This window comes from Microbacterium sp. NPDC077184, from assembly GCF_040687055.1.
GTDB lineage: Bacteria > Actinomycetota > Actinomycetes > Actinomycetales > Microbacteriaceae > Microbacterium.
In genome coordinates this window covers 1-115343 of the sequence record NZ_JBFBMM010000004.1, presented here as the reverse complement: position 1 = coordinate 115343, position 115343 = coordinate 1, and the positions used below count along the sequence as shown (strand labels likewise).

Genomic DNA, 115343 nt, shown 5'->3' with positions numbered 1-115343 from the left:
CCGGCGATCGCCGCCGCCGCGCCAGTGTCGCTCCTGCCCGAGCAGGCGGCGAGCTGGGCGTATCCCCAGCCGGAGATGTCCGACGAAGAGGCATCCTTCTGTCTCGTGACGGGGTTGCTCGGACGCTTCTACGTCTCGGGGCACCTCCACGCGATGACACCGCCCCAGCGTGCGCGCGTGGCCGAGGCGATCGCCGTCGCGAAGCGCCTGCGCCCGCACATCGCCGCGGCGTATCCGAACTGGCCGACCGGGCTCCCGCGCTGGAGCGACGACTGGGTCTCGCTCTCGCTGCGCAGCGAAAGCGACGACCTCGTGTCGATCTGGCGACGGGGCGGCGCGAACGAGACGATCTTGGAGTTCCCGCACCTCGCCGGAACCGAGGTCGAGATCCGTCCCGTCTTCCCGCTCGACCTCCCCGCGTGGGGCACCCGTTGGGATGCCGCCACCGGGACCCTCCACGTACGCGCGAACGATACCCGTGTCGCCGCCCGTACCCTCCGCCTCACCGCGATCCCGCGCGGGGTGGCGTAACTGGCACGCACCCGATCACACCGATCACACCAGAAGGAGTATTTCAATGAAGAAGCGATTCTCCGCCGTCGCCGCGCTCGCCGCGGTCGCGGCGCTGTCCCTCGCGGGCTGCTCGGACCCCGGCGCCGGGTCAGGAACCGGACGCGATGCCTCGCCTGCCGAGTGGCCCGCGCAGGACACCGACCTCACCGGCACCACCCTGACCATCTGGGCGGCGCAGAATTCCAACACCGTTCCGGACAGCGTCGTGGCCGGCTTCGAGGAGCTCACGGGCGCCGAGGTCGAGGTCGTCACCATCCCGGATCCGTACGAGCAGAGCGTGCAGACCAAAGTCGCCACCGGCGACAAGCCCGACCTCGCCTTCTGGCAGCCCACGGCCTCGCAGCTGACGGCGCTGAACGCGGGCGCGAACCTCCAGCCGCTGGACGACGCCCCGTGGCTGGACGCGTACCAGCCGGAGCTGCGCGATATCACCGGCATCCTCGATGGCACGCGGTACGCCGCGCTGATCACGACTCCCGCGGTCGAAGGCGTCTATTACAACAAGCAGGTCTTCGCTGATGCCGGCATCACCGACATCCCGGCGGACTGGGACGAGTTCCTCCAGGTTGCGCGAGACCTCAAGGATGACGGAGTGACGCCGTTCTTCGACTTCGGCGGGGGAACCCCGTGGGCCACCCAGTGGTGGGTCCAGGTGCAGCTGGCCGACGCCGCCGCCGACGGACTGTGGGACCGGGTCAACGCGAACGAGGAGACGTTCACCGACCCGACGATCCAGGGTGCGATCGACACCTATAAGGCCCTCATCGACGAGGGGCTGTTCAACGAGGACCTCGCCACCGCCACGTTCGAGGACCAGGGCCCGGCGCTCCTGTCGGGCGAGGCCGCCATGGCCGTCCAGGTCAACTCGTTCTTCGGCCAGCTCCAGTCGCTCGCCGACACCGCGGAGCTCGACGAGAAAATCGGGTTCTTCCCGATCGCGCCCTCCGGCAACGTGGGGACCTTCATCCCCGACCAGTCCAACGCCCTGGTGGCGTTCTCGACCGGTGACGCCGCGCGCGAAGCGGCGGCGCGCCAGCTGCTGTCGTACTGGCTCGGTGACGGGTACCCCGACTTCGTCGAGGCCCAGTCGACCGTGTCGCTCCAATCCGAAGTCCCCTCGTCGGCCGATGTGCCGCAGGCCCTCCTCGACGTCAGCGCATCGCTGTCGGACTCGGTCGGGTCGATGCAGGCTCTGGCCGTGGCCAACCCCGATCTGTACCTCAACCTCGGTGACATGATCCAGGGCACCAAGACGCCGGTCGAGGTCGCCGAGGCCACGCAGGCCCAGTTCGCCGAACTCGCCGGGGCCATTGGGGCTCCCGGCTTCTGAGTCCTCCCACCGGGGGTGCCGGACGCGGAGCGCCGGCACCCCCCGAGACTGAAAGACATCTCATGACCGCCATCCTGGAACCCTCGACGGGCTCGGCGAACAGACCGCGGAGCAGCGCGGAAGGGGCGAGGCCGACGGCGGGACGGGCGAAGAACGCGGAGCATCCGCTGTGGTTCCTCGTGCCGGCGCTGGTCGTCCTGGTCGTCTTCTTCTTCATCCCCACCCTGTTCAACTTCATCTACGCCTTCACCGACTGGTCGAGCTTCAAGGCGCAGATCAACTTCGTCGCGTGGGACAACTTCGTGGCGCTGTTCTCCAACGGGACCCTGCTGAACGCTCTCGGGGTGACGCTGGTCTACGCCGTTCTGGTGGCGATTTTCCAGAACGTCTTCGGGTTGGCGCTGGCGCTGCTGCTGGAGCGCGATACGCGGGTGAACCGCGCGGTCCGGGTGGCGTTCTTCGTCCCGGTGATCATGTCCGCGCTCGCCGTCGGGTACATCTTCCAGGCGCTGCTGAAGCCCGACGGGGCCCTCAATGCGATCCTCGGGACGGTTCTCGGCCGCACGGTCGAGATCGCCTGGCTCGGGAGCACGACCTGGACCATCGTGGTGGTCGCCCTCGTCCACGCCTGGAAATGGATGGGGCTGTCGATGCTCATCTATCTGGCAGGGCTGAAGACGATCAACGACGACATCCTCGAGGCGGCACGCCTGGACGGCGCGGGATGGTGGACGACGTTCCGCACGATCCGCTTCCCCCTCCTCGCGCCGGCTGTCACCTTCAACGTCGCCACCGCGCTCCTCGGGTCCATGAACGGCTTCGACATCGTCCAGGCCACGACCGCGGGCGGGCCAGGCGGAACGACGGAGCTGCTGAACATCTTCATCTTCCGCACCTTCGGGCAGGGTCTCTTCGCCCAGGCGACCACCATGAGCCTCGTCCTGTTCCTCATGGTCGCCGTGCTCGCCTTCCCGGTGATCCGGGTGCTCCGCAAACGGGAGGACGTCCTGTGACCGAAACGATGACGCTGGTCACCGCCGGAGCTTCCCGACGCCGTGGACGGGGTGCGCCACTGGTTCACAGGACGGACAAGCGGCGCATCGTGCAGCCGCTCGCGGCGATCGCCGCCGCCGTGATCCTGCTCGGAATCCCCTTCTGGCTGATCGTCCTGACGGCCTCGAAGGATCAAGCGGAGGCTTTTTCTCCGGACCTGTCGCTGCCGACCCGGTGGCAGCTGTTCGAGAATTTCGGCACCGTCTTCCAGGACGGTCGGATGCTGGCGGCCTTCGGCGGCAGCGTCCTGGTCATGGTCCCGGCGGTCCTGGGTGTGCTGATCCTCGGATCGATGGCCGCGTGGATCCTCGGACGCCGACGCTCTAAGCCGCTGGCGTTCGTGTACGCCCTCGCCATCAGCGGGATCGTGCTGCCGCCCGCCGTCGTGACGATCGTCCTACTCCTGCGGCAGCTCGGCCTCGCCGGAACCGCGGTGGGGATGATCGGCGTCTACATGGGGATGTACATGTCGACGGTCATCTTCTTCGTCACCGGATTCGTCCGCACGATCCCCATCGAGCTGGAGGAGGCCGCGCGTGTGGACGGAGCTCCGCCGGTGCGCGTCTTCGTGCGCATCATCCTCCCCCTGCTGATGCCCGTCCTCGCCACCGCCACGATCCTGATCTGCCTCTACATCTGGAACGATGTCTTCTACGCGCTGTTCGTCGTCGGCGGGCGGCTCGATACACTTCCGCTCAATCTGTACCAAGTGGCGAGCTCCGGTCTCTATCTCCAGAACTGGCATCTGATCTTCGCGTACATCATGCTGATGAGCCTGCCGCTGCTGATCATCTTCATGGTGGCGCAGCGGAAGATCATCTCGGGGATCACCAGCGGGGCGGTGAAGTGAGCGGCGCCACGTCGATGAGGCAGGTAGGGATGAAGGAGACGACCAGACCGGTCACCATCGCCGACGTGGCGGCGCGCGCCGGGGTGTCGGTGCCGACCGTCTCGCGCGTCCTCACCGGCGCTGCGCGGGTGAGCGCCGGGAAACGCGCGCTCGTCGAGGCGGCGATCGCGGAGCTGAAGTATCACCCGAGCGCCGCGGCTCGCGTCCTCGCGAGTCGGAAGTCGCAGGTCGTGGGTGTCATCGCCGGGGACACCTCGCGCTACGGCTACGCCGAGACGATTCGGGGAATCGAGGAATCCGCGCGGAGCGAGGGGTACACGGTGATGATCACCGTCGTGGAATCCGCGCTTCCGGAACACGTCGAGCACGCCGTGGCCGCGGCGATGACGCAGCCCCTGGCCGGAGTGATCGTCCTGAAGTTCGATCCGCCCGGCGTCGCCGCGCTGGCGCGGATCCCGCCGTCGGTGCCCGTCGTCGCCCTCTCCGGCGCCCGGGACACCTCTGTTCCTCAAGCCGTGCTCGATGAGGCGCGTGCCGCCGAGGAATTGACGGCCTACCTCCTGGGGCTGGGACACCGGACTGTGCATCACGTCCGGGTCCCGCCCTCGCGGAAGGAAGATGGACGCACGACCGGCTGGCGCCGAGCCCTGCGGAAGGCGGGCGCGGAGATCCCCGCGCCCTACGATGCGACGTGGGAAGCCCGCTCAGGAGTGGCTATCGGACGGACATTGGCCGCGAACGAGGTGACCGCGGTGCTCTGCGGAAACGATGAAATCGCCATGGGGGTCATCCGGGGAATCGTGGATGCGGGTCGCCGCGTCCCCGAGGACGTGTCGGTCGCCGGCTTTGATGACCACCCGCTGGCCGAACTGTGGTCTCCGGCGCTCACCACGGCCCACCAGGACTTCGCGGCCCTGGGGCGGCGGGGAATGGCTCTCCTCCTCGGTCAGCTGCGCGAGGATGGCGGCCGCCGCTTCTCGTCGGAACGGCCCGCGATCGTGCTGAGAGACAGCACCGCGCCGCCCTCGCGGCCGTGACGTCCGCGCTGCTCACGCGCGGCGACCGGCTCAGTCGTGCGGGCGCGGCTCGATGCCGAGGCGCCGGCAGGACTCGTCGTACAGCGCGACGATCTCGCGGCGGAGATGCGGGCGCTCCGTGATCGGGGCGCCGGGCCAGGCGACGACGACCTCGATCTCGCGGCCGCCGACGAGCGTCGCGACCCACGTGCCGCTGTCGCCGTCGAGGTCGGTCATGACGGCTCCGACGATGTCGGCGGGTTCCACATCCGAGGGCGCATGGGCTCGGGCGATGAGAAGATTGTCCTCTGCGTGGTCGCCGTTCATGTGGCCGAGAACGCCCGCTCGTGCGGCGTCGTCGAAGCGATGGCTCATCCCTCAACCATAGGGATCACGGGCGGGTGTGTTTGAATGCAAGTCACGATCAGCTGGGGGTGAGGATGCACGGTCGATTCAGCGTGCGCCGGGGCGTCGTCGCCGCGGCGGCGGTCGTCGGCATGGTGCTGTCGCTCGCAGCCTGCACTCCCGATCGCAGCGTCTCGATCGACGTGCCCCCGCAGGTCGAAGGAGCCCTCCCCGCCGAGACGCAGGAGCAGCTCGAGGCCGCCGTCGCGAACGCGATGTCCGCCGCCGGCGCCTCCGGTGCGATCGTCGGTGTCTGGGCGCCCTGGAGCGGGTCGTGGGTGGCCGGAGTCGGCACGCAGACCCCCGCCGGCGGCGGCGAGGTCACGACCGACATGCAGTTCGCCGCGGCGAAGTCCACGCGGTCGATGACGTGCGACATCCTCTACCAGATCGCCGACCAGGGACTCGTCGAGCTCGACGACTCGATCACCGAATACGTCGCCGCGGTGCCCGACCTCGAAGGCATCACGCTCGGCCAGCTCTGCGACGGCACATCCGGCATCGGCTCGTACACGTCCCGGCTGCTCGGCATGTGGCTCGACAACCCCGAGCGCCGGTGGGCTCCGCGGGAGCTCGCGGCCTTCGGCCTCGGCCAGGAGCGCACCGCCGAACCCGGCGCGCAGTACCGCGATTCGGATGCGGGGTACCTGCTCCTCGGGCTCGCGCTGGAGCGCGCGACCGGGAAGAGCGCACGCGTGCTCGTCGAGGAGTACGTCGCCGACCCGCTCGACCTCACGACGACGACCTTCGGTGCGCCGGATGCCGAGGCCCCGGTCCTCACCGGACTCTTCGCGCGGCAGGAGGGCGACCGCCGCAACTGCCTCGAGCCCGTCGACATCACCGGCATCTCCCGCACCGTCGGATTCACCGACGCCGGAGTCACCACCGACATCACCGACCTCGGTCGCTACGCGCAGGCACTCGCCACCGGCGCTCTCGTCCCTGCCGGGGAGCGCCTGGACGGGGCCCTCCCGGAGTCGGACTCCTCGGCATCGTGGCTCACCGTCGGCGGCGGCGTCTACCAGGCCGGTTCGCTGATCGGACAGCACGGCGTCTTCCCCGGCTACACCACGGCGGCCTACTCCGACCCCGAGTCGGGTCTGACCGTCGCGGTCGTCCTCAACCAGTCGGCGGGCGGATCAGGTTTCGGGGCCCGCCTGGCGTGGGAGCTCGCGGCCATCGCCTCCAAGGCCCCGGCGGCGTCGGGCCAGACGGCCCCGGCAGCCGGCCTCCCGTGGACGCCGGAGCAGTTCCACCAGGAGATCAGCGACAGCGCGATCTGCGCCGAGCCCATCTCATGATCCGGTGAGAGGCTCCCGGGGCGCGGCTCCCGCGGTCCTCTTCGTCGTCGTCGGGCTCTCCTGCCAGGAGATCGGCGCGTCCCTCGCCGTGCTCCTCTTCCCCGAGGTCGGTCCGCTCGGCATGGTGATGCTGCGGCTGGTGTTCTCCGCCGCACTCCTCCTCGCCATCGCGCGGCCGACGTTCCGCGGGTACGGGCGCGGCGACTGGCTCGCCGTGGCCGGATTCGGCCTGGTCCTGGCGACCATGAACGGGCTGTTCTACCTCGCGCTGGAGCGCCTTCCGCTCGGCATCACCGTGACGATCGAGGTGCTCGGGCCCCTCGTCCTGTCGATCGTGGCGAGCAGGCGGGCGTCGGCGTGGCTGTGGGCGCTCCTCGCGCTCGCCGGCGTCGTCGCCCTCGCGGGCGGCGGATGGGACCGCCTCGACCCCCTCGGAGTCCTGTTCGCCCTCGGTGCGGCGGCCAGCTGGGCGTTCTACATCCTCGCGTCCGCGCGGGTGGGGCGGACCTTCCCGCGGCTCGACGGGCTCGCCTGGGCGATGCTCATCGGAGCGGCGATCGCGCTGCCCTTCGGCATCCTGGATGCCGGGTCCGCGCTGCTGCGGTGGGATCTTGTCGCGCTCGGCGCGGCCGTGGCCGTGCTGTCGTCGACCATCCCGTACGCGCTCGAGCTCATCGCCCTCCGGCGCCTCCCGGCCGCGGCGTTCGCGATCCTGATGAGCCTCGCCCCGGCGACGGCCGCGCTCGCCGGCTTCGTGCTCCTCGGCCAGGAGCTGTCGCCGTGGGAACTCGTGGGGATCGGTTTCGTCATCGCCGCCAGTATCGGCGCCGTGCGCGCATCCGCCCGCGCCGCGCGGGAGGCGGCCGAGCCGCTGCCGTGAGCGGGCCCGGCCGGCTGACCTCCGCCTTCGCGGGGCCGCGACATCCGCGGGTCCGGGAGAATCGAGGGAGCGCGCGTCCCCCGGCGCGCGCGGATCCCGGCGGAGGAGCACCATGAGCGACGTCCCACAGGCCCAGGCTCGAACGGACGCGGGCGTCCAGGCCCGCGAGTGGTCGCCGGACGAGATCGGCGCCGCGTTCGAGCGGCAGCGTCGGGCGTTCCTCGCCGAGGGTCCGCCGTCGCTCGCGGTGCGGCGGGACCGGCTCGACCGTCTGATCCTGCTGCTGACGGAGAACGCGCGAGAGTTCGGCGAGGCGATGGATGCCGACTTCGGGCATCGTCCGGCGTCCGTCAGCACGCTCACCGACATCACCGGCATCCTGCTGGACATCGAGATCATCCGGCGCCGCCTCGGCGCGTGGTCGCGGCCGAAGCGACCGCTCGCCGCCCTCCGTCCCTTCGGACTCGCCGCGAAGGTCGAGCGCGTGCCGCTCGGCGTGGTCGGTGTCATCGGTCCGTGGAACTTCCCGCTGGGACTCGTGGCCCAGCCGGCGGCGGCGGCGCTCGCCGGGGGCAACCGCGTCATGGTGAAGTTCTCCGAGATCACGCCGCGCACCGGGGCGCTCTTCGCCGCCAAGGTGGCGGAGTTCTTCGGGCCCGACGAGATGATCGTGGTCACCGGTGGATCGGAGGCCGGGGTGACCTTCAGTGCGCTCGCGTTCGACCATCTGTTCTTCACCGGGTCGCCGAAGGTCGGCGCCCTCGTGGCGCAGGCGGCGGGGAAGAACCTCGTGCCCGTGACGCTCGAGCTCGGCGGCAAGAACCCGGCCGTCGTCGCCGAGGGTGCAGACGTGGCGGTCGCGGCCGAGAAGACGATGGCCGGCCGTCTCATGAACGGCGGGCAGGTGTGCCTGTGCCCGGAGGTCGTCTACGTGCCGGAGTCCGTGCAGGAGCAGTTCCTCGCACGGGCGCTGCGGCGGGCGCGGGAGATCTGGGAGGCCGAGGACGGACCCGTCACGATCGTGAACGATGCCAACTTCGCGCGTGTGTGCGCGCTGATCGACGACGCGCGCGCCAAGGGCGCGGAGGTGCACGAAGCGGTGCCCGGTGCGGTTCCGGATGCCGCGTCGCGCCGCATCCCTCCGGTCATCGTCTTGGGGGTGACGGCGGAGATGGACATCGACTCGGAGGAGATCTTCGGCCCGGTGCTGATGATGCGCACCTACCGCTCGATGCGGGAGGTCGTCGAGGATGTCGCGGGTCGCCCGTCGCCGCTCGCGGCCTACTGGTTCGGGCCGCGCGGGGAGGACTTCGCCGAGTTCACCGCCCGCACCCGGTTCGGCGGAATGACCGTCGACGACATCGCCCTGCACGTCGCCGTGCCGGGGCTGCCGTTCGGAGGCGTCGGGCAGAGCGGCTCGGGCGCGTACCACGGGCGGGCCGGTTTCGAGACGTTCACCCACGCGCGCCCGACCGTGCGCACGCGCCTGCGCGTCTCGATGGGGGAGGCGCTGAATCCGCCGTTCACGCAGACGCGCGGCATCTCACCGGATCGGATGCTGGCGAAGTTCGCCCAGTCGGCGCGCCGACGCGTGTTCGGGCGGGGGAGGAGCTGAAGCGAATTTCTTCGGAGGGGATGACGGGAATCGGCCACTCCGCCCCTCCACGTGCCGCTGCGCGGCCCGCGGAGCCTCCGGCGGAGCGGGACCCCCCGAAGCGGGTCGGGTTCCGACGGCATCACCGCGAACGGCTCACGCCGGCACCTTCGGTGCCATCGTGAGCCGTTGGAGGGGATGACGGGAATCGAACCCGCGCTCTCAGCTTGGGAAGCTGATGTTCTGCCATTGAACTACATCCCCGCAGAGCCGCGTCGGCGAACCGACACAGCGCGTGGCAACTATAACAGGGCGTCAGAACGGGGGCGGATCGAGTCCGACGGTCATGCCTGAGGGACTCGTCCACTCCCGCACCCCCGTGACCGGATCCCGCGACAGCCGCCACAGCGACTCGTGCTTCACCGGGTGATGCGCGGTGCAGAGCGGCTCGTTGTTGTCAGCGGACGTCTTCCCGCCGTACTGCCAATCGAGGCGGTGGTCGATGTCGCATTCCCGAGACGAGCGTGCGCAGCCGGGGAACGCGCATTCGGGATCGCGTGCCCAGAGCCACCGGCGGAGGTCGGCGGGGATCCGCCGCGTGCGCCGGTCGATGTCGAGCACCGTCCCGTTCACAGGGTCGGTGAGGATCCGCACCAGGCTCTTCGCACCGGCCGCGTAGCGCCGGGCGGTCTCGAGAGGAATCGGGCCGTACCCGTCGAGCGTCGCGGGTGCATCCCCGCGGCCGAGCAGGGTCATCATCGGGATGGTGATCGAGATCGCGGTGTCGGAAGGGGCATCGGCCGCGAGCGGCGAGGACCCGTTTCGCAGCAGATCGATCGCGACGTCCGCGCGCAGCTGCGCCCGCGTACGCGTTTCGCCGTCCTGCGCCTGCAGGTGGTCGACGATGCCGTCGATGCGCTCGAGCGCGGACGCCGCGTCGGCGGCATCCGTCGTGAGGGAGATCGTCGCGAGACCGTCGAACTCGGGCGTCGAGCACACGGTGCGGTCTTCGCGCGCGCGAGCGTGCCGTTCGTCGATCGGCTCGGGATGCACGCGTTCCCGTGCGGCGCGGGCGCGGCGACGGAATCCGCTCGGCGTGCACCGCTGCGCCGCGTCCGCGACGGCGTCGTCGAAGAGCGCCCAGGCGGTCGCGTCATCGGGGAGCGCGGCGGCGACGTCGGCCGCGATCGCGGCATTCTCCGTCGACACGCGCCCATGGAGGAAGTCAGCCCAGACGCGCGGGCAGCGCTCACGCAGTGTCGCTGTGCGCCCCGCGATCGCGTGCACCGTGACCTCCGCGATGCGCAGCCGCGCACCGATGTCCGCGACGGCCGCCCTGACGGCGAACTCGGACCGCAGGCGCCTCACGGTCGCGATCGAGCGACCGCGCGGATCGGACCATGCCGGATCCGCCGTGGGGTCCGTGCCCACCCAGGGCTCCGGGTCCTGACGCGCGAGTCGCAGGGTGTCGTCGATCACGCGCCACTGCGTGGCGGTCGCGCGACGCGACACCGTCGACAGATCGTCGAGCTGGTCCAACGAGGCGTCGCAGGTCGCCGCGGCGTGCTGCGCGTGGTCGAACCGCTCCCACGCGTCGCGGTCGGCGGCACCCATCTGATCGGCGTACAAGGCATCCAGAACGTCCGCCTCGTCGATGAGGTCAGGATCGGCGCGCGAGGACTGATACTCCACGTGTGCCGAAGATGTGTTCATAATCGAACTGTATTCGTACCCTCCGACATTCGTCTTTCTCTGCGTCCGTCATCTCGATGACGTCCCCACCTCGGAGTAGCCTCACCCGCATGCACCGCTTGAGCAGAGACGACGCGCGCCGGCTCGCCGTGCGTGCGCAGCTGCTGGATGCCGAGCGGCCGGGCGACCTCGTCGAGGTGATCGAGCAACTGGGGTCCATCAAGATCGACCCCACCGCGCTGATCGCCCCGGCCGAGCAGCTCATCCCGTGGACCCGCATCGGCTGGGCGTACGAACCGGGGCACCTGCGGAAGGCGGTCGAGACCGATCGCACGGTCTTCGAGTTCGACGGCTCCTTCCACGCCGCGAGTCTCCTCCCGGCGATGGTGAGCCTCATGCGCCACCGCACGCTCCGCGCCACGGCCGCGCAGTACGTGGAGGCGAACGCGGCGTTCCGGCGCGACATCCTCGCCCGCCTGCGGGCGGACGGTCCACTCACCGCCGCCGACATCCCCGACACCAGCGTCGTCCAGGCGAACAGCGAGAGCGGGTGGTACGGGTCGAATCAGGTGCCGCGGATGCTGGAGCTCATGGCCGTCTGCGGCGAGGTCGCCGTCGCCGCGCGCCGGGGGCGGCAACGCGTGTGGGACATCCCCGAGCGCGTGTGGCCGCGTGACCTCCCCGAGATTCCGCCGGAGGAGGCCGAGCGGATCCTCGCCGAGCGGCGGCTGCAGGCCTACGGCATCGTGCGACGGACGTCGCCGTGGGCCCGCGTGGGAGATGCCGGCGAACCCGCCGAGGTGGAGGGCAGCGCGTGGAAATGGCGGGTCGATCCCGCCGCGCTCGCCGCCCTCGACGATGACCCCGGGGGTCGCGCGGCGATCCTGAACCCGTACGACCGCATGCTCTTCGACCGCCCGCGCCTGGCGGAGCTGTTCGACTTCGCCTACATCTCCGAGCAGTTCAAGCCGAAGACCGAGCGGTTGTACGGCGCCTTCGCGCATCCGATCCTCATCGGCGATCGCTTCGTCGGGCTCCTCGACGCGCAGCTCGATAAGAAGAAGGAGAACCTGGTCGTGACCGCCGTCCACGAGCTCCTCCCCTTCGACGACGAGGAACGCGCGATGGTGGACGCCGAGATCCGCGAGCTCGCAGACTGGCTCGGCGTAGGCTGGCCCCGTGCTGCTGAGTGATCGCGACATCCGCCTCGAAGTCGAGTCCGGGCGCATCGGCCTGTCCCCGTGGGACGCGCAGATGGTTCAGCCCTCCAGCGTCGACGTGCGGCTCGACCGCTACTTCCGACTGTTCGACAACCACAAGTACCCCTTCATCGACCCCGCGCAGGATCAGCCCGATCTGACCCGCCTCATCGAGGTCGACCCGACGGAGCCGTTCGTGCTGCATCCGGGCGAGTTCGCCCTCGGATCCACCTTCGAGCAGGTGAGCCTCCCGGACGACGTCGCGGCCCGCCTCGAGGGCAAGTCCTCGCTCGGCCGTTTGGGGCTCCTCACGCACTCGACCGCGGGCTTCATCGACCCGGGCTTCTCGGGGCACGTCACCCTCGAGCTCTCCAACGTCGCGACCCTTCCGATCACGCTGTGGCCCGGGATGAAGATCGGTCAGCTCTGCTTCTTCCGGCTCTCCTCGCCCGCCGAGAACCCCTACGGCTCCGGCCCGTACGGCAACCGCTACCAGGGCCAGCGCGGCCCGACCGCTTCCCGTTCGGCGCAGAACTTCCACCGCACCGACGTCGGCGAGACGGATGCCGGATCCCGCGGCGCTTGAGTACACCGAGGTACCCTGGGACGGGTGAGCAGCCAGACGCAGGAACCGACGTCCGACCGGCCCTCCGAGGAACCGGATCCGTCACCCCCCGCCGTCGCTGAGGACGACGCGCGTATCGCCCTGGACGGCTCCGGCGTCGAGGAGGAATCCTCCTACGACGACGCCGATCCCGGAACGGGGGTCGCGGCGGCGAAATCCCACATCCGGGCCACCCCGTGGGTGATCTGGCCGGCCGCGATCGTCGTCGCGATCTTCAGCTCCTTCGCCATCATCTTCCCGGCGGCCGCGGAGGCGGCGTTCGGCGCGATCCAGACGGTCGTCGTCAACACCTTCAGCTGGTACTACGTCCTCATCGCCGCATTCTTCGTCGTGTTCGCGGTGTTCATCGGCTTCAGCCGGTACGGCGACATCAAGCTCGGACGCGACGACGAGGAGCCGGAGTTCTCCTTCCTCAGCTGGGTGTCGCTCCTCTTCGCCGCCGGAATGGGCATCGGCCTGGTCTTCTACGGAGTCAGCGAGCCGCTCAGTCACTACATCGACCCGAAGCCCGGCGTCGCGGGCACCCCCGCGCAGCTCGCGCAGTCGGCGCTCACCCAGACCTATCTGCACTGGGGCGTGCACGCGTGGGCGATCTACGTCGTGGTGGGCCTCGCCCTGGCCTACGCGATCCACCGCCGCGGTCGTCCGCTGTCGATCCGCTACGCCCTCGAGCCGCTCATCGGTCGTCGGGTCAAGGGCGGCTGGGGCAACACGATCGACACGGTGGCCCTCGTCGGCACCCTCTTCGGCGTCGCGACCTCGCTCGGCCTCGGCGTGCTGCAGATCGGTGCGGGCCTCAACGCCGCCGGCATCATCGAGGAGCCCACGCTCGTCGTCCACGTCGCGATCATCACCGTGATCACCGTGGCGGTGCTCGGTTCGGTGCTCTCCGGCCTCACCCGCGGGATGAAGTGGCTTTCGACCGCGAACCTCATCCTCGCCGGCATCCTGCTGATCTTCATCCTCATCGCCGGCGACACCACCTACCTCCTGCGCGAGTGGGTGCAGTCGATCGGCGCGTACCTGCAGAACTTCATCGGCCTCAGCTTCTCGGTGAGTGCGTTCCAGGGAGAGGTCGGCCAGGAGTGGCAGGCCGCGTGGACGGCGTTCTACTGGGGCTGGTGGATCTCGTGGGCACCCTTCGTCGGCGTCTTCATCGCGCGCGTGAGCCGCGGGCGCACCGTGCGCCAGTTCGTCATGGGCGTCCTCATCGTCCCCACCCTCGTCGGCATCCTCTGGTTCGCCGTCCTCGGCGGATCGGCGATCAAGATCGAGATGGATCAGCCGGGGGCACTCGCCCCGGGCGGCGAGGTGGATGTCGAAGGCAGCCTGTTCGAGCTGTTCACGTACCTCCCCGGCACGCTGGCACTCACGATCGGCGCGATCGTCCTGGTCGCGATCTTCTTCGTCACCTCGGCCGACTCCGGGGCCCTCGTGATGGGGATGCTCGCCACGGGTGGAAACCCCGAGCCGTCCCGCCCGGTCCGCACGCTCTTCACCTTCGCCACCGCCATCCTCGCCGTCGCGCTCCTGATCGCCGGGGGCCTGAACGCCCTGCAGACCGCGGCGATCCTCATCGCCCTGCCGTTCAGCGTCGTGATGCTGCTGATGTGCTGGTCGACGATCATCGCCTTCCAGCGCGAGAGAAAGCTCTACGAACGAGCCCGTCGGCGCGAGTTCGTCGACCAGATCGGCGAGCACTACGGGCTCGAGGTCGAGTCGCCGAACGAGACCGGGCTGCGCTTCCCGTCGTGGCTGCGTCGGTCGCGGGCCCCGAAGTAGCGCTCAGTCCTTCAGGCGCTCCTGCGCCGCGCGCACCGGAAGAAGCATCACGAGTCCGAGCAGCAGCACGAGCACGATGCCGAGGATGCCGAAGGCCGCCGCGCCGCCGATGGTGACGAAGAGCGCGAACATCGTCGGAGCGAGGAACGACACCGCGCGCCCCGTCGTCGCGTAGAGACCGAAGACCTCGCCCTCGCGTCCCGGCGGGATGATGCGGGCGAGGAACGTGCGGGACGCGGACTGGGCGGGACCGACGAACAGGGTGAGCGCGAGGCCCGCGGTCCAGAAGACGATCTGTCCGCCGTCGCGGAGGAAGAACACCAGGAGGCCGGAGACCACCAGGCCCGTGAGGGCTGCGACGATCACGGGTTTCGCGCCGAGGCGGTCATCGAGCGCGCCCACGGCGATCGTCGAGATCCCCGCGACGACGTTCGCCGCGATGGCGAAGAGGATCACCTCGCCCGGCGAGAAGCCGAAGACGGATGCCGCGAGCACGCCGCCGAAGGTGAAGACGCCCGCGAGCCCGTCGCGGAACACGGCGCTGGCGAGGAGGAACCACACCGTCGGTCGCGATTCGCGCCACAGGCGCGCGACGTCGCGTCCGAGCCGCGCGTAGGAGGCGAAGAAGCCCACCTTCTCGCGGCGCGCGCCGGCCCCGCGGTACTCGGGCACGGCGAAGAGGACCGGGAGGGCGAACAGTCCGAACCACACCGCCGACACGATCATCGCGATGCGCACCGGGAGGCCGTTCTCGTCGGGCACGCCGAAGAGGCCCTGGATGAAGCCGAAGTAGACGATCAGCAGCAGCACGATGCCGCCGATGTAGCCCATGCCCCAGCCGAAGCCGCTGACCCGCCCGATCGAACGCGGGGTGGACACCTGGGAGAGCATCGCGTTGTAGTTGACGCCGGCGAACTCGAAGAACACGTTGCCCGCGGCGAGGAGGAACAGGCCGAGCCAGAGGAACGACGGGTCGGGCTCGACGAAGAACATCGCGGCGGTGAGGGCGACCACCACGTAGGTGTTCACCGCGAGCCAGAGCTTCCGCCGACCGGAGGTGTCCGAGCGCTGCCCGGTGATGGGGGCGAGGAGGGCGATGAGCAGGCCGGCGGCGGCGAGGGCCCAGCCGAGCTGCGCCTCCACGGTGCCCTCGGGCCCGAAGCTCGAGCTCGTCAGGTAGACGGCGAAGACGAAGGTCGTCACCACGGCGTTGAACGCCGCCGAGCCCCAATCCCACAGCCCCCAGGCGACGACGGCGCGTCGGCGCGTGCGTTCGGGGCGCGAGGGATCGGGCGTGGTGCGGTCGAGGTCTCCCGTGGCGCTCATGTCCGTCACGGTAGGCCGCGCGGGTGAACGCGCGGTGGCGCCGCGCCGGGTCGCAGCCCTGGCCGCCCGTGCAGGGGGACGGACATGCGCACGATGACGGACGAACCCCGGGTGCGGCATCCGTGATCCTGCACATCTCCGTGATCCTGCACGCGAGCCCGCGCCGCAGAAGTTGAGCCGGGTCGTATCAAGTTCATTTGACATGCAGAACGGGCGGGAGTAACGTTGAGCCATCGCGACTCAGGTTCCTCGGCAGAGGTCTGGGAACGCGAGCGGACTTCCATCAACCCCGGACCCACGGGTCCACACAGAAGGAGAGAAACACATGGCACGTGCTGTGGGCATCGACCTCGGAACGACGAACTCCGTCGTGAGCGTCCTCGAGGGTGGCGAGCCGAAGGTCATCGCCAACGCCGAAGGCTTCCGGACCACCCCTTCGGTGGTCGCCTTCACCAAGGACGGCGAGGTGCTCGTCGGTGAAACCGCCAAGCGCCAGGCCGTCACCAACGTCGACCGCACCGTCTCGAGCGTGAAGCGCCACATCGGCACCACGTGGGGCTTCGACGTCGACGGCAAGAAGTGGACGCCGCAGGAGATCTCCGCGCGCATCCTCCAGAAGCTCAAGCGCGACGCCGAGCAGTATCTCGGCGACACGGTGACGGATGCCGTCATCACCGTTCCCGCGTACTTCAACGACGCCGAGCGTCAGGCGACCAAGGAAGCCGGCGAGATCGCGGGCCTCAACGTCCTGCGCATCATCAACGAGCCGACCGCGGCCGCCCTCGCCTACGGTCTCGACCGCGGCAAGGAGGATGAGCTCATCCTCGTCTTCGACCTCGGTGGCGGAACGTTCGACGTCTCGCTGCTCGAAGTGGGCAAGGACGACGACTTCTCCACCATCCAGGTGCGCTCGACCTCCGGCGACAACCGTCTCGGCGGCGACGACTGGGATCAGCGTCTGGTCGACTACTTCATCAAGCAGTTCAAGGACACCACCGGTGTGGACGTCTCGGGCGACAAGATCGCGTTGCAGCGCCTGAAGGAAGCGGCCGAGCAGGCGAAGAAGGAGCTCTCCAGCTCCACCTCGACCTCGGTCAACCTCCCCTACCTGTCGCTCACCGACTCGGGCCCCGTCTCCCTGTCCGAGACCGTCACCCGGGCGAAGTTCGAGGACCTCACCAAGGACCTCCTCGACCGCACCAAGAAGCCGTTCGAGGACGTCATCCGCGAGGCCGGCATCAAGGTCGGCGACATCGACCACGTCGTGCTCGTCGGCGGATCGACCCGTATGCCCGCCGTCGCCGAGCTGGTGAAGAAGGAAGCCGGCAAGGAGCCCAACAAGGGCGTGAACCCGGACGAGGTCGTCGCCGTCGGTGCCGCCCTGCAGGCCGGTGTCCTCAAGGGCGAGCGCAAGGACGTGCTGCTGATCGACGTCACCCCCCTGAGCCTCGGCATCGAGACCAAGGGCGGCATCATGACCAAGCTCATCGAGCGCAACACCGCCATCCCGACCAAGCGGAGCGAGACCTTCACCACGGCCGACGACAACCAGCCGTCCGTGGCGATCCAGGTCTTCCAGGGCGAGCGCGAGTTCACCCGTGACAACAAGCCGCTCGGCACCTTCGAGCTCACCGGCATCGCCCCCGCCCCCCGCGGCATCCCGCAGGTGGAGGTCACCTTCGACATCGACGCGAACGGCATCGTGCACGTCTCGGCGAAGGACAAGGGCACCGGCAAGGAGCAGTCGATGACGATCACCGGCGGTTCGTCGCTGCCGAAGGACGACATCGAGCGCATGGTGCGCGAGGCCGAGGAGCACGCGGCGGAGGACAAGAAGCGCCGCGAGGCCGCCGAGGTCCGCAACCAGGCCGAGACCCTGGCGTACTCCATCGACAAGCTCATCAAGGAGAACGAGGACAAGCTCCCCGCCGACGTCAAAGAGTCGGTGCAGGCCGACGTCGACGCGCTGAAGACCGCGCTCGCCGGTGACGACGACGACGCGGTGAAGACCGCGTTCGACACGCTCAACGCGTCGCAGGGCAAGATCGGCGAAGCCATCTACCAGGCCTCGCAGGCGCAGGGCGAGCAGTCCGCGGACGCGCCGGCAGGCGAGTCCGCTGAGGGCACCTCCTCCACCGCGGATGAGGATGTCGTGGACGCCGAGGTCGTGGACGACGAGGACGAGAAGAAGTAATCATGACGGACAAGGACTTCGACAACGAGGTCCCCGGCGGCGAGGACCCGGAAGCGCAGGCTTCCGGGTCCGACCCGCAGGTGGGCCGGAACGACGACTACGCGGGCGACGGGAGCGTGCCCGGAGACGTCGACGGTGACGAGCTGACCGTCGACGACATCCTCGGCGCCGATCAGAACGTCGACGCCGCGGCGGAGGATGCCGTCCTCGCCGACCTCGAGTCGCAGCTGCTGGGCGACCTGAAGCGCCTGCAGGCCGAGTACGCCAACTACCGTCGACGCACCGAGGATCAGCGGGAGATCGAGATCGCTCGCGCCAAGGGGTCCGTCGCGAAGGGACTGCTGCCGGTCCTGGACGACCTCGACCGGGCCGCGAAGCACGGCGATCTCACCGAGGGCACCGCCTTCGCCGCCATCGCCGAGAAGCTCCGCGGCGTCGCCGAGCGGATGGGACTCGAGACCTACGGTGCCGCCGGCGAGGTCTTCGACCCGCAGCAGCACGAGGCGATCTTCCAGGCGCCGACCCCCGGTGCGACCGAGGCGACGATCCTCGAGGTGGTCGAGATCGGCTACCGCCTGGGTTCCGTCGAACTGCGACCGGCCAAGGTCGTCGTCGCGGTTCCGGCGGAGTAGACCGGAGGACACATGGCCAGTCAGGACTGGTTCGAGAAGGACTTCTACGCGACGCTCGGCGTGGCCAAGGATGTCACGGCATCCGATCTGAAGAAGACCTACCGGAAGCTCGCGCGCACGTATCACCCGGATTCCAATCAGGGCGACGCAAAGGCGGAGGCGAAGTTCAAGGAGATCAGCGAGGCGTACGCCGTGCTGTCCGACCCCGAGCAGCGTCAGGAGTACGACCAGATGCGCGCCATGGGCTCGGGCGCCCGCTTCACCGCGGGTGGCCAGGGTGCCGGCGGCTTCGAGGACGTCTTCAGCCAGTTCGGTCAGGGGCGGGGCGGCGGTCGCTATCAGGCGCAGGACTTCGAGGACATCTTCTCGATGTTCAACCAGGGCGGATCGGGTTTCGGTTCGGGCCGGTTCGGGCAGTCCACGGGCGGGTTCCGCGGCTACGGGGGACCCACCCGGGGCGCCGACGTCACCGCGCGCACGACGATCGACTTCGTCACCGCCACCAAGGGGGAGACCATCTCGCTGCAGGGCGAAGACGGCAAGCCGTTCAAGGTGAAGATCCCCGCGGGCGTCTCCGACGGTCAGAAAATCCGTCTGCGCGGCCGCGGCCGCCCGTCGCCGGACGGCGGGGAGAGCGGCGACGTGGTCGTCTCGGTCACGGTGCGCCCGCACCCGGTCTTCACGCGCGACGGGCTCAACCTGCGCGTGACCGTGCCGGTGACCTTCACCGAGGCGGCACTCGGCGCCACGATCGAGGTGCCGACCCTCGGCGGCGACCCGGTCAAGCTCCGCGTCGCGCCCGGGACCCCGTCGGGTCGCGTGCTGCGCGTCAAGGGGCGTGGCGTCCAGACCGCCAAGGGCCTCGGCGATCTCCTCGCCGAGGTGCAGGTGGCCGTGCCCACGCACCTCGACGACCGCGCGCGCGAAGCGCTGGAGAAGTTCCACGAACTCGAGCCGAAGGAGAACCCGCGCGCCGACCTCATGGCCAAGGCACGCGGCTGAGAGGAGGCGGAGTGAACGAGCAGATCGACGACGAGGCCCCGATCTTCGCGATCGCCGTGGCCGCGGAGCTGTCGGGCATGCACCCGCAAACCCTCCGACAGTACGACCGGCTCGGTCTCGTCGTCCCCGCCCGCACCCAGGGCGGGTCGCGTCGATACTCCCTCCGCCACGTCGAGCAGCTGCGGGAGGTCGCCCGGCTCTCCGCGGACGGCATGAGCCTTCCCGCGATCGCCCGACTCATCTCGCTCGAACAGCAGGTGCACGACCTGCGTCGCCGCGTCCGCGACCTCGAGCAGCAGCTCGATCGCGAGCGCCAGTCGCGCCCTGGCGCCCGCGTCTTCGCCGCCGGGGCATCCGGCTCCGTCGTCACGCTTCGACACGGCGCGCGCGTGCGCCGCGCCACCGAACTCGTCGTGTGGCGCCCGCGCCCGGCCCCGCTCGACGAGGACCCGCGCCGCGACGTCTGAACGGATCAGGCCACGCCGCGGTGGCGGCGGAACAGCTCCCAGTCGGCGTGGGAGAGCGCGGCGTAGGCGTGCGACCACTCCAAGATCGCCTCGCCCGCCACGCGGCCGCCACCGAGGTACCCGGAGACGATCGCCGCGGTCGGCGACTGCCCGTGCGCACGCGCGAGGGTCGCCGCGCAGGCCTGGGCGTACCAGACGAAGGAGGTGTCCTCGAGGGTGTCGGTGTCGAAGCCGCCCTTCTTGTCGTGGAACTGGCGCACGTAGAACGACCGCTCCGCCTCGATGTCCGACGGGATGCCGGAGAGATGGCCGAGGAACGGATCCGACACCGCCTGCAGCACACGCTGCATCGCCACGACCCGGCCGCCGTCGCGGAACCGATCGATGTACCGCGAGACCCCGGACGGCTGCTCCGCGCCGCCGTACTGGATCAGCACGCTCGGCCCGGCCTCCTTCGCCTGCAGGATCAGCGCGTTGCCGTCGCCGTCCTCGAGGGCGATCAGGTAGCACCGCGTGCCGACGCTCCCCACCCCCACGACCCGACGGACGACGTCGGCGATCGCGTACTTCTGCAGCAGGACCCGGATGTCGACGTTCGCCGAGGCGAGGTACGCCGCGTAGAACGCCAGCGCGTTCCGCTCGATCGCCGGCTCCACGTGCGTCATCGTCGGCGCCTGTTCGACGAACGTGAGCCTGCCGTTCTCGGCGCGGACGGTGAGCTTACGCGCCGCCCGCGCGGACGTCCGCCGGTCGGCATCCTTCACCGCCGCCTGGATCGCCGCCTGCGTCTCGGCGTCCACCGCGCGCTCGGCGGCCACGGCGTCGAAGTGGTCGTAGTAGCGCTTCAACGGACTCCGCTGCACGCCGCCGCGCAGCGACCGCGCGTAGGTGCGGACGGCGCGGAGCGCGGCATCCGTCACCACCTTCTCGTCCCGGGAGGCGGATGCCCCGGCGATGACGATGCTCGCCACCAGACGCTTGAGGTCCCACTCGAACGGCGCCCACGCCGACTCGTCGAAGTCGTTCAGGTCGAACACGAGCGTCCGCTGCGGCGAGGCGAAGAGGCCGAAGTTCGCCACATGAGCATCACCGCACGACCCGACCGACAGTGTCGTCCCGGGCGAGCGCGCGAGGTCCGCAGCCATGAGTGCCGCCGTCCCCCGGTAGAACGCGAAGGGGCTCTCGGCCATCCGCTCGGTGCGGATCGGGACGAGCTCGACCACGCGCGAGGCATCCTGTGCGTCGAGGATCGACATCGGATCCCGCGCGCCGGCGGGGAGGTCCGCCAACCGCTCGCGCGGCACCTCGGCGCGCGCCGCGCGACCCGCCTCGACCTGCGCCGCGAGCGACGGGGGAGGAGCCCAGGCGTCGGCGACCGGACTTGATCGTTCGGTTGTCATGGGGTCAGTGTGGCACCGCGCACCGCCGGTGCGACATGCTGCGCCGGGTGATCCGGAGGGTGAAATCCCCGGTCGTGCCGCAGGGGATCGATAGCCTGGCGATGTGACGCCACCCCCCACCCGAACGGATGCCGCGCCCCGACGCGGAATGACCCTGGAGAGGTGGCACGACATCACCTCCTGGCCGCTCATCGTGGCGTCGCTGCTGTTCATCGTCGCCTACTCGTGGCAGGTCATCGCCGATCTGCAGGGAACCGCCTATCTCGTCGCGCGCCTCGTGATGGGGATCACCTGGGCCGTCTTCGTCGTCGACTACCTGGTGCGGCTTGCGATTGCGAAGCCGCGCGGCGTGTGGTTCCGCCGCCACATCTTCGACCTGCTGGTCGTCAGTGTGCCGGCGCTGCGGCCGCTGCGCCTCCTCAAGGCGCTGACGCTCGTCCACGTGCTGCAGCGCACGGCAGGCACTGCGCTGCGGAGCCGCATCGCGATCTACGGCATCGGCGCCGCCCTCGTGCTCATCTGGATCGCCGCGCTCGCGGTCCTCGAGGCCGAACGTGGTGCTCCGGGTGCGAACATCGAGAACTTCGGGGATGCCGTCTGGTGGGCGTTCGTGACCATCACCACCGTCGGGTACGGCGACTTCTACCCGGTGACCGCGTGGGGGCGCTTCGTGGCGGTGCTCCTCATGCTCGGCGGCGTGGCCGTGGTCGGTGTGGTCACGGCGACGCTCGCCTCGTGGGTGCTCGAGCGCGCCGCGCAGGGCCACGAGGACCAGGAGCCCGCGACGCGCGCGCAGTTCCGTCTCATCGCCGAGAAGATCGACGAGCTCCGCGGGGCGCCCCCGGTGTCCGGGTCCGCGGACGACGAAGGGCCGGTCCCCGACGGACCGGCCCCCCGAGCATCCTGATCAGCCGAGCAGCTTGGCCTTGGCGGCGGCGAACTCGGCGTCGGTGAGAATCCCGGCTTCCTTCAGCGATCCGAGCTTCTGCAGCTCGGCGACGAGGTCGACGCCGCCCGCGGCGGGAGCCGGGGCCGGGGCCGCGGCGGGTGCCTGCGCGGCCTGCGCCTGAGCGACGGCCTGGGCCGCGGCCTGCTCCATCGCGATCTGCTGCTGCTGCGCCTCGTAGGCCTGCTGCTGCTGGCTGTCGTACGCCTTCTGCTGCTGGCGTCGCTGCATGCCGCCGGAGACGGCGCTGGCCGTCCCGGCGACGACGGCCGTGCGCGCGGCGAGCCCGATCAGCCCGGGGCGTCCCATTCTCCGCATCATGATGCGTCCTCCTCGTCGTCGACGTTCGCCGTCAGGAAGGCGTTGACGATCGGTGCCGGGATCGACTCCCGCGCGATGACCGCCCCGCCCGCGTCGTACAGGGCCGACGCGAAGGCCTTGGCCCACAGCAGCTCCACCACGAGGATGGCCGCCGAGGTGCCGGGCGCGACGTTCGCCGCGAGCTCCTCGATGTCGTCGATCCCCGCGAGCCCGGCCAGGTCGAGGGACGGCACGTCGCCGTCGTCCGTCGTGTCGGACAGCTCCAGGACCTCCAGCTCGCCCTCCGGCGAGCGACGCGCGTACACCAGGTCCAGCACGTTGACGGTGCCGGCGGCGACGAGATCGTCGATCGCCTGGAGGATCGCCGGGCCCGGGCGGTCTCCGTCGAAGGAGACGGCGTAGAACTCGATGGGTCCGTAGTCGAAAGTGGTCATGCCCGCTCCTCCGTGGTCATGCTCAGGCGAGGGCCTTGGCCTTGAGGGCGTCGAACTCCGCTTGCGTGATGGTACCGGCATCCAGGAGCGCCTTGGCCTTGGCGATGTCGTCGCTCGGGCTGGAGGTCCCGGCGGCGCTCCGGATGTACTCCGCCTGCTGTTCGCGCAGCGCGGCGGCCTGGGCGACCGACCGCTCCTGCATGCCGCGTCCGCGGGCGATGAGGTACACCAGCGCGGTGAGGAACGGGATGAAGATCAGGAACAGGATCCACACCGCCTTCCAGCCGCCGGCCAGGGAGTGGTCGCGGAAGATGTCCGCAAGGATCGAGAACACCACCATCAGGTAGGCGGCGAACACGAAGATCCAGAAGAGCCAGGCGATGAAGCTCCAGAGGTCCATGACTTCCCTCTCTCGGGGCGGACCGGAGCGTCCGCCGTCGAATCGAATCTACGGGCCGGGGGCGGCGCGCTCGTCACCCCACCGGGGTGAGACCGGCCGGCCCCCGCCATCACGCGGCGGGGACGCGGTTGACGGAGACGACCTCGACGCGCAGGTCGTCCAGCATCCGCAGGAGTCCCAGCAGCGCGGCCTGATCCACCACGGCGCCGCGGACCGATGTCGTGCCGTCGCCGCGATCTTCGACGGTGAAGCCGTCGAGTGCGCCGGCGAGCGCCGGGCCGAGCGTGCCGCGCACGACGATGTCCACCACGTGCTCCGTCATGGAGCCTCCTTCCCGTCGGCCGCGCGGACGCGGTGCGGATAGCGCAACGATGCCCGCCCGGCGCTCGATCCGCCGTCACCCCTGTGGGATGATTCCTCCGAGGAGCAAGGGGAACTGGGAAGGCCCGCGATGCCCGATTCGCATCCCGCACCGCCGCACGCGGTGGACAGGCCCGCGTTGCGGAGGCGGCTCGACGTTGGCGTCCGCTCGCCTCTCACGCTCCTGGTCGCGCCCGCCGGTGCCGGTAAGACCGTCCTCCTGGCCCAGTGGGTGAAGAGCCGCCCCGATCTGACCGTCGCGTGGTTCCACTTCACGGCCGCGGATGCCGACCCCGCCCATTTCGCCGAGCGCCTGGTCGCGGGGCTCGAGGCGAGGCATCCGGCGTTCGCCGACCTCGACGCCCCACCGGGCGAGGCGCGAGGTGGACTCGGTGCCGCCCTCGTCGACTCGCTGGTGGTCGCCCTCTCGGAGCACGACGGCGAGATCGTCCTCGTCTTCGACGACTTCCACCTGCTTCCCCGCCGCGAGATCGCCGACGACCTCTGGCGGCTCGCGGCGCGCCTGCCTCCGCACGCGCACATGATCGTCTCCTCGCGCGTCGACCCGGGGCAGCGCTGGAGCGCCCACCGCCTGGCTCACGCTCTGGTCGAGATCCGACAGGGGGACCTCGCCTTCGACGACGACGAGACCTCTCGTGTGCTCGGTGCGCTCGCGGGAGGCGGCGTGTCCGATGCCGTCTCCCGCGCCATCCGCGAGCGTACGGAAGGCTGGGCTGCGGGCGTGCAGCTGGCGGGACTCAGCCTCCGCTTCCGGTCGGACGCGGTCGCGCTCGCAGACGCCTTCCGCGACAGCGACCGCCTCGTCGTCGACTACCTCTCCGAGGAGGTGCTGGACGCCCTCCCCGGGGAGCGGCGTCGCGCGTTGCTGTGCCTCTCGGTCGCCGACGAGCTGACCGGGCCCCTCGCGCAGGCCCTCTGCGACGTGGAGGACGGCGAGGCCCTGCTGCAGTCCCTCGTGCGCGAGTCCCTCTTCATCGTGCCGGTCGCAGAGACAGTCGGCGCGTACCGCTTCCATCACCTCATCCGCGACGTGCTGCGCTACCGCCTCCGCGCCGAAGATCCGGGCGCGGAAGCGGTCCTCCTCACGATCGCCGCGGACTGGTTCGTCGGCGTCGGCGACGCTGCATCGGCGATCGAGATGCTTCTCCGCGCGCGGGCTTGGGACCGGGCGCTCGCCCTGATCCTCGGCCGGGGTCGCGACGTGTACGAGAGAGGACAGACCGCCACGGTGGCGCGGTGGCTGTCGACGGTGCCGTCCGATGTCCGTCGCCGCCACGCGCACGCGGAGGCGCTGTACGCCGTGAACCTGGGCATGTCGGGCAGCGCCGCGGAGGGCGAGGCGCTCGCGCGTGGGCTGCTGCTGGACGGCGTGGAGCCGGGCGTCGAGCTGGTCCTCCGCACCTTCCTTGCCGGCGCGGTGCAGTTCCGCCCCCACCCCGAGGGTCACCTCGCCGAGGCCCGCTGGGTTCTGACGGCTCTCGACGCCGATCCCGACATCGAGACGCCTTCCCTCATGGGCCTCGGGCACCCGACGCTCCTGCGCACCCTCGCCCTGCTCAGCGGCGGGCGGGCGCTGTTCTTCCTCGGGCGGATCTCGGACGCCCGCGGGTGGCTCCAGCGCGCGACGACCTCACCGGGCGGCCGGTATCCGCCCTATCGGATCCACGCCCTCGGCTCGCTCGCGCTGCTGGAGGCGATCGCGGGGCACCTGCGCGTCGCGGGCGAGCTGGCCGCCGAAGCCCTCGGGCTCGCCGCCGACACCGATCTGCTCGCGCACCCGGCCCCTGCCGATGCCTTCCTCGCACGCGCGGTCGTGGCCGTTCAGCGCGGCGAGCCGGACCGCGGTGCCTTGGCGTGGGAGGAGGCGATGCGGCGCGCCGAGGCGAACCGGCGGGACTCCCTGGCGTGGGTCGGGTACGCGGTGGGGCGCCTGATCGACCTGACATCGGTCGGCGAGCGCGTCGAGCCGGAGGGGATCCCCGTGCCGATGGCGAGAGCGATCATCGACGTCGTCCGCTACCGACTCGCGCGCGAAGCGGGAGACCCGTCCCCCGCCGTGCCACCGCAGAGGACGTGGTCGTCGCTGGCGTTCGAGGAGATCGCCTCGCTGCTCGCCCGCGGGCATGGTGCCGCCGCCGCCGCGCGCCTCGACGAGCTCGCGATCGACGTCGCCACCGCCGACCCGACGACCATCGTCGAATACGCGCTGTGCAGCGCGTGGGCGGCCGCGCTCGGGGGACGGATGCCGCTCGCACAGGCCCATCTGCGCGCGGCCCTCGCCGTCGGGGAGCGCGAGGGGCTCACGCACGGATTCCTCCGCGCGGGCGACGAGGTCCTCGCGCTCGTCGCGGCGCTGCCCGGGGAACCGGGCGGGTTCCGCCGACAGATCCTCGAGCGGGCTCGGCGTCGGGTTCCGAGCGCGGACGACGCTCTCGTCGAGCCGCTGACCTCACGCGAGCAGGAGCTGCTGGCCTACCTTCCGACGCGGCTGACCAACGTCGAGCTCGCGCAGCGCTGCTACGTCTCGGTCAACACCATCAAGACCCATGTGTCGCACATCTACCGCAAGCTCGGGGTGCAGGGGCGCAGCGCCGCCGTCGCGCGCGCCGTCGAGCTGGGCCTGCTGCCGGAGACCGCGATCGAGCTGCATCCGACCGCGCGCTGAGGCTCAGGCCGGGTCTATCCGCAGCATGCCGGGCGTCTCGCCCGCGGAAAGGTCGTCCACGACGCGCAGCGTGCGCACCAGATCGTCGACGGCGGAGATGAAGATTCCGAACCGCTCGCGGTCGGGGGACATCGCCGAGACCGTCACCAGGTGGGTGCCGGTGTCCCACGTGTAGGTCGCCGTCGGCGAGCCGCGCCGCTCCGGGTCCATCGGGTTCGGCGCGCCGAAGGGGAGCTCGAGCTTCTCGCCGGTGCCGAGGTGCGGGCTTCGGAAGTCCTCGGTGTCGTCGAACTCCATCGGCATCATCGCCCGCGCCGCCCGCACCTGCGGCGTCGCCTCCTGGAGCTGTGCGATGACCACGCCCAGTTCGGGATCGGCCTTCCACACCCACGCGAGCATCCGTCCCGCCATCCGTCGCATCAGCAGGGGCGCGGCCTGGCTCGCCGCCCACGCGGCGACCGAGCTGCCGGGGCGCTCGGTCGCGCCGATCGCCGAGTTCGCCTGGGTGAGCAGCATCCGGATCGCCGCCTTGCGGTGACGCCGGCCGCGGAACCCGAAGGATCCGGTCACCGGAACCCACAGGGTCGTGTCGGCGTGCGCGTCGAGTCGGGACATCGCCCCAGCCTAAACGGGGAGTCTGAACCCCTCCGGTACAGTGGGACCGCGCTTCAGCCATCCCCCGAGCGCCCCGCCGCACAGACAGGCCCCGCACCCGTGACCGACCCTGCGACGACCGACGACACCGCCGCCTCCGGGCGCCCGTTGAGGATCCTCATCGGCGCCGACACCTTCCTCCCGCACGTCAACGGAGCCGCGCGCTTCGCCGAGCGGCTCGCCGCCGGCCTCGTGGCGCGCGGCCACGACGTCCACGTGATGGCCCCGAGCGACGGTCACCGCAACCACGGGACCCGCACCGAGGTGATCGAGGGTCAGCCGATGACGATGCACCGCCTGCCGTCGTACCGGTACCTCCCGCACGACTGGCTGACCTTCGTTCTGCCGTGGCGCTCGAAGTACTACGCCCGGAAGGTCCTCGACACGGTGCGACCGGATGTCGTGCACATCCAGTCGCACATCGTCATCGGGCGGGGCCTGACCCGCGAGGCGCGCAAGCGCGGCATCCCGGTCATCGCGACGAACCACGTCATGCCCGAGAACATCCTCGACTTCACGCTGCTCCCGGATGCCCTCAACCGCGTCGTGGTGAAGCTCGCATGGGCCGACGCGCAGCGGACCTTCGCGATGACGCGCGCCGTGACCACGCCGACCCGCAACGCCGCGACCTTCCTCGAGCAGACGATCGACGTCTCCTCCGTCATCCCGATCAGCTGCGGAATCGACGCCGCCCAGTACACCGCCGATCTCACCCCGCGGGACGCGAACCGTCTCGTCTTCGTCGGGCGTCTCACGACCGAGAAGCAGATCGACGTCGTCCTCCGAGCGATCGCGGCGCTGGACCCCGCCCTCGCGGTGAGCTTCGACGTCGTCGGCAACGGCGACCAGCGCCGGAACCTCGAGCAGCTGGCCGCAGAGCTCGGCATCGCCGACCGCGTGCGGTTCCACGGTCACACCACCGACGCCGAGCTCCGCGGGTTCCTCACCCACGCCTCGGCGTTCGTCATCGCCTCGATCGCGGAACTGCAGTCCATCGCCACGATGGAGGCCATGGCCTCGGGCCTTCCCGTCGTCGCCGCCGACGCGGTCGCCCTGCCCCACCTCGTCCACGACGGCGAGAACGGGTACCTCTTCCGGCCCGGCGACGTGGACGACCTCGCCGCGAAGCTCACCGCGGTGCTCACGCTGAGTCCCGCCGAGCGGGAGCGCATGCAGAAGGCCTCCCTCGACGGGGTGAAGGTCCACGACATCCGACGCACGCTCGAGACCTTCGAGGCGCTGTATCGCGACGAGCCCCTGCCGGTCTAGGCCACCCGTGCACGTCGTGTTCTTCGGCGACCAGCACGTCGAATCCTTCGGCGGGGCGCAGGTGTCGATGCGGCTCCAGCGCCGGTTCCTGGAGCGCGACGGTCACACCGTGACCGTCGTCGCCCCGCGCATGCACGGTCCGCGCGGGCGCGCCGTGGCCCCCGACGAGGCGTTCGTCGACCTGCCGTCGGTGCCGATCACGCCCGACCGCGAGTACTCCCTGACGTGGCCGGGTCGGCGCACCGACGTGTGGCTCGACCGGGCGATGAGACGCCGCCCACCGGTGGACATCGTGCACGTGCAGGCCGACTTCTGGGGTGCCTTCATCGGGCACCGCTTCGCCGAGCGGCACGGCCTCCCGGTCGTCCAGACCCTGCACAACCGCGTCGACGTCGGCATCGAGGCGACGACGCCGTTTCCGAGGGCCGTGCTCCGGGTCCTCAACGCGTGGGAGCGCCACGCGCTGCGGGCATGGGAGCGCCGCGCCGTCGGAGACATCCCGCGCGGGCACGACGGGTGGGCCTACCTCCGCCGCCTCGCCGTGCAGTCGGATGCCGTCACCGCGCCGTCCGCGCACTTCGCCCGACGACTCGAAGCCCACGGCGTGGCGCCGCGCGTCGACGTGATCTGGAACGGCATCGACGACGACGTCCTGGACGCCGCGCTCGCCGAGGAGCAGGGGGCGTCGCAGAGGCCGGAGGCCGGGCCCCTGCTCGTCTGGATGGGACGCATGAGCCCGGAGAAGCGCCTGCTGCCCTTCCTCGAGGCCGTCGCGCGGTCGGGGATTCGCGCGCGCGTCGAGGTGCTCGGCGGCGGCGGCCAGCGCCGCGCGGCGGAGCGGCTCGTCGCACGGTCGACGCCCGCGGCATCCGTCGTCTTCTCCGGTCGTCGCCCCTACGGCGACTCGCTCGCGCGGCTGCGAGCCGCCGATGCGCTCGTGCAAACGTCCATCGGGTTCGAGACGCAGGGCATGACCCCGTTCGAGGCGGCGGCCCTCGGCACGCCCTCGATCGTGAGCGACCCGGACATCGCCCGCGAGCTCGGCAGCGGATTCTGGGCGGTCGGCGGAGGAGTGGATGCCCCACCGCAGGCCGCCGACGCCTCGGTCGACGCCCTCGCCCGCACCCTCCAAAAGGCGGTGGCCGACATCGACGCCGGCCGCGCGGTGCCGGCGAACCCGACGGTGCGCGAGCGCTTCCGGCAGAGCTCCCGCACCGCCGCGATGCTCGAGGTGTACGAGCGCGTGCTCCGCGGCTGAGGCGAGAGTCCCGCCCCTGGGATCACGGGATGCGGGACCAATCGGTGGGGATGCGGCGGTAGCCGTCGTTCCGCAGGGCGCGGACGGTGCCGACGACGCCAATCGCGGAGAGGACGATCAGAATCAGGATGAGAATCATGGCAGAAAAGCTACGCCGCTTGGATTTCCGCCATGAGTGGCAGACGTGCCGGTGTCCGCAGGAAAACTGCCAATGCGCGACGGGCAATAGAGTGCGGGGATGACCGAGGAACAGCGCCGACCACGTCCGTTCCGGCCGTTCAGCGGCCGCGGCCGGAGGCCCGCCGCCCCGGCGGCGCCTCCGCCCCCGCCCCCGGCGCTGTCGCCGAGCCTGCGGGTCCTCGTCGGCCTCGCCGCGGCCGTCGTCGTCCTCGCCGGGCTCTTCGTCGCGCGCGAACTCGTCGGCCCCCTCGTGCTCGCGGCGGTGATCGTCATCATCTGCCACCCGGTGCGGCATCCGCTCGAGAGGCTCGGCTGGCCACGCTGGGCGGGGACGACCGCCGTCATCGTCGTCGCCTACCTCATCCTCGGCGTGCTCGGATGGCTGCTGTACTTCGCGGGCGTGCAGTTCGTCGGGCTCGTGACCGACTATGCCGACGACCTGCAGGCGACCGCGCAGTCGGTCATCGCCTGGCTCGGCACCGTGGGGTTGGACGAGCAGGCGTCGGATGCCGCGGCCTCGCTGCTGCAGCCCTCGACGATCCTGTCGTTCGTGACGTCGCTCAGCGGCACGGCGATCGGCGTGCTGACCGCCCTCTTCTTCGTGATCGCCTACGTGATCTTCATGGCCGCGGACGGCGCCCGCTACGGTCGCGCCCAGCGGTCCTTCGGCGGGACGGCCGGGGGCCCCCTGCGCCGCTTCCACCGCTTCAACATCGGCGTGCGCCGCTACTACGTCGTCAACGCCAGCTTCGGTGCCGTGGTCGCGATCATCGACGGCCTCGCGCTGTGGGCGCTCGGCGTCCCGGCCCCGGCGGTCTGGGCGATCCTCGCGTTCGTGACGAACTTCATCCCCAACATCGGCTTCGTCATCGGTCTCGTCCCGCCCGCGCTCCTCGCCCTCGTCGTCGGCGGGTGGCCCCTCATGCTCGCCGTCGTCGCCATCTACTGCGTCGTGAACGTGACACTGCAGGTGCTCATCCAGCCGAAGTTCGTGAGCGACGCGGTGAGCCTCAGCCTCACCCTGAGCTTCTTCTCGGTCATCTTCTGGACGTTCATCATCGGACCGCTCGGGGCGATCCTCTCCATCCCGCTCACCCTCGCGGTCCGCGCCCTCGTGCTGGAGGGCGATCCGGGGTCGCTGTGGCTCCGGTGGCTCTCGGGCGACACCGTCACCTCGCGATCCGACGCCACCCGGCCGGGTCGCCTCTAGGCCACCCGGTACCGTCCCGCGACGGGGAGTGGCAGGATGAGTGTGCACCACGTGAAACTGCCACCGATCACCGGGAGCGTCATGGAGACCGTCGCCGTCATCGTCCAGGACGGATTCGCGCCGTTCGAGTTCGGTCTCGCCTGCGAGGCGTTCGGCCTCGACCGCTCGGACGACGGCATCCCGAACTTCGACTTCCGCATCGTCGCGGTCGAGCCGGGGCTGATCCGCAGCAACATGTCGTTCTCGATCACGGTCGAGCACGACCTCGCCTTCGCCGATGAGGCCGATCTCGTCGTCGTCACGCCGGTGCCTCGCGCGAGCTGGGGCGTGATCGATCCGCGCATCGCCGCGGTGATCCAGCGCGCGGTCGACCGCGACGCGTGGGTGCTGAGCGTCTGCAGCGGATCGTTCGTGCTCGCGGCGTCCGGCGCGCTGGACGGGCGCCGGGCGACGACGCACTGGAGGTACGCCGCCACGATGGCGGAGATGTACCCCGAGATCACGGTCGACCCCGATGTGCTCTACGTGCAGGACGGGCGCGTCATCACCAGCGCGGGAACCGCGGCCGGCCTCGATGCATGCCTCCACCTCCTTCGCCAGGAGCTCGGTCCGGAGGCGACCAACCAGATCGCGCGGCGCATGGTGGTCCCGCCCCAGCGCGACGGCGGACAGGCGCAGTTCATCGCCCACCCGCTGCCGGTCGCCGCCTCGCACTCGCTCGCACCCGTTGCGGACTGGATGGTGGAGAACCTCGACCGCGACCTGTCGGTCGACCAGCTCGCCGCGCGCGCCCACATGTCGGCCCGCACGTTCGCCCGACGGTTCAAGGCCGACTTCGGCGCGACGCCGGCGGCGTGGCTCGGCCGCCAGCGGATCCTCCACGCCCAGCGCCTGCTCGAGCGCACCGACTGGGGGCTGGACCGCATCGCGGACGAGTGCGGGTTCGGCTCAGCCGCGGTGCTGCGGCAGAACTTCGCCCGGATGCTGGGGACCACCCCCACCGCGTACCGGGCCCGCTTCGCGTGCGTCGAGGAGGGTGCGTCCTTCTCCATTGCCGGCTGACCTCCGCGGTGGTAAAGTTGAGTCAGCACGACTCAACTTTGAGTCGGCAGAGATTTCAGGAGACAAAATGAACGCCACGCAGATGCCCGGGCAGGAGGAGGCGCAGAGCGCCCTCGAGCAGTTCGGGATCAACCTCACCGACCGCGCACGCGCGGGCAAGCTCGACCCCGTCATCGGCCGGGACAGTGAGATCCGACGGGTCAGCCAGGTGCTCACCCGCCGCACCAAGAACAACCCCGTCCTCATCGGCGAACCCGGCGTCGGAAAGACCGCCGTGGTCGAGGGCCTCGCCCAGCGCATCGTCGCGGGCGACGTCGCCGAATCGCTCAAGGACAAGGAGCTCGTCACGCTCGACATCTCGGCGCTCGTCGCCGGCGCGATGTACCGCGGCCAGTTCGAGGAGCGCCTGAAGAGCGTCCTGAAGGAGATCACCGAGTCCGACGGCACCATCATCACGTTCATCGACGAGCTGCACGTGCTCATGGGCGCCGGCGGCGGGGAGGGCTCGGTCGCGGCATCCAACATGCTGAAGCCGATGCTCGCCCGCGGCGAGCTGCGCCTCATCGGGGCGACGACGCTCAACGAGTACCGCGAGTTCATCGAGAAGGACGCCGCTCTCGAGCGTCGCTTCCAGCAGGTCTACGTCGGCGAGCCGAGTGTCGAGGACACCGTCGCGATCCTGCGCGGACTCAAGGAGCGCTACGAGGCGCACCACAAAGTCGCCATCGCGGATGCCGCCCTCGTCGCCGCGGCGTCCCTCTCGCACCGTTACATCCCGAGCCGTCAGCTGCCGGACAAGGCCATCGACCTCATCGACGAAGCCGCCTCCCGCCTACGCATGGAGATCGACTCGGCGCCGCTCGAGATCGACGAGCTCCGCCGCCACGTCGATCGCCTGAAGCTCGAGGAGCTCGCGCTGAAGAAGGAGAAGGACGACGCCTCCAAGGAGCGTCTCGCCGTCCTGCGCGAAACACTGGCGACGGAGCAGCAGCGCCTCGACGAGCTGCAGGCGCGCTGGGAGCGCGAGCGCGCGTCGCTCAACCGGGTCGGCGATCTGAAGACCCAGCTGGACGCCGCCCGCATGGAGGCCGAGCGCGCCCAGCGCGAGGGAAACCTCGAGAAGGCCTCGCGGCTGCTGTACGCCGAGATCCCGGCGCTCGAGCGTCAGCTCGTCATCGCCGAGCGCGAGGAGCCGACGGGCGAGCGCATGGTCAACGACCAGGTCACCGACGAGGACATCGCCGCCGTGATCGCCGCGTGGACCGGCATCCCCGTCGGCCGGCTGCTGCAGGGCGAGACCGAGCGGCTGCTGCACCTCGAGGCCGAGCTCGGCAAGCGCCTGATCGGCCAGAAGGAGGCCGTGAAGGCGGTGTCGGATGCCGTCCGTCGCTCGCGCGCGGGCATCAGCGACCCGAATCGCCCCACCGGTTCGTTCCTCTTCCTCGGCCCCACCGGTGTCGGCAAGACGGAGCTGGCGAAGGCGCTCGCGGAGTTCCTCTTCGACGACGAGCACGCCATGGTCCGCATCGACATGTCGGAGTACGGCGAGAAGCACTCCGTCTCGCGCCTGGTCGGGGCCCCTCCCGGATACATCGGGTACGAGCAGGGCGGTCAGCTGACCGAGGCCGTGCGGCGGCGTCCGTACTCGGTCGTGTTGCTGGACGAGGTCGAGAAGGCCCACCCCGAGGTCTTCGACGTGCTCCTGCAGGTCATGGACGACGGGCGCCTCACCGACGGGCAGGGTCGGACGGTCGACTTCAAGAACGTCATCCTGATCCTCACCTCGAACCTCGGCTCGCCGATCCTCATCGACCCGACGCTGGCCATGGACGTCAAGCGCGACCAGGTGCAGGCGCTCGTCCGTCAGGCCTTCAAGCCCGAGTTCGTCAACCGTCTCGATGACATCGTGATCTTCCAGGCGCTCACCGAAGACGACCTCTCGCAGATCGTCGAGCTCACCGTCGACGCGCTGCAGCGGCGGCTCAAGGACCGGCGTCTGACGCTCGCGGTGACCCCGGACGCTCGGGCCTGGCTCGCCGAGCGCGGATACGACCCGGTGTTCGGGGCGCGGCCGCTCCGTCGTCTCATCCAGTCCGAGATCCAGGATCGCCTCGCCATGGCGCTGCTGTCCGGCGGAGTCCGCGACGGCGACCTCGTGCGGGTGGACGTCGACGCCTCGGGAGCGCAGCTCGCGCTCTCCAGCGAAGGCCCGGCTGTTCCGGCCGGCGGGGGCGCGTCGGTGGACGCGGACGACGACGTGATCGAGGCGGAGCTGCTCGAGGACTGAGCCGTCAGGGCGCCACGGGCGTGACGGGCGCGCGCCGACGGTACGGTCGACACATGCTGGTGCGCGGGCTCTGGGGCTCCACTCATCCCGGGCCGACCCTCGTCGTCACGGTGCTCGCCCTCGCGCTCGGTGTGGCGGCAGGAGTGGATGCCGGGCGCCTCGCTCTGCTCGGTGTCGCCGTGTTCGCCGGTCAGGTGTCGGTCGGCATCTCCAACGACGCGATCGATGCGGCGCGCGACCGCGCGGTCGGACGCGCCGACAAGCCGATCGCGACAGGGGAGGTCTCCGAGCGGGCCGCGTGGACCGCGGCGTTCATCGCGCTGGGGCTGGCGCTGGCGCTGTCGGTGCCGCTCGGCGCGGGCATGCTCGCCGCCCACGCCGTCGCGCTCGCCTCGGCATGGGCGTACAACGCCGGGCTCAAGGCGACACCGTTCTCGCTCGTCCCCTTCGTCGTGAGCTTCGGGCTCTTCCCGTCGTTCGCGACGCTGTCGGCGCCGGGCGGCACGCTCGCGCCCGTCTGGGTGAGCATCGCCGGTGCGGCCCTGGGCGCGGCCGTGCACCTCACGAACGTGCTCCCCGACCTCGACGACGATGCGCGCACGGGCATCCGTGGACTTCCCCACCGGCTCGGCGCTCGCGTGTCGACGGTTCTCGCCGCGCTCGGCATCCTCGTCGGGGCGACGGCGGTGCTCGTCGGCCCGGTCATCGCCGGGGTCGCGCCGGTCGTCCCCGTCGTGGCGTGGGCGTTCTTCGCCGCGGTGGCCGTCGTCGCCGTCGCCGCGGTCGTGCTCGCGCTCACGCGGAGCCCGCACCGGGTTCTGTTCCGCCTGACGATGCTCGCCGCCCTCCTTCTCGCCGTGCAGCTCGTCGCCACCGGCTGAGCGGGCTCACACGTCGCGGGCTCAGGCAGGCGTCGCGGGCTCAGGCGTCGCGATCGAAGCCCATCGCGTAGGCACGGGCGAAGGTCTGCCCGGCCGCGGGGCCGAGCATGATGCGGACCGCCGCGCGGCGGAGCGCATCGGCTCGCGGGGCGAGCGGCCGGCCGAGCGCGGTGTTGACCGCGGCGAGACGCGCGGCGTGCCGTGCCGAAGCGACGCGGCGCTTCTCCCACCGGGCGAGACGCGCATCGGGTGCCGCTCCGGAGCGGACCCAGGATGTCAGGAGCGGCGCGAGGGTCGCGGCATCCAGGAGACCGAGGTTCATGCCCTGACCGCCGATCGGACTCACCTCGTGCGCGGCGTCACCGACGACGAGGAGGCGTCCGCGGCGGAGCGCCGGGGCGATGACGCGGCGCACCCCGAAGGCGGTCGCAGCGGTGATCCCCTCGGCCGCCTTCGGTTCGCCGCGGCGTGCGACGGCGTCGCGGAGCCGCTCCGCGCGGTCGGCGTCGGTGTCGCTGTCGGCGTCGTCGGGGGCGTTCCGATCCCACGCGACATACCGGCGGATGCCGCCCGGCAGGGGGAACGATTCCATCACGCCGTCGGGGTCGAGGTGCACTCGCGCGACAGTGGAGTCGTCGTCGGCGGGCGCTGCGGCATCCGTCATCAGATAGCGGTCCGGGTACTCGTGCCGGTCGAGGGCGTCGGGGCGGTAGACGAGGTCGCGCCCCCACGCACCCGAGGCGACCACGACGATCGGGGCGGCCAACTCCGTCGGGCGACCGCCGATGCCGGCGCGCACGCGCACGTGGTTGCCGCGCGGATCGAGCGCCATCACGTGGGCTCCGCGGAGAGGCTCCGGGGCGTGGGCGGCGAGGATCCGCTCGGTCTCGGCCTGCGGGAGGGTCGCCACGAACGGGAAGCGCGTGCGGAGCCGGTCGAAGCGGACGGTGCCGAGAAGCTCGCCGCCCGCGCGTGCCTCGCCGCGATCGACGCGCGCAGCGGAGGCGAGGAACGCGTCCGTCAGCCCCGAGGTCTCCAGGGCTGCGAGGACGGGAGCGTGGAGACCGATCGCCCGGGTGCCGTCGCCGGCCGTCGGGCGACGCTCGTACACGTCGACGTCGACGCCCGCGTGGGCGAGGAGGCCCGCCAGCAGCATTCCCACGGGCCCCGCGCCCACGACCAGGACATCAGGCATCGAAATCTCCTTCGTATCGGTCTCGTGTCCGGAACCCCGCCCTGCTCTCCGCGAGGAGACGGAAGGGCGCCGGTGCGCCGACGTGCCAAAGCCCCGGAGCCTCGGCGTCGAGGAGGCGCTGGAGCTCGGCGGGCGTGTGGCTGCGGCGGATCGAGCGCAGCCCGTCGGTGCGAAGGAACGTCCCGTGCTGGAGAGGGGTGATGCCGATCGCGTAGAGGCTGTACGCGAGGCGGCTCCGGGCGATGTCGCCGTGGAGGAGGAGGCCGGAGCTGAGGGCGCGGGAATCGGCGGCGAAGGAGGCGAGCGCCGCGGAATCCAGGTGATGGAGCACGTGATTCGACACCACGACGTCGAAACGCTCACCGGCGGCGAGGAGGGCGGTGCTGTCCGCGCGCGTGAAGCGGACGGTGCCCGGGGCGTCGCGTGCGGCGGCGACCTCGATCGCGCGCGGATCCGGGTCGGCGCCGACCCAGTCGACCGCCATCCCGTCGCGGGCGGCCATCCGGGCGAGGCGCACGACGACATCGCCGCCTCCGCATCCGAGATCCAAGACGCGCGCGGGCCGGCCGAGGCCGGCGAGGAACGGACGGATGCGGCGTGTGTAGACTCCGCCCCACCCCGAGACGAGCCGATTGACCGTGTCGAAGCGGCGGAGCGTCGCGCGCAGGCGCTCCGGATCGCAGTCGGGATCGTCCATCAGCTCGCGGAGCGCGGTATCGCGTTCCTTGAGGCCTCGCAGGGACGCGGACGCCTGGTGCGACGGGGGAGGGGTCACGGCAGCGCGGGCCACGCCTCGGGGCCGGAGCTCCCCGCCGGGTACTCGTCCAGCGGCACAGCGTCGCGCCGCCACGCGTCGAGGACGGGTTGCACGATCCGCCAGCACTGCTCCGCTGCGTCCCCACGCACGGCGAGGACCGCGTCGCCGTCGAGGATGTTGCCGATGACCTCCGTGTACGCCCGCAGTGCTCCGGTGCCGAGGTCGGTCGACATGGTCGCGCGTTCCAGGGCGAACGGGCTCTCGCCGCCGTTGACGTTCAGCTCGAGCGACATCGTGTCCGGGCCGAGCGAGAACCTCAGCACCGACGGCGCCGTGGACCCCGAGAACCCGTCGGGCAGGTGACGCACGGGGCGGAAGGTGAGGACGATCTCACGCATCGGTCGCCCGAGGGCCTTCCCCGAGCGGAGCGTGAACGGAACCCCGGCCCAGCGCTCCGTGCGGACCTCGAACGTCACCTCCGCGAGGGTCTCGGTCTGCCGCGCCGGGTCGACTCCCGGCTCGTCGGCGTACGCCGGCATCCGCTCTCCGCCCGCCTCTCCCGCGACGTAGCGCGCGCGCCGTGACGCGCGCGCCGGGTCGTCGCCCTGCACGTGGGTCGCGCGGAGCACCGCGGTGGTGTTGGCGCGGAAGTCCGCTTCGTGCAGCGTCGCCGGGGGCTCCATCGCCACGAGGGCGAGCACCTGCAGCAGGTGGCTCTGGATCATGTCGGCGAGCGCCCCGGCCTTGTCGTAGTACCCGGCGCGACCCTCCAGCCCCAGGGACTCGTCGTAGCGGATCATGACCGACTCGACGTGCTCGGCGTGCCACACCGGTTCCAGGGCGCGGTTGGCGAACCGCACGCCGAGCAGGTTCAGCACCATCGACCGGCCCAGGAAGTGGTCGACGCGGAACGTGCGGTTCTCCGGGACGAGTGCCGCGAGTGTTGCATTGAGCGAGCGCGCGCCCTCCTCGTCGGAGCCGAACGGCTTCTCGAGCGCCAGGATCGTCTCGGCGGGGATGTCGTCGGGGGTGAGGGCCTCGCACGCCGCCTGGGCGATCGCCGGCGCGACGGCGAAGTACAGGATGCGGCGTCCTGAGGTCTGCGCGAAGAGCGTGCGGAGATCGTCGGCGGACGTGATGTCGACGCGCAGGTACGCGGCCTCGCTCGCCACCGCGCGGGCGCGGTCGCTCGCACCGTCGCCGAATGCCTCGGCGACGAGGGTGCGCCACGCGTCGGTGCCCAGATCGTCGATGCCGGCGCCCACGAGACGGAGCTCGCGGTCCTCCTCCTCGTCGAGCAGCTGACCGAGGGCGGGCAGGAGCAGCCGGTGCGACAGATCGCCGGTCGCCCCGAGGATGATGAGCGTCGTCGGCGTCATGGGCCCACCGTAGCCCAACGGCGTTCCGGCCCGGTCCGCACCCGCGCCTGCCACAATCGAGCGATGACCGCCCCCATCGCCGATTACGCCATGCTCAGCGACTGCCGCACCGCGGCGTTGGTCTCCGCCGACGGCAGCGTCGACTGGCTGTGCCTCCCGCGCTACGACTCGGCATCCGTCTTCGGAGCGCTCCTGGGCGACGACGATCACGGCCACTGGACGCTCCGGCCGACGGATGCCGCGGCGACGGCGACCCGCGAATACGAGGACGGCACCTTCGTCCTCACCACCCGGTGGGAGAGCGCGGAGGGCGTCGTCGAGGTCCGGGACTTCATGCCGATCGACGGCGGCCGCGTCGATCTCGTCCGACGCATCGTCGGCATCTCCGGATCCGTGGAGATGACGAGCCTCCTCCGGCTCCGCTTCGACTATGCGCGCGCGCTGCCGTGGGTCCGCCAGGTCGGTTCCGACGACCAGCCCGGACTGCTCGCCGTCGCCGGTCCGGATGCCGTCCTCGTGCGGGGTGCGGCATTCGTCGCACGCGATCACCTCCACGAGGCGACCGTGGTGGTGCGTGCCGGCGAGACGCGCGACCTCACGCTCACCTGGTTCGCCTCGCACCTCGACACCCCCGGTCCGCTCGACGTCGACGGCGCTCTGGCGCAGACCCGGTCGTGGTGGCGGGCATGGTCGGACCGGATCGAGCACGACGGCCCGTTCGAGGAGCACGTCGTGCGGTCGTTGCTGGTGCTGCGCGCCCTCACCCACGAGGACACCGGGGGGATCGTCGCGGCAGCGACCACCTCGCTTCCCGAGGACTTCGGCGGCAGCCGCAACTGGGACTATCGCTACGTCTGGCTCCGCGACGCCGCGCTCACCATCGAGGCGCTCATCTCGCACGGGTTCCTGGGTGTGACCGCGCGGTGGCGGGATTGGCTGCTGCGGGCCATCGCGGGCGACCCGGAGCAGCTGCAGATCATGTACGGCATCGCGGGCGAGCGCGATCTCACCGAACGCGAGCTCGACTCGCTGCCCGGCTACGAGGGCTCCACGCCGGTGCGGATCGGGAACGGCGCCTTCACGCAGTACCAGGGCGATGTGATCGGCGAGGTGATGATCGCGCTCGAAGCCGCGCGCAACGCCGGTCTCGAGGAGACACCGCTGTCGTGGGCTCTGCAGCGTGCTCTCCTCGGATACGCGGAGCGGTACCGCGATCACGCCGACAACGGGATCTGGGAGATCCGCGGCGAGCCGCACCTGTTCACCCACTCGCGCGTCATGATCTGGGCCGCCTTCGAACGCGGTGTGCGCGCCGCGCGGGAGTACGGCCTGCCCGGCCCCGTGGAGCGCTGGGAGGAACTGCGCGACCTCATGCGCGCGGAGATCGAGGAGCGCGGCTTCGACACCGAGCGCGGCCACTTCGTGCAGCACTACGACACCACGGAGGTCGATGCGTCCCTGCTGCTGCTGGCCCAGGTCGGCTTCGTCGCCCACGATGATCCGCGGATGCAGGGAACCGTCGCCGAGATGGAACGCACGCTCATGCACGACGGGCTCCTCCACCGCTATCGCGCGGCCACGGGCATCGACGGACTCGAGGGGGGCGAGCATCCGTTCCTCGCCTGCTCGTTCTGGCTGGTCGAGCAGTACGCCGGGTCCGGGCGGGTGAGCGATGCGCGCACCCTGATGGAGCGGCTGTGCGGTATCGCCAACGATGTGGGGCTCCTCTCGGAGGAGTACGACGTCACAGGCCGGCGGCACGCGGGGAACACCCCGCAGGCGCTGTCACACCTCGCGCTGGTCCGAGCGGCGGATGCGCTCAGCGGACACCACGGCCGGGCCGCCGAGCGGACGTGAGGCCTCTCGGGCCCTCGGTGAGGCTCACGCGATCGTCGCGAGATCGCTCCGTGTCGCCGCGGATCCGTCGGGCGTGACAGAGGGGCGCGCGCCGCGGACCGTCAGCAGGGCCGACTCGACGGTGAGCCCGGGACCGAAGGCGAGGCCGGCGACGACGGCATCCGTCGGCAGGTCGGGGTCGTGCAGAAGCGCGCGGAGGATGAACATCACCGTCGCGCTCGACATGTTGCCGTACTGCCGGAGGACGTCGCGCGAGACGGCGAGGGCGGACGGGGCGAGGTCGAGGCCGCTCTCGACCCGATCGAGGATGCTGCGGCCACCGGGATGCACGGCCCACGCGTCGGGGTGCGCGTCACCGAGGAACGCGTCGACGGCGCCGCGGATCTCGCGGCCGATGATGCGCGGAACCTCCGCAGTGAGGATCATCTCGAATCCGTCGTCGCCGATCGTCCACGCCATGTCGCTCTCGCCCTCGTCGGTGAGGGTGGTGGCGAAGCGCTCGAGGTCGAGACCCGGTCGGTCGCCGGCATCCGCTGTGATGACCGCCGCCGCCGACCCGTCGCCGAACACCGAGGACGACACGATCTGGTCGGGCGTGGTGTTCGGGCGCACGTGCAGGCTGCACAGCTCGGTGCAGACGACGAGGACGACGGAGTCCGGCCTGGCGGCGCAGAAACGCTCGGCCGCGCGGAGGGCGGGGAAGGCCGCGGCGCACCCGATGAACCCCAGGTGGTAGCGCTCGGTGGACGCGGCGAGGCCGAGATCGCGGACGAGGTGGAAGTCGGGGCCCGGGGCGAAGCACCCGGTGCACGAGACGGTGACGACGTGCGTGATGTCGGATGCCGAGACGCCCGCCTCGGCGAGGGCGGCCTCCGCGGCCCGGCGTGAGAGGTCGGGCGCGTGGCGGATGTACTCGGCGTTGCGGAGCGCGGTGCCGGGGGCGCGGAGCACCCCGTGGTCGTCGACGAAGAGCCCGGATGCTCCGGGCTCGCCGAGCTCGGGGATGACCGTGAAGCGCTGGTCGATGTGCGCGGCGTCGAAGGTCGCGCGGATGAGGCGCTGCGTCAGCCGATCGGCGCCCGGCTGCGCCGCGAAGAAGTCGCGGATGTGCTCCTGGCGGATCGTCGTCGGCGGAGTCGCGGTGCCGATCGACAGGATGCGTGCGGTCATGCTTCACGATAAGCCGTCACGCCCGCCGCGCGCGCGGGCCTTGCGTCATCTGTCAGGCCTGCTACGGCAGGGTGCGGGGCCGGCGCCGTACCGAACTCCTCAGATACGGGCGCGAAACGGCCACGGGGGCCGATTCTGTACAGAATCGGCCCCCGTCTGAGGAGTTGGGCCCGCCGCGGCGGCGGGCCCGACCCGGGTCACCGGGACAGCGCCTCGCGGAGCTTGACCCGCGCGCCCATCCGGAGGAGGGAGTTCTGGTAGATCTTCGCGCCGACGACGATCGCCGCGACGCAGGTGGCGACGAGGATCGCCAGCGACAGCAGCGGCTCCCACCACTGGGTGTCGCCGAGGAAGATACGCATCGGCATGCCGACCGGCGCCGAGAACGGCACGTACGACATGATCCCGAGGACCAGCGGGTTGTCGAAGAAGAAGATCACCAGGAAGTACGGGGCCATCACGAGCATGGTGAGCGGCGTCGTGGTCGACCCGATGTCCTCCTGTCGCGACACCATCGACGCCGCGGCGGCGAAGAGGGAGGCCAGCAGCACGAACCCGAAGAGGAAGAACACCCCGAACCACGCGATCGGCGCCCCGAGCCCCTGGAGCAGGGCGGTCTGCCCGGTCACCGTGAGCCCGACCACCGCGATCGCGGCGAGGACGAAGATCTGCCCCATCGCGAGGATCGTGTTGCCGATCACCTTCCCCGCCAGCAGCGCCCGCACCGGGACGGCGGAGATGAGGAGCTCCACCACGCGGGTCTGCTTCTCCTCCACGACGCTCTGGGCGATCGTGCCGCCGAACATCGACGCGGCGAAGAGGAAGACGACGCCGAATCCGATCGCGGCGATGAACCCGAGGGCGGCCACGCCGTCCTGCGGCTGGAGCAGCTCCACCGTCGGCACCTGTGCGAACTGCATCAGGAGGGTGGAGGACACGCTTTCGTCGCCGAGGACCGAGAATCCGACGGGGGATGCCGGGTCGGCGAGAATCGCCACGTCGACGTCTCCGGCGCGGACGAGCTCCTCCGCCTCGCCGCGCGAGGCGACCTGGGTGAGCTCGAGGTTCGGCACCTGCTCGACGTAGCGCGCCGAGTCGGAGGTGACGGCGACGGGGGTCTCGCTCGAGGATCCGGCGGCGAAGCCCGCCCAGATCACGCCGGCGAGCGAGACGAGCATGAGGATCGCCGACGAGATGACGAAGGCCTTGCTGCGCAGCTTCGAGCCGATCTCGCGTTCGGCGACCAGCCACACGCTCTGGGCGGCGGACGGGGCTGCAGGGGTGGCGGTGCTCATCGGATGACCTCCTTGAAGATCTGGGCGAGGGACGGATGCTGCGGCGCGAAGCTCGCGACATCGCCGCGGGAGAGGGCGTCGCGCAGCACCCGCTGCGCGGCCTCGTCGCTGTCGGCGTCGAAGACCGCGTAGCCCCCGTCGAAGTCGAGGACCTCGATGCCGGGCTGGTCGCGGAGCCATCCCGCGTCGCCGGCGGAGACGAGCTCGAAGCGGCGGCTCGCGTGCTGGGCGCGCAGCTCCTCGCGCTCGCCGGCGGCGCGGATCGTCCCGCCGGCGATGATGACGAGCTCGTCGCACAGGCGCTCGACGACGTCGAGCTGGTGGGAGGAGAAGAGCACGGCGGTGCCCTGCGCCGCGCGGTCCTGCAGAACCCCGGCGACGACGTCGACCGCGAGCGGGTCGAGGCCCGAGAACGGCTCGTCCAGGATCAGCACCTCGGGGTCGTGGACCAGGGCGGCGGCGATCTGCGCGCGCTGCTGATTCCCGAGCGAGAGGGTCTCGACGTTGTCGCCGAGGCGCTCACCGAGTCCGAGCTGCTCGAGGAGGGCGCGGCCGCGGGTCTCGGCATCCGTCTTCGTGAAGCCGTGCAGCCGCGCGAGGTAGACGATGTGCTCGAGCACCTTCATCTTCGGGTACAGGCCGCGCTCCTCGGGCATGTAGCCGAAGCGGCGACGGTCGGCGGCGGTGACGTCGGCCCCGTCGAGGGTGACGGACCCGCCGTCCTTGCCGAGGACGCCGAGGACGATGCGCATCGTCGTGGTCTTCCCCGCGCCGTTGCCGCCGACGAAGCCGGTGAGTCGACCGGGCTTGACGGTGAAGGACACGTCGTCCAACACCCGGCGACTGCCGTAGTTCTTGGTGACGCCCGATAGCTGCAGCATCTTCTCCTCCTGGGACTCGCGCTCCGCCGGGTTCGGCGAGCATGTCTCCACGCTAGGGAGAGCGCCCTTCGCGCACCTCCGCCCGGCGGGGGAGATCCGACATCCCCCGGGGTGGGGAGAGATCTCCATTCACGGGAATAGACGCGGGGGAGGGGCGGTTCGAGCCTCGTGGAACGTCCACGGTGGTCACCGCCGTGGACGTCGTTCGTTTCCGAGCAAGGAGTATCCATGAGCGACCGCACCATCGGCTACATCGTCGGCAGCATCTCGTCGACCTCCATCAACCGGCGCCTCGCCAAGGCGCTCGAGCGTCTCGCGCCCGCAGGCACGACGCTGGTGGAGATCCCGATCAAGGATCTGCCGTTCTACTCGCCCGACCACGACGCCGACTACCCGGCCGTGGCGACCGAGTTCAAGAACGCCATCGACGAGGTCGACGGTGTGATCATCGTCACGCCCGAGTACAGCCGCTCGATCCCGGGTGTGCTGAAGAACGCGCTCGACTGGGCCGCGCGTCCGTGGGGTCAGGGCTCGTTCGACGGCAAGCCCACCGCCGTCATCGGCACCTCGCAGGGCGGTATCGCCACCGCCGCCGCGCAGCAGCACCTGAAGGCGATCCTCAGCCATTACAACGCCCCGACGCTCGGTCAGCCCGAGGGCTACGTGCAGAGCACGCCGGGTCTGTTCACGGATGCCGGCGAGGTCACCAACGACCAGACGGCGGAGTTCCTCGTGTCCTACCTCGAGGCCTTCGGCGCACTCGTCGACCGCTACGCGCGGGTTCCCGCCTCGGCCTGACGGCGACGATCGGCTGATCACGGCCGACGGATCCCCCCGGATCCTTCGAGGCTCGGGGCGCGTCAGACCAGTCCGTGTCGGTGGGCGTAGACCACCGCGGCGACCCGGTCGCGCGCCCCGAGCTTCTGCAGCACGTTGGAGACGTGGGTCTTCACCGTCGCCTCGCCGATGTAGAGGCGCTGGGCGATCTCGGCGTTGCTGAGCGCCTGACCGACGAGCGCGAGCACCTCCCGCTCGCGCTCGGTGAGGTCGGGGACGACGTGCGGTGAGGTGCTCGTCGATGGGGGTGAGGGTTCGCGAGACGGCTCACTTTCGACCGCCGCCGGGGCGGCCTCCGCCGCCGGGGCGAAGCGCGCGATGACGCGGCGGGTCACCTCGGGCGCCAGCAGCGCGTCTCCGGCGGCGGCGACGCGGACGGCGGTGACGAGGTCGTCGGGATCGGCGTTCTTCAGCAGGAACCCGCTCGCCCCCGCCTGCAGTGCCTGGAAGAGATAGTCGTCGCGGTCGAAGGTCGTCACGATCACCACCGCGGTGTCGAGCGTGTCGTCGGCCACGATGCGCCGCGTCCCCTCGATCCCGTCGACCCCGGGCATCTGCACGTCCATGCACACGACGTCGGGGCGGAGCGCGGATGCCGCGGCTGCGGCATCCGCTCCGTTGGCGGCCTCGCCCACGACCTCGATGCCGGCGGCCTCGAGGATCATGCGGAAGCCGGTGCGCACGACGGCGTGGTCGTCGACGAGGAGGACGCGCAGCGGCGCGGCGTCGATGCTCATGGGGTTCCTTCTCGGGGATCGGTCGTGAGAGCGGGAACCGGAGCGGTCTCCGGCGCGGTGCTCGCGGGGAGCGGGATGCGCGCGCGGACGAGGAATCCGCCGCGGGTGCGCGGTCCCGCCTCGAGGGTTCCGCCGGAGGCGGCGGCGCGCTCGCGCATGCCCAGCAGGCCGAGGCCCGGACGCACCTCGACCGGCGCGCGACCGGTGCTGGTCACCTCGATCTCGACATCCGTCTGCCCGTATCGCACGCGGACCTCCGCGGTCGCGCCGGGACCGCTGTGCCGGCGGGCGTTCGTGAGGGCCTCCTGGGTGATGCGGTAGAGGTTCACCTGCGCCGTCTCGGGAACCGGCCGCGGGTCGCCGATCCGCTCGATCGTGGTCGGGAGGCCGTGCGCCGCGGCGTGCGCGACGAGGTCGTCGAGCGCGTCGAGACGGAGGATCGAGCCGTCCAGGGTGTCGCCGGGGTCGTCGGCCTCGGCATCCGAGGTCCGAAGGGTTTCCAGGAGGTGGCGGAGTTCGGTCAGGGCCTCGCGCGCCTCGGCCTCGACCTGACGGAGGGCGCCGCGCGCGGCATCCGGGTCCCGATCGAGCACGGCGCGCGCCGCGCCCGCCTGCACGCCCATGGCGGAGACGTGGTGGGCGACGACGTCGTGGAGCTCGCGCGCGATGCGGACGCGATCGAGGGCGACGGCCTGCGCCGCGGTGCGTTCGCGCTCCCGCTCGAGCTCGAGGGTGCGGAAGGTCAGCGCCCTCCGCTCCATCGCCGCTCCGTATGCCCGATCCCCCATGTAGTACGCGCCCCCGAAGAAGGCGATGTTGATCAGGAACTGGATGAGCATGAACGACAGCCACGGCGAGAGGATCCCCTCGCGCGAGAGGGTGTTGTCGTCGGGGTCGACCGCGGACTGGAACGTGGTGACCGTCAGCCACACGAACATGCCGACGATGATCGCGACACGGACGATCATCGCGCGGCGCCGGTCGTCCACCCATGCGCCGACCGTGTACATCGAGATGAAGATGGCGATGGTCCCGACCGTCGCCTCCGGGATGCGCGCGCTGATGCCGAAGAAGTAGACGACGGCGACGATCACCGCGACGATCTCCGGTGCGCGTCGGCGGAACGCCAGCGGCACCGTGAGGCCCGCGGCGTAGAGCAGGGTCCAGTGCATCTCGGGGGCCTCGAGCCCGTAGATTCCCGATGCGGCATTCAAGGCGGTGCTGACGATCGCGGCGACGAGGAGGCCCGCGGCCAGAAGCGCGTCGGCGCGGAAGTCGGGAGAGGACGCCGGCTCGCGCCCGGCGGGTGCGTCGAGGGGAGGTGCGGACATCCCTCCACGCTACGGGGGAGGAAGGATGCGGACATCCCCCGTGAGACGGATGCGGCCGGGAGCAGGTCGGGGACGAGTCCTGCTACGGTGCGGCTGTGAGCGAAACGGATGCCGCTACCCGCGCGAGTCGCCGACGCGACGTCCCGGTGGGCGTGGTGATGGTGGGCATGTCGCTCGCCGTCTGGTGGCCCGCCTTCACGGTCGGCGCGTGGGAGGAGATCTTCTACACGCAGGTGCTCGCCCTCTGGGCGGCCTCGACCGCGGCGTTCGTGTTCGTCCTCGTCGAACGGCGGCCCGTCGGCGTGCGCCTGCTGCGTGCGTTCCTCCTGCTGCTGCCGACCGCGCTCCTCGTCCTCATGTTCATCGTCAACGACGACGAGGAGGACCTGCTGATCGCCCTGGTCGACATCGCGGCGTTCCTGGCGGTGCTGATCGGGCTGCCGTTCACCCTGTGGGTCCTCACGCGGATCGTGTGGCCCGACTTCGCGCACGACATGAGTCGCCGGACGAAGTGGCTCATCACCCTCACCGTGCTCGGGGTCGCGGTGGTCTCGATGATCCTCGGGGCGCTGCACCCCTACTTCCTCACGTGCGAGGATTTCACGATCGCCGGTAATATGCCGCCCGAGGGATGCACGCCGTCGCCGGATTGAGCGACGCCCGCGGGATCACCAGATCATCGGGCGATCGTCGTCGTCCGGACCGTCGAGATCGAGGTCCACGACGACCGGGACATGGTCGCTCGGGCCGTCGCCCTTGCGCTCGTTCCGGTGGATCGACGCGCCCGTGACGGCATCCGCGAACGACTCCGACCCGAGGATGAAATCGATGCGCAGGCCCTGATTGCGGGGGAAGCGCAGCTGCTTGTAGTCCCAGTACGTGAATCCCTCCGGGACGAGTGGCCGGACAACGTCCTGGAGCCCCGCCGCCTCGAGTGCGGCGAACGCCTCCCGCTCGACCGGCGAGACGTGCGTGGAGAAGCCGGGGACGATCGTCGGGTCGCCGTTGTCGGCATCCGTCGGGGCGATGTTGAAGTCGCCGACCAGGGCGAGCGGCGTCGCGGGGGCAGCGGTCAGGGTGTCGCGCGTGAACTCCTCGAGGGCCTTCAGCCAGTGCAGCTTGTAGGTGAAGTGCGGGTCCTCGAGAGCGCGGCCGTTGGGAACGTAGAGGCTCCACACGTCGACCCCGCCGACGCGGGCGCCGATCGCCCGGGCCTCCTGCGGGGCATCCGGTCCCTCGTGTCCCTTCGCGAAGCCGGGCATGCCCGGAAAGGACGTGCGGACGTCCTCGAGCGGCTCCCGGCTGGCGATCGCGACGCCGTTCCACTGGGAGAACCCGTGCGCCTCGACGTGGTAGCCGGCCTCCTCGAACCTCTCGAACGGGAACTGCTCGACCTTGCACTTGATCTCCTGCATCGCCAGGACGTCGATGCTCTCGCGGACGGCGAAGTCGACGGTGCGGTCGACGCGGGCGCGGATGGAGTTGACGTTCCAGGTGGCCAGACGCATGGATTCAAGAATAGGTGCGCGCGGGCACGGCGCCGGCGGACGGCCCTCGTAGACTGCAGGGGTGACCGTCGCCTCCACGCCCGAGCTCGAAGCCGACCGCCAGAACCTCATCGCCCTGATCACGGACGAAGCGGTCTTCCACGGGGACTTCACCCTGTCCAGCGGCAAGAAGGCCACCTACTACGTCGACATGCGTCGGCTGACGCTCGACCACCGCGCGGCACCTGCGATCGGCCGCATCATGCTCGACCTCATCGGTGAGATCGACGGCGTCGTCGCGGTCGGCGGGCTGACCCTCGGCGCCGACCCGATCGCCAACGCGGTGCTGCACGAATCGGTGCGCGCCGGCACCCCGCTCGACGCGTTCGTCGTGCGCAAGGAGCCGAAGGACCACGGCCGCGGACGCCAGATCGAAGGAGCGGATGTCGCGGGCAAGCGCGTCGTCGTCGTCGAGGACACCTCCACGACCGGGCAGTCGGCGCTGAAGGCCGTCGACGCCCTGCGCCGCGAGGGCGCCGAGCCCGTCGCCGTCGCCGTCATCGTCGACCGGAAGACCGGGGCGCAGGCCGCGGTCGAGGAGGCCGGGCTCCAGTGGCTCGCGGCGATCGACCTCGACGACCTGGGGCTCGCGCCGCAATAGCAGGGCGGGCGGGGCGGGGCGGGGCGGTCGGGGCGTCACTTGTCGCGATTGCGGATGTAGCTCCACACGAACACCATCAGGGTGCCGAGCATGGCCAGCCCGGTGATGCCGAACAGCAGGTTCTGCTCCAGCTCGCTCATCATTGCGGTCTCTTTCCGTCGGCGGCATCCGCAACGATACGGGCGATCCGCGCGGCGCGCGTTTCGGGACGCCGGGCGGCGTCGACCGCGCCGATGCCGAACTTCCGGCTCGAGGGTGGGAACGCGTCCCACGCGGCGCGGGCGGCGGCGTTCGCGTCGAGGGCGGCGGCGAGATCGTCGGGCTCGCGCAGGGCCTCGGCGTTGTCGAGGATCGTCCACGACCCGTTCGCCTTCGCGACCTCGATCGCACGGATGCCGGCGGGAGCGAGGAGCCCGGCCGCCTCGAGCTCGATCAGGCGCGCCTTGTTGGTCGCCGCCCAGCCGCTGGACGGTCGACGCGGGGCGAACCACAGGCCGCCGATGCGCTCGTCGAACGTGCGGACGGGCCCGTCGATCCAGCCGAAGCACAGCGCCTGTCGGATCGCGTCCTCGTAGGCGACGACGACGACGTCGCTGCCCGGGCGGGCACGGACGAGCCACGCACCGCGCGAGGTGGCGTGGTGGGCCTCCAGCCACGCACGCCAGGACGCGGCATCCGTCGCGTGGATCCGTTCCCCGTCGTCGAGCGCGCCCATGCCGCGACTCTACCGAGGGCGTCCGACGCGCGGTCGGTGCGGCGGCGTGGCCGCGCGCAACTCCTCAGATCCGGCGGGTTCGGGGTCGCGAGGCGGGGTTTCGGGTGGTTTCAGGCCCGGATCGGAGGAGTTCGGTCCGCCGGAGGCGCGGGCCGGGTGGCGGGGGCCGGATGTCTCGACGTCCGGGGTCGGGCGGCGCCGGTGTGCGCAACTCCTCAGATCCGGCGGGTTCGGGGTCGCGAGGCGGGTTTTGGGCGGTTTCGGGCCCGGATCGGAGGAGTTCGGCCCGCCGGAGGCGCGGGCCGGGTGGCCGGCGCCGCCGCGGCCGAGTCAGATGCCCTCGGGCATCTCCGACTCGAGCGGCTCGGCCGGCAGGAGATCGGCGACCGAGGCGAGGATCTCGTCCGGACGGAAGGGGTAGCGCTCGATCTCGGCCGGGTCGCTGATGCCCGTGAGCACCAGCACCGTGTGCAGTCCCGCCTCGATGCCGGCGACGATGTCGGTGTCCATCCGATCGCCGATCATGCCCGTGGTCTCGGAGTGCGCGCCGATCCGGTTCAGCGCCGACCGGAACATCATCGGGTTCGGCTTGCCGACGACGTACGGCTCCATGCCCGTCGCCTTGGTGATGAGCGCCGTGATCGCACCGGTCGCGGGCAGCACGCCCTTGGTCGACGGTCCGGTCGCGTCCGGGTTCGTCGCGATGAACCGCGCGCCGCCCCGGATGAACCGGATCGCCTTCGTGATCGCCTCGAACGAGTAGTTGCGCGTCTCGCCGACCACGACGTAGTCGGGATCGGTCTCGGTCATGATGAACCCGGCTTCGTGCAGGGCGGTCGTCAGCCCCGCCTCGCCGATCACGAACGCCGTGCCGCCGGGCATCTGCCCGCGCAGGAAGTCGGCGGTCGCAAGCGCCGAGGTCCAGATCGACTGCTCCGGAACGACCAGTCCCGACGCCCGCAGTCGGGCCGAGAGGTCGCGCGGCGTGAAGATCGAGTTGTTCGTCAGCACCAGGAACGGCACGCCCTGATCCCGCCACGTCTGCAGGAGTTCGGATGCCCCGGGGACGGGCGTGTTCTCATGGACGAGCACGCCGTCCATGTCGGTGAGCCAGCATTCGATGTCGCTGCGGGTCCGCATGATGCTCAGCCTACGGGCCTCGAGGCGTAGGGTCGGAGCGTGGCGCGAGACGAATGGGACCCCCGCACTCTGCCGGACCTCTCTGCCCGCACGTATCTCATCACCGGAGCGAATGCCGGGCTCGGCTTCTTCGCCGGCGAGCAGCTCTTCCGTGCCGGCGCCCGCGTGATCTTCACGGGCCGCAATCCCAACCGGCTCGCCGCGGCGCGGGCGGCGGTCCGCCGCAGGACTCCGGATGCCGATCCCGAGCGCGCCGACACGCTCCTCCTCGACACGAGCAACCTCGGATCGATCCGCTCGGCCGCTGCCAGCGTGCGCGGTCGGGGTCCGCTGTCGGGGCTTCTGCTGAACGCCGGGATCGTCCACCCGCCGAAGACGCGCGAGGCGACCATGGACGGGCACGAGGTCGTCCTGGCCACCAATGCGCTCGGCCACTTCGCCCTCGCCGGGGAGCTCCTGGTGCGTCTCGCCGAGGCCCGTGGTCGCATGGTGTGGGTCGGCAGCATGTCGACCTCCCTCACCCCGTACGACCCGGTCGACCCGCAGCTCACGAGCGATTACTCGCCGTGGCGGGCGTACGTGCAGTCGAAGGTCGCGTGCACCGCGCTCGGCTTCGAGGCCGACCGACGTCTCCGCGCCGCCGGCGTCCCCGTCTCGAGCGTCGTCGCCCACCCCGGCTACTCTACGAGCGGGCGCACCCCCGGCATCGTCGGGGTCAACGCCCCCAGCCGCCTCACCCGGTTCGCCGACAACCTGCAGGCCCCCATCACGCAGTCCAAGGAGCACGGCGCCTGGTCGCTCGTGCGCGCGCTCGTCGATCCCGACATCGAGGGCGGTGAGTTCTGGGGGCCGCGCACGGTCGCCCGCGGCGAGCCGCGTCGACAGAAGGCCTCGCGCATCACGCGCGATCCGGAGGTCGCCGCACGCCTGTGGGATCTCGGCGAGTCGGCGACCGGCGTGCAGTGGCCGCTCGGCGCCGCAGCGGCGGCGTCGCCCGCGGCGGACGCGGCCGGCGGCCCGGAGCGCGCCGCGTGATCCGCGTGATCGCTCGCGCGGCGCTCGCCGTCCTCCTCGCCGTCGCCGGCGCGATGCACTTCACCTGGGGACGTCGCGGATTCCGGCTGGCCGTTCCGGATACCGTGCCCCGCGCCACCGGGCTCTCCAAGGATCAGATCGTCCTGTGGTCCGGAGCGGTCGAGATCGGGCTCGCGGCCGCTCTCACCGGCGCCGCCGCGCGGGCGCGGGCAGGGGGCTCGGCATCCGCTCTCCGCCGGGTGGGGACGATCGTCGCGGTGTTCTTCGTGGCGGTGTTCCCCGGGAACATCCACCACTGGCGGAGCGGCCGTTCGGTGCCGGGTCTCGACACCGACGCGAAGCGGTTCGGGCGGCTCTTCCTGCAGCCGGTGCTGGTGGCGTGGGCGCTGTGGTCGACCCGCGAGCCCGCGCGGCGCTGACCGCCGCCGCCGACGAAACCTACGCGCTCAGCCAGATCCCGGATGCCGCGCCCTCGGGCAGCGCCACCTCGGCCTCGCCGATCCGCACGCGCGCGGCATCCTGCACCGTCGCACGGGTGCCGACGTGCATGCCGACCGCTTCGACGGCGCGCAGCAGCTCCGGGTCGCGGTCGCTGACCCGGAGCACCTCACCGGTGTGGCCCGGGGTCGCCTCGGCGAGCAGGACGAACGGACCGCGGTCGACGTCTCCGTGCGCGTCGGGGATCGCGTCGCCGTGCGGGTCGAACCGCGGGTGTCCGAGGAGGGTGTCGATGCCGTCGAGCAGACGGTCGCTCACGGCGTGCTCGAGGACCTCGGCCTCGTCGTGCACCTCGTCCCACGCGTAGCCGAACTCGCGTACGAGCCACGTCTCGATGAGCCGGTGACGGCGGATGATGGATGCCGCGCGGCGGCGTCCGGCATCCGTCAGCGTGATCGGGCCGTAGGGGCGGTGCGACACGAGGCTCTGGGCGGCGAGCTTCCGCACCATCTCGGTGACGCTCGACGGCGCGAGGCCGAGCACGGACGCGAGCTGCGACGGCGTGATCGGATCGTTCTGCCACTCGGTGTGGTGGTAGATCGTCTTCAGGTAGTCGTCGACGGCAGGGGAGGCCACGGTCTTCAGGGTAGCCGGGGTGCCGGGGCGGACCGGTTCGGGCCGGGCCGGTTCGGGGCGGACTGGTTCGACGCTGTCCGCCGGCGTCGGCGTCGGCGGACCACGCGTCCGATGAGCCCATGGCGCGGCGAGAAGAGGTACGCGAGGGCGAAGAGGGCGCCGAGGACGAGCACGATCGTGCCGCCGGGCGAGGCATCGAGGAAGTACGACAGGTAGATCCCGACGACCGCGCTGACCGCGGCGACGGTCGGGGCGATCCAGAGCATGCGTCCGAAACGGTCGGTGAGGAGGTAGGCGGTCGCGCCCGGGGTGATGACGAGCGCGACGACGAGGATCACCCCGACCGCCTGCAGGGCGACGACGACGGTGACCGCCAGCGCCGTCAGCAGCACCGCGCCGAGCACGCGCGGGCTGAGGCCGATCGTGCGGGCGTGGGCGGGATCGAAGGCGTAGAGGACGAGGTCGCGGCGCTTCAGCAACAGGACCGCCATCGTCAGCACTCCGAGGACGGCGACCTGGATGAGCTCCGCCGTTCCGACGCCGAGGAGGCTGCCGAAGAGGATGTGGCTGAGGTCGGTCTGGCTCGGGAAGACCGAGATCAGCACGATGCCGAGGGCGAACAGCGACGTGAAGACGACGCCGATCGCGGCATCCTCCTTCACGCGTCCGGTCGCGCGGACTCCGCCGATCAGCAGCACCGCGAGGAGCGCGAACACCAGCGCCCCGAGCGCGAACGGCGTGCCGACGAGGTAGGCGATGACGACGCCCGGGAGGACGGCGTGGGCCACGGCATCCCCCATCAGCGACCAGCCGATCAGCACGAGCCAGCAGCTCAGGATGCCGCAGACCACCGCCGCGATCAGGGTGACGGCGAAGGCCCGCTGCATGAAGACGAACTGCAGCGGCTCGAGGAGGAGGTCGATCGGGGTCATCGCGGCTCCCTTCCCTCGGCGCGCGCACCGTCTCGGTCGAGGACGTCGGCACCGAAGGCGCGCACGAGGTTCTCCGGACGGAGCACCTCCGCGGGGGATCCGTGGACGATCACGCGTCGCGCGAGGAGCACCGCCTCGTCGCAGAGGTCGGCGAGCCCGGCGAGGTCGTGGGTCGAGACGACGACCGACCTCCCCTCGGCGGCGAGGTCGCGGAAGAGCACCGTCAGCGACTGCTGCGTGCGGGTGTCGACACCGGCGAAAGGCTCGTCGAGCAAGAGGATGCGGGCATCCTGCGCGAGGGCGCGGGCGACGAAGGCGCGCTTGCGCTGTCCGCCGGAGAGGCGCCCGATCTGCCGGTCGGCGAGGTCGCCGAGTCCGACGCGGTCGAGGGCGTGGGCGACGACGTCGCGATCGGCGTGGCGGGGGCGCCGGGTGGGGCCGAGGAACCCGTAGCGACCCATCATCACGACGTCGCCGACGCTGACCGGGAACGCCCAGTCGACGTCCTCGGCCTGCGGGACGTAGCCGACCGTGCCGCGCCGGCGGGCGCGCGCGGGGGTGCCGCCGTCGATGCGGATGCCGCCCGTGTCGGGCCGGACGACGCCCATCACGGCCTTCAGCAGCGTGGACTTGCCGGAACCGTTGATGCCGACGAGGCCGCAGACGGTGCCCCGAGGGATCGTCACGTCGACGTCGACGAGCGCCGGGGTCTCGCCGTAGGTGACGGAGAGGTCGGCGACCTCGATCGCGGGGGTCGCTGCGGGGGTTGTGGCGGGGTTCGGGGTCATCGGGTCCCTCCGGTGAGGCCGGCGACGATGACGTCGATGTCGTGCCCGATGAGGTCGAGGTAGGTCGGCACCGGACCGTCGGGTTCGGACAGCGAGTCGACGTACAGGGTGCCGCCGTACGCGGCATCCGTCTCCTCGGTCACCCGCAGCATTGCCTCGTTCGACACCGTCGATTCGCAGAAGACGGCGGGCACGTCGCGGTCGCGGACGTACTCGATGACGTCGCCGGTGCTGCGCGGCGTGGCCTGCTGCTCGGCGTTGACAGGCCACAGGTAGGCCTCGCCGAGTCCGGCGTCGCGCGCGAGGTACGAGAACGCCCCCTCGCACGTGACGAGCGCGCGTTCGGATGCCGGAATCGCGGCGACCGCGGCGGCGAGTTCAGCATCCAACCGGTCGAGCTCGGCCGTGTACGCCTCGGCGGTCGCTGCGTAAGCGGCGGCGTTGTCCGGATCGAGATCGGCGAAGGCGGCGGCGATGTTCTCGACGTAGATCGCGGTCGCGCGCGGCGACATCCACGCGTGGGGGTTCACGCGGCCCGCGGCTTCGCCGCCCGCGATGGCGATGGTCTCGACGCCCTCGCTCGCGACGACGGTCGGGACCTCGAGGTCGCGCGTGAAGGCGGCGAACCAGGCCTCGAGTCCGAGTCCGTTGTCGATGATCAGGTCGGCATCCTGCGCGCGGCGCACGTCGCCGGGGGTCGGTTCGTAGCCGTGGATCTCGGCGCCGATCTTCGTCAGCGACTGCACGACGAGGTGCTCGCCCGCGATGTTCTGGGCGATGTCCTGCAGCACGGTGAACGTCGTGAGGACGACGGGGCGGTCGTCGCCGGCGGTCTGCGTGGGGGCGGTCGCGGGGGTGTCCGCGGCGGGGATGGCTGCGGCGGTGCAGCCCGAGAGGGCGAGCGCGGCGATGACGGCCGTCGCCACGCCGCCTGCGGCTCGTCTGGCTTTTTTCGGCACACCGAAATCATACGGATATTTCGGTGCGCCGAAAAGTGGTGACGTGGTGCGGATTGCTGACCGCGTCGCGTCGCGTTGCGTCGCGTCGTGTCGCGTCGCGACGCACGCGTACCGAACTCCTCAGATCCGCGGTGCCGGGCGCCCGTGGGGCGGGTTTCCCGAGTGTGCGCGCCGGATCCAAGGAGTTCGGTACGCGGGTTGCTCCGCACCCTCGCCCCGCGTCCCGCGTGCAGCGTCAGGTTCGGGTACGGGGTCGGGGCCGGTCTCGAGGCGGGTCTCTGGCGGCGTGCGGCCCGCGACGCGTACCGAACTCCTCACATCTGGGGCGCCGAATGCCTGCGGCGGTGGTTTCCTCGGCTATCCCGGCCAGATCTGAGGAGTTCGGCCCGGGGCGGCCGGGGAAGTTCTTCACCGGATGTCGGAGGCCCGGGATAGACATGACGGATGCCGACGACCACCGCGCCGCTGATGCGCGTCACCCGCATCTGCGCGGAGGACGCCGCTCTCGAGCTGCCGCGCGGGCGAGAGATCGTCGGGCGGTGGCCGGACGCGGAGATCGTGCCGGTGGCGTCGCACTGGCAGATTCCCGAAGTCCACGGCGATGAGACCAACGTCTCCCGGTGGGTGCGGATCAAGACCGAAGCCCTCGTCCTCGGCGTGAAGAAGAGTGTCGTCACCCGTCCGAACGGTCGCTCCGCGGACTTCATCGCGCCGTCGACGGCGAACGGCTGTGCCATGGCGTGCGCGTACTGCTACGTGCCGCGGCGGAAGGGCTACAGCAACCCGGTCACGGTCTTCGCGAACATCGACCAGATCACCCGGCACGTCGCGCGGCATGTGGCCAAGCAGGGCCCGAAAGTGGCGCCGAACCAGTGCGACCCGGAGGCGTGGGTCTACGACATCGGTGAGAACAGCGATTGCTCCGTCGACGCGATGCTGAGCGAAAATGTCCGCGATCTCTGCGACCTGTTCCGGATGACCCCGACGGCGAAGGCCTCGTTCGCGACGAAGTTCGTCAACAGCGACCTCCTCGACTGGGACCCGGCGGGGCGTGTCCGCGTGCGCTTCTCGCTCATGCCGCACGCCGTGGCGAAAGTCACCGACATCCGCACCTCCCCGATGAGCGAGCGGATCGCCGCGATCAACGACTTCGTCGATGCGGGCTACGAGGTGCACGTCAACTTCTCGCCCGTGATTCTCATCCCCGGCTGGATCGAGGAGTGGACCGCGCTCTTCGACGAACTCGACGCCACCCTGCACGCTCGCGCCAAGGCGCAGCTCGCGTGCGAGGTGATCTTCCTCACGCACAACGAGCAGCTGCATGACGTGAACCTCGGTTGGCATCCGAAGGCCGAAGACTTCCTCTGGACGCCGGAGAACCAGGAGCCCAAGCTCTCGCAGAACGGCGCCGTCAACGTGCGGTACCGCTACGGGCTCAAGAGCGTCGCCGTCGCGCAGCTCGAGGCGCTCATCGCCGCGAAGCTGCCGTACTGCCGCGTCCGTTACGCCTTCTGACCGCCGCCGTCGGGCCGCGCCGACGCATTGCTGGCGCCCCGCGCGTACCGAACTCCTTCGATCTGCGGCGGAAGCGGCCCCGAGGGCCGGATTTCGGGGTTCTGTGTGCCGGATGGGAGGAGATCGGTGCGGCGGTCGACGCGTATGTTCGGATCCGGATCCGGGACCGGGATCCGGGATTCGGAATCCCCGTCGCGGGGTCTGGGTTCGGGTCGGGGCCGCCTGCCGCGTCGGGTCGGGACACGGGATCTGGGCCGGTTTCACGGCGGGTCCTTGCCGGGTTGCGGCCCTCGACACGTACCCAACTCCTCAAATCCGGCGTGCGCAGGTCCGGGAGGGGCCGGTTCCGGGGGATCGGGACCGAATCTGAGGAGTTCGGCACGGCACTCGGCGCGCACACAGGGGAGAGGGCCGGGGGACGGTCACGGAGGGCGGGGAGGGGGATCGAGCGGGCCGAACTCCTCAGATCCGTGGCGGAGGAGGCCGGTGCGGCCGGCTTCTGGGCTAGTGGCGCCGGATCGGAGGAGTTCGGTACGGGAGGCCGTCCCCCGCGCAGGGCCGGCCGTGACACCCCGGGCGGATGCCGCGGGTCAGGCGTAGTGCGCGGCGAGGCGGCAGAGGCCCTCGTCGATCGACACCGCGGGCGCCCAGTCGAGCACGGCGCGGGTTTCGCGCTGGTCGAACCAGTGCGCGGTCGACAGCTGCTCGGCGAGGAACCGGGTCATCGGCGGCTCGTCCTCGCCGGGACGCAGCGCCCACACCTTCTCGATGAGCGAACCCGCGCCGCGTCCGACGGCGGCGGGGATGCTCCAGCGCGGCGGACGCACCCCGGCCGCGCGGCACATGCCCGCGAGCAGGTCGCCGACGGGCCGGGGTTCGCCGTTGGTGAGGACGAAGGCGCGGCCGTGCGCGACATCCGCTCGGCGGAGGGCGGCGACGATGCCGGTGGCGGCGTTGTCGACGTACGTCGAATCGATCAGCGCCGTGCCGCCGTTGAGGAGCGGCAGGCGTCCGCGGCGCGCGCGATCGATGATGCGCTCGACGAGCTGGGTGTCGCCCGGACCCCAGACCAGGTGCGGGCGAATCGCGGTGATCGGCATCCCGGCGCTGTCGCGCCCGAGCGCGATGAGTTCGGCCTCGGCCTTCGTGCGGGCGTACGCTCCGTGGGCATCCGCCGGCGAGGCGGGGTCCGCCCCGACGCCGGCGAGAGCCGACCCGGCGTGCGCGACCGACGGCGACGAGACGTACACGAACCGCGACACCCCCGCGGCCTGCGCGGCGTCGAGCAGCCCGACCGTCGCGTCGACGTTCACCGCGCGGAACTCCGCCTCGGCCCCGGCGAGCGACACCTTCGCCGCGAGGTGCACGACGCCTTCGACACCGTCGATCGCGCGCTCGCGCACGTCGGGATCGGTGACGGAGCCCAGGATGTCCGTGACGCCGGCGACTCCCGAGGGGCGGCGCTGCAGCGTCCGCACCTCGTGTCCCTGGGCGACGAGCTCGGCGGCGACGGCGCGCCCGAGGAAGCCCGAGGTTCCCGTGGCGAGCACGATCACGGCGCCACCGGACGATCTCCGGCGAGCACGCGCTCGGCCCACTCCGAAAGGCGGGTGCGGTCGATCTTGGAGTTGTGACGGATGTCGGTCGGCAGCGTCGCCACGGCGAGTACCGCGGCGAGCGGCGTCGAGGTCGCTGCGCGCACCGCCTCGGTCAGTGCGGGATCGGCGAGCCCGAAACGGGATGCCGCGGGCACGGTCTCGATGACGGCGACGGCCTGACGCAGCCGATGCGGCCCGACACCGACGACGGCCGCGCGGCGCACGCCGTCGACCCGCTCGATCTGCTGCTCCGGTCCGACCGGTGCGAGGGGACCGTCGGCCGTGACGATGACGTGCGGCAGGCGCCCCTCGATCCACAGGCGTCCCGACGCGTCGAGGTGCCCGATGTCGCCGGTGCGGTGCCAGCGGGCGCCGTCCTCCGGCACGTCGCGCGCGGCCGCGCGATCGGTCAGCCACAGGCGGTCGTAGTGGTCCTTCAGGTGGGCGGCGCTGGTGAGCACCTCGCCGAGGACACCCGGGTCTTCGCTCGGGGTCCCGGTCGCGCGGCCGTCGGCGTCGAGGGCGCTGATCCGGACGCGGTTCGCCCCGATCGGTGCGCCGACGAGCACGCCGGCGTCGGCGGCATCCGTGGCTCCCGTGATCTCGTCGAGCGTGACGTCGGTCACCAGCAGGCACTCGGTCATGCCGTAGGGGGTATGCGCGGTCGCGTTCGGCATGAGCGCGCCGATCGAGGTCAGCAGCGGCGCGCCGACGGGGGCCCCGGTGGAGAGGAACGCGTCGACGCGCGCGAGTGCGTCGCGGTCGGCCGCGGTGAGCGCCTCGGCGGTGGCGACGACGTTCAGCACGGCGGCGGGCGAGAGGAACACCATGCGCGCGTCGGATGCGCGAACGGCCGCCGCAACGGATGCCGCGGTGAGGGTGCGGGGAGCCGAGACGTCCATGTCGGGGGTCGCCGACCGCGTGCCGAGGGCGGGGCCGAGGAGCGCGAACGGGGCGAAGCCGGTGACGAGGCCCGTGTCGGCGGTGACGCCGAAGTGCGCGGCGAGCACGTCGCGGAGCGCGGCGAGCTGGCCGTGCGTGTACGCGACGCCCTTCGCGGGTCCGGTCGAGCCGGAGGTGAAGAGGATCGCGGCAGGGTCGTCGGGGCCGGGCTCGTCGGGGAGGTCGGCGTGCGCGCCGAGGGCGGCGACGTCGGCCAAGCAGGTAGCGACGCCGAGGGTCGCGGCGGTGACGCGCGGGAGGCGCGCGGCCGAGATCCGCAGACCGGGCCAGCCGAGTACGCGCGCGGCGGTGAGGCCGGGGAGCTCGCCGATGATGACGTCGGGCCAGGCGCCGCGGACGGCGCGGGTGAGTCCCTTCACGCCGAGGCCGGCGTCGGCGACGACAACGACCGCGCCGATCCGGAGGCACGCGTAGACGATCGCCGACAGGGTCGGACCCGGGGGGACGAGGAGCGACACGCGGTCGCCGCGCTCGACGCCCATCGCAGACAGGCCCGCCGCGATCTGGCGCACGCGGGTGTTCAGCTGCCGCCAGCTGACCCGGAGGGGCTCGTCGTCGGAGCCGGCGGTGCCGGCGGCCGCCCGCGTCTCCGCGCTGCTCCGCGTCATGTCGATGACGGCCGTGGCGTCATCGTCGGCGCGCGCCTCGAGGGCGCCGAAGATCGGAGCGAAGGGCGTGGCGGACGCATCGGCTCCGGATGCGGGCGCGGGTGCGTCCGGGGTCGCGGTCGCGGGCGGGGCGGTGGCCGAGGGCGCGGCATGCGTTCCCGAGCGTTCCGCGAACCACTCACCGACCCGCTCCCCGAGCCACGCGAAGACCGCGTCGGCGATCGGCCGTTCTTCGGCGATCATGTGCCCGGCGCCCTCGAAGCGGTGGACGTCGGCGTGCGGCAGGCGCGTGACGAGATCGTCGAGGTAGCGGTCGCCGAAGATCGGGTCGCGCGGGCCCCATAGCATGAGGGCCGGCACGGTCAGCGCGGCGACGCCGGTCGCGATGCGCTCGAGCTCGGCGAAGCTCTCGTGGCGCGCGTCGACGGGGATGTCGGCGACGAATCCGCCGATGCCGTCGCGACGATCGGCCGACGCGTAGGGGGCGCGATACGCGTCGCGGACCGCCGGATCGAGCGCGGGCGAGGCGAGGGAGAGCGTCGTGTCCAGGAAGGCGGTCGTGCGCACCGTCGACGCGGCGAGCACGCCGCGTGCCCCGGCGAGGCGCAGCGGCGCCGGGATCGGCACGCCCTCGGGGTGGTGGATCGCGGTGTTGAGCATCATGACGCCCGCGAGCTGCTCGGGGTGGTCGACCGCCCAGCCGAGCGAGACGACGCCGCCCCAATCGTGGCCGAGGGTCACGACATCGCCGTCGAGCTCGAGCGCGTCCGTGACGGCGCCGAGATCCTGCACGCGCTGCGCGAGCGGACGACGGATGCCGGTCCGCTCGGAGTAGCCCATCTCGAGCTGGTCCACGGCGATGACCCGCCACGCGGGAGCGCCGGCGCGGGCCGCCTCGACGGAACCCGACACCACGCTCCGCCACAGGTACGACCAGGTCGGGTTGCCGTGGACGGCGAGGATCGTCCCGACCGGCGTGAGCCCGAGCTCGTCGAGCGCGGGCTGCGAGTCGAGGAGGTGCCAGGAGCGGGAGGCTCCGGCATCCGTTCCGCGTCCGGGCACCGTGACGATGCGCGAGAAGCGCGGGTCGAGACCGGGAAGCCCCGGCGGCGGAACCTGCGCGCGGCCGTTCCGGACCGGCGGGTCGGCCACCGCGGGAGAGGTCACCAGGCCAGTTCCATCATCGCCGTGTTGAGGCCCGAGCCGACGCCCATGAGGAGGACCCGATCGCCTCGTTGCAGGGTCTTCTGCTCCTCGACGAGGGTGATCGGGATCGACGCGGGGCCGACGTTGCCGAGCGTGGGGAAGGTCGTGGGCACGCGCGAGCGGTCGAGTTTGGCGGCCTTCACGATCGCGTTCGTGTGGACGGAGGAGACCTGGTGGGTGATGTAGCGGTCCATCTTCGACCAGTTCCACTCCGGTGCCGCCTCTTTCCAGGCCGACACGACGAGGTCGAGTCCGCCCTTCAGGAGCGCCTTGGCGTCGGTGAACATGCCGTCGACGCTGCCGACGCAGAGCTCGTGGAACTGCGTGGCCGCACGGGTCACGCCGCCGAGGATCCGGTGGCCCTCGGGGTGCTCGTCGGCTCGACCGAGGACGGCGGCGGCCGAACCCGAGCCGAGGGTCAGCGAGGCGAACTCGCTCATGAACCCGTCGCGATCGGCATCCGAGTGCACGAGGCGGTTGATGGTGTTGACCTGGATCTCGTCGGCGTCCTCGCCGTTGACGACGATCGCGTAGCGGATCTGACCCGACTCGATCATGCTCGCGGCGAGGCTCATGCCGTTGACGAAGCCGAGGCAGGCGTTGGCGACGTCGAAGTTGATGGCGGATGTCGGCAGGCCGAGGCCGTGGTGCAGGCGCACGGCGACCGAGGGTTCGAGGTGCTTGCGGGTCACCGAGGTGTTGATGAGGAGGCCGACTTCGCTCGGGTCGACGCCGGCTTCGGCGAGGGCACGTGCGCCGGCCTGGATGGTGGCGTCATCGGTGGCTTCACCGTCGGCCCAGTTGCGTCGCTCGACGACGCCGGCGACGCGCTGGAGGAGCCCGGGCCGGAGTTTCAGGCGCGCGAGGGCGCCCTCGAGGCGCTGCTCGATGTCGGCGGACGTCGTCACCCGCGAAGGGAGCACGCTCGCGACCGACAACAGGGAGACGTTGTCGAAGCGCGTCGTCGCATTACCGGCCACGAAACCTCCGTCACGGACGTACGCGCCCGCGTCGCCCAAAGCCTTGATTTTACGCGTCCCGCATAGCTCGGTGGGCATATGCGGGGGTGGGGTATGCTCCGCGGTCGAATCGGGTGTCGCGGGGCGTGCTGCGGATACGCTGATCCGATGACCGACGCCGAGCCCGCCGACGGTGCCGAGCCCGTGCGGGAGGCGGCATCCGAAGTTGTGCCCGAGTCCGTGCAGGAGGCCCTGCACGAGGTGGGTGTCGGGCCGTGGCCCGGCGGGTCGGACGCGTGGCCGACCGACGAGCGGTACGACCGTGAGCTCCTCGCCGCGGGCGATCGGCGCAACGTCGAGGACCGCTACCGCTACTGGACGATGGAGGCCATCGTCGCCGATCTCGACGAGCGGCGGCATCCGTTCCATGTGGCGATCGAGAACTGGCAGCACGACATGAACATCGGCTCGATCGTGCGGAGCGCCAACGCGTTCCTCGCCGCCGAGGTGCACATCATCGGGCGCCGGCGCTGGAACCGCCGCGGCGCGATGGTGACCGACCGCTACCAGCACGTGCGGCATCACGAGGACGTCGCGGCGTTCACCGCCTGGGCGACGGATGCGGGCCTCCCGGTGATCGCGGTCGACAACGTCGAGGGGTCCGTTCCGGTGGATCGCGCAGAGCTTCCCGAACGGTGCGTGCTGCTGTTCGGCCAGGAGGGGCCGGGCCTGTCGGCGGAGGCGGTGGCCGCGGCATCCGGTGTCGTGGAGATCACGCAGTACGGCTCGACGCGCTCGATCAACGCCAGCGCCGCCGCCGCCGTCGTGATGTACGAGTGGTGCCGCCGCTGGGCCTGACCCCCGCGGTGTGTTGCCCTCCTGGTGCCCGGTTCGGTGGCGCCTATCTGCGGGTGCTGCGCCGCCGCACCCGCAGATAGGCGCCACCGAACGCGCCCCCGGTTCAGTTGGCGCCTCTTGCGGGTGAGGGCGCCGCGCACCCGCAGGACGCGACGAGTGAACCGGGGAGATCCCAGCGTCGCGGGCTGGGCGTCAGTAATGCGCCCCGAAACCGACAGAGCTGTCGGCGCCGTCGAGATCGGCCGCCTCGGACCCGCCGAAGAGGACGCCGAAGCCGCGCCAGGGGTCAGACGCCGGCGACGGCCCACGCCTGACCGCGGACGCGGGCGCCGAGGGTCGCGAGACGGGCGAGCATGTAGACGCCGAAGAACGCGGCGCCGAGCCACGCGAGTCCGACGGTTCCCGCCGGCGCGAGGGCGGCGACGAGCGCGAGTGCGGGGAGGAAAGGCGCAAGGGCCAGCACGCCCGCGGCGGCGAGGTAGCGGACGTCGCCGGCGCCGATCAGCACGCCGTCGAGCACGAAGACGATGCCGCAGATCGGCTGCGCGACGGCGAGGATCAGCAGCGCGGGCTGGATCAGCGCCGCGAGCTCGGCATCCCCGGTGAAGAGCAGCCCCATCACTCCCGACAGTGCCGCGACGAGACCCCCCACGATCACCCCGAACCACGCGCCCCACGCCACTGTGCGCCCCAGCACCCGGTGCGCGAACGGCACGTCGCCGGCGCCGAGGGCCTTGCCGATCAGGGCTTGCGCGGCGATCGCGAGCGCGTCGAGGGCGAACGCGGCGGCGGAGAAGATCGTGAACGCCACCTGCCAGCCCGCGAGCTCCTCCGTCCCGAGGCCGGTCGCGACCGCCACCGTCGCGAGCAGGGCGACGCGCAGCGACACCGTCCGCACGAACAGCCATCCACCCGAGCGGGCCGACCCCGACACTCCCTCGCGACGCGGACGAACGGATGCCTCGTGCCGACGCGCCAGGCGCCCGATCACGACGACGTAGGCCCCGACCATCGCCCATTGCGCGACGACCGTGCCGACGGCGGAACCGGCGATGCCCCACCCGAAGCCGTAGATGAAGAGGGCGTTGAGGAGGGCGTTGCCGGCGAACCCGAGCCCCGCGATCCACAGCGGGGTCACCGTGTCCTGCATGCCGCGCAGGAGCCCGGTCGCGGCGAACACGACGAGCATCGCGGGAAGACCCCACATCGAGATCCCGAGGTAGGTCCGGGCCTGCTCGGCGACGGCATCCGTCGCTCCGAACGCCCCGACGAGCGCGGGGGTGAGCAGCGACCCGCCGAGCGCGAGCACCCCGCCGAGCCCCAGCGCGAGCCACATGCCGTCGATCCCGACGGAGACCGCGCGGCCCGGGTCGCCCGCGCCGAACCGCCGCGCGACGGCCGGGGTCGTCGAGTACGCGAGGAAGACCATCAGCCCCACGATCGTCTGCAGCACCGCCGAGGCGATGCCGAGCCCCGCGAGAGGCGTCACGCCGAGATGACCCACCATCGCGGCATCCACGATGAGGAAGAGCGGCTCGGCGATGAGCGAGCCGAGCGCGGGGACGGCGAGCGCGAGGATCGACCGATTGAGGGTCGTCGGACTCGAACTCGGGCTCCTGCTCACCCCACGAGCCTAGAAGCCCCGCCCGACACGGGAGTCCGGCGGGTGACGGCCGGTCGAACTCCTCGTTCACCCAGCGAAGACATCGGATGCCGTGTCTATCCTGGGACCCATGACCGATGCCCTCCGCTCCGGCCTCGCGCTGGACGAACTCAGCGCCGAGATCCGCCCCCAGGACGACCTGTACCGCTACGTGAACGGCTCGTGGCTCGAGCGGACGGAGATCCCCGACGACAAGGCGCGCTGGGGGTCGTTCCACCTCATCGCCGAGCAGGCGGAGAAGGACGTCCACGCGATCATCGAAGAGTCCGTCAGCGCCGATCCCGGCACCGAGCCGCGGAAGATCGGCGACCTCTTCACCAGCTTCATGGACACCGAGCGCATCGAGCAGCTGGGCGCCGAGCCGCTGCATCCGCTCCTCGCCCGCATCGACGCGGTCTCTTCGATCGAGGAGCTCCTGGTGCTCCTCGGCGAGTTCGAGCGCGAGGGCGTCGGCGGGCTGCTCGGCCTCTACATCGAGGCCGACCCGGGCGACCCGCAGCGCTACGTCCCCTTCGTCGCGCAGTCGGGGCTTTCGCTCCCCGACGAGAGCTACTACCGCCTCGAGAACTTCACCGAGCTCCGCCGCGTGTTCGAGGGGCACGTCGCACGGATGCTGACCCTCGCCGGAGTGCCGGATGCCGAGGCCGCCGCCGCGCGCATCCTCGCCTTCGAGACCGAGGTCGCCACCCACCACTGGGACAACGTCCGCAGCCGCGACGCGGTCGCCACGTACAACCTCTTCGGCTGGGACGACCTCGTCGCCCGCGCCGGTGTCGACCTCGCGCCCTGGCGCGACGCGCTGGCCCCGGGCCGTGCGGAGGCGTTCGCCGAGGTCGTGGTGTCGCAGCCGAGCTTCGTCGAGGCGCTCGCCGGCATCCTCGTCCCCGAGCGCCTGCCGGTGCTGAAGGACTGGCTGCGCTTCCGCGTCATCCGCTCGTGGGCGTCGCTGCTGTCGGAGGACTTCGTCGCCGAGAACTTCGCGTTCTCGGGGACCCAGCTCTCCGGCGTCCCGCAGCTGCGAGAGCGCTGGAAGCGGGGCGTGAGCTTCGTCGAGGCGGCGATGGGGGAGGCCGTCGGCAAGGTCTACGTCGATCGGCACTTCCCGCCGGCGGCGAAGGACGCGATGGACGAACTCGTCGCGAACCTCATCGAGGCGTACCGCCGGAGCATCACCGACCTCGAGTGGATGAGCCCCGCCACCCGCGAGCGCGCCCTGGAGAAGCTCGACGCGTTCACCCCGAAGATCGGCTACCCGAAGAAATGGCGCGACTACTCGGGGCTCACGGTCGACGCCGGCGACCTCGTCGGCAACGCCCTGCGCGCCCACGTGCTCGAGCACGACCGTCAGCTGGCGAAGATCGGTCAGCCGATCGACCGCGACGAGTGGCTCATGACGCCGCAGACGGTCAACGCCTACTACCACCCGCTGTACAACGAGATCGTCTTCCCGGCGGCCATCCTGCAGTACCCGTTCTTCGAGGCGGACCGGGATGCCGCGGCCAACTACGGCGGCATCGGCGCGGTCATCGGGCACGAGATCGGGCACGGGTTCGACGACCAGGGGAGCCGCTACGACGGCACGGGTGCGCTCAACGACTGGTGGACCGCCGAGGACCGCGCGGCGTTCGAAGAGCGCACCGCGAACCTCATCGCCCAGTACGACGCGCTCTCCCCGGTCGGCCTCGGCGAGGAGCACACGGTCAACGGGTCGCTCACGATCGGCGAGAACATCGGTGACCTGGGCGGGCTCGGCATCGCTCTGAAGGCGTATGCGCTGCACCTAGAGAAGGCGGGTGAGCCGGCCGACGGCGGCGAGATCGACGGGTTCACCGGCATCCAACGCCTTCTGCTGAGCTGGGCGCAGATCTGGCAGCAGAAGGGCCGGGATGCCGAGACCATCCGCCTGCTGACGATCGACCCGCACTCGCCGAACGAGTTCCGGTGCAACCAGATCGTGCGGAACATCGATGCGTTCTACGATGCCTTCAGCGTCACCGAGAGCGACGCGCTGTGGCTGCCGACAGACCAGCGCGTGACGATCTGGTGATCCCGGGCGGAACCCGAACCGCCTGACCCGCGAAACCCAGGAAGGACGCGCGAGCGTGGCCACCGAACCCCGAAAGGATGCCGCGCCTCTGCGGAGCGCCCGGAAGCGCACCGAGCGACGCCTCCCGCGCCGCGCGGCGGTCGGGAGACGGTCGTTCGCGCCGTCGATGAAGGCGCTGGAGTCGGTCGCGGCGTCGGGGGCGAAGGTCGCGGTGCACGTGGCCGACCTCGACCGCGGCGACGTGGTGCTCGAGGGCGACGACCACCTGACCCTGCCGGTCGCGGGCCTCGGGGTGGTGCCGCTGCTGATCGACGTGGCGGCCGGTTTCACCGCCGGTGCGCTCGATCCGCTCGAGATCGTCGACCGCGGCGGGAACGATGCCACGCCCGGCGGCGGGATCTGGCGGCACCTGAAGGCGCCCGCGCTGCCGCTGACCGATCTCGCGGTGCTCGCCGCCGCGGCGGGGGACGCGCTCGCCGCGAACATCCTGCTCGAGCGGGTGGGTCTTCCCGCGGTCCGGACGCGCATCGAGGCGCTGGGTCTTCGCCGCACCGCGCTCATGGACCGCTTCCGCGACGACCGCGGACCGGACGACGCGCCGCACGTCGCGCTCGCGTCGGCGCGCGAGCTCGCTGAGCTGTTTGCGGCGCTCGTGAACTCCTCCGCGGTCTCGCCGGCGGTGAGCGTCCAGGTCGCGGAGTGGCTGAGCCTCAACCAGGACCTGTCCCTCGTCGGGTCGGCGACCGGTCTCGATCCGTTCGCGCACGACGACGATGCGCACGGGATGCTCTTCGTGAACAAGACCGGTCGGGATGTCGGCATCCGTGCTGAGGCGGGCGTCCTCGGTGGTCCCCGCGCCGGCGTCGCCTACGCCCTCATCGTCTGCTTCGACGACCTCTCCATCGCCCATCGCCTGCGCGCCCATGAGGCGTTCCGCATCCTCGGCACGGACATCATGGAGTACGTCTTCTAGGAGGGTCCGGGGCCCCGGGTAGGGTGAAGCGGATGAGCCGGAAGACCGAGACCGAGGAGGCGCGAGCGGTCCAGACGCTCGGCGCCGCGGTGCGCGACGCCCGACGCCGCCTGGGGCTGAGTGTGCAGGCGCTGTCCGAGAAGGCCGGAGTCAGCTTCGGCCTCGTCAGCCAGCTCGAACGCGGCATGGGCAATCCGTCCCTGCAGTCGATCCACCGCCTCGCGAGCGCCCTCGGGGTCCCGGCGGGGCAGCTGCTCGACGAACCGGCGGGGGAGCTCGCCGTCGTCCCGGCCGGTCAAGGGCACCGGATGCCGCCCATCGCCGACATCCCCGCGGACCAGCAGTCGGTGCGCGAGCTGCTCACTCCGCGCGGGGAATCGATGCTGCAGCTCATCCGCTCGACCCTGCCCCCGGGATTCAGCAACGAGAGCCGCCCGTTCCGCCACATCGGCACCGAGACGGTGACGGTCGAATCCGGCGTGCTGGTCGTCGCGCAGGGCGAGCGTCGCGTGCGCCTGGAGGCAGGTGACACCGTCACCTACGGTTGCTCGGAGGCGCACTGGTGGGCCAACGGGCACGACGCCGAGACCGTCGTCCTCGGCGCGGTCACGCCCTTCGAACGGTGAGTGATCACGCCTTACGAGCGCTGACGGTGCCGCGGAGGTCCGCTGCCCGCAGCTCGACGAGCCGGGCGAGGTCGTCCAGCGGATCGGCGTGATCGTCCACGCGCAGATCGACCGTCCCGTCGGCCTCCGTCGGACCCGCCACGAGCACGGCAGCACTCTGCCGGCCGCGGACGTCTCCACCCGCCCCTTCGCCCGCGGCGAGGACGCCGACCAGTACACCGGCGAAGCGCGCTGCGGCATCCGGAGCGTCGGCATCGAGCGTCCACAGCGGCGCGAGAGCGTCCCGCATGGCGTCCAGGACGCCGGGGCCGGCGAGGAGGTTGCCGGCGACGATCGCGTCCTCGAGGACGAGGTGCCCGGTCCACGGTGTGGTCTCCGTGCCCGTGTGTGCGGCCCCCGCCCCGTGCGCGGGGAGGAGCAGCGCCTGGCGCAGCGGAGCACCGGCATCCCACTCCGCGATGCGGTCGATCGCGGTCTGCGCGTCGGCCCCGGCATCCGTCGCGTCCAGCAGGAGCCCGCGCAGCGCGCGGTTCGTCCAGGCCTGACTCGCCACCGCTCCGACCCCGGGTCGCACCGCCGGGACGGCGTTGCCGACGGCGAGCGAGCGGCTCGCGGTGGCTGCGCCGAGGAGGCCGGACTGCGGATGCCGGGCCAGGACGGTGAAGGTCATCTGTTCCTCTCGCGGGGGTGGAGCCGATTGTGAAGATTCTGTTTCGAGATCGCCGGAGGCTTGTCCCGTCCCCTCATGGTGGCACATACTGATCGAATCATCATCAAAATGATGCCCCCGAGATGATGTTCCGTCCGACAACCCGATAGGCACACCATGAACAAGCGCACCGCACTCGGCGCGGCGTCCCTCGTCGCCGCGCTCACGCTCGCCGGCTGCTCCGCCGGTGAGAGCGTCGACATCGACGGCGCCGACAGCGTCGACGGCGACGTCCTTATCGCCGCGATCGGCGGCGAGCCCGACCAGCTCGACCCGCAGCGCACCAGCTCGTACTTCGCCTTCGAGGTGCTGGAGAACGTCTTCGACACCCTCGTCGCCCCCGACGAGAACCTCGAGATGCAGCCCGCGCTCGCCGAGAGCTGGGAGGTCAGCGACGACCAGCTCACCTGGACCTTCGACCTCCGCGACGACGTGACCTTCCACGACGGGTCGGAGTTCACCAGCGAGGACGTCGTCTACTCGTACCGCCGCATCATCGACGAGCAGCTCGCCAACGCGTGGAAGTTCGCCGCGATCACCGACATCACCGCGCCCGACGACGACACCGTCGTCATCACCGTCGCCCAGCCCACCCCGAACCTGCTCAGCAACCTCGGCGGCTTCAAGGGCATGGCGATCGTGCAGCAGGAGAACGTCGAATCGGGCGACATCACCACCGCCCCCATCGGCACGGGTCCCTTCTCGGTCACCGGATACTCCTCGGGCGACCGCATCACCCTCGCTGCCAACGCCGACTACTGGGGCGGCGCCCCCGAGCTCGCCGGCGTCGAGTACCGCTTCATCTCCGAGCCCGCGACGGCCCTCGCCGCCCTCCGCGCCGGCGACATCCACTGGACCGACGTCGTGCCGCCCCAGCAGGTGAGCGAGCTCGAGTCGGACGACACCGTCCAGCTCGGTCTGACGCCCTCCAGCGACTACTGGTACCTCGCCCTCAACGAGGCGCGCGAGCCGTGGAACGACGTCCGCGTGCGCCAGGCGCTCGCCTACGCCATCGACCGCGACGCGATCGTCCAGGCCGTCAGCTACGGCACCGCGGCGCTGAACCAGCTCGCGATCCCCGAGCAGAGCGTCTGGTACACCGCCTACGACGAGTACTCCACCGACCTCGACACCGCTCAGGCCCTCCTCGACGAAGCCGGCTTCACCGGCGGCACGCTCGACCTGCTCGCCACCTCGGACTACCCCGAGACCGTCACCGCCGCGCAGATCATCGCGTCGAACCTCGAGCCCCTCGGGATCGACGTCGAGATCCGCCAGCCCGACTTCTCGACGTGGCTCGACGAGCAGAACACCGGCAACTTCGACATGCTCATGATGGGCTGGCTCGGCAACATCGACCCGGACGACTTCTACTACGCCCAGCACCACACCGACGGTGCCAGCAACGCGCAGAAGTACTCCAACACCGAGGTCGACGCGCTGCTTGACGCCGGACGCATCGAGACCGACCCCGAGGCGCGGAAGGAGCAGTACGCCCAGGCCGCGACGATCATCGCCGACGAGGCCAGCTACATCTACCTCTACAACCCCTCGGTCATCCAGGTCTGGTCGCCGGACGTGACCGGCTACACCACGCGCGCCGACCGCGCGATCCGCTTCGACGAGGCGTCGCTGGCCGGCTGAGCCGCGGCATCCCGAGCATCGCCGAAGAGCCCCCCGCAGCACACGAGACCCGACGAGAGCAGACGACATGAGAATGAGACCCGCACGCATCGCGCGGTTCCTCGGCGTGCGTCTGCTCTCGTCGGCGATCGTGCTGCTGGGGGTGATGATCGTGGTGTTCGCCCTCATCCAGCTCGTCCCCGGCGACCCCGTGCGCCTCGCGCTCGGGACCCGCTACACCCCCGAGGCCTACGAGGCGCTGCGTGCGGCATCCGGACTCGACCGTCCGCTGTGGGAGCAGTTCTTCGGCTATCTCGGAAGCGCCTTCACCGGCGACCTCGGGGTGAGCTTCCGCAACGGCCAGCCGGTGACCGTCACGCTCCTCGACCGGTTGCCGGCGACGATCTCGCTGGCGCTCGTCGGTCTCATCATCGCGATCATCCTGTCGGTGCCCGCCGGCATCTACTCGGCGCTCCGCGAGGGTCGCCTGAGCGACGTGATCGTGCGGCTCACCAGCCAGTTCGGCGTCTCGATCCCCGACTTCTGGCTCGGGATGCTGCTCATCTCGCTGTTCTCCGTCACCCTCGGCCTCCTCCCCGCGAGCGGGTACGTCGCGTTCGGCGAGGATCCGGCGGGGTGGCTCCGGCAGGTGCTCCTCCCGGGCCTGACGGTCGGACTCGTGGCGGGGGCGATCATGACCCGCTATATCCGCGCCGCCGTCATCGACGTCGCCTCGTCCGGATACGTCCGCACCGCGGTGTCGAAGGGCCTCCCGCGCCACATCGTGACCTTCCGTCACATCGTCCGCGGCGCCCTCGTCCCGGTGCTCACGATCGCCGGCATCCAGCTCGCGACGATCCTCGGCGGCGTGGTCGTCGTCGAGGTCGTCTTCGCCTGGCCCGGTCTCGGCCGCCTCGTCTACGAGGCCGTCGCCGCCCGCGACTACCCGCTCATCCAGGGCGCCGTGCTGCTGGTGGCGGTGATGTTCATCATCGTGAACCTCATCGTCGACGTCCTCTACGCCATCGCCGACCCGAGGATCCGCGTCTCATGAGCGTCGACCAGCTGAGCTCCCCGACCCCCGCCGCCGCGAGCGGGCGGACCCCCGCCTGGCGCCTGCTGCTGGCGAACCCCGTGACCGTCACGAGCTCCGCGGTGCTGCTCGTCATCGTCGTCGCGTCGGTGTTCTCCGGCATCCTCGCCCCCTACGGCATCAACGACATCGACGTCGCCAACGCCCTCCAGCCCCCGAGCGTCGCGCACTGGTTCGGCACCGACGAACTCGGCCGCGACGTGTTCTCGCGCGTGCTCGTCGCGGGCTCGACCTCCCTGTCGATCGCCGTGGTCGCGGTGCTGTTCGCCCTCGTCCTGGGTCTCGCCATCGGCGCGGTCGCCGGCTACCGCGGCGGATGGGCGGATGCCGCGCTCATGCGCGTCGTCGACGTCATGTTCGCCTTCCCGGTGCTGCTGCTGGCCCTGGCGATCGTGGCGATCTTCCAGCCCGGGCAGCTGACGACGATGATCGCGATCGGCGTCGTCTACACCCCGATCTTCGCCCGCGTCGCCCGTGCGAGCGCCCTGTCGGTGCGGACCTCGCCGTTCGTGCAGGTGTCCCAGACGATGGGGACGCCCGGGTGGTCGATCCTCTTCCGCCACGTCCTGCCGAACATCTCCGGGCCGATCGTCGTGCAGACCTCGCTCTCGCTGGCGTTCGCGATCCTGTCCGAGGCGGCGCTGTCGTTCCTCGGTCTCGGCATCCAGCCGCCCGCCCCCTCGTGGGGCGGCATGCTCTTCACCGCGCAGGGCTTCCTCGGCCAGGCGTGGTGGATGAGCGTCTTCCCGGGCGCGGCGATCTTCGTCACGGCCCTGGCCTTCAACCTCGTTGGGGACGGCCTGCGCGACGTGCTCGACCCCCGACAGCGGAGCCTCATCGAGGCGAGGAGGGCGCGATGAGCGCGAACGTGCTGAGCGTGCGGGACCTGCGGGTCTCGATCGGACCGCGCGAGATCGTCCACGGCATCGACTTCGACGTCGCCGACGGGCAGACCCTCGGGATCGTCGGCGAATCCGGGTCGGGCAAGACCATGTCGGTGCTCGCCGCGACGGGACTCATCGACGCCCCCGGGGCGCGCGTGTCGGGGTCGAGCATCCTCCTCCCCACGTCGGGATCGGATGCCGGGGCGGATGCCCTGGCCTCGGGGATCGAGCTTGTCGGCGCCTCGGAGCGGACCCTCCGGAGCGTCCACGGCGACCGCATCGGGTTCGTCTTCCAGGACCCGTCGACCTCGCTGAATCCCTTCCTCACGATCGGGCGCCAGATCACCGAGTCGCTCGAGGTGCACCGGCGCCTGAGCGGGAAGGCGGCGCGGACCCGCGCGATCGACCTCCTCGAGGCCGTCGGCCTGCCGAATCCCGATGAGCGCGTCGACGCCTACCCGCACCAGTTCTCCGGCGGCCAGCGCCAGCGCGCGATGATCGCGATCGCCCTCGCGTGCGACCCGGCGCTCCTCATCGCCGACGAGCCGACCACCGCGCTCGATGTGACCACGCAGGCGCAGATCCTCGAGCTCGTCCGCGACCTTCAGCGCGAGCGCGGTACCGCGGTCGTGTGGATCAGCCACGACCTCGGGGTCATCGGCCAGGTCGCCGACGACGTCCTGGTGCTCCGCGAAGGCACGGCACTCGAGCAGCGCCCCGCGGGCGACCTCTACGCCGACCCGCGGCACGACTACACGCGGGAGCTCCTGCGCGCCCGGCCCCGGATCATCGCCGGGGCGGGACCCGCCGCGCCCGCGGCATCCGCTCCTCTGCTGGAGGTGCAGGGGCTCGACGTCTCCTTCACCATCTCGACCCCGACCGGGCATCGGAGCATCCACGCCGTCGACGACGTCTCGTTCACGCTCGACCGCGGCACGACCCTCGCGCTCGTGGGGGAGTCCGGGTCGGGCAAGTCGACGATCGCGGGAGCGCTCACCGGCCTTGTGGCGCCGCGGGCAGGGACGGCGACGCTCGCGGGCTCCGACGTCCTGCGCGCCTCGCGGCGTGAACGGCGCCGCATCGCGATGGTGTTCCAGGACCCGTTCGCCTCGCTCGACCCGCGCCGGAGCGTCGGCGACGCGATCGCGGAGCCCCTGCGCGTGCACCGGCTCGTGCCCGGGGGCGTGCGCGGGCGCGACCGGCGGGTGCGGGAGCTGCTCGACCTCGTCGGGCTGCCCGAGGCCTTCGCCACGCGCTTCCCGCACGAGCTCTCCGGCGGTCAGCGCCAGCGGATCTCGATCGCACGCGCCCTCGCCCTCGAGCCCGAGCTGATCATCCTCGACGAGGCGACCGCGTCGCTCGACGTCTCGGTGCAGGCACACGTGCTCGAGCTCCTCCGGCGCCTCCAGCGCGAGCAGGACCTCACCTACCTCTTCATCGCGCACGACCTCGCGATCGTGCAGGAGATGAGCCACGCCGTGGTCGTGCTCAAGGAGGGGAAGGCCGTGGAAGCGGCATCCTCCGCGGAGATCTTCGCGAACCCGCGGGAGGAGTACACGCGGCGCCTGCTCGAGGCCGTGCCGCCGGAGGTCCCGCGCGCCGCGCGCACCGGCGAGGGCTGAGCGCGGTCCGGCGCGGTCGGTCTAGAAGACGATCGTGTGGTTCCCGTGACGGATGACGCGGTCCTGGGCGTGCCACAGCACCGCGCGGGAGAGCACCTGGCGCTCGACATCCGCTCCTCGGCGGGCGAGCTCCGACGCCGAGTCGGCGTGCGTGACCCGGACGGTGTCCTGCTCGATGATCGGGCCCTCGTCGAGGTCGGACGTGACGTAGTGGCTCGTCGCGCCGATGAGCTTGACGCCGCGCTCCTTGGCCTTGCGGTACGGCTCGGCGCCGATGAACGCGGGGAGGAAGGAGTGGTGGATGTTGATCACCGGCACCCCGAGCTCGCGGAGGAAGTCGCCGGAGAGGATCTGCATGTAGCGGGCGAGGACGACGAAGTCGACGTTGCCCTGCAGGAGCTCGAGGATCTTCGCCTCGGAGGCGCTCTTGTCGGGACCCTTCACCGACGGGACGTGGAAGAACGGCACCCCGAAGGAGCGGACGTCCTCGGCCGAGGTGGTGTGGTTCGAGATGACCATCGGCACGGTGACGGGGAGGTCGCCGCGGCGGTGGCGCCACAGGAGGTCGAGGAGGCAGTGGTCCTGCTGCGAGGCGAGGATCGCCATGCGCTTGGGGACCGACTGGTCGGTGACCGACCACTGCAGGTCGAACCCGTCGCCGAGGGTGCGGGCGAGGTCGGCCTCGATCTCGGGGAGCGCTGCGGTCAGGTTGGTGCGGTGGAACACCACGCGCTGGAAGTAGTCGCCGCCGACCGGGTCGTCGGAGTACTGGTCGAACGCGACGATGTTGCCGTCGTGCCGGGTGATCAGCGCCGACACCGCCGCGACGATGCCGGGGCGGTCGGTGCCGTGGACGATGAGGCAGGCGTGGTCGGGTGCGAGGTGCGGGAGGTGCGCGGCCATTGTTCGATTCTGCCAGTCCCTCCCCGCCCCGCCGCATCCGCCCCCTCCCGTCCCTTCGGTCCCCTTCTTGGCCGCGAGACTGCATCCTCCCGTCGAAACTGCGTGCGCGGCGTGCAGTCTCGACCGGAGGATGCAGTCTCGCGGTCAGGGGGACGCCGGCGGGGCGCGGTCAGGGGGAGGGGGTGAGGACGTGGCGGTCGCGGCCGGCGGCGACGCCGATCACCATCTGCGCGAGGAGGACGGCGAGCAGGATGCCGAGCGAGAGCAGCCAGCCGCCGGTGAGCGCGTACGCGAGACCGAAGGCGACGGGGCCCGCGGCGGCGATGATGTAGCCGACCGACTGCGCCATCCCCGACAGGGCCGCGGACTGGTCGTGATCGCGCGCCCGATCGGCCATCAGGGTCAGCGACATGCTGAGCGAAGCGCCCGTCGACAACCCGATCAGCACGATCCACAGCGACAGGGCCGCGGGCTGCGCCATCAGCCCGATCACGCCGATCACGGCGAGCACGGGAAGGAGCGCCGGGATCCAGCGGCGGATCCGCCCGCGCAAGACCAGCGGGAGGGCGAGCGAGCTCACGATCGACACCAGCTGGTAGACCATGACATCCACCCCCGCCATGACCGGCGACCGTCCGAGCGAGGTCGAGATCGCCGCGAGCCACGTCAGCGTCATGTAGAACAGCGTCGCCTGCACGCCCATGTATCCGGCCACCGCCCAGGCGACGCGGTCGGTCCAGATCCCGGTGCGCCCCGGCATCCGTGCCGAGCGGATGCCGCGACCCGGCTCGCTCCGGCGGAACCACGCCCACGCCCCCGCCGCGAGGGGAAGCGCCGCGAGACCGGTGATCGCCAGGGAGAGCCGCCAGTCGTCCGGCGTGGGACCCGCGTTCGACAGGGGCACGGCGACGCCCGAGGCGATCGCTCCGGCGCCGCCGAGGAGGGCCGTGTACAGCGCCATCAGGGCGGGGACCCGGGTGGGCGCGTCGCGCTTGATGACCGCCGGCATCAGCACGTTCACCAGAGCCAGGGCGACGCCGATGAGGACGGTCCCGAGCCAGAGCGCGGCGACAGGGCCCGGGAGCGAACGGACCACGGTTCCGATCGCGAGGAGGACGAGAGCCCCGAGCACGCTGGTCGACATCCCGAACCGCCGACTGATCGCGAGAGCGAGCGGGGAGACGGCCGCCCACACGAGCAGGGGCACGGCACCCAGGAACCCGAGCGTCGGCGCCGTCAGCCCGGTGTCGGCGCCGATCTGCTGGAGCAGCGGGCCGACGGACGTGATCGTCGGGCGCATGTTGATCGCGACGAGGCAGACCGTCGCGACCAGCGCCCAGGTCGCGGGAGCGCGCCCGAGGTCGCGCCGGGCGGTCGGCGAATCGGTCACCGGCCGATCCGGTCGACGAGGTCGAGCCCGCGGCGCGCCCACGCGATCTCGCCCTGCGCGCGCTCGACGAGACCCTCGTAAGCGAAGCGCTTGTAGGCGATGGTGCGCTCGCGATCGTCCTCGGCCGTGACCGCGAGGCGCCGCACCAGCATGGGGTTCTCCACGGCGTCGATGCGCTCGATCTCGCGCTCCCACTGCGCGAGCTCCGCCTCCCACTGCGCGATGTGCGCGTGGAGGAAGCGACGTGCGGACTCGGCATCCGTCGTCTCGAGGTAGGCGGCGCGGAGATGGGCCGGGTCGCGCACGCGCTGGTAGTCGAGGGGGCCGCGCATCCAGTCGAGGAAGGCGCGGTCTCCGGCATCCGTCACGTGATACACCCGACGTGTGCCGAGGCGACCGCGGGTCTGCTCTTCGGGTTCGATGAGTCCCTCGGACGCCATCTTGCGCAGCTCGGGATAGATCTGGGAGTCGGGGGCGTGCCAGACGTGTCCGACCGACTGCGAGAACTGCTTCTGCAGGTCGTATCCCGACAGGGGGCCGACGCGCAGCAGCGCCAGCAGCGCGTATCGCAGGCTCATCGCTCTCCTCCCGTCCCCACCGTACCGATCCCCGCCCCGCCGCCCGTCCCTCCCCTGACCGCGAGACTGCATCTCCCCGTCGAGACTGCGCGCGCGGCGTGCAGTCTCGACCGGAGGATGCAGTCTCGCGGCCAGGAAGAGGGGGTGGGGGGTCAGGCGGTGTAGCCGGTGCGCCAGCCGCCGTGGTAGGTCTGGCGGGCGACGGTCGAGTAGGGGACGGGGCTCACGACGGCGCGGACCTCGAGCTGACGGTGCGGCTCCACCGAGGCCTTCGACGTGCCGCCGTTCGGCTCGCCCCAGACCACCGTGACCTCGGCGCCCTCGGGCACGTCGGGGGCGACGGTGGCGAGCGACAGGGCGCGCTTCTCGTTCGCGCTGTAGCCGGTGAACATCGAGAAGCCCACGACGCTGCCTCCGGCATCCGTCACCGCGTCGTAGTTGGCCGAACCGTAATTCGCCAGCGGCAGGTCGAAGAACTTGTAGCTGTCGTTGTCGGTGTCGAACAGCGAGGCGAAGATCTTCGTGACGTCCTCGGCGTTCCACGCGAGGGTGACCTTCCGGCGCTGCGTGGCCGGGTCGATCTTCTCGAGCGCGTCGCGACCGATGAAGTCGTGGTCGAACTTCACGAACGACCCGTAACCCAGCTCCCACGGGGTCAGGTAGTAGTCCGAGATGTCGTCGGACACGAACGACCCGGCGAGCGTCCCGGTCGCCTCGTAGCTGTCGACGCCGAGCCATTCGCGGTAGGCGCGCTCGGCCTCGCCGTCGTAGATCGCCGGCAGCGGCGAGGGGATCCAGCCCGACTCCAGCGTGTTCGAGGGGTACGCGCGCGATCCCACGGGGACGAGGCCGAACTCCGCCCCCGCCTCGACGATGAGGTCGCGGATGCGGTGGTGGTCGGCGTAGGGGCCCCAGATCTCCAGGCCCGGTGCGCCCGCCATGCCGTGGCGGAGGGTGCGGACGTTCATGTCGGCGATGCGCATCGTCGACATGTTGAAGAAGCCGAGCTTCTCCAGCGGTCCGCCGTTGAGCTTCTCGATGACGTCCCACGCCTTCGGACCCTGGATCTGGAAGCGGTAGTACTTCCGCGACACCGCGTCACCGTAGGGGCGGGAGGGGGAGCGGCGGTCGACCTCGATGTCGAGGTTCTGATAGCCGCCGGTCTCGCCGTGGAACATCAGCCAGTTCGACGCCGGCGCCCGGCCGACGTAGACGTACTCGTCCTCGGCTTCACGGAACAGGATGCCGTCGCCGATGACGTGTCCGGACGCGGTGGTCGGCACGTACTGCTTGGCCTTGTTCACGGCGAAGTTCGCCACCGAGTTGATCGCGGTGTCGGAGATCAGGCGGATGGCGTCGGAGCCGCGGAGGAACACGTTGTCCATGTGGTGCGACTGGTCGTAGAGCACCGCGGTGTCGCGCCACGCACGCTGCTCCTTGATCCAGTTCTGGAAGTCGGCGGGGACGACGGGGTAGATGTACGAGCCGATGGGCGAGTTGCGCAGCAGCTCGACGGCGTTGCGCTGATCCAGCAGCTGCTGAAGGTTGTCGGCCATGAGGGGAACCTCTCTGTTCGGGGTGTGGCGGTGTCTGTTCGGGGTAGGAGGAGCAGGGGCGGGGTCTCGCCGCGTCAGGCGAAGACGATGGTGTGGTTGCCGTGACGGATGACGCGGTCCTCGGCGTGCCACTGCACGGCGCGCGAGAGCACGGCCCGTTCGACGTACGCCCCGCGGACTTGGAGGTCGGCGGCACTCATCGAGTGGTCGACGCGGGCGATGTCCTGCTCGATGATCGGTCCCTCATCGAGGTCCTTCGTGACGTAATGGCTCGTCGCGCCGATCATCTTCACGCCGCGCTCGTGGGCCTTCCGGTAGGGAGCTGCGCCGATGAAGGCGGGGAGGAAGGAGTGGTGGATGTTGATCACCGGTACCGCCACGCGGTCGAGGAAGTCCTCCGAGAGGATCTGCATGTACCGCGCGAGGACGACGACGTCGACATTGCCGGCCAGGAGCTCGACCATCCGCGCTTCGGCCTCGGTCTTGTCCGGTCCCTGAGAGGGCACGTGGAAGAAGGGGATGCCGAACGAGCGGACGTCCTCGGCGATCTTGGTGTGGTTGCTGATGACCATCGGTATGGTCACGGGGAGTTCGCCGCGGCGGTGGCGCCACAGCAGCTCGAGGACGCAGTGGTCGGATGTCGACGCCAGGATCGCCATCCGCTTGGGGACCGACTGATCGGACAGTGCCCACTCGAGTCCCAGCCCGCCGACGGTCTCGGCGAGATCCGCCTCGATCTCGGGCATCGCGGCGGCGAGGCCGGGACGGTGGAAGACCACGCGTTGGAAGAAGGCGCCGCCGTCGGCGTCGTCGGAGTACTGGTCCAGCGCGACGATGTTGCCGTTCTGCCGGCTCACCAGGGCGGAGACGGCGGCGACGATGCCGGGGTGGTCGGGGCCGTGGACGATCAGGCAGGCGCGATCGCGCAGCGCGTCGTTGTGGACGGTCATCAGCGCCCCCTCACGACCGCGGCTCGGCGGACGAGGACGCGCCGTACTGCTGGACCCATTCCGCCGTGGCCAGCAGCCCGCCGAAGGTGTAGAAGTGCAGCTTCACATCGCCGGATGCCGGTCGCTCCGCCAGCAGGGTCGACAGGTCGGAGACGAACCGGTCAGGGCCGGCAGTGCCCATGAGGTTGGTGAGGGAGAAGCCGTACTTCTTCACGATCATCGCGTTGGCGCCGACGCCGAAGCGCCGCGCGAAGCCGATCAGTCGCTTGATGCCGGCAGGTCCCGGCGTGCCGATCCGGATCTGCGCGTCGATGCCGCGGTCGCGCACCTGCTCGATCCACGCCATCACCGGATCGGTGTCGAAGGCGAACTGCGTGAGGATGACGGCATCCAGCCCCTGCTCCTTCAGGGCTGCGACCTTGTCCTCCAGGTGTCGCCAGAGCACATCGCTCGCGATGTCGGGGTGTCCCTCGGGGTAGCCCGCGATCGAGACCTCCGTCGCACCGTGCGCCTGCAGCAGGCCGGACCGGATGACCGACAGCGAGTCGGGGTAGGGTCCCTCGGGCTCGGCGGGATCGCCTCCGACGGCGAAGACGTGACCGGTGGCGCCGACCTCCTGCAGGCGTCCGAGGAATTCCTCGAGCTGAGCCGCGGATGCCAGGCGTCGAGCGGAGATGTGGGGGACCGGGATGAACCCGTGGTCCGCGACGGCCTTCGCCGCCGCCAGGCGCATGTCGAGGTCCTCGTTCCCGAGGAACGTCACGTTGATCTTCGTGCCGGGCGGGATCGCGGATGCCGCCTCCTCGAGGCCGGCCACGTCCTTCCCGGTCATCTCCAGCGAGAAGTCGCTGATCAGCTTCCGTGCGGCCACGGGGTCGGCGGCGGGAGTGTGTCGAGACACGGATCGAGGTCCTTTCCGCTGTGCGGCGGGGCGCATCATCGCGCCGTCGAAAGGACTTTACCTATACGCATAGGGAATGTCCATAGACACATCGCGACGGGCGTGCGATCTTGGAAGCCGCAGAACACGTCAACGAGAGGGACAACGATGTCTACCGTCACAGAACAGACCGCTGCGTCACTGATCGACCCCGAGGTCTTCGCCGGCCGCATCCACATCGACGGCCACTGGGTGCCGGGGGGTGGCGGCGAGATCGCCTCCGTCGAGCCGGCGACCGGCGAGACGCTGGCGATGGTGGGGATGGCGGATGCCGACGACGTCGCGCGCGCCGCGGAGGGCGCGGCCCGTGCGCAGAAGGAGTGGGCGGCGATGCCGCACCCCGCGCGTGCCGCGGTGCTCCGGAAGGCCGCGCAGCTCTGGGAGGCGCACGCCGAGGAGATCATGGGATGGAACGTGCGCGAGGTCGGCGCCATCCCGCCGCTCGCCGGGTTCGCCCTGCATGTCACCGCCGCCGAGTGCTACGAAGCGTCCTCGCTCCCGTCCGCCCCGCTCGGGTCGATCCTCTCCAGCGAAGAGCCCCGGCTCTCGCTCGCGCAGCAGATCCCCGTCGGTGTCGTCGGGGTGATCTCGCCCTTCAACGTCCCGCTGATCCTCGGCATCCGTGCCGTCGCGCCCGCCCTCGCCCTCGGCAACGCCGTGCTGCTCAAGCCCGACCCGCGCACCGTGATCACCGGCGGCGTCAGCATGGTGCGCATCTTCGAGGAGGCGGGCCTTCCCGCCGGACTCCTGCAGCTCGTCCCCGGCGGCGCCGAGGTCGGGGAGGCCATGGTCGCCGACCCGCGCGTGCGCGTCGTCGCGTTCACGGGCTCGACGCGCGCCGGGCGGGCGGTCGGCGAGCTCGCCGGACGCCACCTCACCCGCGCCCACCTCGAGCTCGGCGGCAACTCGGCCTTCATCGTGCGCCACGACGCCGACGTCGACAAGGCCGTCAATCTCGCGACGTGGGGCGCGTTCCTCCACCAGGGGCAGATCTGCATGACCGTCGGCCGGCACATCGTGCACGAATCGCTCTTCGACCAGTACGTGGAGAAGCTTGCGGCCAAGGCCGATTCGATGCACGTCGGCGACCCCGCGGCGGGCCAGGTGCACCTCGGGCCACTCATCGACGAGGTGCAGCGCGACCGCGTCCACACCCTCGTGCAGGATGCCGTCGCTCAGGGCGCGACGCTCGCCGCGGGCGGCACGTACGAGCAGCTCTTCTACCGTCCGACGGTCCTCGCGAATCCCCCGAAGGATGCCGCGGCGTACTGCGACGAGGTGTTCGGCCCCGTGGCCTCCGTCGTATCGTTCGCGACCGACGACGAGGCCGTCGCGCTCGCCGCGGACACGGAGTACGGGCTCTCGCTCGGCATCGTGACGGCGGACGCGCTCGCCGGCTACGAGTTGGCGACCCGCATCCCGTCGGGCATCGTCCACGTCAACGACCAGACGGTGAACGACGAGGCCAACGCCCCCTTCGGCGGGGTCGGGGCGTCGGGGACCGGGTCGCGGCACGGCGGAGCCCAGGCGAACATCGACGCGTTCACCGAGACGCGCTGGATCACCCTGCGCCGCGAGCCCGGTCAGTACCCGCTCTGAGGGTGCGGGTGCAGTGGCAGGATGGGGCTGTGTCAGCCCCTTCTCCTGCGACGGTGCGGCGGGCCTCGCCCGCGCGGCAGGTGCTCACCCTCTTCGGCGACTACTGGTGGGACGTGGCCGAGCCCCTGCCCTCGGGGGCTCTCGTGTCGGCGCTCGGCGACCTCGGCATCAAGGAGGCGGCCGCGCGGGCGACGCTCACGCGCCTCACGCGTCTCGAACTGCTCGTCGGCGATCGCGTGGGCCGGCGCACCACCCACCGCCTGTCGGAGCGAGGGGCGGCGATCATCGCCGAGGAAGCGCGGTGGCTCGACACGTTCGGCCAGGTCGAGCCCGACTGGGACGGCCTGTGGAGCGTCGTGGCGTTCTCGATCCCCGAGTCCCGCCGCGCGCTGCGGCACACGGCGCGGTCGCGGCTGAAGTGGCTCGGCTACGCACCCCTGTACGACGGGATGTGGATCTCGCCCCGCGACACCGCCGACGAGGCGATGGCGCAGCTCCGCGACGCCGGCGTCGATGACGTCACGGCGATGCGCGCGCAGCTGCAGACCACCACCGACGGAGGCCCGCAGGCGGCGTGGGACGTCGCGGGCGCCCGCGAGGAGTACGACTGCTTCGCGGACGAGCTCGCGCGCGCGATCGCCGGCGTCGACCCCGGGGCGACGGGGGCGGACGCGTTCGCGGAACGCTCGCGGCTCATGCTGGCGTGGCAGCGCTTCCGCGGCGTCGACGTCGGCCTTCCGCGCGAGCTCCTGCCCGACGGGTGGCCGCGGGTGGAGGTCCGTCGGCGGTTCGCCGAGTTCTACGACGGGCTCGGGCCCGCGGCCGAGGAGCGGATGCGGTCGCACATCGCCGCGATCAGCCCCGAGCTCGCCCCCGAGGTGCGGCGGAGGCGGCTCGCGAGCTGACCCGACGGGCGCGGCATCCGTTCGGGTGGCCGTTGTGGCCGCCTCGCCGCGCGGGAGGGGGCCACGCGCGACACCCGAACGCGCCGCGACCGCTCACACGGTCGAGGCGAGGGACTCCCGCAGCTGGGCCTTGCGTACCTTCCCCGACGCGGTGCGGGGGAGCTCGTCCACGACGACCACGCGCTTGGGGAGCTTGAAGCGCGCGAGGCGCCCGTCCAGGTGCGCGCGGGCGGCGGCGGTGTCGAGGGTCTTGCCGTCGCGCATCGTCACGACGGCCCACGGCACCTCGCCCCACTGCTCGTCGGGCATGCCGATCACGGCGACGCCCGAGACTCCCGGGATGTCGCTGAGGAGGTTCTCGACCTCCGCCGGGTAGATGTTCTCGCCGCCGGAGATGATCATGTCCTTCAGCCGGTCGGCGATGAAGAGGTAGCCGTCGTCGTCGAGGTAGCCGAGGTCGCCCGAGCGGAACCACCCGTCATCGGTGAACGCCGCCGCGGTCGCCTCGGGCAGTCCGTGGTAGCCGAGGAAGACGTTCGGCCCCGTGATCTCCACCTCGCCGATCTCGCCCGCGTCCGCGATCCGGCCGTCCTCGCGCCGCACGCGCACATCGGTGAAGAAGTGCGGGAGGCCGACGCTGCCCTGCTTGCGGCGCGTCATCGCCGGCGAGAGCGAGGTCGCCCCGGGCGAGGTCTCGGTCATGCCGTAGCCCTGCGAGAACGACAGCCCGCGCAGCTCATAGGCGTTGAGGATCCGCTCGGGCACCGCCGACCCGCCGCACGTGAGCTTGCGCAGACTCGACAGGTCGGTCGCCGCCCACTCCGGGTGGTCGGCCATCATCTGGTACGTCGTCGGCACACCGGAGAGCATCGTCACCCCGTGGCGTGCGATCTGCCCGAGCGCGCGGCCCGGCTCGAACCCCGGTTCGAGCACCATGGTCGCGCCCTTCAGGAGCACCGGCAGCGCCCCCATGCCGAGCGAGGCGACGTGGAAGAGCGGCGAGATCATCAGCGCGATGTCCGAGGACACCACGTCGTAGTCGATGATCGTGTTCAGCGCGACCCACGTGAGGTTACGGTGACTGAGTACGGCGCCCTTCGCGCGCCCGGTGGTGCCGGAGGTGTAGATGATCGCCGCGGGGGCGTCGGCATCCGTCGGGTGCGGCTCGAGATCGGTCGCGGTCTCGCTCGACGCGACGGATGCCGCGATCCCGGCGAGTTCGTCGGCCGACACCCGCGCGACCCCCGGCGCCGCGGCGGCCATGCGCTCGGCGGCCGCCGGCTCGTGCACGACCACACGGGCGCCCGAATCCGCCAGCACGTGGGCGATCTCGGGAGGCGCGAGCCGGGTGTTCACCGGAACGAAGACCGCGCCGATGTGCGCGGCGGCGAACATCACGGTGAGGAAGTGCGGGCTGTTCTCTCCGAAGAACGCCACGCTCTCGCCGGGTGCGACGCCCCGGGCGCGGAGGGCCGTTCCGAGTCGCGCCGCGGTGTCGGCGAACTCGCCGTAGGTGATGACCTCGTCACCGAAGACCAGCGCGGGCTTCGCGGGGTCCTTGAGGCGGCGGCGCGGCAGCCACCGGCCGATTCCTTCGTCTCGCACGGTCCTCTCCTTTGAGTGACGTCCGGCAGCTGATCAGGCGTAGAAGCGGTACAGTCCCCGCGCGACGACGGCGGGCTTCGTTCCGCCCTCGATCTCGATGGTCTGGTCCACCGCGAACTGGTACCCGCCGCGGACCTCGGTGACCTCGGCGATGACGGCGTTCATGCGGATCTTCGAGCCCACCGGCACCGGCGAGACGAAGCGGACCTTGTCGAGGCCGTAGTTGACCTTGGTGCCCACGCCTTCCACGTCGAACAGCTCCGACCAGAATCGCACGGAGAGGGAGAGGGTGAGGAAGCCGTGCGCGATCGCGGCGCCGAAAGGGCCGTCCTTGGCGCGCTCGGGGTCGACGTGGATCCACTGGTGGTCGTCGGTCGCGTCGGCGAAGAGGCCGATGCGCTCCTGCGTGATCTCGACCCAGTCGGTCCAGCCGAGGTCGGTGCCGGCGAGGCCGGCGACGTCGTCGTAGCGGACGATGGTGGTCATGGTGTGCCTTTCGGTTCGGTGACGGTTCAGGTTCGGTGATGGTGCGGTCACGGTGCGGTGACGGTGCGGGTGTTGCGCGGGCTCAGACGAAGGCCGAGCTGCCGGTGAGGGCGCGGCCCACGAGGAGTGCGTTGATCTCGTGCGTGCCCTCGTAGGAGTAGACGGCTTCGGCGTCCGCGAAGAAGCGGGCGATGTCGTGATCGAGGAGGATGCCGTTTCCTCCGCAGACCTCGCGGCCGAGCGCGACGGTCTCGCGGGCGAGGCGGGCGGTCTGCATCTTCGCCAGCGCCGAGTTCTCATCGGCGTAGGTCCCGGCATCCTGCTGCCGTGAGAGCTGAACGACCAGGCCGAGGGAGGCGGTGAGGTTCCCGAGCATGCGGGCGAGCTTCTCCTGCACGAGCTGGAATCCGGCCACCGGTCGCCCGAACTGGGTGCGTGCGGTGGTGGCGGCGAGGGCCGCGTCGAGGGCGCCCGCCTGGAGGCCGGTGGCGATCCAGGCGACGTCCGAGCGCATGCGGCGGAGGAGTCCGGCGACGTCGCGCCAGCCGTTCACGCGCGCGAGCCGGGCGTCGTCGCCGACCCGGACGCCGGTGAGGGTGATCTGGGCGTTCTGCATCGGGCGGAGCGCGATCTTCCCGGTGATCGGCGTGATCCGCACCCCCTCCGCCCCGGTCGGGACGAGGAAGGCCTTCACCTCGCCGTCGGCGGCGTCGCGGGCGAACACCGCGAGGAGGTCGGCGCCGGCCGCCCCGCCGATCCACCGCTTCGCGCCGTCGATGACCCAGTCGCCGCCGTCGCGCCGCGCGGTTGTCGCCAGGCCCCGCGCGACATCCGAGCCGTGATCGGGTTCGGTGAGGGCGAAGGCGCCGCGGGTGCGGAACGAGCGGATGCCGGCATCCCATCGCTCCGCCTGCGCGGGAGAGCCGCCGTGTCGGACGGCGGTGCGGAACAGGCCCGACTGGGCGTTGTAGAACGTCGCGAGCGACACATCGGTGCGGGCCAGGACGTAGGTGCGGAAGCCGGAGAAGAGGCTCGAGTCCGCCTCGGCGGCATCGACCCCGGCGGGGGTCATCAGATCGAGCGGGACGAGGGCGTCCAGGATGCCGGTCGGCATCGTCGCCGTCTCCCACGCGTCCGCGAGAAGCGGCGCCACGGCGCGCTCGAGGGTCTCGCGCAGGGTCACCAGGGCCGCCCGCGCGGGGGCGCTCAGGTGCGCGTCGGCGAACCCGAGCGGATCGACGCCGGTGACGGCATCCGCGATGATCGTCCGCACGTCACTCGCCGCCGCCCGCGTCGGTGCCGAGCCCGAGGAGCCGAACGGCGTTGTGCTTCAGGATGCCGGGCATCACGGCCTCGGTGAGGTTCGTCTGCGCGACATCGCGCATCCAGCGGTCGGGGGTGAGGAGCGGGAAGTCGGACCCGAAGAGGATGCGGTCCTTCAGCATCGTGTTGGCGTAGCGGACGAGCTCGGCGGGGAAGTACTTCGGGCTCCACCCCGACAGGTCGATCCAGGTGTTCGCCTTGTGGGTCGCCACCGACAGCGCCTCCTCCTGCCACGGGACAGAGGGGTGGGCCATGATGATCTGCAGGTCGGGGAAGTCGGCGGCGACCGGGTCCAGCAGCATCGGGTTCGACAGGCCGAGGCGGAGCCCCCGTCCGCCGGGTATCCCCGCGCCGATCCCCGTCTGGCCGGTGTGGAACAGCGCCGGGACACCGGCATCCTGGATCGCGGCGTAGAGCGCGTAGTGCGTCTCGTCGCTCGGATCGAAGCGCTGCACGGTGGGGTGGAACTTGAACCCGCGGACGCCGTGCTCCTCGACGAGGCGCCGCGCGGTGTCGACGGCGGCGGGGTCGTGCGGGTCGACCGAGCCGAACGGGATCAGCACGTCCGCATGGTTCGCGGCGCCCTCGGCGATCTCGACGCTGGAGATCGCCGGATGCCCGAGCGAGGTGTGCGCGTCGACGGTGAAGACGACCGCCGCCATGGACCGCTCGCGGTAGTACTCGGCGATCGACTCGAGCGCCGGGCGGGGACCGTCGGCGCGGAAGTACCGGCTCGCCGCCGCGACGAGGTCCTCCGGCAATGAGTGGTGACCGTGATCGTCGATCTCGATGTGCACGTGCATGTCGATCGCCTGGAGGGCGTCGACGTCGATCACGGATTCGTAGCGGACCATGGCGGGCGTCGCTCAGGCCGGGGACTGCGCCGGACGCTGGAGCTCGTCGGGGAGCGGCGGGAACGACTCGCCGACCCCCTGCAGGTTCTCGGCGAGCTGCGGGGCGAACTCCGCGGCGAGCGCGTCGGCGCTCCACCCGCCCTCGCGGTACGCGGTGAGCGCGGGCTCGGGGTGCGACCACACCTGGATCCGGTCGCCGCCGATGCCGATCGCCTGACCGGTGACGCCGGCCGCGGCATCCGAAGCGAGGAAGGCGATGAGGCCGCTGACGTCGTCGGCGGTGCCGAAGCCGAGGTCGTGGCGGAAGAAGGCGGGCATGGGCTCGCCCTTCGCGTCGGCCTCGACGGCGGCGGCGAAGTAGGGGACCGTCGCCGTCATCGCGGTCGCGGCGACCGGGATGACGGCGTTCGCGGTGATGCCCGCGCGCTTCAGCTCCAGCGCCCACGTGCGCACCATGCCGACGATGCCGGCCTTGGCGGCGGCGTAGTTGGTCTGGCCGAAGTTGCCGCGCTGGCCGGTGGGGGAGCCGATGCAGACGATGCGCCCGGCGATCTCGTTCGCGCGCATGTACGACGCCGCCTCGCGTACGCACGTGAAGGTGCCTCGCAGGTGCACGTCGATGACGGTGTCGAAGTCGGCATCGCTCATCTTCCACAGCACCGTGTCGCGAAGGACGCCGGCGTTGGTGACGAGGATGTCGAGCCGGCCGAACTCCTCCACCGCCGCGGTGACGAGGCGCTGGGCGGTCTCGGTGGGGCCGACGGGGGCGGCGACGGCGATCGCGCGTCCGCCGGCGGCGGTGATCTCTGTGGCCGCCGCGTCGGCGACGGCGGCGTCGATGTCGTTGACGACGACCGCGGCGCCCTGGCGGGCCAGTTCTCTGGCGTAGGCCAGACCCAGGCCGCGGCCCGAGCCGGTGACGATCGCGACTTTGCCTTCGAGTGTCATGTGGATGCTCCTTCGCTCCCCGTGTCAGGGAACACCATACCCATTCTTCATCGAAAACGTGACGCTCGTCACGAAAACCTTGACAATGACGGCCGCCTGGCGGACGATGGCCATGTCAACGGCACCGGCGCCGGGACGCCGGGCGGTTGGCATCCTTGCCGATCCACCCCACGAGAGGCCCGTCAATGAAGAAGACTCTTGCAGCCCTGGGCGTGCTGGCTGCGGCCGCGCTCGCCCTGAGCGGATGCACCGACTCCGCAGCCGCGCCCAGTGGCGCCGCCCCCACCTCCGACGCCGGCGACGGCGCGACCGAGACGCAGTCGATCCGCGTCGCGGCCCTGCCGATCGCCGAGAGCGGTGCCCTCTGGGCCGCGATCGACGAGGGCATCTTCGCCGAGTACGGCCTCGACGTCGAGGTCGTCCCTGCACAGGGGGGCGCGAATGCGATTCCGGCCCTGCTCAGCGGTGATATCCAGTTCGCGATCGGCCAGCCGTTCGGGCCGATCCGCGCCGACCAGCAGGACCTCGGCATCGTGATCGTGGGCAACTACGCCAACAGCCTCGCCGAGGGCGACGACGTCAACGGGGTGGTCGCGCTCGCCGACGCGGGCATCACCCGCCCCGCCGACCTCGCCGGCAAGACCGTGTCGGTGAACACCCTCGGCGCCGCCGGCGACCTCACGATCCGCAAGGCCGTCGATGACGACGGCGGCGACTCCTCGACCATCGAGTTCGTCGAAGTGCCGTTCCCCGATGTCCCCGCGCAGCTCGAGGCGGGGACCATGGACGCCGCCTGGGCGCCGGACCCGTTCCGCGGGATCGTCGTCGGCGGTGGCGGGGTCCAGGTCATGGCGCCCTACCAGGTCACGATTCCGGGGCTGACCGTCCTGACGAACATCACGACCCAGGCCCTGCTCGACGAGGATCCCGAACTCGTCGCGGCCTACTCGCAGGCGATGAGCGAGGCCCTGGAGTGGGCGGCCTCCAACGAGGACGCCGTGCGCGCGGCCATCGCCACCAACCTCGACATCCCCGAGGAGGCTGCCGCCGGCATCACCCTCCCCACGTTCACCTGGGACCTGGACGGCGCGGGTATCGAGGAGCTCGGCGATCTCGCCGTCGAGTACGCCTACATCGAGACCGCGCCCGACTACGCCACGCTGATCCAGCAGCAGTAGCCGGGCTCCGGAGGAGCGGATGCCGCGGCCCGGCATCCGCTCCTCCCCCTTCTCCCGTCCCGTCCGCACCGACAGATCGGACCTCCCGATGGAGACCGTCGACATCTCGGCGCCCGCCCCGTCTGCGACATCCGCCCCTCCCGCGCGCCGTCAGCGCCGTCGTCCGCAGCGCTCGCTGCGCAAGATCGTGCTCGGCCTCGCCGGCATCCTCGGATTCCTCATCAGCTGGCAGCTGCTGCCCACACTCGGCCTCGTCGATCCGCGCTACTTCCCCACGGCGACGACCACGCTGGCCGAGCTCGGCGTGCAGATTCAGGACCTGGAGTTCTGGCGGAACGTGGGGCGCACCCTCACCAAATGGGGTCTGGGGCTGGTGATCGCGACGATCGCCGCCACCGTGCTCGGCACGGTCATCGGCCTCGTCCCGTTCCTGCGCCGAGCGACCCACACCACGGTGGAGTTCCTCCGCCCGATCCCCTCGGTGGCCCTCATCCCGCTCGCCGTGCTGATGTTCGGGTACCAGATCCAGTCGGCGCTCCTGATCATCGTCTACGCCAGCTTCTGGCAGGTCTTCATCCAGGTGCTCTACGGCGTCGCCGACGTCGACACGGTCGCGCGCGACACGGCGCGGTCCTTCGGACTGAGCCGGGGCTCGCGCATCATGAACGTCGTCTTCCCCACGGCGCTGCCGTACCTCATGACGGGGCTCCGGCTCGCCGCCGCCGTCGCGCTCATCCTCGCCGTCACGGCGGAGATGTTCATCGGCATCCCCGGTCTCGGTCAGGAGATCGTCTTCGCGCAGACCGCCGCCAACTGGCCGCTCGTGTACGCCCTCGTCATCGTGACGGGCATCCTCGGCCTGCTGATCAACCTCGTGTTCCGGCTGGTCGAGCGGCGGTCCCTGTCGTGGCACCAGTCGGTGCGAGGGGAGGAAGTGCTGTGACCCTCTACACCAGCACCGTCGTCGTGCCCCGGCGCCGGACGCGCGTCTGGGCCGCGCTCGGCGAGAACACCGCGTACGCGCTCGGCCTGCCGATCGTGCTCGTCCTCGGCTGGGGGATCTGGGCGACACTCGCTCCGGCGCAGTTCTTCCCCTCGCCCACCGAGCTCGTCCAGGCCTTCGTGCAGACATGGATCGGACCGGCCTTCGTGACCGACGTGCTGCCGAGCCTCGGACGCCTCGCCGTCGGCATCGTGCTCTCGATCGTGGTCGGCATCGTCGCCGGCACGCTCATCGGGCTCAACCGCTGGCTGCGGGAGCTCCTGGAGCCGATGCTCGAGTTCTTCCGCGCCGTGCCTCCGCCGGTGCTCATCCCCATCGTCGCGGTGCTCATGGGCACGACCGACGCGATGAAGGTCGTCGTCATCGTCGCCGGCTCCGTGTGGCCCATCCTGCTCAACACCATCGAGGGCGTGCGGGCGACGGATTCGGTGATGACCGAGACGGCGCGCTCGTTCGCGCTCACTCCGGCCGAGCGCCTCCGGTACCTCACGCTGCCGGCGGCCAGTCCCCGCATCATGACGGGTGTGCGGCAAGCGCTGTCGATCGCGCTGATCCTCATGGTCATCTCCGAACTGGTGTACTCGTCGTCCGGACTCGGCAATCGCATCGTCTTCTTCCAGCGGAATTACCTCATCGCGGAGATGTGGAGCGGCATCCTGCTGCTCGGTCTCATCGGCGTCCTGCTCGCGGCGGTCTTCGGCGTCGTCGAACGGCGCGTGCTGCGCTGGTACCACGGAATCAAGGAGGTGGAGCGTGCCTGACACGCTGCTCGAGGTCGAGAACCTCAAGAAGGTCTACGAAGCGTCGACGGGGGATGTCGAGGCGATCGGCGACATCAGCTTCACGATGCGCCGGGGCGAGCTCGTCTGCATCGTCGGGCCCTCCGGGTGCGGCAAGACGACGCTGCTGAAGTGCATCGCCGGGCTCCTGCGCCCGACCGCCGGGCGGATCGAGCTGGACGGCAGTGCGGTCACCGCGCCCCCGGAGAACATGGCGCTCGTCTTCCAGGAGTACGGGCGGAGCCTCTATCCCTGGCTCACGGTGCGCGGCAACGTCGAGCTGCCGCTGAGGCACAAGAAGCTCTCCCACGCCGAGCGCACGCGCCTCGTCGACGACGCCTTGGTGGCGGTGGGACTCGATCACGCCGACAAGAGCTATCCGTGGCAGCTGTCGGGTGGGATGCAGCAGCGCGTGGCGATCGCCCGCGCGGTGGCGTACCAGCCGGAGGTGCTCATCATGGACGAGCCCTTCGCCGCGGTGGACGCCCAGACCCGCGCCGACCTCGAGGACCTCGTGCGGCGCCTGCACCTCGACCGGGGGATGTCGATCCTCTTCGTCACGCACGACATCGACGAGTCGGTGTACCTCGGCGAGCGCGTCGTGGTGCTGTCGAAGTCGCCGACCTGGGTGCAGGAGGACATCGCGATCGATCTGGACGCCGATCGCGACCAGATCACCACGCGCGCCCTTCCCCGGTTCACCGAGCTGCGCACCCACATCTACGAGCAGATCCAGCGCGCCAAGCGCGGCCAGTCCGTCCGCCCCGCCCCCTGACCCCCCGCTCCCCTGTGTGGCCGCGAGACTGCATCCTCCCGCCGAAACTGCACGCGCGACGTGCAGTCTCGACCGGAAGATGCAGTCTCGCGGTCAGGGGGAGGGCCGAGAGGGTGGGGGAGAGGGCAAGATGGGGGGATGGACATTCGAGTGCTCGTGGCCGTCGGGGCCACCGCGGTGATGATGGCGTCGATCGGGTTCGTGATGTCGATGGTGATCCTCAGCCTGGTCACCGGTGACAGCCTGAGCTTCACCGGCGGGCACAGCGAGGCGCTCGCCGCCGTCGCGGCGGTCGCCCGCGCCTGATCCCTCCCCCGGACGCCGCTCAGTCCATGGAGGCGAGCGGCCACCCGGTGTACGCCTCGGCGAGATAGGTCATGCCCGCCTCGGACTCCACGACGCTGCGGAGTTCGCCCACCTGACGGCGCCGGTCGAAGGGCGTCGCCTCGTCGGTGGTGTGCAGCATCGAGGTCATCCACCACGAGAAGTGCTGCGCCTTCCAGATGCGACGGGATGCCGTCTCGGCGAACGCATCGATGAGGTGCTCGTCGCCGCGGAGGATCAGCGCCTGCAGTGCCTGGTTCAGCAGCACCACATCGGCCACGGCCAGGTTCATGCCCTTCGCACCCGTCGGCGGGACGGTGTGCGCGGCATCCCCGACGATCGCCGCGCGACCGCGGCGCAGCTCGTACGCGACGAAGCTGCGGAAGCGCAGGACGTCGCGCTGGAAGATCGGGCCCTCCTTCAGCGTCGTGCCGGGGACGCGGCGCTGCAGGTTCTCCCACACCTCTTCTTCGCTCAGCGCGTTCGGGTCGGCATCCGGGTCGCACTGGAAGTACATCCGCTGAACCGTGGCGCTGCGCTGACTGATGAGCGCGAAGCCGTCGGGGGAGTTGGAGTAGATGAGCTCCTCGGCGCTCGGGGGTGCCTCAGTGAGGATGCCGAACCACGCGAACGGGTACTCGCGGAAGTAGCCGCCCGTGCTCGAGCCGGTGACGGCGGCGCGCACGACGCTGCGTGACCCGTCGGCTCCGACGACGAAGTCCGCCGTGATCTCGAGGGCTTCGCCGTCGGCGGTGCGGGCGTGCACGACCGGCTGGTCGGAGTCGACGCCGTCGACACCGTCGACGCTCACGCCGAAGCGGAGATCCTGCCCTGCGGCGAGGCGGGCGGCGATGAGGTCCTTCAGCACCTCGTGCTGCGGATAGAGCCAGACGCTCCGCCCAGTGAGGCTCGGGAAGTCGATGCGGTGACCGGCGCCCTCGAAGCGCAGCTCGATGCCGTCGTGCCGGTTGCCGACGGTGCGGGCGCGGCTGTGCTCGCCGAGCCGGTCGAGCACCTCGACGGTGCCCTGCTCCAGGATGCCGGCGCGGATGGTGGTCTCGATCTCGTCGCGCGTGCGCTGGTCGACGACGACCGAGTCGATGCCGGCCTCGTCCAGCAGGTGCGACAAGAGGAGGCCCGCGGGTCCGGCACCGACGATGGCGACCTGCGTGCGGACGGCGGTGGGGGCGGCGGTCATGGGTGTCTCCTTCGACTCCGGGATCATGGGCCCATTGTGCGGAGCGCCGCGCGGGGCGCACCGGATGACTCCCGTTGAACGGGATTCTGCTCTCGGTCAGCCGCGGAAGCCGAGGGCGCGCTCGATCTCGCGCTTGCCCGCGTGCAGCTCCACCAGGGCCGGTTCGACGGGTGCGTCCCGCCGGAGGACGACCGACAGTGCCGCCACCACCTGACCGGTCTCATCGCGCACGGGGACGGCGACGCCCGTGGAGACGGCTTCGATGAACCCGCGGGCGACGGCGTGGCCGAGGGAGCGCACCTCGGCGAGCTTCCGTCGGAGGGCGGCGGGGTCTGTGATCGTCTCCCGCGTCAGCGGCGGGAGGGGCGAGGAGAGGATCCGCTCCTGCAGATCGTGGTCGCCGAAGGCGAGGAGCACCAGGCCCGACGACGAGGCGTGCAGGGGGAGACGCCCGGCCACGCGCGTGACGTTGGATCCGGATGCCGGACCCGACAGTCTCTCCAGGAACAGCGCCTCGTCCTGCTCCAGGATCGCCAACTGCGTGTGCTCGCGGATCCGGGCCTGGACCCGCTCCATCGCCGGCATCGCGGATTGGCGGAGGCGGAGGGCCTGCGAGGAGCGCGTGGCGAGCTCCCACAGGCGCATCCCGATGCGCACGCGCCGGTCGTCGTCGCGCTCGAGCAGACCGCTGGCGACGAGCTCGCCGACGATCCGGTGCGCGCTCGAGCTCGGCAGTCCCGCCCGCCGTCCGATCTCGGCGGCGGTCTGCGCCGTCCGGGTCGGCGTGAAGGTCTCGAGGACCCGCACGAGACGATCGGTCACCGAGTCGCCGGAGGAGGAGTTCGCCACGTCCGCCATCGTCCCACGGCGGCCGACGACCACCCGGCCGCCGATCCGTCGTGGCGGCTGCTCAGCCGCTCGGCTGCTCAGCCCTGCGGGTAGATCGACGGATCGTCCGTGCCGGCGGTCCCGGGCGTGACGCGACGGGGGTTCTGCCGGCGCTGCACCGCGTACTCCCCGCCCTGGCGTCCGCCGAAGGGGCGGCCGTGGTCGGCGAACTCCTCGCGGAAGAACGCCAGGCGCCACGGCCCCATCTCCATCCGGGCGCCGGTGCGGAGGATCCGCCGCTTCTCGGGCGGACGCCCCGGCTCGGGTGCGCTGCCGCCTCCGACGGGCTCGATCGCGTACAGGACGTACTCGTCGCCGCGCTCGTGTCGGATCTCGGCGTGGAGCGGCGCGAGGCCCTCCAGCACCAGGTCGCACGCGGCATCCGACCCGATGGTCACGCGATCGGCGGTGAGGTCGAACTCGCGGGGGCGCCGCCCGTCCCACGTGGTCGAGCCGACCGCGAAGATCAACCGCGGACGCCCTGACCCCGGCAGGTAGTGCGTGGTGGTCACGCGTTTGCGCACGAAGCGGTTCAGCGTCGGCGCGAGCGGCAGCATCGTCGTCGGGGGAGGCGCGATCATCGTCGACGCCCGGTCCTTGCGGCGTCGCAGGAGCGGGGCGAGCGCGGCGGGGCTCCCGACCCGCACGTACGCGGATCCCGTGATGGCGCGCTGCAGGGCGCTCCGCTGCACGGTGCCGAGCGCGACGATCGGGCCGTCCGGCCCGTCCACCCGCACCGAGATGCCGCGGTCTGCGAGGGCCTTGCCGACCACGTCGAGCTCGCGGAGGGAACGGCGTCCGTTGCCGGGCAGCCGCGCCGGGTCGCTGACGTAGACGACGACCTCGGTGCCCGACGCGCGCACCGTGGCCTCGAAGGGCTCGCCGTCGCCGGTGACGACCTCCGCCAGGGCGAGGTCGATGTCCAGGCGGATCATCGCCGGAGGCTCAGGACTTCCGGAACTCGTCCGACCCTGCCGACACGTCGTCGCTCGTGGTGACGCGGAGCGTGCCGTTGAGCTTCCACGTCGCACGCGGGGCGTCCGGACCGATGTCGCGGGGCACCTCGACGGTCATGTCGACGAAGGAGTAGTTCACCGCGGCGCCGCGGCCGGTGAGATAGGACCACATCTCACGACCGAGGTCGGTCCAGTCGGTGATCGAGTGCCCTTCGGGGCCGTCCGGCGAGGCGAAGGGGTCGTTCTGCGCCTGGGGGTTCTGGGGGGTCGCGTCCGTCATCGCACAGTCCTCACATCCGGCGCCCCGGCCGTCCCGCGGCGCTGATGCCCCTGATTATGTCGCCGCTGCGGGTGGGGTGGGCGGGTTCGGCCGAAATCGGCATCCGTTCTTCTCACGGGGGCCCGATTCTGGTAACCGCTTGTCGAGAGCCGGATGCCGTGCTCAGGTGGCCGCGTCAGCGTGCTCGTCCTCGAGGGCGTCGCGTACGAGCAGAACGCCCAGGGTCCGCGCGGGATCACTGATCCCGGAGTGACGGATGCCGCTCGAGGGGGTTCTGCCGGCGCGGGATGAACGCCGCCACCGCGAGCGCCACGACCGCGGCAAGGCCGCCGAGCACGAATGAGGTGGTGAACGCCGCGGGCGTCGGTGTCGGCATCCCGCCGACGTCCACGGTGTTCGCGGCGAGGACGGCGGCGACCACCGCGGCGGCCGTCGACGTGCCGAGGGAGCGGAAGAGGGCGTTGAGGCCGTTCGATGCGCCGGTCTCGGTCGCCGGGACCGCGCGCATGATGAGCATCGGCATCGCCGCGTAGCCGAACCCGATCCCCACGCCGATGAGGATGTTCGCCACGACGAGCTGCCACACCTCCGCGGAGAAGAGCAGCGTGAACCCGTACGCGACGATGAGCGACACCGCACCGAGGATCAGCAGCAGCCGCGGCCCCACGGTGCGCGCGAGGCGCCCGGAGAACGGCGAGAGCAGCATCATCATGATGCCGGCGGGCATCACCACCAGGCTCGCGGCGATGAGCGAGAGCCCGAAGCCGCCGGCACTCTCGGGCAGCTCGAGGATCTGCGGATAGATCACGTTCGAGGCGAAGAGGGAGAACCCCATCGCGACCGACGCGATGTTCGTCAGCAGCACGGCCGGTCGGGCTGCGACCCGGAGGTCCAGGAGCGGCTCGGTGATGCGGAGCTCGTACCAGCCCCACACCAGCAGCACCGCGACACCGCCGAGGCCGAGGGCGAGGATGATCGGCGACGTCCAGCCCCACTCGTTGCCGCGCGAGATGGCGAGCAGGATGCCGATGAGGCCGACGGCGAGCCCCGCAGCCCCGACGAGGTCGAAGCGGCCCGCCGTGCGCAGGACGCTCACCGGCACGATCCACAGCACGAGGGCGAACACCGCGGCGCCGAGCGCGGCCGACACCCAGAACAGCAGGTGCCAGTCGGCGTACTCGGTGATGAACGCCGACACCGGCAGACCCAGGGCTCCGCCGACACCGAGGGTCGCGCTGATGAGCGCGATCGCGGTGTCCACGCGCTTGTGGTGCAGCACGTCGCGGAGGATCGAGATCCCCAGCGGCACGACACCGGTCACCGCACCCTGCAGGGTCCGCCCGACGATCACCCCAAGAATGCCCGGGGAGAGCGCGGCGATGACCGAGCCGAGGACGAGGAGGGCGAGAAGCACCAGGACGATGCGGCGCTTGCCGTACATGTCGCCGAGGCGTCCGGCGATCGGGGTGATCACGGCGGAGGCGAGGAGGGTGGAGGTCACGACCCACGCGGTGTCGTCGCGCGAGGCGTTCAGCAGCTCGGGGAGCTGGGACTGGATCGGCACCACCAGGGTGAACATGAACGACGACGCCAGCCCTGCCAGGGCCAGGACCGCCACGATCGCGCCCTGCGGCGGCATCCGGGTCAGGCGCGATCTGTCGTCATCTCCGCGCGCGCCCATCCCATCAGGCTAACCTCGCGCGGCGACCCGCTCGCCCCGCGCGGCGGTATCGCCGGCGGTCGCGGCCTCGGCACGCACGGCCCGCTCGACCGCGTCCAGCCAGCGGCCGACGTTCTGCAGGGCCTCCGCGGTGTCGGGATAGCGGCAGCGCAGGTGCAGGCCGTCGTCGCCGACGACGAACCAGATCATGACCCCGTCGGTCTCGATCGACGCCGACACCCACTGCGCCTCGGTGTCGCGCGCCAGGCGCACGGGAAGGCGGCGGACGTCGAGCCACGACAGCGCGAACATCCCGGGTGCCTGCGGCATCCCGCCCCACGGGGCGAGGATCGGCGCGAGCGGGTGCGACCCGAGCGCGAGCGACAGCCGGAGGGATGCCGCGCACGCCCGCGGGTCGGGGTCTGCGCACGCGATCACCGAGTTCGTGATGAACCAGCCGACGGCATCGTGCCACCGCTCCTCGTAGCGACTGTGGACGGGGAAGACCGCGCGCAGCGGCGCCCCGGCGACCTCGTCGCAGGCGCGGGCGAGCGCCGACAGCGCCAGGGCCGTCGCGCGCACCCCCGCCGCCTCGGCGTGGGCCGTGAACGCGGCGAGCTCCGCCGCATCGAGCACGTCGCGCACCTCGACCACCTCGGGGCGCGGCGTCGAGACGTCACCGAGCGGCAGGGGGAAACGGGGCATCACCCCGCCCTCCGCGTCGAGGATCTCCCGCCACGCGGCGTGGATCTCCGCCGGGGCGGGATCGCGTTCCGCCAGGGCTCGGGTGTGCGCGGCGAACGGCTCCCGCTCCGCGACGACGGATGCCGGGTCCCCACCGAGGCGGGCGAGCAGGTCGCGCGCGAGCACGAGGAGCGACCACATGTCGACGTGCGCGTGGTCGGCGGCGATCACGGCGAGCGGTCGCGGATCGGCGACGGATCGGGCATCCGTCGCGGTGTCGGTGGCGGTGGCTGTGTCGGTCTCGGTGTCGGTGCGCGTGTCCGGTTCGATGAGCACGATCCGGTGCGACGGAGCGGCGAACGGGCGGCACTCGGTGTCGAAGACGCGGCGGATCGTCTCGCGCACGGCGCCGTCGACGTCCCCCGCGTCCGTGTGCCGGAGCGGATGCTCGCTCCACTCCCCGGCGGATGCCGCTCCCTCGTGCAGCCGGACCCCTCCCGCCACATTTCGGGAGAAGACCGATCGGAGGGTCCCGTGCGCGGCGACGACGTCGTTCCACGCGCGGGCGACGGCATCCCGTGTCGTCCCGTGCGGCAGCCGCAGCGCGATCGACATCCACGACCCCGCGCGATCACCCGCGCCGACGTGCCGGCCCTGGTCGAACGACACCGGGAGCGGACGGGTCTCGTCGGGCGCGATGCGCACGGCGTAGCTGCCCACGCGTCCGCGGGGCAGGACCACTCGGGTGACGTTGGTCAGGCGCATTCGCCGTAGTGTAGGGGTTCGACGTTTCGTTCTCGCTTCCACGTCCGTTCTCCCTCCCTCGGAGGTGCCGTGCCCACCGTCCTCGTGAACGGCGCCCGCCTGGAATACGACATCACCGGCACCGACGGTCCGGTCGTGGTCCAGCTGCACGGGCTCATGTCCAGCCGCGCCCGCGACACCCAGCTCGGACTCGATCTCGGGCGCGCCCTGCGCGGTCACCGCGTGATCCGCCTCGACGCGCGCGCGCACGGCGGCTCGTCCGGAACGACGGAGCCCGCCGACTACGCGTGGGACCGGCTCGCCGACGATCTGCTCGCCGCGCTCGACGCGATCGTCCCCGGCGAGAGCGTGCACGGACTCGGGCCCTCGATGGGTACCGGAACCCTGCTGCACGCCGTGCTGCGCGAGCCCGGCCGCTTCGACAGTCTGACCCTGATGCTGCCTCCGACGGCATGGGGTACCCGGCCCGCGCAGGCGCAGTCCTACCTCGTCGGCGCCGACCTCATCGAGCGCGAAGGGATCGCGGCGTTCGTGGAGCTCGGGAGCACGACCCCCGTGCCGCCCGCCCTCGCCGAGGCGCCGCAGACGGGGCCGGCGGTCGGCGAGGCGCTCCTCCCCACCGTGCTCCGCGGTGCCGCGCTCGCCGACCTGCCCCCTCGGAAGCGCCTCGTCGACGTCACGACGCCGACTCTCATCCTCGCCTGGACCGGTGACCACACGCATCCGCTCCGCACCGCCACGAAGCTCGACGAGACGCTCCCGCACAGTCGGCTCGTCGTCGCGCGCACCCCGTACGGCGTGATGGCGTGGCCGGGACTCTTCGCCGAGCACGTCATCACCGCCGGCGTCGAGACGCCCGCCACCGGTGCGATCACGCTGCCGACGGGGCGGCCGACCCGGCGTTCGGCGTAGGACACGGCGGTGACCGGCATCCGCATCCACGACCTCGACACGGTCGCCGACGTCTTCACCGCCTCAGCGACGCTCGCCGAGGTCTGGGGTGGCGATCGATCGGGCATGCCGCCGAACCTCCTGCGGGCGTTGGCGCACTCGGGCAACTACGCGGTGGGTCTGTGGGACGGCGACCGCATGGTCGGGGCATCCGTCGCCTTCTTCGCCGCACCGGCGGCACGCTCGATGCACAGCCACATCACGGGCATCCTGCCGAGTCATCAGGGCCGCGGGCTCGGTCGCGCCCTCAAGGAGCACCAGCGGACGTGGGCGCTCGCGCGGGACGTCGGGCACATCACGTGGACCTTCGACCCGCTCGTCGCCCGGAACGCCCACTTCAATCTCGCCGTCCTCGGCGCACGCGTCACGGACTTCCTCGTCGACCACTACGGGCCCATGGACGACGGCGTGAACCGCGGCGACGAGTCCGACCGCATCATGGTCTCGTGGGCGCTCGCCGCCCCCGGGCTCGCGGCCCCCGCCGAGGAGCGCATCCTCGCGACCGTCGCGGTGCCGGACGACATCGGCGCGATCCGAGCCCGGTCGGTGACGGATGCCGCGGCCTGGCGTCGGCGCGTCCGCGACGAGCTGTGCGCCGGGCTCGCCGCGGGCCTGGAGGTCGGCGGGTTCGATCGGCGCGGATACCTGCTCGTCCGGCCCTGAGTCATCGCGACCTGAGTCATCGCGACCGCAACGGATCTCGCGGGTCGGGTATCACCGTGGGCGCGCCCCGCTCCTTCTTCACGGTCGCCCTCGCCGCGATCATTCCGAAGGAGCAGATCATGCACGAGCACACCGAATCGCTGTTCGAGGCGATCAGGACGTTCTTCTCCGCCGAGCGCCGCCACGCCCGACGTCGTCCGCGCGTCACCCGGGAGACGTTCGTGGCGGTCGACCCCGCCGCGCTCCGCGCCGAACGGCGTCGGGTGCGGCGCGAGGCCCGTGCCGCTCGACACGCCCGTGCCGCCGCGCGCACCGCGGGTGGGGCGCGCGGGCCCGCGCACGCGACCGCGCACTGACCCGGGCTGAACCGGGGTTCGGGTTTCGGGTTTCGGGCGGATTCATAGGCGCGAACGGATAGGTTCTTCCCCACGCAAGGGGAGTACTCCCGACGCGGCGGAACCGTCAGTACGGAAACGCGATCGTGTCCCGGTCCGCCGGCCCGGCATCCGGGTGGAGGAGACGTCGAGGGCATCGCGGGCGGCATGGGCGGGTTCGCTGAGGAGCAGGTCGCCGGCCTCGGCGAGCAGGTGACGGGCTTCGGCGAGCAGTTCGGCGGGTTCGAGCTGCCCGGTCTTGGTGACCTCTTCGGTCGCTGACCGCCGGTCGCTAGCCTGGGGCGCATGGACAGCGCCCCGATCACCCTGGACGGCGTCGAGCTGCGGGTGCTCCATCTGCCGCTCGTCGCCCCCTTCACCACGTCCTTCGGCACCGAGACGGTCCGTGAGGTGATCGTCGCGCGGGCGCTCACGCCCGACGGCGACGGGTGGGGCGAGATCGTCACGTCCGCCGCGCCCCTGTACTCCAGCGAGTACACGCAGGGTGCGTGGGACGTGGCGCTCCGGTGGATGATCCCCGCGCTCCTCGACGCGCACCGGATGCGGCCGGCCGAGGTCGCCGGCATCCTGGAGCCCTTCGTCGGGCACCGCATGGTGAAGGCGGGGCTCGAACTGGCGGTGCTCGACGCGTCCCTGCGCCTGGACGGCATCTCCTTCGGCGCGCACCTCAGGGTCACGCGGGATCGCGTGCCGAGCGGGGTGAGCGTCGGCATCCAGCGGGATCCCGCGGCTCTGGTGGATGTCGTCGGCGGCTACCTCGACGACGGATACGCGCGGATCAAGATCAAGATCAAGCCCGGGCGCGATGTCGACGACACCGCCGCGGTGCGCGAGGCGTTCGGGGCGATCGCACTGCAGGTCGACGCCAACTCGGCCTACACGCTCGCTGACGCGGAGGTCCTGGCCGAACTCGACCGGTTCGATCTCCTCCTCATCGAGCAGCCGCTGCAGGAGGACGACCTCGTCGACCACGCGACGCTCGCTGCGCGTCTGCGGACCCCCGTGTGCCTCGACGAATCGATCGTGTCGCGGAAGGCCGCCGCCGACGCGCTCGCGCTGGGGTCGGCATCCGTCATCAACATCAAGGCCGGACGCGTCGGGGGATACCTCGAAGCCGTCGCGATCCACGACCTCTGCCGAGAGGCCGGGATCCCGGTGTGGTGCGGCGGGATGCTCGAGACGGGAATCGGGCGGGCGGCGAACGCCGCGCTCGCCGCGCTTCCCGGCTTCGCCCTGCCGGGGGACGTGTCGGCATCGAACCGGTTCTACGCGCGCGACATCGTCCGCGACCCGATCGTGCTCGAGGACGGCCACGTGCGCGTGCCCACCGGCCCCGGCCTCGGGATCGACATGGACTCCGTCGCGCTCGACGACGTCACCGTCGCCCGCGAGACCCTGCGCCGCTGACGCCGCGGGCGGGGTGATGCCGAATGCCGGCTCCTGCCCGTGCCGAACTCCTCCGATTCGCGCGTCGGGGCCCGGGACGGCCGGATGGAACCGGTCCCGCCCGACGCGTCGGAGGAGTTGAGTTCGGTGCGACGGGGGAGAGGTAGGGCCCGCGGCCGCCGCGTCCGCCCGCGGACCGCTAGATCAGGCCGCGCGAACGCGCCTCCCGACGCGTCGACGGTTCGTCGCCCGGCCGGTCGTCTCCGGCCGGTGCCCCGTTCGCCGGGTCCTCTTCCGCCCACGGGGCGTGATGCGCGCGTTCGAGCTTGGCGCCTTCCACATCGACGTTGGGAATGATGCGGTCGAGCCACCGCGGCATCCACCACGCCGAGCGTCCCAGGAGATGCATGACGGCGGGCATCAGCAGCATCCGGACGACGAAAGCGTCCAGCAGCACGCCGAACGCGAGTCCGAATCCGATCGATCGGACCATCGTGGACTCGGCGAAGATGAACCCGCCGAAGACGGAGACCATGATGAGCCCCGCGGCCGTCACGACGGCCCGGCCGGCGCGCAGCCCGCGCATCACGGCGAGACGCGCGGGGGCGCCGTGGACGAACGCCTCGCGCATTCCGGAGGACAGGAAGAGCTGGTAGTCCATCGCGAGGCCGAAGAGGATCCCCACGAGCAGCACCGGAAGGAAGCTCAGGATCGGCCCCGTCGAGTGGAGCCCGATCAGCTCGGCCCCCCAGCCCCACTGGAACACGGCGACGGTCGCGCCGTAGGTGGCGAACAGCGACAGGATGAAGCCGCCCGTGGCGATGATCGGCACGAGCAGTGAGCGGAAAACCACCACCATGATCACCAGCGACAGGCCGACGACCACGGCGATGTACAGCGGCAGCACCGCGGCGAGGTTCTCCGAGATGTCGATGTTGATCGCGGCCTGCCCGGCGACACCGAGCACGTACTCGCCGTCGACCGGGGGCAGAGCGCGCAGATCCCGCACGAGCGCATCGGTCGACACCGAGCTCGGTCCGTCCTCCGGCACGACCTGGAACGCCGCCAGCCGCCCGTCCGCCGACACGGCGATCGGCGCCACCGCGACGACACCGTCGAGAGCCGATACGGCGGTGGCGATGTCCAGCTGCGCCTGCAGCTCCTCCGTGTCGTCGAGACCGCCCGGCAGCGTCGCCGACACCAGCAGCGTGCCGTTGACGCCGGCGCCGAAGGCGTCCTCGGTGAGCGTGTAGGCCTGATAGGCGTACGAATCCTCGGGCTCGCTCGAACCATCCGGCAGCCCTACGCGCATCGACAGGGCAGGGACGGCGATGATGAGCAGAGCGATGATCGCGACGGTCGCGGTGAGTACCGCGCGCCAGGTCCCCATGGGGGCGGCGCCGGCATCCGCGTGGGGGACGGTGCCGACCCTCGCGCGAGCACGACGACTCAGAACGCGAGGACCGATCAGCCCCAGAAGGGCGGGGGTCAGCGTCACGGCGATCATGACCGCGACCAGGACGGCGAACGCGCCGACAGAGCCCATGAGCCCGAGGAAAGGGATGCCGGTGACGTTCAGGGCCAAGAGGGCGATGATGACGGTGGAACCGGCGAAGGTCACCGCGTTCCCGGCGGTCCCGTTGGCAAGCCCGATCGACTCCCGCATCTCGGCGCCCTCGAGCAGTTGCCTGCGGTGACGGTTGATGATGAACAGCGAATAGTCGATGCCCACCGCGAGCCCGAGCATGACCCCGAGGACGGGTGTGACGCTCGACATGTCCACCACTCCCGACAGCGACAGCGCGGCAAGGACGGCGATCCCGACGCCGACGAGCGCGGTGATGAGCGGAAGCGCGGCGGCGATCGCCGTGCCCAGCATGACCAGGAGCACGATGGCCGCGATGACGAGGCCCACGATCTCGCCGACGCCGACGAGGTTGGGAATGGCCTGCGCGAGGGTGGACGAGAAGGCGTACTCGACTCCGTCGATCGGGTTCGCCTCGACATAGGAGATCACCGACTCCTTCGACGCGGGCTCGAGCTCCAGCAGAGGAACGTCGAAGGAGACGTTCACCAGTGCCGTCGCTCCGTCCTCGGACACGACGCGGATGCCGTCGGAGAGCGCGAGCAGCTCGGCGCCGCGTTCGAGCTGCTCGGAGCCGGCGAGGAGGTCAGCGCGACCGTCGTCGATCTGCGCCTGCTGTTCGGCGAGCTGCTCGCGGCCCGCGTCGAGCTGCGCCTGCTGCGCATCGAGCTCAGCCAGCTGCGCGTCGAGCGCGGCGAGCTGCTCGGCGGGGGCGCCCGCGGCTTCGGCCTGTTCACGCGCCGCATTCAGCTGGGCACGACCTGCGTCGAGCTGCTCCTGGCCCGCCTCGATCTCCGCGACGGCGGCATCGAGCTGGGCTTGACCGGCATCCAGCTGCTCCTGACCGTCGGCGAGTTCGTCGCGGCCGTCGGCGATCTCCTGCTCCCGGTCCGCGCGCTCCTGCTCGGTCTCGAACGGGTCGATGACCCGTGCGACGTCGGGAAGATCGGCGATCCCCTCGGCGACGGCGGCGATCTCCGCCTGCTGCTCGGGGGTGAAGGCCTCGCCGGTGATGGAGTGATAGACGACCTGACCCGAGGCCCCCGCATAGTCGGGGAGCTCTTCGGCGAGTTCATCGATCACCTCGCCCGACGCCGTGCCGGGCACGTCGAAGCTCGTCGCAAGGGACCCGGAGCCCAGAGCGAAGGCGCCGCCGGAGATCCCGAGGACGGCGATCCACGCGACGATGACGATCCACGCGCGCCGGGCGCTCGCTTTTCCGAGCCGGTACAGCAGTTCTGCCATGATCGCCTTTCGTGGCGGGGAGCGGTGCGGGCCTGCACAGCATACGATACGAACCGTCTCGCAACCCGAGCAGAGGACGACCATGACAGACCGACGAGGCGGCGCTCCGCGCAGCGAGGCGGCACGAATGGCGATCCTGCACGCGACGGCGCGCCTGTTCCTCGCGAGGGGATTCGCGCAGCTCAGCATCGAGGGCATCGCCGCCGACGCCGGGGTCGGCAAGCAGACGATCTATCGCTGGTGGCCCAGCAAGAGCGACCTCGTCGCGGAGGCGCTCATCGCGGGGGTGCTCATGCCCGAGCAGGTGGCACCCCGCTTCGACGGCACCCTGCGTGCCGACCTCGTGCAGTGGATGCGCGCGGTCCTCGCGTTCGTCGACCACCCGGAGTACGACGAGATGCTGAAATCGCTCATCGCCGCCAGCACTGCGAACCCGGCCATCGGCGAACGACTCCGGGAGAACCTCGGAGCCGATGCCGACCTCGTCCGCCGGCTCGAGAAGGGAGTCGAGGACGGAGAGCTGCCCGCTGCGGCTCCGATCGCCTCGATCGTGGAACTCCTCGTCGGTGCGATCCTCGTGCGCATCGTCGCGCGCCCGGAGGCGGACGACGGCGAGTCGGAGCGCCTCATCGACGTCGTCCTCGGGCGGTACGCGCCCGAACACGACGCGCTCGATCGGACCTGAGCTTTCCGCCGACGCAACTCCTCAAATCCGCGCGTCGCGCGCGCTTCTCAACCATCGGAACCGGTCCCACCCGACGTTCTTGAGGAGTTCGGTCCGGGGGCGGGTCCGGCCGGCGCGCGCGTGTGCCCGCCCCGAGGATCCGGGGCGGGCACACCATCGGGCCAGCCGACGTCGGCGCGCCGGCGGGTCAGCGCACCTGCACCTTCAGCTCTTTCGAGCTCGTGGTGCCGGCGGCGTTGGCGAACTCGACGCGGTAGGTGTACGTCCCCGGCGCGTGGCCGGCCACGTACGTCGCGGCACGCTGGGGATTCGGCGATGCCGCCACGAGCGTCTGCTCGTCGATCACGGCGCCGTTCTCGTACAGCGTGTAGGACGTGGCGTTCGTGCCCCACCACAGGTTGGCCGTCACCGTGTAGTTGCCGTCCTTGTCCCAATTGTCGTGCGAGAGCACCGGCGCCGCGGGAGCGGCGTCCTTCACCCTGACCGTGACCGAGGTGGTCGCGGTCGACCCGGAGGCATTGACGAGTTCGCCCGTGTACACGTACGTGCCGTTGGGCTTGCCCGAGAGGGCGACCGTCTCGAGCTGCGCGCGCGGCGAGTCGGGCGAGAGCAGCTCGGTCGAGATGAGCTCGCCGTTCTCATAGAGCCGGAACACCGATCCGTTGACCCCGTACCAGAGGTTCATCGAGATCGTGAAGGCTCCGTCGTGTAGCCCGGTGTTCCATCCGCTGTCGGAGGACAGGGTGCCGCGTCCGGGCTTGGCTGTGCCCCCTTCGTCCTCGAACACCAGCAGCTGCACCGTCTCCGCCGTGACGAGGCCGTCGTGGTTCACCGCACGCACCGTGAAGGTGTGCAGGCCCGCGAGTCCGTCGAGATCGATCGCCTGACCCGGCGCGACGGGGTCCCCGTCGAACGCGATGTCGAGATTGCGGATGCCGGTCTCGGGGTCCTCGGCGGCAACGTCCACGGTGAAGACGCCCGAGTCGGCGAGCAGCGTGCCGTCGGCGGGAACGCCCGACAGCACCGGAGCGGTCGTGTCGGTCGCGCCGTCGGGTGCTCCCGTCACCGCGATCCGGGGCGCCGGCGGCTCCGGCATCCCGTCTCCGATGAAGAAGCTCGGGTGCGGCGGCTGGTTGTAGCCGGTGTTCTGCCACGCGACCGCCACGCGGTACTGCGTGTCGTGCATCAGCGTGCGGATGCGCAGGTCGGTCACCTCCGTCGTGGAGTAGATCCGCATCTCGGTCGAGTCGGCGCTGCGGAACGCGAGCTCCTCACGCCAGTCGCCGAACAGATCCGCCTGCAGGTTGGGTGTCCCCTTCGTCCCGTTGTTCGTCCGGGCGCCGTCCGCCGCGAGGATCACATCCTCCGAGTCCGTCTCCCAGTTCCACTTCGACACCGTCGGGATGCCGACACCGGTCGCGTCCGTCCACTCGTGGTCGACGATCTCGCGCAGCGGGTCGGCGTCGAACCAGGCGAGGAAGTTCGCCGCCGGGATCGACTCCGAGATCAGCTCCCCGGAGGCCGACTTCAGTTGGCCGACGGGCGAGTTCCAGGCCGCGTCCCCGCCGATCGCCCAGCCCTCGGCGCCCGCGTAGCGCGGGTCGATGTCGCCGGATGCCGCACGACCGGTGTCGCGTGTGGCCGGGATGTCCCAGATGATCTCGCCGGTCCGGGCGTCGCGCATCGTGGCCCCGCGGTCACCCGACGAGCCCATGTCCTCGTGCGCCGAGAACACCTCGAGCCCGGGACGGTCGGGGATGAGGTCGGACACGTGCTGTGCGTCTCCATGGCCGAGACCGGTGGAGTAGAGCAGCTGCCCGTCGTCGTCGATCGTGGCCGATCCGAAGACGATCTCGTCCTTGGCGTCGCCGTCGACGTCCGCGACCGACAGGGAGTGGTTGCCCTGTCCGTAGCCGCCGTAGCTGCCGTCGTCGTCCGAATCGAACACCCAGCGGGTGCGGAGGTTCTCGCCGTCGAAGTCGTACGCCGCGATCACCGCTCGGGTGTAGTACCCGCGGCTGAACAGCACGCTCGGGCTTTCGCCGTCGAGGTAGGCGACCCCCGCGAGGAACCGGTCGACCCGGTTGCCGTACGAGTCGCCCCACGCGCCGACGTCTCCGCGCGGCGGCGTGTAGTCGATCGTGTCGATCGCCGCGCCCGTGGCCCCGTCGAACACCGTAAGGAACTCGGGTCCGGTGAGCACGTAGCCGCTGCTGTTGCGATGGTCGGCGCTCGCGTTGCCGATCGGCTGCCCGAGGGCGTCGATCGTGCCGTCTCCGGTCTTCATCACGACCTCGGCGCGCCCGTCGCCGTCCAGGTCGTAGACCATGAAGTGCGTGTAGTGCGCACCGGCGCGGATGTTGACGCCCAGGTCGACCCGCCACAGGCGCGTGCCGTCGAGCCGGTAGGCATCGATGTAGACGTTCCCGGTGTAGCCGGCCTGGGAGTTGTCCTTCGCGTTGGACGGGTACCACTTCACGAACAGCTCGTACTGCCCGTCACCGTCGACATCGCCGACGCTCGCGTCGTTCGCCGAATACGTGTAGGGCTGACCGTCCTTCGTGTACGCGTCGGCGGGCTTGTCGAGCGGCACCGAGAGGTACTCGGCGGTCTGCACGCCGAACTCCCCGGTCTCGGTCGTCTCGACCCCGTCCCGCACCGTCGTCACGAAGTAGACGGATGCCTCGTCCCCTTCGTCGTCCAACAGGTTGGTGGAGTCCGCGATCGGCGCGTCGGTGATCCGCGCACCGTCGCGGTACACGTGGAAGGCGATGCCGTCGGGGTCGGTCCCGAGCATGCGCCACGACACCAGTACGCCGTCGGCGGTCTGCACCGCGGCCGGCGCCCGGTCGAGGTACTCGGCCTGGCGCTGCAGCACCGTGGGTGCATCCGTTTCGAGCTGAGCGGATGCCGCGCCCGCGCCGCCGGCGTTCACCGCGATCACCGTGTAGAAGTACGGGATCGTGGTCAGCACGTCGGTGTCGATGAATCGGTTGCCCGGTGCGATAGCCACCAGTTCGCCCTGCTCACCCGCGACCTCGGAGCGGAAGACGAGCGAGTAGAGCGATCCGACGGGCTGCGCCCACGAGATCTCGAGTTCGCGCTTGTCGATCCGGTCGACCGCGAGGCCGGTCGGAGCAGCGGGGGCGGTGACGTCGGGATCGACGAGCGACACCTCGACGGTGCGCGAGGGCACCGACTCGAGCCCGGTCTGGTCGACCGCGGTCACGTGGTACTCGTAGTCCAGTCCGACCCGCGCGCTCGTGTCGGTGAACTCCGGTTCGGAGACACCCCCGACCAGCTGCGGTTCGGCGTCGAAGGGGGACGTGCGGTACACGTTCCACGACAGTCCCGGCTCGGCATCCCACCGCATGCTCACGGTCGGAGCGGACGGGTCGGCGACGACGTCCGTGATCTCGAGCCCCACCGGTCCGAGCAGGATCGGCGTGACCTCGATGCCGTTCAGACGCGTCCCGGCCGCGACGCCGTACACGCGCACGCTCAGCTGACCGTCCGTGACGAGCACCGGTCCGCGAACGGACTCGTTGACGCTTCCGCGTCCCGCGTTGCCCGTGCCGAACGCGCGACCTTCGAGGTCGAAGCTCGTGCGTGTCGAGCCGATCCAGTCGCCGGAGTACGTCTTCACCGAGTACGTGCCGTTGGGGACGTCGAGAAGGAACGTCGAGCTGTCGCCCGGCAGCACGAAGTCGCGCACGAGGTCGTTCGAGCCTTCCGCCGCTCCGCGGTCGCGTCCGGCGCCGGCGCCGATCGGCACCTCGAAGCCGTAGCCGGGGTCGGCGGCGTAGGCGTCGTCCGGGTTCACCTCGGTGTAGCCCGGCATGAGCGGGTTGCCCGCGAGCTGGAAGTCGAACTTCCAGCGGGCCTGCTTCGTGGTGAAGGTCACGGTCTCACTCGGGGCGGAGTCGCCGCGACCGTTGGTCGCCACGACCCGGTAGCGGTACGACTCCCCTTCGAGGAGCCCCTGCACGATGACGCTCGTCTGCGTCGTGTAGGTCACCAGCGACCAGGTCTGGTCGGGGTCGGCGACGGACTGCCGGTACACCTTGTACACGTCGGCCGTGGCCGCGGCATCCCATCGCAGCTGCGCCCCGGCGTTCGAGATCGACCCGGCCACGAGGTTCGCGGGAGCGGACGGCACCGCGGCGGGCGGGGCGATGTCGATCACCTTGCCGGCGAGCGGGTCGTCGAGGTCCGCGACGTCCTGGGCCACCAGGCGCGCCATCTGGATCGCGCCGTAGTCCTGGAAGTGGGTGTCGTCGATCGTCCCGGCGGGACGGCCGGGGAAGATGCCCGGGTCCACGTGCAGGAACACGGCTTTCGCGGCCTCCGGACCGATCTCGTCGAGGTACGCGCGGCTCGAGGAGGACAGGTCGACCAGCAGCACGCCTTCTTCGGTCGCGAGCTCGATCGCCTTCTCCACGTACTCCGGGAAGCTGACGTTGAACAGACCGGTCGCCGCGTCGAAGCTGCGCCGCGAGACGGGGGTCACGATGATCGGTGTGGCACCGCGCTGGCGGGCGCCCTCGACGTAGACGCGCAGATACTCTTTGTAGTCGGCGGGCGAGGCATAGCGATCGTCGACGCCCTGCGTGGCGTCGTTGTGGCCGAACTGCACGAACAGGTAGTCGCCCGGGCGGATCGCGCGGAGGACCTCGTCGAGGCGTCCCTGGGTGATGAAGTTCTTCGAGCTGCGTCCGCCGATCGCATTGTTGGCCACGACGACGTCCGGCGCGAGGAAGCGTCCGATCATCTGTCCCCAGCCCGCTTGCGGCGCGAACGCGGGGTCGTACGTCTGCACGGTCGAGTCGCCCGTGAGGTAGGCGGTCGTGAGCGTCCCGGCCAGTCGCGCGGGCTGTCGGGTGATGGTGAGGCTGTTCAGTGCGACCGCGGTGCCGGCGATCTCGAGGGTCAGTACCCCGTCGATCAGCGCGATCGGAAACGACATCTCGAGGTACTCGCCCGCGACGTTCGTGGTCGGCTGCACCTTCGCGATCGACTCCGCGGTGATCGCGATGTCGCTCGCCGCCGTCGCGTCACCCGCGACGAGCGAGACGACGTAGTCGCCCGCGCCCAGGGCGACCTCGAACGTGCCACCGGCTGCAGCCACGAAGTCGCCGCGCACGGCGTCGTCGCCGCCGCGGTCGACGTCCGCCGGGTCGGCGATGGGAGCGGCCGAGAATCCGTAGCCCCATTCGTCGCTGAAGGCGGTGGCCGCGGTGACCCCGAGGGCACCGTCGGCGAGCTGACCCGGACCGAAGTCGAAGGTCACCACGTCCCCCGCCGGCAGGGGCGCCGGGGCGGTGTAGACCGACGACACGACCGGTGCGGATGCCGCCGACGCGCCGGCCTGGTTGCGGGCGCTCACGCGATACGACCACTGCGTGGACGTGTCGACGTCCGCATCGGTGTAGCCCGGTGCCTCGGTGGTGGCGATCATGGAGAACGCGCCGTCGGCGCCCGCGCGCTCGATCACGTACTCGTCGCCGTTCGGAACGGCCGACCACGAGAGCACGATGCCGTCGCGCGTGACCTGCGTCACGGCCAGGTCGGCGGGGGCCTCGGGGGCGACGAGCTCGGGGATCAGACCGCTGAGCACGGTGTCCGACGGAGCGGAGACACGGTCGTAGGCGGTCACGGCCACGACGGCGTAGGCGTACGACCCGCCCGTCGTCACGGACTCGTCGCGGTAGGCGGCATCCGTCGTCTCGGCGATCGCGGCGAATGCGCCGACGGTCTCGCCGGTCACGTCCGCGCGCAGCACCCGGTACGACGCGGCGCCGTCGGATGCCGTCCAGGTGAGGTCCACCCCGTTCCATGCGACGCGCGCGGCGGCGACGTCGACGGGCGCGTCGGGCACGACGGGCGCGACGGTGAGGCCGTTGATGTAGGCCCCGAGCCCGCTGCCGGTGAAGCCGACCGTGAGCTGACCGTCGGTGACGGTGGTGCGGAACGTCGCGACCGTGCTCTCCCCCCGCGGGTTCGTCAGCCGCGTCTGGGCGACGCCCTCGAGGGTGAGCGTCGCATTCGTTCCCGACGCGCCCGGGAGGGCGTCGCCGATGGTGACGGTGACGTCGTAGTCGCCCTCGGGAACAGCGTCGAGGAGGAAGCCCCAGTCGACCCCGGCCACGAAGTCCTCGGCGACCGGATCGGGTGGGGTGCGGCTGCCGGTGCGGTCGCGCTCGAACAGCGTCACCCCGTCGGGCACGGTGATGCCGAAGCCCTCCTCGGGGGAGTACAAGGTCGTGGGGGTGACCTGCTGGTATCCGTCGGCGACCGGGCCGGCGGCCGGGCCGAAGTCGAAGCTCCAGGCACCGTCGGCGTCGGGCGGGAGCTCGGCCGACGCGGGGGTGGCGCTGAGCAGCGCCGCGACGAGGGCGGCCGCGGTTCCGATCGAGGCGGCTCGGACGGTGGTACGTCCCGCTCCCGCGCTGCGACGGGCGATCCGCCCGGGCCGATGGGATGACGGGGTCGGATCCGCGCCGGATGCGGCGCGTGAAGACGCGTAGTCCACGGTTACTCCTTGGTCGACTTCGGCAAAGGACGACAGGCGGGGGTCCGCGACGGTGCGGACCCTCGATGTCGGTGAACCGGGTTCGTACGGACTCGAGCCCTGTTCTGTTCGGTTGTGTGATCGGGTGTCGAGCCGGCCATCCTCCGTCCGCCTCTCGGACGGCGAGGATGGAAAGCGCATTCCCGCGGTGTTGCGGGAAGTTTCGCACGCAACCCGTCCCGCTCGCAAGAGCAAGATGAGACGTCTTCTCGAACCGCGTGCCGGTGGTTGCGCGAACGATGCCCGGTGTCCTATGGTCGCTCTGGTAAGCCTTTTCCCGCCGCGGTGCGACGCGGGTCGAACGCCCGGGATCCCGACCTTCGCGGCCGGCGACGCTCCCTCGCCACAGGTGGCCCCTTAAGCCCGTCGCGCGCCGTTCGGCGCCGACTGCCACACCCCGCCGCCGGCGTGCGTACGGACCGCGCCGGCGGCGGGTCGTCCCCGGCCGGACCCGCGTGGTCGCGGCCAGGCCCCCTCCGCGGAAGACGGGGGACAGCCCCCGTGTGCCGAGTTGGTCGTGCGTCCTAGGCTGACCGCATGACCACCCCTCCCTACGGGCCGCCGCCCACCGGTGCGCCGTCCTCGGCCGCGATGTCGCCCGCCGACGAGAAGCTCTGGTCCACCCTGGTTCATTTGGGCGGGCTCTTCTTCGGCTTCCTCGCCCCGCTGATCGGGTACCTCATCCTCAAGGACCGGGGCCCGTTCGTCCGCGCGCACACCGCCACGGCACTCAACTTCCAGCTGACGTTGCTCATCGCCTACGTCGTGGGCGGCATCCTGTCGATCGTCGTCATCGGGCTCTTCGTCATCCTCGCGGCCTATGTGCTGAACATCGTGTTCTGCATCGTCGCGTCGGTGAAGGCCAATCAGGGTGACTGGTACACCTACCCGCTCACGATCCGCTTCATCAGCTGACCCCCCTTCGGCCGGCGGAGGCGGTCGCGGCGGCGTGTGGGCGCGGCATCCGCTGACCTAGAATCGGGGATGTCGCGCATCGCGGCGTCCTGCGGATTCCCGCGCCCCACACCCGACCATTGGAGCCACCGTGGCCGAGCAGTCCCGCCTCGACAAAGTCATCGCCCTCGCCCGTCACCGCGGGTTCGTCTTCCAGGCGGGCGAGATCTACGGCGGTTCCCGCTCGGCGTGGGACTACGGTCCCCTCGGGACGGAGCTGAAGGAGAACATCCGCCGCCAGTGGTGGCAGACGTTCGTGCGCGGTCGCGGCGACATGGTGGGCCTCGACTCGTCGATCATCCTGCCCAAGCGCGTGTGGGAGGCCTCCGGCCACGTCGCGACCTTCACCGACCCGCTGGTCGAGTGCCTCCAGTGCCACAAGCGCTTCCGCGCCGACAACCTCATCGAGGACTTCGAGGCGCGCAAGGGGCGGAAGGCCGAGAACGGCCTGGCCGACATCCCGTGCCCCAACTGCGGCACGAAGGGGCAGTACACCGAGCCCAAGGCGTTCTCGGGCCTGGTCAAGACCTACCTCGGCGTCGTCGACGACGAGTCCGGCCTGCACTACCTGCGCCCCGAGACGGCGCAGGGCATCTTCGTGAACTTCTCCAACGTGCTCACCGCGTCGCGGAAGAAGCCGCCGTTCGGCATCGGCCAGGTCGGCAAGGCATTCCGGAACGAGATCACCCCGGGCAACTTCATCTTCCGCACCCGCGAGTTCGAGCAGATGGAGATCGAGTTCTTCACCCCGCCCGCCGACGCCGGCGAGTGGTTCGAGCACTGGGTGGAGGAGTGCTGGAACTGGTTCATCGACCTCGGGATCGACGCGGCGAACATGCGCCGTTTCGACGTGCCGGAAGAGGACCGTGCTCACTACTCCGCCGGCACGATCGACGTCGAGTACCGCTTCGGCTTCCCGGGCAAGGAGTGGGGCGAGCTCATGGGCGTCGCCAACCGCACCGACTACGACCTGAAGAGCCACACCGAGGCATCCGGCCAGTCCCTGACCTACTTCGACCAGGCCTCGGGCGAGAAGTACACGCCCTACGTGATCGAGCCGTCGTTCGGTCTCACCCGCGCGATGATGGCGTTCCTCGTCGACGCGTACCGCGAAGAAGAGGCGCCGAACGCCAAGGGCGGCACCGACACCCGCACGGTCCTCGGCCTCGATCCGCGTCTGGCTCCCGTGAAGGTCGCGGTGCTGCCGCTGTCGCGCAACGAGAAGCTCTCGCCCCTGGCCCGCGACGTCTCGGATCGACTCCGCGCGCAGGGCTGGGTGACGGACTTCGACGACGCCGGCGCGATCGGCCGCCGCTACCGCCGCCAGGACGAGATCGGCACGCCGCTGTGCGTCACGGTCGACTTCGATTCGCTCGACGACGAAGCGGTGACCGTGCGCGACCGCGACACCATGGCCCAGGAGCGCGTGCCGCTCGAGGGTCTCATCGGCTACCTGTCGGAGCGCCTGCGCGGCGCCTGATCGGCCGGCGGCGTGCACGCCGTCCCGTACCGAACTCCTCCGATCCTGCCCGCAGCGGCGGATTCGGGGGAGTTTCGGCGTGTGCGGTGCCGGATCTGAGGAGTTCGGTCCCGGCGTAGGGGAGCGGATGCCGGATCTCCGCCTGACGGGGGAGGCGTCGGCGCCGACGTCGACCTACCGTCGGAGTATGGATGTCGCGTCGATCATCATGGGAATGGCCATCGCCTCGATCGCGTGGATCTGCTTCGTCCCGTGGACGAAGCTCCGCGAGCTGCGCGAGGCCGAGGAGCGTGCGGCGGCCGAGGGCCGCGATTCCGACCCGGCCTGAGGGCCTGCCGTCGCTGGGTGTCGCGCGCCGTGGGGTGACGTCCCGGGTGGTGGTGGAGTTTTCGGCGGAGTCGTTGGTGTCGTTGACGCTGGCGAGCCATCGTGCGTGGTCAAGATGAGTACCGATC

General features: G+C 71.1%; 101 protein-coding genes and 1 tRNA gene (1 of these 102 running past the window's edge). 53 read left to right on the top strand and 49 right to left on the bottom strand.

Annotation, left to right across the window (positions count from 1 at the left end; all coding sequences use genetic code 11):
- From AB0O93_RS09405 to AB0O93_RS09385, 5 genes are all read left to right on the top strand, one after another.
- Positions 1-531, top strand: the 3' end of a protein-coding gene (locus AB0O93_RS09405) for a glycoside hydrolase family 36 protein (protein WP_363342739.1). Its footprint begins 1602 nt before the window's first position; only the last 531 of its 2133 coding nucleotides appear in the window; its start codon lies beyond the left edge, outside the window; the stop codon is at positions 529-531.
- A 46-nt stretch (positions 532-577) separates the two neighbouring features.
- Entirely contained in the window at positions 578-1903 is a 1326-nt protein-coding gene (locus tag AB0O93_RS09400; RefSeq protein ID WP_363342737.1) for an ABC transporter substrate-binding protein, read from the top strand.
- Positions 1904-1965: 62 nt separating this feature from the next.
- The gene (locus AB0O93_RS09395; protein ID WP_363342735.1) at positions 1966-2916 is read left to right on the top strand and encodes a sugar ABC transporter permease; all 951 of its coding nucleotides are present in this window, start codon (positions 1966-1968) and stop codon (positions 2914-2916) included.
- A gap of 89 nt (positions 2917-3005) precedes the next feature.
- Positions 3006-3806: a carbohydrate ABC transporter permease gene (locus AB0O93_RS09390; RefSeq protein WP_363342733.1), complete on the top strand. Its 801-nt coding sequence runs from the start codon at positions 3006-3008 to the stop codon at positions 3804-3806.
- Positions 3807-3835: 29 nt separating this feature from the next.
- Positions 3836-4843, top strand: coding sequence for a LacI family DNA-binding transcriptional regulator (locus tag AB0O93_RS09385; protein ID WP_363342731.1), 1008 nt, complete (start codon positions 3836-3838; stop codon positions 4841-4843).
- 30 nt (positions 4844-4873) lie between these two features.
- On the opposite strand, the gene AB0O93_RS09380 is transcribed toward AB0O93_RS09385, so the two are convergent.
- A complete protein-coding gene (locus tag AB0O93_RS09380) occupies positions 4874-5197 on the bottom strand; it encodes a DUF2470 domain-containing protein (RefSeq protein ID WP_363342729.1) in 324 nt (107 codons plus the stop codon).
- 65 nt (positions 5198-5262) lie between these two features.
- Here AB0O93_RS09380 and AB0O93_RS09375 point away from each other — a divergent pair, with 65 nt between their 5' ends.
- The 3 genes from AB0O93_RS09375 (at position 5263) to AB0O93_RS09365 (ending at position 9023) form a co-directional block, all read left to right on the top strand.
- Positions 5263-6528 carry a serine hydrolase domain-containing protein gene (locus AB0O93_RS09375; protein ID WP_363342727.1) on the top strand — a complete coding sequence of 422 codons (1266 nt, stop codon included), beginning with the start codon at positions 5263-5265 and terminating at the stop codon, positions 6526-6528.
- Between the two features lie 4 nt (positions 6529-6532).
- Positions 6533-7408 carry an EamA family transporter gene (locus AB0O93_RS09370; protein WP_363342725.1) on the top strand — a complete coding sequence of 292 codons (876 nt, stop codon included), beginning with the start codon at positions 6533-6535 and terminating at the stop codon, positions 7406-7408.
- Positions 7409-7520: 112 nt separating this feature from the next.
- Positions 7521-9023, top strand: coding sequence for an aldehyde dehydrogenase family protein (locus tag AB0O93_RS09365; RefSeq protein WP_363342723.1), 1503 nt, complete (start codon positions 7521-7523; stop codon positions 9021-9023).
- 169 nt (positions 9024-9192) lie between these two features.
- On the opposite strand, the gene AB0O93_RS09360 is transcribed toward AB0O93_RS09365, so the two are convergent.
- Together AB0O93_RS09360 and AB0O93_RS09355 are read right to left on the bottom strand one after the other, a co-directional pair.
- Positions 9193-9266 (bottom strand) — tRNA-Gly (locus tag AB0O93_RS09360).
- A 51-nt stretch (positions 9267-9317) separates the two neighbouring features.
- Complete coding sequence (locus tag AB0O93_RS09355; protein WP_363342721.1) at positions 9318-10715, bottom strand: DUF222 domain-containing protein; 1398 nt, start codon at positions 10713-10715, stop codon at positions 9318-9320.
- An 89-nt stretch (positions 10716-10804) separates the two neighbouring features.
- On the opposite strand from AB0O93_RS09355, the gene AB0O93_RS09350 reads away from it, so the two are divergent.
- The 3 genes from AB0O93_RS09350 to AB0O93_RS09340 all read left to right on the top strand — a co-directional run bounded on the left by AB0O93_RS09350 (position 10805) and on the right by AB0O93_RS09340 (position 14300).
- Positions 10805-11887, top strand: a complete 1083-nt coding sequence (locus tag AB0O93_RS09350) for a crosslink repair DNA glycosylase YcaQ family protein (protein WP_363342719.1) — start codon at positions 10805-10807, stop codon at positions 11885-11887.
- Complete coding sequence (dcd, locus tag AB0O93_RS09345; protein ID WP_053547145.1) at positions 11874-12479, top strand: dCTP deaminase; 606 nt, start codon at positions 11874-11876, stop codon at positions 12477-12479. Before AB0O93_RS09350 ends, dcd begins: the two co-directional genes overlap by 14 nt.
- 219 nt (positions 12480-12698) lie before the next feature.
- On the top strand, positions 12699-14300 hold the full coding sequence (locus AB0O93_RS09340; RefSeq protein ID WP_363342964.1) for a BCCT family transporter: 1602 nt from the start codon (positions 12699-12701) through the stop codon (positions 14298-14300).
- 3 nt (positions 14301-14303) lie between these two features.
- Here AB0O93_RS09340 and AB0O93_RS09335 read toward each other — a convergent pair whose 3' ends face one another.
- Positions 14304-15626 carry an MFS transporter gene (locus AB0O93_RS09335; RefSeq protein WP_363342716.1) on the bottom strand — a complete coding sequence of 441 codons (1323 nt, stop codon included), beginning with the start codon at positions 15624-15626 and terminating at the stop codon, positions 14304-14306.
- Positions 15627-15951: 325 nt separating this feature from the next.
- Here AB0O93_RS09335 and dnaK point away from each other — a divergent pair, with 325 nt between their 5' ends.
- Genes dnaK through AB0O93_RS09315 form a run of 4 tightly spaced genes read left to right on the top strand, consistent with a single transcriptional unit; the run spans position 15952 to position 19921 of the window.
- Positions 15952-17820, top strand: a complete 1869-nt coding sequence (gene dnaK / locus AB0O93_RS09330) for a molecular chaperone DnaK (RefSeq protein WP_363342714.1) — start codon at positions 15952-15954, stop codon at positions 17818-17820.
- Between the two features lie 2 nt (positions 17821-17822).
- A complete protein-coding gene (locus tag AB0O93_RS09325) occupies positions 17823-18452 on the top strand; it encodes a nucleotide exchange factor GrpE (RefSeq protein WP_363342712.1) in 630 nt (209 codons plus the stop codon).
- 12 nt (positions 18453-18464) lie between these two features.
- The gene (locus AB0O93_RS09320) at positions 18465-19454 is read left to right on the top strand and encodes a DnaJ C-terminal domain-containing protein (protein WP_363342710.1); all 990 of its coding nucleotides are present in this window, start codon (positions 18465-18467) and stop codon (positions 19452-19454) included.
- A gap of 11 nt (positions 19455-19465) precedes the next feature.
- On the top strand, positions 19466-19921 hold the full coding sequence (locus tag AB0O93_RS09315) for a MerR family transcriptional regulator (RefSeq protein WP_363342708.1): 456 nt from the start codon (positions 19466-19468) through the stop codon (positions 19919-19921).
- Positions 19922-19926: 5 nt separating this feature from the next.
- On the opposite strand, the gene AB0O93_RS09310 is transcribed toward AB0O93_RS09315, so the two are convergent.
- Positions 19927-21321 (bottom strand): DUF2252 domain-containing protein, encoded by a 1395-nt coding sequence (locus tag AB0O93_RS09310; RefSeq protein ID WP_363342706.1) that lies wholly within the window; start codon positions 21319-21321, stop codon positions 19927-19929.
- Between the two features lie 103 nt (positions 21322-21424).
- Between AB0O93_RS09310 and AB0O93_RS09305 the strand changes: the two genes are divergently transcribed.
- Positions 21425-22228 (top strand): potassium channel family protein, encoded by an 804-nt coding sequence (locus AB0O93_RS09305; protein WP_363342704.1) that lies wholly within the window; start codon positions 21425-21427, stop codon positions 22226-22228.
- On the opposite strand, the gene AB0O93_RS09300 is transcribed toward AB0O93_RS09305, so the two are convergent.
- From AB0O93_RS09300 to AB0O93_RS09285, 4 genes are all read right to left on the bottom strand, one after another.
- Entirely contained in the window at positions 22229-22588 is a 360-nt protein-coding gene (locus AB0O93_RS09300) for an SHOCT domain-containing protein (protein ID WP_363342702.1), read from the bottom strand. It abuts the gene before it with no gap.
- Positions 22585-23022, bottom strand: a complete 438-nt coding sequence (locus AB0O93_RS09295; RefSeq protein ID WP_363342700.1) for a DUF6325 family protein — start codon at positions 23020-23022, stop codon at positions 22585-22587. Before AB0O93_RS09295 ends, AB0O93_RS09300 begins: the two co-directional genes overlap by 4 nt.
- A gap of 22 nt (positions 23023-23044) precedes the next feature.
- Positions 23045-23422, bottom strand: coding sequence for an SHOCT domain-containing protein (locus tag AB0O93_RS09290; protein ID WP_363342698.1), 378 nt, complete (start codon positions 23420-23422; stop codon positions 23045-23047).
- A 109-nt stretch (positions 23423-23531) separates the two neighbouring features.
- Entirely contained in the window at positions 23532-23744 is a 213-nt protein-coding gene (locus AB0O93_RS09285) for a hypothetical protein (RefSeq protein ID WP_363342696.1), read from the bottom strand.
- A 129-nt stretch (positions 23745-23873) separates the two neighbouring features.
- Here AB0O93_RS09285 and AB0O93_RS09280 point away from each other — a divergent pair, with 129 nt between their 5' ends.
- Positions 23874-26468, top strand: coding sequence for a LuxR C-terminal-related transcriptional regulator (locus AB0O93_RS09280; RefSeq protein WP_363342694.1), 2595 nt, complete (start codon positions 23874-23876; stop codon positions 26466-26468).
- A gap of 3 nt (positions 26469-26471) precedes the next feature.
- Here the strand turns inward: AB0O93_RS09280 and AB0O93_RS09275 are convergent, their stop codons facing one another.
- Positions 26472-27083, bottom strand: a complete 612-nt coding sequence (locus AB0O93_RS09275; protein WP_363342692.1) for a hypothetical protein — start codon at positions 27081-27083, stop codon at positions 26472-26474.
- A 99-nt stretch (positions 27084-27182) separates the two neighbouring features.
- Between AB0O93_RS09275 and AB0O93_RS09270 the strand changes: the two genes are divergently transcribed.
- The 6 genes from AB0O93_RS09270 to AB0O93_RS09245 all read left to right on the top strand — a co-directional run bounded on the left by AB0O93_RS09270 (position 27183) and on the right by AB0O93_RS09245 (position 35269).
- Positions 27183-28391 carry a glycosyltransferase gene (locus AB0O93_RS09270; RefSeq protein ID WP_363342690.1) on the top strand — a complete coding sequence of 403 codons (1209 nt, stop codon included), beginning with the start codon at positions 27183-27185 and terminating at the stop codon, positions 28389-28391.
- A gap of 7 nt (positions 28392-28398) precedes the next feature.
- Positions 28399-29649, top strand: a complete 1251-nt coding sequence (locus AB0O93_RS09265; protein WP_363342688.1) for a glycosyltransferase family 4 protein — start codon at positions 28399-28401, stop codon at positions 29647-29649.
- Positions 29650-29887: 238 nt separating this feature from the next.
- Positions 29888-31039, top strand: coding sequence for an AI-2E family transporter (locus AB0O93_RS09260; protein ID WP_363342686.1), 1152 nt, complete (start codon positions 29888-29890; stop codon positions 31037-31039).
- An 81-nt stretch (positions 31040-31120) separates the two neighbouring features.
- Positions 31121-32101 (top strand): helix-turn-helix domain-containing protein, encoded by a 981-nt coding sequence (locus tag AB0O93_RS09255; protein ID WP_363342962.1) that lies wholly within the window; start codon positions 31121-31123, stop codon positions 32099-32101.
- A gap of 67 nt (positions 32102-32168) precedes the next feature.
- Entirely contained in the window at positions 32169-34388 is a 2220-nt protein-coding gene (locus AB0O93_RS09250) for an AAA family ATPase (protein ID WP_363342684.1), read from the top strand.
- A 53-nt stretch (positions 34389-34441) separates the two neighbouring features.
- Positions 34442-35269, top strand: a complete 828-nt coding sequence (locus tag AB0O93_RS09245) for a UbiA family prenyltransferase (RefSeq protein ID WP_363342682.1) — start codon at positions 34442-34444, stop codon at positions 35267-35269.
- Between the two features lie 40 nt (positions 35270-35309).
- On the opposite strand, the gene AB0O93_RS09240 is transcribed toward AB0O93_RS09245, so the two are convergent.
- Genes AB0O93_RS09240 through AB0O93_RS09230 form a run of 3 tightly spaced genes read right to left on the bottom strand, consistent with a single transcriptional unit; the run spans position 35310 to position 38600 of the window.
- Complete coding sequence (locus tag AB0O93_RS09240; RefSeq protein ID WP_363342680.1) at positions 35310-36464, bottom strand: NAD(P)/FAD-dependent oxidoreductase; 1155 nt, start codon at positions 36462-36464, stop codon at positions 35310-35312.
- Positions 36457-37239 (bottom strand): methyltransferase domain-containing protein, encoded by a 783-nt coding sequence (locus AB0O93_RS09235; protein WP_363342678.1) that lies wholly within the window; start codon positions 37237-37239, stop codon positions 36457-36459. The genes AB0O93_RS09240 and AB0O93_RS09235 overlap by 8 nt, the downstream gene beginning before the upstream one ends.
- On the bottom strand, positions 37236-38600 hold the full coding sequence (locus tag AB0O93_RS09230; protein ID WP_363342676.1) for a glucose-6-phosphate dehydrogenase: 1365 nt from the start codon (positions 38598-38600) through the stop codon (positions 37236-37238). Before AB0O93_RS09230 ends, AB0O93_RS09235 begins: the two co-directional genes overlap by 4 nt.
- 63 nt (positions 38601-38663) lie before the next feature.
- Between AB0O93_RS09230 and AB0O93_RS09225 the strand changes: the two genes are divergently transcribed.
- Positions 38664-40457, top strand: a complete 1794-nt coding sequence (locus AB0O93_RS09225) for a glycoside hydrolase family 15 protein (protein ID WP_363342674.1) — start codon at positions 38664-38666, stop codon at positions 40455-40457.
- 24 nt (positions 40458-40481) lie between these two features.
- Here AB0O93_RS09225 and AB0O93_RS09220 read toward each other — a convergent pair whose 3' ends face one another.
- The 3 genes from AB0O93_RS09220 to AB0O93_RS09210 form a co-directional block, all read right to left on the bottom strand.
- Entirely contained in the window at positions 40482-41627 is a 1146-nt protein-coding gene (locus AB0O93_RS09220; protein ID WP_363342672.1) for a type III polyketide synthase, read from the bottom strand.
- 197 nt (positions 41628-41824) lie between these two features.
- Positions 41825-42922, bottom strand: coding sequence for an ABC transporter permease (locus AB0O93_RS09215; RefSeq protein ID WP_363342670.1), 1098 nt, complete (start codon positions 42920-42922; stop codon positions 41825-41827).
- Positions 42919-43803, bottom strand: a complete 885-nt coding sequence (locus AB0O93_RS09210; protein WP_363342668.1) for an ATP-binding cassette domain-containing protein — start codon at positions 43801-43803, stop codon at positions 42919-42921. The genes AB0O93_RS09215 and AB0O93_RS09210 overlap by 4 nt, the downstream gene beginning before the upstream one ends.
- 228 nt (positions 43804-44031) lie before the next feature.
- Here AB0O93_RS09210 and AB0O93_RS09205 point away from each other — a divergent pair, with 228 nt between their 5' ends.
- On the top strand, positions 44032-44601 hold the full coding sequence (locus AB0O93_RS09205) for an NADPH-dependent FMN reductase (RefSeq protein ID WP_363342666.1): 570 nt from the start codon (positions 44032-44034) through the stop codon (positions 44599-44601).
- Positions 44602-44663: 62 nt separating this feature from the next.
- On the opposite strand, the gene AB0O93_RS09200 is transcribed toward AB0O93_RS09205, so the two are convergent.
- On the bottom strand, positions 44664-45377 hold the full coding sequence (locus tag AB0O93_RS09200) for a response regulator transcription factor (RefSeq protein WP_363342664.1): 714 nt from the start codon (positions 45375-45377) through the stop codon (positions 44664-44666).
- Positions 45374-46708, bottom strand: coding sequence for a sensor histidine kinase (locus AB0O93_RS09195; protein ID WP_363342662.1), 1335 nt, complete (start codon positions 46706-46708; stop codon positions 45374-45376). The genes AB0O93_RS09200 and AB0O93_RS09195 overlap by 4 nt, the downstream gene beginning before the upstream one ends.
- Positions 46709-46803: 95 nt before the next feature.
- On the opposite strand from AB0O93_RS09195, the gene AB0O93_RS09190 reads away from it, so the two are divergent.
- Positions 46804-47361, top strand: a complete 558-nt coding sequence (locus AB0O93_RS09190) for a hypothetical protein (protein WP_363342660.1) — start codon at positions 46804-46806, stop codon at positions 47359-47361.
- A gap of 15 nt (positions 47362-47376) precedes the next feature.
- Here AB0O93_RS09190 and AB0O93_RS09185 read toward each other — a convergent pair whose 3' ends face one another.
- On the bottom strand, positions 47377-48216 hold the full coding sequence (locus AB0O93_RS09185) for an exodeoxyribonuclease III (RefSeq protein WP_363342658.1): 840 nt from the start codon (positions 48214-48216) through the stop codon (positions 47377-47379).
- Positions 48217-48277: 61 nt separating this feature from the next.
- Between AB0O93_RS09185 and pyrE the strand changes: the two genes are divergently transcribed.
- Positions 48278-48856, top strand: coding sequence for an orotate phosphoribosyltransferase (gene pyrE, locus AB0O93_RS09180; protein ID WP_363342656.1), 579 nt, complete (start codon positions 48278-48280; stop codon positions 48854-48856).
- A 139-nt stretch (positions 48857-48995) separates the two neighbouring features.
- Here pyrE and AB0O93_RS09175 read toward each other — a convergent pair whose 3' ends face one another.
- Both AB0O93_RS09175 and AB0O93_RS09170 read right to left on the bottom strand, forming a co-directional pair.
- Positions 48996-49571: a YdeI/OmpD-associated family protein gene (locus tag AB0O93_RS09175; RefSeq protein ID WP_363342654.1), complete on the bottom strand. Its 576-nt coding sequence runs from the start codon at positions 49569-49571 to the stop codon at positions 48996-48998.
- Positions 49572-49901: 330 nt separating this feature from the next.
- Entirely contained in the window at positions 49902-50711 is an 810-nt protein-coding gene (locus AB0O93_RS09170; protein ID WP_363342652.1) for an HAD-IIA family hydrolase, read from the bottom strand.
- Positions 50712-50750: 39 nt separating this feature from the next.
- Here AB0O93_RS09170 and AB0O93_RS09165 point away from each other — a divergent pair, with 39 nt between their 5' ends.
- Positions 50751-51746, top strand: coding sequence for an SDR family NAD(P)-dependent oxidoreductase (locus tag AB0O93_RS09165; protein ID WP_363342650.1), 996 nt, complete (start codon positions 50751-50753; stop codon positions 51744-51746).
- Complete coding sequence (locus AB0O93_RS09160) at positions 51746-52165, top strand: hypothetical protein (protein ID WP_363342960.1); 420 nt, start codon at positions 51746-51748, stop codon at positions 52163-52165. Before AB0O93_RS09165 ends, AB0O93_RS09160 begins: the two co-directional genes overlap by 1 nt.
- 19 nt (positions 52166-52184) lie before the next feature.
- On the opposite strand, the gene AB0O93_RS09155 is transcribed toward AB0O93_RS09160, so the two are convergent.
- The 4 genes from AB0O93_RS09155 to AB0O93_RS09140 are packed head-to-tail and all read right to left on the bottom strand — an operon-like array spanning position 52185 to position 55412.
- Positions 52185-52820 (bottom strand): metal-dependent transcriptional regulator, encoded by a 636-nt coding sequence (locus AB0O93_RS09155; RefSeq protein ID WP_363342648.1) that lies wholly within the window; start codon positions 52818-52820, stop codon positions 52185-52187.
- A 5-nt stretch (positions 52821-52825) separates the two neighbouring features.
- A complete protein-coding gene (locus AB0O93_RS09150) occupies positions 52826-53752 on the bottom strand; it encodes a metal ABC transporter permease (RefSeq protein WP_363342646.1) in 927 nt (308 codons plus the stop codon).
- Complete coding sequence (locus AB0O93_RS09145; protein WP_363342644.1) at positions 53749-54540, bottom strand: metal ABC transporter ATP-binding protein; 792 nt, start codon at positions 54538-54540, stop codon at positions 53749-53751. Before AB0O93_RS09145 ends, AB0O93_RS09150 begins: the two co-directional genes overlap by 4 nt.
- Positions 54537-55412, bottom strand: a complete 876-nt coding sequence (locus tag AB0O93_RS09140; protein ID WP_363342958.1) for a zinc ABC transporter substrate-binding protein — start codon at positions 55410-55412, stop codon at positions 54537-54539. The genes AB0O93_RS09145 and AB0O93_RS09140 overlap by 4 nt, the downstream gene beginning before the upstream one ends.
- A 531-nt stretch (positions 55413-55943) precedes the next feature.
- Between AB0O93_RS09140 and AB0O93_RS09135 the strand changes: the two genes are divergently transcribed.
- Positions 55944-57014 (top strand): spore photoproduct lyase family protein, encoded by a 1071-nt coding sequence (locus AB0O93_RS09135; RefSeq protein WP_363342642.1) that lies wholly within the window; start codon positions 55944-55946, stop codon positions 57012-57014.
- Positions 57015-57604: 590 nt separating this feature from the next.
- Here AB0O93_RS09135 and AB0O93_RS09130 read toward each other — a convergent pair.
- The 3 genes from AB0O93_RS09130 to AB0O93_RS09120 are packed head-to-tail and all read right to left on the bottom strand — an operon-like array spanning position 57605 to position 62369.
- Positions 57605-58570: an NAD-dependent epimerase/dehydratase family protein gene (locus AB0O93_RS09130; RefSeq protein WP_363342640.1), complete on the bottom strand. Its 966-nt coding sequence runs from the start codon at positions 58568-58570 to the stop codon at positions 57605-57607.
- A complete protein-coding gene (locus AB0O93_RS09125; protein ID WP_363342638.1) occupies positions 58567-61350 on the bottom strand; it encodes an alpha/beta fold hydrolase in 2784 nt (927 codons plus the stop codon). The genes AB0O93_RS09130 and AB0O93_RS09125 overlap by 4 nt, the downstream gene beginning before the upstream one ends.
- Entirely contained in the window at positions 61347-62369 is a 1023-nt protein-coding gene (locus AB0O93_RS09120) for a 3-oxoacyl-ACP synthase III (protein ID WP_363342956.1), read from the bottom strand. The genes AB0O93_RS09125 and AB0O93_RS09120 overlap by 4 nt, the downstream gene beginning before the upstream one ends.
- 147 nt (positions 62370-62516) lie before the next feature.
- Here AB0O93_RS09120 and AB0O93_RS09115 point away from each other — a divergent pair, with 147 nt between their 5' ends.
- Positions 62517-63206, top strand: coding sequence for an RNA methyltransferase (locus tag AB0O93_RS09115; RefSeq protein ID WP_363342636.1), 690 nt, complete (start codon positions 62517-62519; stop codon positions 63204-63206).
- Positions 63207-63492: 286 nt separating this feature from the next.
- Here AB0O93_RS09115 and AB0O93_RS09110 read toward each other — a convergent pair whose 3' ends face one another.
- Positions 63493-64830, bottom strand: coding sequence for an MATE family efflux transporter (locus AB0O93_RS09110; protein ID WP_363342634.1), 1338 nt, complete (start codon positions 64828-64830; stop codon positions 63493-63495).
- 109 nt (positions 64831-64939) lie between these two features.
- Between AB0O93_RS09110 and AB0O93_RS09105 the strand changes: the two genes are divergently transcribed.
- The 3 genes from AB0O93_RS09105 to AB0O93_RS09095 are packed head-to-tail and all read left to right on the top strand — an operon-like array spanning position 64940 to position 68515.
- Positions 64940-66916, top strand: coding sequence for a M13-type metalloendopeptidase (locus tag AB0O93_RS09105; RefSeq protein WP_363342632.1), 1977 nt, complete (start codon positions 64940-64942; stop codon positions 66914-66916).
- 55 nt (positions 66917-66971) lie between these two features.
- On the top strand, positions 66972-67889 hold the full coding sequence (locus tag AB0O93_RS09100; protein ID WP_363342630.1) for a serine hydrolase: 918 nt from the start codon (positions 66972-66974) through the stop codon (positions 67887-67889).
- A 32-nt stretch (positions 67890-67921) separates the two neighbouring features.
- A complete protein-coding gene (locus tag AB0O93_RS09095; protein WP_363342628.1) occupies positions 67922-68515 on the top strand; it encodes an XRE family transcriptional regulator in 594 nt (197 codons plus the stop codon).
- 4 nt (positions 68516-68519) lie between these two features.
- Here AB0O93_RS09095 and AB0O93_RS09090 read toward each other — a convergent pair whose 3' ends face one another.
- Positions 68520-69185 carry a DUF1028 domain-containing protein gene (locus AB0O93_RS09090; protein WP_363342626.1) on the bottom strand — a complete coding sequence of 222 codons (666 nt, stop codon included), beginning with the start codon at positions 69183-69185 and terminating at the stop codon, positions 68520-68522.
- Positions 69186-69341: 156 nt separating this feature from the next.
- On the opposite strand from AB0O93_RS09090, the gene AB0O93_RS09085 reads away from it, so the two are divergent.
- From AB0O93_RS09085 to AB0O93_RS09070, 4 genes are all read left to right on the top strand, one after another.
- Positions 69342-70868 carry an ABC transporter substrate-binding protein gene (locus tag AB0O93_RS09085; protein ID WP_363342624.1) on the top strand — a complete coding sequence of 509 codons (1527 nt, stop codon included), beginning with the start codon at positions 69342-69344 and terminating at the stop codon, positions 70866-70868.
- A gap of 67 nt (positions 70869-70935) precedes the next feature.
- Entirely contained in the window at positions 70936-71901 is a 966-nt protein-coding gene (locus tag AB0O93_RS09080) for an ABC transporter permease (RefSeq protein ID WP_363342622.1), read from the top strand.
- Entirely contained in the window at positions 71898-72800 is a 903-nt protein-coding gene (locus tag AB0O93_RS09075) for an ABC transporter permease (protein WP_363342620.1), read from the top strand. Before AB0O93_RS09080 ends, AB0O93_RS09075 begins: the two co-directional genes overlap by 4 nt.
- Positions 72797-74446: an ABC transporter ATP-binding protein gene (locus AB0O93_RS09070; protein ID WP_363342618.1), complete on the top strand. Its 1650-nt coding sequence runs from the start codon at positions 72797-72799 to the stop codon at positions 74444-74446. Before AB0O93_RS09075 ends, AB0O93_RS09070 begins: the two co-directional genes overlap by 4 nt.
- Positions 74447-74467: 21 nt before the next feature.
- Here the strand turns inward: AB0O93_RS09070 and purU (AB0O93_RS09065) are convergent, their stop codons facing one another.
- The 6 genes from purU (AB0O93_RS09065) to AB0O93_RS09040 all read right to left on the bottom strand — a co-directional run bounded on the left by purU (AB0O93_RS09065) (position 74468) and on the right by AB0O93_RS09040 (position 80655).
- On the bottom strand, positions 74468-75349 hold the full coding sequence (purU, locus tag AB0O93_RS09065; protein ID WP_363342616.1) for a formyltetrahydrofolate deformylase: 882 nt from the start codon (positions 75347-75349) through the stop codon (positions 74468-74470).
- A gap of 169 nt (positions 75350-75518) precedes the next feature.
- On the bottom strand, positions 75519-76739 hold the full coding sequence (locus tag AB0O93_RS09060) for an MFS transporter (protein WP_363342614.1): 1221 nt from the start codon (positions 76737-76739) through the stop codon (positions 75519-75521).
- A complete protein-coding gene (locus AB0O93_RS09055) occupies positions 76736-77317 on the bottom strand; it encodes a PadR family transcriptional regulator (protein ID WP_363342612.1) in 582 nt (193 codons plus the stop codon). Before AB0O93_RS09055 ends, AB0O93_RS09060 begins: the two co-directional genes overlap by 4 nt.
- Positions 77318-77469: 152 nt before the next feature.
- Positions 77470-78873 (bottom strand): aminomethyl transferase family protein, encoded by a 1404-nt coding sequence (locus AB0O93_RS09050; protein WP_363342610.1) that lies wholly within the window; start codon positions 78871-78873, stop codon positions 77470-77472.
- A gap of 74 nt (positions 78874-78947) precedes the next feature.
- The gene (gene purU / locus AB0O93_RS09045) at positions 78948-79823 is read right to left on the bottom strand and encodes a formyltetrahydrofolate deformylase (RefSeq protein WP_363342608.1); all 876 of its coding nucleotides are present in this window, start codon (positions 79821-79823) and stop codon (positions 78948-78950) included.
- A gap of 10 nt (positions 79824-79833) precedes the next feature.
- Positions 79834-80655 carry a methylenetetrahydrofolate reductase gene (locus AB0O93_RS09040; protein WP_363342954.1) on the bottom strand — a complete coding sequence of 274 codons (822 nt, stop codon included), beginning with the start codon at positions 80653-80655 and terminating at the stop codon, positions 79834-79836.
- Between the two features lie 216 nt (positions 80656-80871).
- Between AB0O93_RS09040 and AB0O93_RS09035 the strand changes: the two genes are divergently transcribed.
- On the top strand, positions 80872-82362 hold the full coding sequence (locus tag AB0O93_RS09035; protein ID WP_363342606.1) for an aldehyde dehydrogenase family protein: 1491 nt from the start codon (positions 80872-80874) through the stop codon (positions 82360-82362).
- A 29-nt stretch (positions 82363-82391) separates the two neighbouring features.
- Positions 82392-83267: a PaaX family transcriptional regulator C-terminal domain-containing protein gene (locus tag AB0O93_RS09030; RefSeq protein WP_363342604.1), complete on the top strand. Its 876-nt coding sequence runs from the start codon at positions 82392-82394 to the stop codon at positions 83265-83267.
- A gap of 93 nt (positions 83268-83360) precedes the next feature.
- Here AB0O93_RS09030 and AB0O93_RS09025 read toward each other — a convergent pair whose 3' ends face one another.
- The 5 genes from AB0O93_RS09025 to AB0O93_RS09005 form a co-directional block, all read right to left on the bottom strand.
- Entirely contained in the window at positions 83361-84872 is a 1512-nt protein-coding gene (locus AB0O93_RS09025) for a long-chain fatty acid--CoA ligase (protein WP_363342602.1), read from the bottom strand.
- A gap of 33 nt (positions 84873-84905) precedes the next feature.
- Complete coding sequence (locus AB0O93_RS09020; protein WP_301134653.1) at positions 84906-85358, bottom strand: MaoC family dehydratase; 453 nt, start codon at positions 85356-85358, stop codon at positions 84906-84908.
- Positions 85359-85440: 82 nt separating this feature from the next.
- Positions 85441-86631: an acyl-CoA dehydrogenase family protein gene (locus tag AB0O93_RS09015; RefSeq protein ID WP_363342600.1), complete on the bottom strand. Its 1191-nt coding sequence runs from the start codon at positions 86629-86631 to the stop codon at positions 85441-85443.
- 1 nt (position 86632) lies between these two features.
- Complete coding sequence (locus AB0O93_RS09010) at positions 86633-87535, bottom strand: amidohydrolase family protein (protein WP_363342598.1); 903 nt, start codon at positions 87533-87535, stop codon at positions 86633-86635.
- A gap of 12 nt (positions 87536-87547) precedes the next feature.
- Entirely contained in the window at positions 87548-88483 is a 936-nt protein-coding gene (locus AB0O93_RS09005; RefSeq protein ID WP_363342596.1) for an SDR family NAD(P)-dependent oxidoreductase, read from the bottom strand.
- Between the two features lie 185 nt (positions 88484-88668).
- Between AB0O93_RS09005 and AB0O93_RS09000 the strand changes: the two genes are divergently transcribed.
- The 5 genes from AB0O93_RS09000 (at position 88669) to AB0O93_RS08980 (ending at position 92524) form a co-directional block, all read left to right on the top strand.
- A complete protein-coding gene (locus tag AB0O93_RS09000; protein ID WP_363342594.1) occupies positions 88669-89661 on the top strand; it encodes an ABC transporter substrate-binding protein in 993 nt (330 codons plus the stop codon).
- 88 nt (positions 89662-89749) lie between these two features.
- A complete protein-coding gene (locus AB0O93_RS08995) occupies positions 89750-90604 on the top strand; it encodes an ABC transporter permease (RefSeq protein ID WP_363342592.1) in 855 nt (284 codons plus the stop codon).
- Positions 90601-91425, top strand: coding sequence for an ABC transporter permease (locus AB0O93_RS08990; protein WP_363342590.1), 825 nt, complete (start codon positions 90601-90603; stop codon positions 91423-91425). Before AB0O93_RS08995 ends, AB0O93_RS08990 begins: the two co-directional genes overlap by 4 nt.
- Positions 91418-92218 (top strand): ABC transporter ATP-binding protein, encoded by an 801-nt coding sequence (locus AB0O93_RS08985; protein ID WP_363342588.1) that lies wholly within the window; start codon positions 91418-91420, stop codon positions 92216-92218. Before AB0O93_RS08990 ends, AB0O93_RS08985 begins: the two co-directional genes overlap by 8 nt.
- 138 nt (positions 92219-92356) lie before the next feature.
- Positions 92357-92524, top strand: coding sequence for a hypothetical protein (locus AB0O93_RS08980; protein ID WP_236967118.1), 168 nt, complete (start codon positions 92357-92359; stop codon positions 92522-92524).
- 19 nt (positions 92525-92543) lie between these two features.
- On the opposite strand, the gene AB0O93_RS08975 is transcribed toward AB0O93_RS08980, so the two are convergent.
- The 6 genes from AB0O93_RS08975 to AB0O93_RS08950 form a co-directional block, all read right to left on the bottom strand.
- Positions 92544-93740: a 4-hydroxybenzoate 3-monooxygenase gene (locus tag AB0O93_RS08975; RefSeq protein ID WP_363342586.1), complete on the bottom strand. Its 1197-nt coding sequence runs from the start codon at positions 93738-93740 to the stop codon at positions 92544-92546.
- 96 nt (positions 93741-93836) lie between these two features.
- Positions 93837-94589: an IclR family transcriptional regulator gene (locus AB0O93_RS08970; protein ID WP_363342584.1), complete on the bottom strand. Its 753-nt coding sequence runs from the start codon at positions 94587-94589 to the stop codon at positions 93837-93839.
- 77 nt (positions 94590-94666) lie between these two features.
- Positions 94667-95563: an FHA domain-containing protein gene (locus AB0O93_RS08965; RefSeq protein ID WP_363342581.1), complete on the bottom strand. Its 897-nt coding sequence runs from the start codon at positions 95561-95563 to the stop codon at positions 94667-94669.
- 10 nt (positions 95564-95573) lie between these two features.
- Positions 95574-95864 (bottom strand): hypothetical protein, encoded by a 291-nt coding sequence (locus tag AB0O93_RS08960; protein ID WP_363342579.1) that lies wholly within the window; start codon positions 95862-95864, stop codon positions 95574-95576.
- 235 nt (positions 95865-96099) lie between these two features.
- On the bottom strand, positions 96100-97503 hold the full coding sequence (locus AB0O93_RS08955; protein WP_363342952.1) for an MFS transporter: 1404 nt from the start codon (positions 97501-97503) through the stop codon (positions 96100-96102).
- 51 nt (positions 97504-97554) lie between these two features.
- Positions 97555-98973: a peptide synthetase gene (locus AB0O93_RS08950; RefSeq protein ID WP_363342577.1), complete on the bottom strand. Its 1419-nt coding sequence runs from the start codon at positions 98971-98973 to the stop codon at positions 97555-97557.
- 69 nt (positions 98974-99042) lie between these two features.
- Here AB0O93_RS08950 and AB0O93_RS08945 point away from each other — a divergent pair, with 69 nt between their 5' ends.
- The 4 genes from AB0O93_RS08945 (at position 99043) to menC (ending at position 102389) form a co-directional block, all read left to right on the top strand.
- Entirely contained in the window at positions 99043-99885 is an 843-nt protein-coding gene (locus AB0O93_RS08945) for an alpha/beta fold hydrolase (protein ID WP_363342575.1), read from the top strand.
- 9 nt (positions 99886-99894) lie between these two features.
- A complete protein-coding gene (locus AB0O93_RS08940; RefSeq protein WP_363342573.1) occupies positions 99895-100587 on the top strand; it encodes a GNAT family N-acetyltransferase in 693 nt (230 codons plus the stop codon).
- Between the two features lie 56 nt (positions 100588-100643).
- Entirely contained in the window at positions 100644-100943 is a 300-nt protein-coding gene (locus AB0O93_RS08935; RefSeq protein ID WP_363342571.1) for a hypothetical protein, read from the top strand.
- 324 nt (positions 100944-101267) lie between these two features.
- Positions 101268-102389: an o-succinylbenzoate synthase gene (gene menC, locus AB0O93_RS08930; protein WP_363342569.1), complete on the top strand. Its 1122-nt coding sequence runs from the start codon at positions 101268-101270 to the stop codon at positions 102387-102389.
- A gap of 178 nt (positions 102390-102567) precedes the next feature.
- Here menC and AB0O93_RS08925 read toward each other — a convergent pair whose 3' ends face one another.
- Entirely contained in the window at positions 102568-105198 is a 2631-nt protein-coding gene (locus tag AB0O93_RS08925) for an MMPL family transporter (protein WP_363342567.1), read from the bottom strand.
- A gap of 82 nt (positions 105199-105280) precedes the next feature.
- Here AB0O93_RS08925 and AB0O93_RS08920 point away from each other — a divergent pair, with 82 nt between their 5' ends.
- Positions 105281-105883, top strand: coding sequence for a TetR/AcrR family transcriptional regulator (locus tag AB0O93_RS08920; RefSeq protein WP_363342565.1), 603 nt, complete (start codon positions 105281-105283; stop codon positions 105881-105883).
- A 187-nt stretch (positions 105884-106070) separates the two neighbouring features.
- Here AB0O93_RS08920 and AB0O93_RS08915 read toward each other — a convergent pair whose 3' ends face one another.
- Positions 106071-112415: a fibronectin type III domain-containing protein gene (locus AB0O93_RS08915; RefSeq protein WP_363342563.1), complete on the bottom strand. Its 6345-nt coding sequence runs from the start codon at positions 112413-112415 to the stop codon at positions 106071-106073.
- A gap of 576 nt (positions 112416-112991) precedes the next feature.
- Here AB0O93_RS08915 and AB0O93_RS08910 point away from each other — a divergent pair.
- The 3 genes from AB0O93_RS08910 (at position 112992) to AB0O93_RS08900 (ending at position 115216) form a co-directional block, all read left to right on the top strand.
- The gene (locus AB0O93_RS08910) at positions 112992-113369 is read left to right on the top strand and encodes a DUF4870 domain-containing protein (protein WP_363342561.1); all 378 of its coding nucleotides are present in this window, start codon (positions 112992-112994) and stop codon (positions 113367-113369) included.
- 130 nt (positions 113370-113499) lie between these two features.
- Complete coding sequence (locus AB0O93_RS08905) at positions 113500-114888, top strand: glycine--tRNA ligase (protein WP_363342559.1); 1389 nt, start codon at positions 113500-113502, stop codon at positions 114886-114888.
- Positions 114889-115015: 127 nt separating this feature from the next.
- Positions 115016-115216: a hypothetical protein gene (locus AB0O93_RS08900; protein ID WP_363342557.1), complete on the top strand. Its 201-nt coding sequence runs from the start codon at positions 115016-115018 to the stop codon at positions 115214-115216.
- Positions 115217-115343: the final 127 nt, after the last annotated feature.

Excerpts from the sequence above, each read along its gene's own strand:
- AB0O93_RS09400 (WP_363342737.1), top strand. The coding sequence starts at position 578 with ATGAAGAAGCGATTCTCCGCCGTCGCCGCGCTCGCCGCGGTCGCGGCG.
- AB0O93_RS09395 (WP_363342735.1), top strand. The coding sequence starts at position 1,966 with ATGACCGCCATCCTGGAACCCTCGACGGGCTCGGCGAACAGACCGCGG.
- AB0O93_RS09385 (WP_363342731.1), top strand. The coding sequence starts at position 3,836 with ATGAAGGAGACGACCAGACCGGTCACCATCGCCGACGTGGCGGCGCGC.
- AB0O93_RS09380 (WP_363342729.1), bottom strand. The coding sequence starts at position 5,197 with ATGAGCCATCGCTTCGACGACGCCGCACGAGCGGGCGTTCTCGGCCAC.
- AB0O93_RS09375 (WP_363342727.1), top strand. The coding sequence starts at position 5,263 with ATGCACGGTCGATTCAGCGTGCGCCGGGGCGTCGTCGCCGCGGCGGCG.
- AB0O93_RS09365 (WP_363342723.1), top strand. The coding sequence starts at position 7,521 with ATGAGCGACGTCCCACAGGCCCAGGCTCGAACGGACGCGGGCGTCCAG.
- AB0O93_RS09355 (WP_363342721.1), bottom strand. The coding sequence starts at position 10,715 with ATGAACACATCTTCGGCACACGTGGAGTATCAGTCCTCGCGCGCCGAT.
- AB0O93_RS09350 (WP_363342719.1), top strand. The coding sequence starts at position 10,805 with ATGCACCGCTTGAGCAGAGACGACGCGCGCCGGCTCGCCGTGCGTGCG.
- AB0O93_RS09335 (WP_363342716.1), bottom strand. The coding sequence starts at position 15,626 with ATGAGCGCCACGGGAGACCTCGACCGCACCACGCCCGATCCCTCGCGC.
- dnaK (WP_363342714.1), top strand. The coding sequence starts at position 15,952 with ATGGCACGTGCTGTGGGCATCGACCTCGGAACGACGAACTCCGTCGTG.
- AB0O93_RS09325 (WP_363342712.1), top strand. The coding sequence starts at position 17,823 with ATGACGGACAAGGACTTCGACAACGAGGTCCCCGGCGGCGAGGACCCG.
- AB0O93_RS09320 (WP_363342710.1), top strand. The coding sequence starts at position 18,465 with ATGGCCAGTCAGGACTGGTTCGAGAAGGACTTCTACGCGACGCTCGGC.
- AB0O93_RS09310 (WP_363342706.1), bottom strand. The coding sequence starts at position 21,321 with ATGACAACCGAACGATCAAGTCCGGTCGCCGACGCCTGGGCTCCTCCC.
- AB0O93_RS09300 (WP_363342702.1), bottom strand. The coding sequence starts at position 22,588 with ATGATGCGGAGAATGGGACGCCCCGGGCTGATCGGGCTCGCCGCGCGC.
- AB0O93_RS09295 (WP_363342700.1), bottom strand. The coding sequence starts at position 23,022 with ATGACCACTTTCGACTACGGACCCATCGAGTTCTACGCCGTCTCCTTC.
- AB0O93_RS09290 (WP_363342698.1), bottom strand. The coding sequence starts at position 23,422 with ATGGACCTCTGGAGCTTCATCGCCTGGCTCTTCTGGATCTTCGTGTTC.
- AB0O93_RS09285 (WP_363342696.1), bottom strand. The coding sequence starts at position 23,744 with ATGACGGAGCACGTGGTGGACATCGTCGTGCGCGGCACGCTCGGCCCG.
- AB0O93_RS09280 (WP_363342694.1), top strand. The coding sequence starts at position 23,874 with ATGCCCGATTCGCATCCCGCACCGCCGCACGCGGTGGACAGGCCCGCG.
- AB0O93_RS09275 (WP_363342692.1), bottom strand. The coding sequence starts at position 27,083 with ATGTCCCGACTCGACGCGCACGCCGACACGACCCTGTGGGTTCCGGTG.
- AB0O93_RS09260 (WP_363342686.1), top strand. The coding sequence starts at position 29,888 with ATGACCGAGGAACAGCGCCGACCACGTCCGTTCCGGCCGTTCAGCGGC.
- AB0O93_RS09255 (WP_363342962.1), top strand. The coding sequence starts at position 31,121 with ATGGAGACCGTCGCCGTCATCGTCCAGGACGGATTCGCGCCGTTCGAG.
- AB0O93_RS09250 (WP_363342684.1), top strand. The coding sequence starts at position 32,169 with ATGAACGCCACGCAGATGCCCGGGCAGGAGGAGGCGCAGAGCGCCCTC.
- AB0O93_RS09245 (WP_363342682.1), top strand. The coding sequence starts at position 34,442 with ATGCTGGTGCGCGGGCTCTGGGGCTCCACTCATCCCGGGCCGACCCTC.
- AB0O93_RS09240 (WP_363342680.1), bottom strand. The coding sequence starts at position 36,464 with ATGCCTGATGTCCTGGTCGTGGGCGCGGGGCCCGTGGGAATGCTGCTG.
- AB0O93_RS09230 (WP_363342676.1), bottom strand. The coding sequence starts at position 38,600 with ATGACGCCGACGACGCTCATCATCCTCGGGGCGACCGGCGATCTGTCG.
- AB0O93_RS09225 (WP_363342674.1), top strand. The coding sequence starts at position 38,664 with ATGACCGCCCCCATCGCCGATTACGCCATGCTCAGCGACTGCCGCACC.
- AB0O93_RS09220 (WP_363342672.1), bottom strand. The coding sequence starts at position 41,627 with ATGACCGCACGCATCCTGTCGATCGGCACCGCGACTCCGCCGACGACG.
- AB0O93_RS09215 (WP_363342670.1), bottom strand. The coding sequence starts at position 42,922 with ATGAGCACCGCCACCCCTGCAGCCCCGTCCGCCGCCCAGAGCGTGTGG.
- AB0O93_RS09210 (WP_363342668.1), bottom strand. The coding sequence starts at position 43,803 with ATGCTGCAGCTATCGGGCGTCACCAAGAACTACGGCAGTCGCCGGGTG.
- AB0O93_RS09205 (WP_363342666.1), top strand. The coding sequence starts at position 44,032 with ATGAGCGACCGCACCATCGGCTACATCGTCGGCAGCATCTCGTCGACC.
- AB0O93_RS09200 (WP_363342664.1), bottom strand. The coding sequence starts at position 45,377 with ATGAGCATCGACGCCGCGCCGCTGCGCGTCCTCCTCGTCGACGACCAC.
- AB0O93_RS09195 (WP_363342662.1), bottom strand. The coding sequence starts at position 46,708 with ATGTCCGCACCTCCCCTCGACGCACCCGCCGGGCGCGAGCCGGCGTCC.
- AB0O93_RS09185 (WP_363342658.1), bottom strand. The coding sequence starts at position 48,216 with ATGCGTCTGGCCACCTGGAACGTCAACTCCATCCGCGCCCGCGTCGAC.
- AB0O93_RS09175 (WP_363342654.1), bottom strand. The coding sequence starts at position 49,571 with ATGGGCGCGCTCGACGACGGGGAACGGATCCACGCGACGGATGCCGCG.
- AB0O93_RS09170 (WP_363342652.1), bottom strand. The coding sequence starts at position 50,711 with ATGCGGACCCGCAGCGACATCGAATGCTGGCTCACCGACATGGACGGC.
- AB0O93_RS09150 (WP_363342646.1), bottom strand. The coding sequence starts at position 53,752 with ATGACCCCGATCGACCTCCTCCTCGAGCCGCTGCAGTTCGTCTTCATG.
- AB0O93_RS09145 (WP_363342644.1), bottom strand. The coding sequence starts at position 54,540 with ATGACCCCGAACCCCGCCACAACCCCCGCAGCGACCCCCGCGATCGAG.
- AB0O93_RS09135 (WP_363342642.1), top strand. The coding sequence starts at position 55,944 with ATGCCGACGACCACCGCGCCGCTGATGCGCGTCACCCGCATCTGCGCG.
- AB0O93_RS09115 (WP_363342636.1), top strand. The coding sequence starts at position 62,517 with ATGACCGACGCCGAGCCCGCCGACGGTGCCGAGCCCGTGCGGGAGGCG.
- AB0O93_RS09105 (WP_363342632.1), top strand. The coding sequence starts at position 64,940 with ATGACCGATGCCCTCCGCTCCGGCCTCGCGCTGGACGAACTCAGCGCC.
- AB0O93_RS09095 (WP_363342628.1), top strand. The coding sequence starts at position 67,922 with ATGAGCCGGAAGACCGAGACCGAGGAGGCGCGAGCGGTCCAGACGCTC.
- AB0O93_RS09090 (WP_363342626.1), bottom strand. The coding sequence starts at position 69,185 with ATGACCTTCACCGTCCTGGCCCGGCATCCGCAGTCCGGCCTCCTCGGC.
- AB0O93_RS09085 (WP_363342624.1), top strand. The coding sequence starts at position 69,342 with ATGAACAAGCGCACCGCACTCGGCGCGGCGTCCCTCGTCGCCGCGCTC.
- AB0O93_RS09080 (WP_363342622.1), top strand. The coding sequence starts at position 70,936 with ATGAGAATGAGACCCGCACGCATCGCGCGGTTCCTCGGCGTGCGTCTG.
- AB0O93_RS09075 (WP_363342620.1), top strand. The coding sequence starts at position 71,898 with ATGAGCGTCGACCAGCTGAGCTCCCCGACCCCCGCCGCCGCGAGCGGG.
- AB0O93_RS09070 (WP_363342618.1), top strand. The coding sequence starts at position 72,797 with ATGAGCGCGAACGTGCTGAGCGTGCGGGACCTGCGGGTCTCGATCGGA.
- purU (WP_363342616.1), bottom strand. The coding sequence starts at position 75,349 with ATGGCCGCGCACCTCCCGCACCTCGCACCCGACCACGCCTGCCTCATC.
- AB0O93_RS09055 (WP_363342612.1), bottom strand. The coding sequence starts at position 77,317 with ATGAGCCTGCGATACGCGCTGCTGGCGCTGCTGCGCGTCGGCCCCCTG.
- AB0O93_RS09050 (WP_363342610.1), bottom strand. The coding sequence starts at position 78,873 with ATGGCCGACAACCTTCAGCAGCTGCTGGATCAGCGCAACGCCGTCGAG.
- purU (WP_363342608.1), bottom strand. The coding sequence starts at position 79,823 with ATGACCGTCCACAACGACGCGCTGCGCGATCGCGCCTGCCTGATCGTC.
- AB0O93_RS09040 (WP_363342954.1), bottom strand. The coding sequence starts at position 80,655 with ATGACCGGGAAGGACGTGGCCGGCCTCGAGGAGGCGGCATCCGCGATC.
- AB0O93_RS09035 (WP_363342606.1), top strand. The coding sequence starts at position 80,872 with ATGTCTACCGTCACAGAACAGACCGCTGCGTCACTGATCGACCCCGAG.
- AB0O93_RS09020 (WP_301134653.1), bottom strand. The coding sequence starts at position 85,358 with ATGACCACCATCGTCCGCTACGACGACGTCGCCGGCCTCGCCGGCACC.
- AB0O93_RS09010 (WP_363342598.1), bottom strand. The coding sequence starts at position 87,535 with ATGGTCCGCTACGAATCCGTGATCGACGTCGACGCCCTCCAGGCGATC.
- AB0O93_RS09005 (WP_363342596.1), bottom strand. The coding sequence starts at position 88,483 with ATGACACTCGAAGGCAAAGTCGCGATCGTCACCGGCTCGGGCCGCGGC.
- AB0O93_RS09000 (WP_363342594.1), top strand. The coding sequence starts at position 88,669 with ATGAAGAAGACTCTTGCAGCCCTGGGCGTGCTGGCTGCGGCCGCGCTC.
- AB0O93_RS08995 (WP_363342592.1), top strand. The coding sequence starts at position 89,750 with ATGGAGACCGTCGACATCTCGGCGCCCGCCCCGTCTGCGACATCCGCC.
- AB0O93_RS08980 (WP_236967118.1), top strand. The coding sequence starts at position 92,357 with ATGGACATTCGAGTGCTCGTGGCCGTCGGGGCCACCGCGGTGATGATG.
- AB0O93_RS08975 (WP_363342586.1), bottom strand. The coding sequence starts at position 93,740 with ATGACCGCCGCCCCCACCGCCGTCCGCACGCAGGTCGCCATCGTCGGT.
- AB0O93_RS08965 (WP_363342581.1), bottom strand. The coding sequence starts at position 95,563 with ATGATCCGCCTGGACATCGACCTCGCCCTGGCGGAGGTCGTCACCGGC.
- AB0O93_RS08960 (WP_363342579.1), bottom strand. The coding sequence starts at position 95,864 with ATGACGGACGCGACCCCCCAGAACCCCCAGGCGCAGAACGACCCCTTC.
- AB0O93_RS08955 (WP_363342952.1), bottom strand. The coding sequence starts at position 97,503 with ATGCCGCCGCAGGGCGCGATCGTGGCGGTCCTGGCCCTGGCAGGGCTG.
- AB0O93_RS08950 (WP_363342577.1), bottom strand. The coding sequence starts at position 98,973 with ATGCGCCTGACCAACGTCACCCGAGTGGTCCTGCCCCGCGGACGCGTG.
- menC (WP_363342569.1), top strand. The coding sequence starts at position 101,268 with ATGGACAGCGCCCCGATCACCCTGGACGGCGTCGAGCTGCGGGTGCTC.
- AB0O93_RS08925 (WP_363342567.1), bottom strand. The coding sequence starts at position 105,198 with ATGGCAGAACTGCTGTACCGGCTCGGAAAAGCGAGCGCCCGGCGCGCG.
- AB0O93_RS08920 (WP_363342565.1), top strand. The coding sequence starts at position 105,281 with ATGACAGACCGACGAGGCGGCGCTCCGCGCAGCGAGGCGGCACGAATG.
- AB0O93_RS08910 (WP_363342561.1), top strand. The coding sequence starts at position 112,992 with ATGACCACCCCTCCCTACGGGCCGCCGCCCACCGGTGCGCCGTCCTCG.
- AB0O93_RS08900 (WP_363342557.1), top strand. The coding sequence starts at position 115,016 with ATGCCGGATCTCCGCCTGACGGGGGAGGCGTCGGCGCCGACGTCGACC.